The sequence below is a fragment of the Actinoplanes sp. NPDC023936 genome, assembly GCF_040639325.1.
GTDB lineage: Bacteria > Actinomycetota > Actinomycetes > Mycobacteriales > Micromonosporaceae > Actinoplanes.
Genome location: NZ_JBEZZR010000002.1, coordinates 229,356 through 343,684, shown reverse-complemented (window position 1 = coordinate 343,684; position 114,329 = coordinate 229,356). Strand labels below are relative to the sequence as shown.

Below are 114,329 nucleotides of genomic sequence, written 5' to 3'. Positions count from 1 at the left end.
CCAGACAGCAAGCGGGGCCTGACCCGTGTTTCCACAGGCCAGGCCCCATCTCGATCGGCTATTTAGGACTCGGTCCCACTCGTGCCGGCCTGGACGAACTCCTTGGCATGCGCCGGCGTGGCCGGCGCCTTGGCCGGCTCCCGGCCCAGGGCGGCGATGGCCTCGGTGACCCGGGCGCAGTTGTCACGGTCCCGGTGGGCGAAGAAGGACGTCGCCCGCTGGGTGTACTCGTCCTCCCGCTTGCAGCCGTTCTCCAGGTACCGCACGATGGCGTCGACGGTCTGCTCGGCGTCGTCGCACACCGGGCCGAATCCGTCGCGAGCGGCGTCGAAGTACCCCTTGCGGTAGTGACCGGTCCACCACTCCTCCGGGTCGAACTGGGCGTAGACCAGGGGGGTGCCCATGTAAGCGACGTCGAAGGCGGTCGACGACCAGTCCGTCACGAACAGGTCGGCCTGGCGCAGCGCGTCCTGCACGCTGCGGGTGGACTGGTCGACCATCGCGAAGCTCTTGTCGTCCGGAAGGACGTCCTTGACCAGGTCGCGCATCTCGTAGTGCGGGAGGAACTCGAGCGTGTAGCCGTGCTCCTTCAGCGCCATCCGCAGCTTCTCGCTGCCGAACAGCTCGAGCAGGAAGCGCTGGTAGTTGGAATCCTCGAACTTCACCTTCGCCGGGGCCCCGCCGTACGACGGGGCGACGAGATAGACGCGCCAGGTCGGCATCAGCAGAATCTTGCGCTTGCCGTTGTCCGGCGTCAGGGCGTCGAAGCGGGGCAGGCCCAGCGGCTTGGCCGCGTCGCCGTAGCCGAACTGGTCGCCGACATAATCCGCCTCGGCCTGCGCCGACGTCACGAACAGGTCGACGTTCGTGCGCGCCCGGTGCAGGGCCCGGCTGACGTCATTGCCGATGACGCCGTGCTGCAGGAAGACCCGGGAGGCGCCGATCCGCCAGCTGAGGTGCTTCAGGAAGTCGGGTTTGGTCCACGTCGGCGGCAGCATGTACGAGTCGATGTCGTACGAGTTGATCAGGCGCTTGGCGTGCAGCAGCAGGAACTTGTGCCGCAACGAACCGTGCTTGACGACATGGCCCAGCTTGCGCACGCCCTGCGGGTCCGGGCTGCCTTTCTCCAGCAGGTAGTAGACGTCCTTGCGGCGCGCCCCCTTACGCAGATGCCGGAACAGGTGCATGGAGTTGTCCTGGGCGGTGTCGCGACGCTCACCGACCAGCCAGATGTCCCGGCGCTGCATGAAACGCTCAGTGGCCGCGCGCAGCAGGCGCCACTTCCAGAGCGGCCGGCGGTGCCGGGCATGACCCAGGTCGCGGCGCAGCAGCTCGCGGCGCCAGCGGCGATCGTCCGCCTTGTTGCTGGCCCGCCGGACGATCAGGGTGGCGATGTCGGGCGCTGTGAAGCGGGCCAGGATTCGCCGGCCGCCGGTGGTGATCACCCGAGCGTCACGCAGGAACGCCGCGGACATGCGGCACCGCCGGGACGCCTGCCCGGTCGGGGTCAGGAACACCAGCCGGAGCTGGTGTTCGCCGCTGCGTAGCTGCTCCACCGGGATCCGGGCGGAGAAACCGCTCCACTGGCGCTCGCCCCGTACCTCTTTCTGGTCGATGCTGGAACCGAGCAGGTCACGGCGGTACACCGGTCGAGCCGGCGCGGTGATCCGGCTGCCCCGCACACGCAGTGCCAGACCGGTGGTGAGGGGCTCGGTCAGCGGCATGCCGTTGAGGACCAGATGACCCGACACCTCCAGCTCGTCACCCTCGGGCGTCAGCTGGGTCTGCTCGAGCACCGCGTCCACCCGGCTGACCCGGGTCAGGGGCAGCAATCGAGCCGGCACCGGGTAGTCGAGGTAGAGCTCACCACTCGATGCGAGTACGCCGCGCAGCTTCTCCTGCGGGTGGGCGAACAACTCGAAGTCGTCGAGGATGTACGCGACGAAGGGCACCCGGTGCCGGGTGTCGGCGGTCCACCGCACGATGAAGGACACGTCGATGTCGCGGTAGATACGCTGGCAGGTCTCGAAGATCTTGCGCAGGTCCGCGACGTCGAAGATCTCCGGAGCACGGACGGCGAAACCCTGGTAACTGCGAACCAGGAAGCGCTCGAGGGCCTCGTGGCGGAACGCGTCCAGGTTCGGGCGCAGATCGGCCAGGTAGCGCACCAGCTCCAGGTGATCCCAGTAGTTCTGCGGCCGGATGAACAGAGCGTCCATGATGGAGTCCTGCGTCGGCCGCTTGCGGTACTGGTAGACCACCTCGTCGACGAGCGCGATGCCCTCGGCGCGCAGCATCATGGGGATGACGAGGAAGGCGTCCTCGAAATGCACGCCCTCACCGAACCGCAACCCGTGTGCCCGGAGCTGGGCAAGGTCGTAAACCTTGTGGCAAGGGCCGGCCGCGAAGATCAGGTCGGGCGCGTCGGCGATCGACTCGAAGAGCCGGTCGCCCTTCCCGAAGTACTTGTGCCACAGGAACTTGGACGAGTTCGGGAAGGTGTCCATGTTGCCGATGGAGACGCTGGCGCCGTGCTGGACGATCGCCTTCAGGAGCCGTTCGATCGCAGTGGGGGGCAGCAGATCGTCGGAGTCGCAGAAGGAGATGTACGGGGTGTCGGCCATGTCCATCGCCAGGTTGCGCGCCACGCCCGGGCCGGCGTTCTCCTGCGAGATCGCTTCCACGTTCGGATGGCGGTCGGCGAATTCCGTGGCGATCTCGAAGGACGTGTCCGAGCTGCCGTCGTCGACCAGGATGACACGGCACTTGTCGAACACCGTCTGGGCGGCGACGGAGTCCAGCGTCTCCGGCAGGTACGCCTCGACGTTGTATACCGGAATCACCAACGTGACCTCGTACGAGGAATGGCTCATGATCGGCGACTTCCTGGTGCGAGCGGCGCCGGGCTGCCGGCCGCCGGAACTGAGGGGGGTGTCGTGCTGGTGGTTCGCTGTTTCGGCACCAACGTCCCGGCCTCGGCCGGAGTCGCCCCGCCTGGTCCGTCCACGGAGCCGGGTGACGGCTGCGCGGAGCGCTCCCACGGCGCCGGCACGGGGAAGTACGTGGAGAGGAATCGGTGCATGGTGGCGTGCTGCCGAGCGAGGAACTCCGGTTCGCCGTCCGTGTCGTTGACGCAGAAGACGTCGAAGTGCCGCTTGGCGAGGGCCAGCCGCAGCACCGAGGGGGTGTCCTGGGCGGCAAGGTCGACGTACATGTACCGGATGTCGGCGACGACGGCGCGCTGGCTCAGGAACGCGTAGTACTGGTAGAGCGACGAGGTGGGCGACACGTCGTCGGGGTGGCGGAACTGGTGGTGCGAGGTCGCGGTCAGCTCGGCCGAGTACTTCTCCGCGATCTCGGCCAGCACGCTCCGGCGCAGCGCGTGCGGCACGTGCTTCATCTTGAACGTCACCTGGCGGCCGAACTCGCGATCGATGATCTGCCGGTTGTTCTTGCCCGCCGCGGTCGAGGGGATGTCGCCGTCCACGTCGACCGGGCCGGGGCCGACCTTCGCCCGGGACAGGAAGATCTTCGACATCCCGTTGGCCTGGAAGAAGTGGTGCGGCGTCACCGGCCGGCCGAAGAAGACGTCGTCGTTGCAGTAGATGAAGTGCTCGGCGAGCCCTTCGATCTGGTGCAGCTGGCTCTCGATCGCATGCGAGTTGAAGGTGGGCAGCGTGCCCCGGTCGGCGAACAGCTCCTTGTGGCTGACCACGGTGATCCGGGGATCCTCCTGGTCCAGCCAGGTGGGCACCTGGTCGTCGGTGACCAGGAAGATGCGGCGGACCCAGGGCGCGAACATCAGGATCGAGCGCAGCGAGTAGCGCAGCTCGTCCCGGCTGATGAACCGCGACTCGTTGGCGGACTGGTCGTTGAGGGCGTCAGTGTGCCCGCCGAGCGCGTGGTCGCGCCGCGCACGCCACACCGGGTCCTCGCCGTCGACCCAGGTGTACACCACGTCGATCGGGAAGGTGATGTCCTCGAGCAGGTCGCCGACCAGCTCCTGGCGCGTCGGGTACTCCCCGGCGCCTTCGGTGTCGGCGGCCACCAGGCGGGTGAACGACCGCTCGGGCAGGGAGACCAGCGGGCCGTCGACGGCAACCTCGTCGGAGGCGCGGTTCGGCCGCGGGGCGTGCAGCTTCCCGTCCTTCTCCGACCAGAACTCGATGTCGCAGCCGCTGCCCAGGCCCAGCACGATCGAACCGGTGGGGTCGGTCAGGAACCTCGCGACACGCAGGACGCGCGCCCGGCCGAACTGCTCCCAGCTGCGCGCGTTGGCAGCCAGGCGCATCTTGCCGGCCCGGTAACCCGCCATCTCCGCGACGTACGTCGGGATGTCGCCGGCTGCGGCGGCGAGCGCGGCGAGCGCCGCCGGCCGGTGCTTCTCCGGTACGGCAACCGTCGAGGTCAGGTCGTCGAAGCCCCGGACGACGAAGTACGGCACGGCGGCGGCGCCGAGAACGCGGGTGACCGCTTCCAGGTTCGCCCGCCGGGCATGCAGCGGCGTGCAGCCTTCGACAACCTGTGCGACGGCCAGTCCCTGGTCGGAGTGGGCAAGCGCGAAACTGTCGCTCTTGAGGAACCGCGCGAACCGCTTTTTCGCGTAAGTCACCTGAATGGCGTCCACACCACTGGCGACCGGCCCACCCTGGGTCAGCCTTCTGGTCAGAAACGCATACAGTTCGGGGGATAGGCGTTCTTTGACGCCGTGGCGCATCCGCTGCGGAACGAGCACGGCATACGTGCGTAGTAGCCGAGACCGGGTCGGCGGGCGGAGGACCTGCCGCTTCCCACTCGCATGATCTCCTGTAGATGTCCGCATTGCGGCTTACCTTCCCTGCGGGCGAATTCAAGCGGTGGAAGCATTCGACTCGACGAGTTCCGCGAAAATCTCGGAGGGCTTCTTCCGTGCGGGGATCTTACGGGGTCGATCCTTGAAATCGGAAGCCGCCATCCACAGGTTCTCGTTGCTACGGCGAGTACTGATGGACGAAGAACAGAAGAACACTGGTGAGCCGGCCGTGGCGATCACCGCCTCGCCGGCAGTGGGCGGGTCATGGCCCGGAAGCGATAACACAATGGAAGCAAGTCGATACAACTCCGCGGGATGATCGGTGCCGCACCCCTGAGCGACCCGGGCTCAACGGGGTTGATCGAAACGGTTGCGCCCTTGTTTCCGCAGGTCACGGCCTTGCCTGAAGAGGCCCCGGGTGATCCGCGGTCTCCCGGATCGATCCGCCGCTCGAACGTACTGATTCAGTCGCAGCCGCATTCGAAACGGTCGCGACGTCCGATTGATCGCTGATCAGTCACGCCGCCATCGCCCTGCGTACAACACGCCCACAGTGGAGCGGCCAGGCATCACTGCCGCGGAGCCTGCGGCGTCGGCATGCCGGACCCGGCGACACGAAGCGGATCATCCCGCCGTTGTGGCGTCTCCGACGGCGGGAGGGGCACTCGAAGCCATCCCATCCGCGGCGTCGAGTGATCCATATCTCCTCCGGCCGGATGTCGCGGTGTGGATGTTTTGGCCTGATTGTTCCGACCTGCGCCAGGTCATACCCTCGGCGCCATCACGACGAGGGCCCCGGCGCTTCCGCGCCGGGGCCCAGGGTTACGGGTCTTACTACACCATCTACCGACAGGTTCGTCGGCTTGTCGTATCCACACCGGCCGCGAACTTCAGCGGCTTGCGGTGTGAGGATCGCATAAGCGTGACCGGAGACCACCTCACGTTCGATGGAGACTGCGGTGTCCACCCCCAGAACCAGAACCGCGTCCTGACGGCGGGCGATCCAACGGTGCTGAACCCTCCCTTTCCTCTGCTTCCATTACCTGAACTGCTGTCGTGCCATCCACCGGTGCGGGAACCCCACGCAAACTTCATGGCCCCGCGCACGTACGGCAGAATTTTCTTGCCTCAGGCACAGCCCCGAACCTGCATCGGCCCTGCCTGCGTGCCCTGACCTGGAATTACGTCAAGGTCTTGTCTTGCCACTGCCTTGCCTGGAGCGCGGTCATGCACTCCATCGCGGTGCCGAGCGAGCCACGAATCTCCGGGCCCTGCTTGACGCTCGGCCTGCTACGTCCGCGTCTTCAACGATCTTCGCTGTCAACGACAGAAACATTAGCTGGTGTCTTCGAGAAAGTCTAGCTTGTGCGGCACAGATTTTCTGGGCCGCGTTGCCCACCTTGGGCGGCACGGCAGATTGCCTGCTCAGGCCGGCGGGCGGGTTACCGCCGGACCGGAGCTCAGTGCGAGGTCACGCGCCGCTGGTCGGAAGCGGCAACCTCCTCAGCGCTGCTGACGGCCCAGCGTTCGGTGCGGCTGTCGTAAAGGATGATGCTGTCGTCGTACAGGACGATCCGGTCGAGATAGCTGTCCGGGTCCGCAGCGGTAGTGGCCTCCTGATCGAACTCCGCGAGCGCAGGGATGACGTCAGCCAGCAAGATCGCCATCGTCATGGACGGTTCGTCGAAGGCGCGATTGAGTTTCTCGGCGACCTCGTGCGCGGTGGCGGTCATCATGAGTCCTTCGTCGTGCGCTGGTAGGTGCGATGGGGGTGCCGGTGGCGGTCCTGTGCCCGCGACGGGTGCCGCTCATGCACGGTGCGTACACGGGCGGTTCCGGATCCATCGGCCGCCGCCGTTCACAACCTCGCCATGAGGGCGCCACGTGCGGACCGTGCGGCCGGTCGACCGGCACAAGCGGACTCCCGGATCAGCAGCTCAGGGCGTACTTTCCGCCCAGCGAGGCCGGGACGCCGGTGCCCCCGTACGCCGGAATCCGGAGTGATGCGGTCGGCTGCCGCGTCGTGGCTCTTGTCCCTCTTTCGAGTCACCGGGGAGGTTGTCACCTCGCTAGACGGCTGCGGGCTTCACGTCCGGGTAGCGTGGGAGACGAATCCGCTGAAAGGCGGAGGATCCCCTGTCTCGGTGGGATGCCGGCGTCTGCGGTGCCGGGTCTGAACTCGTCACGGCGGTGCCGAGACAGACGCGAGGTCCAGTGATGACCGGTCCACCTGATCACGCCGGAAAGGCAGCGACCAGCAAGGATGGGCGCGGTAATGGGCGCGGCAATGGGCACCGGGACCGGGTGTGGGACCTGGTCAGCGCCTACGGGCCGGACATCACCGGGCTGTGCCGGTCGAGCGCCGCGCTGATGTCAGGCGTCGCCGGTATGGGCCTGTCGGCCGGTCCGCCCGGGACGGTTCCCAGCGTCCGGTTCTTCAGTGACACGGCCAGCTCGCAACTGGAGTCCGCGCAGGTCACCCTGGACGAGGGCCCGTGCCGGGACGCGACAGCGACGCGACGACCGGTACTGGTGGCCGATCTCGCGGTCGGATCGTGGCGGCAGCGCTGGCCGTGGTTCACCCCGGCCGCGTTGAAAGCCGGGGTGCGGGCCGTGTTCGCGCTACCCCTGCACGCCGGCGGAGTACGCCATGACGGGGCCGTCGACCTGTATCGGCACACCCCGGGCCCGCTGAACAGCGCAGATCGGCTGGCGGCGACGACGTTCACCGCCGCGGTCACGGAGCTACTCACTCTCGAACGCCACGACCTGGACCTGACCGGCGTTTTCACCCGCGGCTGGCGCGACAGCCGGCCCGAGAACCGGGCTGACGCGACCGACTCTGGCGCATCCGCCGCCGCGCCGCCGGTCGCGGGCAGTGTGCTGCTCGCCTGCTGGTTCGGCCCGGCGATGCTGGGTCCGATCCGTGCGCGGATCCATGCCCTTGCCACCGGGCAGGGGCTGCACAGTGGTCATGCGCACCGGTTCGTGCTGGCGGTGCACGAGGCCGCGGCCAACGTCGTGCGCCATGGCGGCGGCCACGGTCAGCTGCTGCTGTGGCGCCGCGACGGCCGTCTGTGGTGCGAGATCAGCGACCACGGCCCCGGCAAGCCCGCACCCGATCCGTCCGGAGGTCATCCCGCCGACCCCACCGCTCCCAGCTGGTCCGGCATGCAGATCATCCAGCGGGCCTGCACCAGCGTGGACATCACCACCGATTCCAGTGGCACCCGGCTGCTGCTGAGTCACCGGCTCGACCCGCGCTCTCGACCATGAGCAACGAGAATGCCGGCTGGCCTGATGCCGACGAGGTGGAGAGGCGCCTGACCGTTACCGAGGTGGGCGTGCGCCAGGACGTCGTCCGCGTCGCGGTCACCGGCGAACTCGACATGGGTACGGCGGCCGTGCTGCACCGGCGGCTGTGCGAAATCCGCGGCGCCCGGCCCGCCGGACGCCTGGAGCTGGATCTGTCCGCTCTCGGGTTCTGCGATCTCACCGGTCTGCGCGCGCTGGACGCCCTCGGCCGGGCGAGTTCCCCGGCCTGGTGCCAGGTGCATATCGTCGCGGCGGGACCATCACTCGACCTCCTGCTGGACCTGTGCCGGATGCCAAGGCTCCTGGGCTACATCCCGCCCTCGGCGCACCGCGACGGCGCAGGCCTCTGACGGGACTCCGGCCGGCGGACCTCGGACCCGTCATCCCCTTGGATGGTTCGGCTGCTACTACCTGCCGTCATGTCGTACTGTCGTGGGATAGTCACGTGTCTCGTGACCGTCTGTCGCTCCGGACCTCGGCGACTCGTCTTGCCGATCGCTCTTGGAGCTTCCATGCGTTTCAGCTCGCGCGCGCTTGCCACACAAAAGGTGTCTCCGGTGGACGCCGGCTGCGCCGCATGCCGCACCGGGTCGTTGAACGGTCACCTCAGCGCATTGATGGATCAGATCTCACGCGGTGACCGGGACGCCTTCGCCATACTCTTCGACCACACTCGTGACATCGTCCGCAGCCGAATCGACTCACGCCTGCCGGACCCACGTAGCGTGGGGGCAGTCTTCGCGGCCACCTATGTCGAGGTGTGGTGGCTTGCGGGCTGTCGCACCGGACGGGACGAGGACGTCGTCGCGTGGATCAACCAGATCGTCGGGCGGCGTATCGCGGACGCCCGGCCGCCATCCGCTCCGCCGGAGCGAACATCCGACGAAGCCGTCGATTTCCAATACTCGCGGTCCGTGCTGGAACTGTCCTCACTGCTGGGACGACCGGCGGACCCATTGACGCCCAGTGATCCGGGACGGTGCTGACAACCGGGTCGTCGCGAAGCGGGACGTGGAACCGCAGCGGTGTAGCCTTGCCGTATCGACTCGTTCGGGTGACCTGGTCTTACGCGACCTGCGCTCCGTCTATCGCCCCCGGATCCGGGACGGGTGTCACGCACCGCCTGCGATCGGAGGCGCCCCGTGGGCGCACCGCAATCCCACATCGTCTCGCAAGACAGCGTCAGCCGCGCCGGGGTGTGCCATGACTGAGCTGTCCCAGGACGCGAGTGCCCTGGTCACGGAGCTCTGCGCCGCAGGCGGCACCGCAGCCTTGTGCCAACACTGCCATACCGCGCTCGACACCGTTTCCGGCGTCGGGCTGACGGTGTTCACCGGCTCCGCGGGCCGGTTCGTGGTCGGTACTGACGGAATACTCATCGACCAGATCGAGGACCTGCAGATCAGTCTCAACCAAGGACCGTGCCTGGAGGCGGTACGTACCTGCCGGCCGGTACTGGTCGACGACCTGGCCGCCGCTTCGGCGACCGTGCGATGGCCGGCGTTCACGGTGCAGGCCCGGCGTCACGGCGTCGCCGCGGTCTTCGCCTTCCCGGTACTCGTCGGCGGAACCGCACTGGCCGTTCTGGACCTGTACCGGACCACCGCCGGCCCGCTGCCCAAAGATGATCATCAGCAGGCGGCCGCCTACGCCACCGCAGCGGCCGTACTGCTCACCGATGACGCCCGGGCCCGCGCGACGGCGCAGGACGGCGCGTCGGTACCAGCCGGGGCCGCACGTACTCAGCAGGCGCTCGGGATGGTCATGGCGCAGGACGGCTCGGACGCTGCCGCGGCACTGCACCGGCTACGCCGGCACGCCGCCGATCACAACCAATCCCTCGCTCACATCGTCGACGAGATCTTGACCGGCCGGCTGCGTCTCGATCCCGCCACCGGCCTGTGAGAGCCGCACAGGACTCCGGTATCCCTTACGCCTCCCCGGAACGTGTCGGTGCCGCCCTGCTCGAACTTGCCGACACCGTCGGCGACGAGTTTCAGCTCTCCCGGTTCCTGCACCGGCTCACCGCTCACTGCCGGCAACTCCTCGACACCGACGGCGTCGGTGTCATGCTCGCCGATCCCGGTGGGGCCTTACGCCTGCTCGCGGCATCCAGTGAGGACACCCGGCGACTCGGGATGGCCGAATTGGAGGACGACGACGGCCCCTGTCTGGAGGTCTACCGCAGCGGCAACGCCATCACTCATACCGGCTTCGACCCGGCCGGTTCCCGGTGGAGCAACCTCGCCGCGCCCGCACGCGTCGCCGGGTTCCGTGGCTGCCACGCCGTCCCGATGCGACACCGGAACCACAACATCGGGGTGCTGAGCCTCATCCGCCGCATCGGTGAACCGCTCCCTCTCGACCAGCAGCGACTCGCACAGACACTGGCTGACATCGCCACCATCGGGCTGCTGCAGCGGCGTGCCCTCTCCGCCCACCGCACCACGGCCGACCAGCTCCAGCAGGCGTTCACCAGCCGCCTGGCCGTCGAGCAGGCCAAGGGAGTGCTCGCCGAACGGCACAAGATCACCCCGGAGCAGGCCTTCCAGCGACTACGCCGACATGCCCGCAACACCAACCAGAAGCTCCACAACCTTGCCCAGGCGATCCTCGACGGCGCCATCACGCTGCCGGAACAGTCGCCACCGAAGGCCGATCACACCCGGCGGTTCCGCCGGTGAGGTGACTACGCCCGGCGAACCGCAGCGAGGCGTTACGGTTCGACGACCTGCCGCAGACTCACCGGGTCCGTGACGATGGCGTGGGCGACCTCGGTCAACCGGCGGTTGTGACGCCGGCCGTAATCCCGGATGACGGTGAACGCGTCATCGACGCTGACACCGTGAGCCTGGGCGACAGCACCCTTGGCCTGTTCGATGATCACTCGACTGTTCAGGGCCCCTTGCAACTGCTCGGAGAGCGCCTCGCCACGGGCAACGGCACGTTCCTGCAGCAGTCCGATGGTGGCCGCGTCGGCCAGGGCCTGCAGAATGGCGACGTCCCCGCTGGCGAATTCGCTGCTCGGAGTCTCACCGAAGACGTTCAGCGTGCCGACCACTTGCCGGCGTAACCGCATCGGGAAGGCGTGCACCGCCTGGAACCCGGAAGCCACGGCGAGTGGTGCGAAGCGGGGCCATCGGGCAGCCGCGCTGCCGAGGTCCACATTGACGACGGGCCGCCCCGTGCGGAACGCCTCCAGACAGGGCCCTTCCTCGTTCTGCAGAACGAACAGCTCCACCAGCGTGACGTTCTCGTCCGAGCCGGCGATGAACTCCAGCCGGCCGTGCTGGTCGGCGAGCAGCATGCCGACGGCAGCCGCCTCGGTCAGGCCGGCGACCCGCTCGGTGAGCATGTGCATGTAGTCAATCACGTTGAACTCGTCGACCAGCGTGTCGGCGATCTCCACAAAGATCGTCGCCAACTGCTGCACGGACACGGTGATCATGCCTGCCTCCCGGCCTGGCCGGCGGTCAAGTGGGCGGTCATGGACGATCGGACCCGAAATCCAGCCGGCGGGCGACCACGTCGCGGGCCACCTCGTCGAGGCGGCGACCATGCGCGAACGCGTACGCCCTCATCCGGACCATTGCCTCACCGATGGACACTCCCAACTGCACCATCACCATCCCCTGGGCCTGGAACAACTCGGCGCGATGCTCCCCCGCATCGTCGAGACTGTCACCGAGGCCCTGCATCACGGCTTCCTCATGCCGATCGAGCAACGCCGTCATGGTGACCTCCGCGAAGGCGAGCGCGTCGGCGAATTCGTCCCCGCGAAGCGAGCCGGTTCGTTTCCGGAACACGTCGAGCACCCCGAGACGCACGGCCCCCATCTGCAGGGGGAACGAGAAGACCGCCCGGATACCGCCCTCCCAGGCGGCCGGACGGTACATCGGCCAGCGCCCCGGCGACTCCTCCTCGATGTCCGGGACCAGCACCGGCCGGCGCAGGGCGAACGCATCCCAGCATGGTCCTTCGCCGAGGACGAACTGCAGCTCCTCCATGCGTTCGGTCAACGGGTCCGATGCGGCGTACACCCCCCGCGCCCCCACCTCGGTCATCACGCTGACCCCGGTCCCCGACGCCGCCAGCGTGTGCGTGGCGGCAGCACACACGCGATGCAGCAGGCCACCGTCGTGGCCCGGCGCGGACGGCGCACCCTCGATCAGGCCACGAATCCTGGCGACACGATCATTCATGACGGCCACCCGGCGCCGGGGCGCACCGGCACCATGGCCCACTGCCGAAGCAGCGAGAAAACCGCAGCTCACGATGCGACACGGGCTGCACCTCCACGCCAGGACTCTTGAGAAAGCTGGGCAGTAAGGACTATTGCACCGAGACTACTGACTTCCACCTCCTCGACACACCGGCTACAGCGGGGCCGGACGGGCGGGGCCGCGAGTCACGTACATGGCAGCACCGGCGACCGCGAAGATCAGGGCGGTCGTCAGGGCCACCGGGCTGTCCGGCGGCTGGCCCGCCCAGGTGAGCAGGTACAGCGCGAACGGCTCCGGCACGGCCGGGATGCCGGCGGACACGCAGCCCGTCACGACCGGCAGGGTCCAGGCCAGCCGCCGGCCGAACAGCGCCGCGGCCAGCGCGGCGAGCCCGGTGAAGCCGGCCGCGTCGCGCAGCACGACGGCGACCGGGGCCGTCGTCACGATCGCCACCACGGCGGCCGCGACCACCAGGATCGCAGCCAGGTGCAGCGCCCGGCGGGGCGCCCAGCGGATCGCCGCTGTCGCGTCCAGGGTGCTGTCCGGCCCGCCCAGGCCATGCCCGAGGACGGCGACGCCCAGCGCCACGGCGAGGGCCGCGGCCGTGACGGCGTGCCGCGACTCGGCCGGTCCGCTTCCGAGCCAGGCGACGGCGACCATGGCCGGTACCGCGCACAGCACTCCGGCCGGCACCTCGCGGGAGCGCAGGTACAGCGCGACGGTCGTCACCGGCCGGCTCCGATGCCGAGGGCCGCTGCCTGGTCTCCGCAGGTCAGGCCGGCTGCGCGCACCGCGGCGACACGGCGTTCCTGCTCGCCGGCAGGCAGGGCGACGAGTGTCTTCCACATCGTGTCGCGCTGGGCCTGCTCGGCCGCGGCGTAGGCCGGGCCGGGTACCGGGTGGCTGCCGTAGAGCCAGGCGGCCGCCACGGCCCGGGCGCGCAGCACGTCGAGGTAGGCGCTCTCCTCGTTTCGGGCGCAGAGCGGCGTACCGGCGCCGGCCAGGATGCGGGCGGTCAGCTCCGCGGGATCCGCGGCCTGGCTGAGGTTGTCGCTGTCCAGCCACGCTTCGGAGGCCGGCTGCGGATGGGCCCGGCCGGGTGCCGCCTCGTGGACCGAGGCCGGCGCGTCCGGCAGTTTTGCGAGCAGGCGCAATCCTTCCCGGGCCGGTGCGACGAGTACGGCCAGCTTCCGGCTGTGTGCCGCTGTGACGCAGACCCGTGGTCCGCCGTCGGTGGTGCAGACCTCAGCGACCGCGGCCGTGTCGACCGGGAAGGCGGTGACGGTCAGCATCGGCGCGGCCAGCGCCAGTCCGAGCGCCGGCGGGACGACGGCCAGCAGCCGTACCAGCCGGTTCGTCGCCAGGTACAGCACCAGTCCGCCGAGCGCCAGACCGCCGAGCCACCAGGCCTGACCCGTGCTGACCGAACCGGCGACCTCCTGGAACTCGGAGATCGTGCTGGTGAAGAAGGGCAGCAGCAGGGCCGGGCCGGGCACCGTGGCGTCGTCGAGTTTCGTCACCTCGATCGCTGCGAGGAGCCCGGCGAGGCTGCCCGCGCCGAGCACGGCCGGGGTGTAGGCGTACGGCAGCAGCCGGCCGAGTCCGAGACCGAGGAATCCCGCCGCGACCAAGGCCAGCACGCCGACGGCGACCACCGCCCACCAGCCGCTGCCGGGATGGCCGGCGGCGGTAGCGACCTTCGGCGCCCCGGCGGCGAGAACGAGCAGGTAGCCGGCGGCCAGCGCGAGGGCCGTGGCGAGGGAGGACGGCCGCAGCCGCCGCCATCCGGGAGCCGGTGTGGTGCCGAGCAGTTCCTCGATCCGGCTGCGCCGGTCCCGGCCGGCCTGCCAGGCGCCTGCTGCCAGGGCCAGCGGCCAGAGGACGACCAGCATGATGCGCTGGAAGACGGCGAGCAGGTGCCATTGCTGGTCCCACAGGCCGGTCTGCCCGGTGAGCGCGAGCAGGTAGAGCCCGGCCACACCGAGCACGGCTGTCGCGGTACCGGCGAGGAGCGCGCCGGAGCGCCGCAGTTCGATCCCGAGGATGCCGCTCACCGTGCCACCGCCGGCGCCGCCCGGTGCCGTTCGATGAGGGCCGAATAGCCGCGCTCGATCGGGCTGTCCCCCGCGTCGGCAGGACTACCGGCTGCCGCGATGTCGTCCGGCGTCCCGTGCAGGACGATGCGGCCGGCGTCGGCCAGCACGACGCTCGTGCAGGCGGCGGCCACGTCCTCGACGAGGTGGGTCGAGACGATGACGCAGGAGCGTTCGCCGAGGTCGCGCAGCAGTGCCCGGAAGTCGAGTCGCTGCTGTGGGTCGAGGCCCACGGTCGGCTCGTCGAGCAGCAGCAGTTCCGGCTCGTTGACGATGGCCTGAGCGATGCCGGCACGGCGCAGCATGCCACCGGAGAGCGCCTTCATCCGTGAACCGGCCCGGTCGGCCAGGCCCACCCGCTCGAGCGCGTTCCGCACGGCACGTCGGCGCTCGGTGACCGGCACCTCTTTGAGCCACGCCATGTACTCGACGAACTCGGTCACCGTGAACCGCGGGTAGTAGCCGAACTCCTGCGGGAGGTAGCCCAGCGCCCGCCGTACCGCACGCAGGTCGGGCCGCCCGTCCATCGGCTGCCCGAGCAGCCGAAGCCGCCCGTCGTGCGGGCGCAGCACGGTGGCCAGCGCCCGGATCAGGGTGGTCTTGCCGGCGCCGTTCGGGCCGAGCAGTCCATGGACGCCGGTACTCAGGCTCAGGTCGACGCCGTCGACGGCCACGTGCCGGCCCGTTCTCACCCGCAGGCCCACGGCTTCCACTGTCGTCGCCACGATCACTCTCCGCTCATCGTCCGGTGCGGCTTCGATCCTGCGCCGGCGGGACGGGGATGCACCTCAGCCGTGTTACCGAGCGGCCTCGCGGTGGCTCGGCCAAAAGAACGAGGCCACCGGGGTACGGGTGTCGTACCGTGACCTTCTGTGTTGATCATCTTTCCGGGGCGCCGGGGACCGCAGCGAGTGCTGGCCGGATTGTCAGCCGTCCTGGTAGCGGCTCTCGTCGTCGTCGAAGGGCTGGACGGCCCCACGCTGCCTGCCAAGATCGGCATCATTGCCAGCGGGCTGCTCGCGGTTGCCGTCGTGCTGCTCGCCGAGGCCCGCCCGTCCGCGGTCGCCGTGGCCGCGGCGGTGTCGGTCGCGGTCTCGGTCGCCTGCGGGCTCGTGCCGGCGATGCGACCCGAGCACACGTTCGGCATCGTGGAGTTCGCCGCGCTGTCGGTGACGGTGATCCGCCTGGTCATGCAGCATCCGATCGTCAGCGCCGCGGGGCCCGCCGCGCTGACGATCCTCGCGATCGGCCTTCTTCCGGTACGGGTCTTCCTTCATCCCGTCAACGTGCGGATCCTGTCGCAGGACGGCGGCCTGGTGGCCGTCGTGCTGGCCGCCTGGGTGCTGTTCGTCGCGCTGCTCGGCCTCTACCTACGCCTGCTGGAACGCCGCCGGGTCGACGCCGACCGGCTCGCCCGCCAGTCAGAACGCCTCGATCATGCCCGCGACCTGCACGACTACGTCGCCCACCACGTGACAGCGATCGTCGCGCAGACGCAGGCCATCAGGTTCGTCACGAGTTCCGGCGCCGCGCCCTCACCCGCGGACCTGGACGCCTTGCTGGCCGACATCGAGAAGGTCGGCGGTCAGGCCCTCACGTCGATGCGTACGCTCGTCGGCATCCTGCGCGACGAGACGCCGACGGCCGTGCCCGCCCCGGCCACCCTGGACGAGATGCTGACCGCCGTCACCAGCACCGTGCCGCCCGGATCCCCCGCACCGGAGATCGCCGTCGACGAGTCGCTGGCGCACCGGCCGTTGCCCGCCCGCACCCTTGACGCGGCACACCACACCGTTCTGGAAGCGCTGACCAACGTGCTGCGCCACACCACCGGGACGACCCGGATCGACATCCGGATCCGGGCCCACCCCGACCGGCCCGGCCTGGCCGAGGTCTCGGTCCGCAACGACGGCAGGGCGGCGCCGTCGCCCGTGCCGGCCGGCGGCTTCGGCCTGACCGGGCTCAGTGAACGGGTCCGCGCCGCGGGCGGCGAGTTCTCGGCCGGGCCGGTCGCGTCAGGCTGGCAGGTCACCGCGATCCTGCCGGTCACCGACCAGCCCTCGGGGGTACGCCGGTTCGGGTTGCGGGCAGTCGTGAAGGGACTCCGATGACCATCCGGCTTCTCCTGGCCGACGACCAGGACATGATCCGTACGGCGTTCCGCATGATCCTCGGCACGCAGCCGGACATCGAGGTGGTGGCCGAGGCGGCCGACGGCGAGACCGCCGTGGAGCAGGCCCGCCGGCTACGTCCCGACGTGTGCCTGCTCGACATCCGGATGCCGAGACTCGACGGACTCGAGGCGACCCGGCTGCTGGCCGGCCCGGCCGTCCGGGACCCGCTCAACGTCCTCATCGTCACGACGTTCGACCTCGACGAGTACGTGTACCGGGCGCTGCGCAACGGCGCCTGCGGCTTCCTGCTCAAGGACACGTCGCCGAACCTGCTGGTGGAGGCGGTCCGCGCAGCCGCCGCCGGGACCACGCTGATCTCGCCGGCGGTGACAGTTCGCCTGCTGGCGCACCTCGCTCCGCGCCGCGACGCCACGGCCGAGGAGGCCGAGGCGCCACCCACCGAGCCGCTCACCGAACGGGAGCTCGCGGTGGTACGCCTCGTGGCACACGGGCACACCAACGATGAGATCGCCGGGCGGCTCTACGTGACGCTCTCGACGGTCAAGACCCATCTCGCCAACGTCCAGCGCAAACTCGCCGCCCGCAACCGGGTCGAGATCGCTGCCTGGGCATGGCGCAACGACGTGTGTTCCCGGGGCTGACCGCCGCCCGCGGAGTTCCTCGGCTCGAGTGGTACCGCGGTACCACCGGGGAATGGGCACCGCGGTCGGATGTCCGGGCGATCCGGCGTCCGTAACGTCGATCTCGCGATCCGGCCGGCAGACCCGGCCGGGGCGCTCAACTCCTCGCGTGCTGAACCCCGTACCCCGGCGGGGCGGTGCGCCCCATGCCCCGGTTCACCGTCGCTTGCCCCTGTTCACCGTCGCGTAGACGAGAGGATTCGAAGTGTTGCTCAGGCTGCCGGTGATCGATGGGGGCCCGGGCCGGCCCGGCGAAGAACGGCTGCCTGATCGATGAGTGACACATTCGGTCGCCGGCTGCGGAACCAGCGGCACGCGGCCCGGCTGACGATGGAGCAGCTCGCGGAACGGTCGGGCGTCAGCGCCCGCGCGATCAGCGACATGGAACGCGAGCGCAGCCGGGCACCGCAGCGGCGGACCGTCCAGGCGCTGGCCGAGGCGCTGGCATTGCCCGAAGCCGAGCAGCCGGCTTTCCTCGCCGCGGCCCGGGCCGGCCGTCCGAGGGCCAGGGCGACGGTGCCGACCGGCCGCTGCGCGCTGCCGCGTCCGGTACCGGATTTCACCGGCCGGAACCGGGAGCTGGCTCAGCTGACCCGGGTCGCGGCGGCTGCCCAGCCGGCCTCAACCGCCGCGCCGGTGGTGACGGTGTCCGGAACGGCCGGAGCCGGCAAGACGACGCTGGCCGTGCAGGCGGCTCACGCGCTCGGCACGGCGTTCACCGGCGGGACCCTCTTCGTCGACCTCCGCGGAATGGACGCCCGCCCGCCGGACGCTACCGAAACACTCGCCCGGCTGCTGAACGCGCTGGGCGTCCAGGACGGCGCGATCCCGGCGGACGGGACCGGCCGGGCCGGCATGTACCGGGAGCTACTGCACCGCCGGCGTGTACTGGTGGTGCTCGACAACGTCGCTGACGAGGCACAGGTCCGGCCTCTGCTGCCCGGTCCCGGGCCGTCGCTGACCGTCATCACCAGTCGCCGGTTGCTCGCCGGGCTGGAGGGCGTCCACCGGGTCAATCTCACGCAGCTACCCGCCGAGGACGCGGCGACGCTGCTGCGGCGCATCATCGGCGACCGGGAACCCGACGCGGTCGGCGAGGTGGCCGAGCTGTGTGGACGGCTGCCTCTCGCGCTGCGCATCGCCGGCAACCGGCTGATGAGCCGGCCGCGATGGACAGTGCGGCATCTGGCCGATCGGCTGTCCGACGAGCGCCGCCGGCTGGACCAGCTCATCGCCGGGGACCTGCGGATCGCTGCCGCTTTCAGCCTCTCGTACACACAGCTGTCCCCACCGGCCCGCCGGCTGTTCCGCCGCTTGTCGCTGGCACCCGTCACGGACTTCGACGCGCGACAGGCGGGATCACTCGATCCGGCGGACCCGGGAAGCATCGAGGACGCCCTCGACGAACTCGTCGAGCTGAGCCTCCTGCAAGCCCATGTCGACGGCCGGTACCGCTTCCACAATCTGATTCGCCTGTTCGCCAGGGAGCGGCTCACCGAGGAAGAACCGGCGATGGAGCGCGACACCGCGGCCGCGTCACTCGCCGGCTGAGAACCCCGCGCATGCGGAAGTACTTCTGCATGCGGTCTCGCGTGTTCCGCCCCGCTCAGGCCGGGTGAGATCAACAAAGGGCGCAGCAGAGCGGCCCGGCCGCGCGACACGAGAGGCGCACACCATGGGGATCTGGAACGACCGGCTCATCGAGCTGGGCATCACGCTGCCGCATGTCGCTGCACCGGTCGGCGGCTACGCGCCGGCCGTCCGCTCCGGCAGGTACGTCTACACCTCGGGCCAGTTGCCCTTCGTCGGCGGGACACTGCCGGTCACCGGCAAGGTCGGTGACGGTGTCGACGTGGCCCAGGCAGCCGACCTGGCCCGTACCGCCGCGCTGAACGCCCTCGCGGCGGTGGACGCACTGGTCGGCATCGACACGGTGGTCCGGGTCGTCAAGGTGACCGGCTTCGTCGCCTCCCTCCCGTCCTTCACCGGCCAGGCGCAGGTCCTCAACGGCGCCTCCACCTTCCTGCACGACGTCTTCGGCGCGGCCGGGATCCACGCCCGCTCCGCCGTCGGCCTGGCGGTGCTGCCGCTGGACAGCCCGGTCGAGGTGGAGATCCAGGTGGAGATCGCGTCCTGACGGATGCCGCCCACACCGAACCTCGCTGCCGCAGAGCCGGCCGCGGCATCGCGTCGAACCCATCCTCGTACCTGATTGGAAAGAGAACCATGGGAGTCCGAATCTCCAAAGTGGCGGCTCTTGCCGCCGCAGTCGTCCTCACGGCCACCGCGTCGGTCTCCGGTGCCGGCGCTGCCGTCGCCGGCTCGAACACCAAGACCAAGCCGACCATCGTGCTCGTGCACGGCGCCTTCGCCGACGCCGCGAGCTGGACCGGAGTCATCGAGCGGCTCCAGCGGCGCGGCTACCCGGTGGTGGCTGCCGCCAACCCGCTGCGGGAGCTCAGCTCCGACGCCGCCTACGTGCGGACCGTCATCAATTCCGTACGAGGCCCGATCGTGCTGGCCGGCCACTCCTACGGAGGCGCCGTGATGACCAACGCCGCTGCCGGCGACGCGGATGTCAAGGCGCTCGTCTACATCGCGGCCTTCGCACCCGACACGGGCGAGAGCGCACTCGAGTTGTCCAACAAGTTCCCCGGCAGCACCCTCGGTGACACCCTCGCGCCGGTGCCGCTCGGTGATGGCACCAACGACCTCTCCATCCGGCAGGACCTGTTCCGGCAGCAGTTCGCCGCCGACGTGCCCAAGCAGCAGGCCTCGCTGATGGCCGTCACGCAACGGCCGATCCGGGATGCGGCGCTCAGCGCGGGTTCCGGGAAGCCGGCCTGGAAAGAGATCCCCTCCTGGTTCCTCCTCGCCGGCGCCGACCGCAACATCCCGGTCGCGGCCCAGCGCTGGATGGCCGACCGCGCCGGTTCGCGGTCCACTATCGAGATCCGCAAGGCATCGCATGCCGTCGGTGTGTCGAACCCGGGTCCCGTCGCGGACCTGATCGTCCGCGCTGCCACGGCACGGTGACGTGAAACCACGCACCCGTAGCGGCCGAAAGGTGCCGGACGTGGCGATCATGCCCGACGTTCGCAGGTGACCGGACTGCTCGGTGCGGTGCTCGGTACGGCGCTCGGTGCGGTGGTGGCCATGGCGGCCGGCACGGTCGCGGTCATCATCGGACAGGCCCGCAGCGTGCAACGCATCGTTCCCATCGCGATGCAACCGCCGCCGCGGGCCGAGGGGCTGATCGGCTCGCGGCTTCCCGGCCCACCGCTGACCATGACCGTTCTCGGTGACTCCTTCGCCGCCGGCTACGGCGCCACCAGACCCCGGGAGACCCTGGGCGTACTGCTGGCTACCGCTCTGGCCCGCCGCGCCGGCCGGCCGGTACGACTGCACCGGCCGGCCTTCGTCGGCGCGATGTCATCGGACCTGCCACACCAGGTACACATCGCACTGAACCAGGCGCCGGATGTCGCGATCATCTTCGTCGGCGGAAACGACGTCACGCGATTCGCGCCGCTCAGAGTGGCGGCACGGCATCTCGGCGACGCGGTCGGACAACTCCGGGCCGCCGGCTGCCACGTCATCGTCGGCACCTGCCCCGATCTCAAGGTCCTGCCACCGCTGCGGCCACCGCTACGCTGGCTGGCCGCCCTGCGCAGCCGGCGGCTGGCAGCCGCACAGACGGCCGCGGTCGAGGCCGCCGGCGGCTATCCGATCCCCCTGGCCCAACTACTCAACCCCTTCTTCGAAGCCGATCCGGTACGCATGTTCGGCGCCGACCGCTTCCACCCCTCCCCGGAGGGGTACGCCCGAGCGGCCGCCGTGAGCCTGCCACCGCTACTGGCCGCACTACGCGCCGAAGGCGTCATCCCGGAACCCGGCGGCGAGCGGTAGCCGGCTCGCCGGTGTTCGACGAAGGGCAGGTGACGAGCGCTTCGGCGTGGCTCACCGCCCACCTGTTGGACAAAGCGTCGGTACGGTCCCGTCCTGCGGGAAATTCGTTGGTTGATTGATCTCCATGCGTTCGAATGGACGGCACGGAGAAGGCACGTGCGGCAGATGCCCTTCGTTCTTCCTCGATCACTCGATCAGCTGCCCTATCACGGGGGTTCACATGTTCCTGTACCAACGCCGGATGCTGGCGGCCATCGGCGCCACGGCCGTCGCCGTCGCCTCGACCGCTCTCCTGGCGTCGCCCGCCCAGGCGGCTTCGACCGGCACGGCCAAGGTCGTCGGGTCGACCGTCCAGTTCGTGGCGGCGAAAAACAAGGCGAACTCGCTGGTGGTAACGATCTCCGGCCGGACCGTGACGCTGGACGACAAGGTCGCCCTCAAGCCGGGCAAGGGCTGCAAGAAGGTCGACAAGACCAAGGTCAAGTGCACCACCAAGAAGAAGACCAGCGAGATCGTTGCGGTACTCGGCAACAAGAACGACTCGTTCAAGAACAAGACCAAGGTTGCCTCACTGGTCTTCGGCGACTCCGGCAACGACCGGCTGACCGGCGGCTCCGGCGCCGACGAGCTGCAGGGTTACACGGGCAACGACAAGCTGTGGGGCGCCGGCGGCAACGACAAGCTGTTCGGTGAGTCGGGTAACGACGGGCTCTCCGGCGGCGCCGGCAACGACATCCTCGACGGTGAGTCGGGCAACGACGCGGCGTACGGCGAGTCCGGCAACGACGAGCTTTACGGCGGCACCGGCAACGACAAGCTCCTCGGCGGCACCGGCAACGACGAGCTCTCCGCCTGGTCGGGCAACGACACGGTCTACGGCGAGTCCGGCAACGACAAGCTTTGGGGCGGTGTCGGCAACGACAAGGTCGTCGGTAGCACCGGCAACGACATCCTGTGGGGTTACACCGGCAACGACACCCTCTACGGCGACGCCGGCAACGACGAGGTGTACGGCTGGGACGGCAACGACGTCATGCACGGTGGCGACGGCGCCGACTGGCTCCAGGCCGAGAGCGGTGACGACAAGATCTGGGGCAACAACGGCGACGACGACATCCTCGCCGGAGGCGGCGTGGACCGCGGCTGGGGCGGCGCCGGCGCCGACTACCTCGGGGGCGGTGACGGCAACGACCTGGTGTGGGGCGAGACCGGCCGCGACTACATGGGCGGCGGGAACGGTGACGACAGCCTCAGTGGCGGCAACGACACCGACGTCATCTACGGCCTCGCCGGCAACGACCGGATCACGGGCGACGCGGGCGACGACGCCCTGATCGGCGAGGACCTCGACGACAACGGCAACCCGGTCGGCAGCGCGACCGCCACGGACAAGACGGACGGTGGCGCCCACGTCACCGGTGACATCTGCCTCGTCCTGGCCGCCGGGACGTCGATCAACTGCGAGGCGAACGCCTTCCCCGCGGCGAAGGTCAGCGGCCTCTCGGCGAAGTCCGCGGGTGGCCTCTCGGCCACGTCCGCGAGCGGCTCTGGCTTCGAGGCCCCGAAGGCCCGGGCGGGCGCCTCGGCCGTGGGCGCCCGCAAGTAACGACCAGCAACACCCGAACAGCCTGGTTGCCCCGGTGGCAACCAGGCTGTTCGGCGTTCCGGAGACCTCGTGGTCCTGCTGCGCCGAGTATGCGGCGGCACGACAACCTGACGTCAGTTACGACGTTTGCCCCTTTCCTTTCTTCGACCAGGCCGTCCGGCGTGCCGATGTCCACCCGAGGCCCGCCAGGCTGGCCAGCAGGAGCAGGAACAGCACGGCCACGGCGGGGTTGACCCAGGGGGCGACCAGGTCGTAGCCGGCGTTGCACTTCTGGCTCAGGGGGAAGAGCCGGAAGTAGTCGTCTCGATGAGCCTGGTAGTACGTGTCGTCGTACGGCTCGTGATGCTGCAGCCGGCAGGTTTCCTCGATGTCGAGGCCGCCCGACAGGGCTCCCCACAGCCACGCCAAGGCCAGCAGCACGAAGGACGCCCATGCGGCGTGGCCGAACCATCCTGGCCGGCGCCAGTCGCCGAGGCGCACGCCACGGACCATTCGCCACACGCTCCAGGCCGGGATGGCCAGCAGTGGCATGCAGGGCAGAAGGGAAGCGACACGCTCCAAGCTCGGCAACGCTGCATCGGCCTCTCTGTCGACGTGATCAGGTAATTCTCGGCGGGCTTCGCGGGGCCCCGCGCCGCTGCTCGCGATCAACGGACCCTAGCCGGGTCGGCATTTGACTGCCCTTGACGGCACCTCCGGCTACGCTTAGCCTAACAACGTTAGAAAATCTAACAACGTTAGACGCCATGCCGCGTCAACTCAGCAAAGGGGAATCACATGCGTACGCGAATCTTCGTCTCCGGTCTCGCTGCCGCAGTGGCCGCAACGGCTTTCCTTGCCGGCACAACACCCTCCTCGGCCGCGTCACCGAGCGAGCAGACCGCGCAGGCCGGGCAGGCCGGGACCCGGCAGGTCGTCGAGCACGCGCAGCAGAGCCGGAAGAGCGACCAGGTGCCGACGATCGGTCGGCGCTGGGCCGCCGCGTGGGTGACCACCGACACCGGCGATCTCGCCCGCCTGTACACCAAGGACGCCATCTATACCGACCAAGCTCTCAACCTGGTGTTCCACGGTCGCGAAGGGGTCACGCAGTGGGAGACCGGGTCCCATCAGCTCATCAACGATCTCCGCTTCGACGTGACGGGCGGATTTGGCGGGCGTGACGAGGTGGTGGTCGAGGGGGTGTTCAGCGGCCACATCGTCGGTGCGCCTCGTCCATTCGCGGTGCCGGCCGTGACCGTGCTACGGCTGCGCGGCAACCTGATCCGGTCGAGCAACGACTACTACAACCGGGGCGAGATCTTGAGCGATTCCGGCCTGCCCGCGGACTGGACCCCCACCGGCAACTGACGACGTCGTCACCGAGGCTGCATCAGGTAGGTCAGCAAACGGCTCCGGCTCGGCTACGCGGAAACGCGGACGGGCCGGGGCCGTTCCGGTGCTTACCCGTTCTCCGGCAGGTCGGTCCGCCAGCCGCGGAGCAACGTGCGCAGTGCCTGCTCGGCGAGCCGCCGGGCGCGCTCATTGCCGACAGTGTCGAGGTGGCCGAGCGAGGCTATGCCGTACAGCGTGCCCCAGATGATGTCGCAGGCGTCATCGACATCGGCCAGAACCACGTCGTGGGCGGCCGACCAGGCGGTCACCAGTTCTTCCAGGACACCGATGGCGGCGGCCGCCGCCCGCCGGCGATCGTGCGCGTCGACGGCACCGCCGTTCATGACCTGATACAGGTGCGGGTGCTCGCCGGCGAACCGGACATACTCGGACGCGAGCTGCATCATGCGCCGGTCGATGTCGGGCTCTTCGGCGATCTGCTCGAGCTCAGCCAACATCAGGCGATACCCGTGGGCCGCCAACTCCAGCACGAGTGCGTCCTTGTTGGCGAAATGCTGATAGACGATGGGCGCGGCGTATTCGACGTCGGTGGCGATGCGCCGGATCGTCAGCGCCGAGACGCCCTCGCTCTCCAGGACGCGCAACCCGGCCTCGATGATCCGTTCACGCGTGCTCGCACGTTCCCGGGCCCGTCGGGTGCCGGTCGACACAGCTGCCACCTCGCTCCAAGCATGTTCCAGACGCCGAGCCGCGGCGCCGTCACGGCACCGCCACCCTAACAACGTTAGATGGCGAATCGGCAGCGCAGCTCAGCTTGTGACTCAACCTCCGAGTCAGCGAAGGAACGCTCGAACAGCGCCCGAAGGTCACATGCCGGACCTCCAGGCCCGAGGCGCGAAATCCCTTCCCGGCTTTCTATGCGTCTCGCCGCGGCGCGGATCCCGTTCGGCCAGTGCACGAGGAGGCCGTTACGGGTGCCACCCCAGTGCGAGGCAAGTGCCGCCGGAACGGGTGAACCGTCGACTCCGTAGCGGTAACCACAGCGGCCCGCACGCTGCGTCGAGGTCAGGCGTCCTGGGCGCATCGGAAGCCGATGTTGCCGGCGGAACTGTCCGGCGTGTTGGCCATCCGGGCCGAGACCCGGTACCGGTAGCAGTACGAGGAATGGCACAGGTAGGAGCCGCCGCGCAGGGCTCGGCGTTCGCCCACGGGCGGCCCGGCCGGGTTCTCACGCGGCCCGTTCAGGTGCCAGGTGGCGCTGAACCAGTCCGCCGTCCATTCCCATACGTTTCCGGTCATGTTGTACAGGCCGAAGGCGTTGGGCGGGAAAGCGTTCACCGGAGCGGTGCCGAGGTAGCCGTCGGCGAGCGTGTTCCGGCTGGGAAATACGCCCTGCCACACGTTCATCCGATGCTCACCGCCGGGCCGCAGAGTGTTGCCCCAGGGAAATCGCATGTCCTGGAGCCCGCCGCGGGCGGCGTACTCCCATTCCGCCTCCGTGGCCAGGCGCAGGCCCGCCCATCGGCAGTAGGCGACGGCGTCGTTCCAGGAGACGTGGACGACCGGATGGTCGGCCCGGCCGTCGAGCGTGGACCCTTCGCCCTCGGGGCGTCGCCATGACGCGCCGGGCACCCGGCGCCACCATGGTGCCGCCGCTACGCCGTGGGTCGGCGGGAAGTCGTCCGGCAGGAGCCCGGCGAAGACGAACGACGTCCCGTGGTGCTCGGCCGCTGTGACATGACCCGTCGCGTCGACGAAATCGGTGAACTGGCGGTTGGAGACGGCGCCCGCGGCGACTCGGAACGGGTCGACCCGGACGGAGCGAACCGGTCCTTCGCCGTCATCCGGGTACGCGTAGGCGTCCTCGTTGCCCATCCGGAACCACTCGCCCTCGAGGGCCACCAGATCGGCGGCGCCGACGCGCACCGGTGCCCCGGCCGGCGCAGACCCTGGCGGTGGATCCGACCGCGGTGGCGCCGTGGCAACCTGGACGGGGGCGCAACACGCTCCACGTTCGTGCGCGATCATCGCCGCGTCCTTTCCTCCGGCTCGATGGTCACGATGACGGATCGACTCGGGTGGCGGCTCATCCGGTACGGATGGTCGTTGAGCTTCATCCGGCTGGGATGAGGAGAAGCTCGCCGCCGGAAGTTCCACTTGACCGGAGGCCGGTCGCGGCCGTGGAGGAGGACGGTCCGATGGGACTTGCCGAGTACCAGCCAGGCAGCGCGTTCCCAGGAGTGATCGGGAGGACGACCGACGAGTCGACTCCGGCGTGGCCCAGGCCCATGCGGGCGGCGCCTGGGGCACCCAACGTGGTGATGATCGTGCTGGACGACACCGGCTTCGGCCATCTCGGCTGCTACGGCAGCCCGATCGCGACGCCGAACCTCGATGCTCTGGCCGCCGATGGCCTGCTCTACAACAACATGCACACGACGGCGCTGTGCTCGCCGTCCCGGTCGTGCATCGTCACCGGACGCAACCATCACTCGAACGGGATGGCTGCCATCACCGAACTCGCGACCGGGTATCCCGGCTACGACGGGCTGATCCCGTTCGAGAACGGGATGCTGTCCGAGATGCTGGGCCAGCACGGATACAACACCTACATGGTCGGCAAGTGGCACCTGATGCCGTCCGAACAGGAGTCTCCCGCCGGGCCGTACGACCGCTGGCCACTGGGTCGCGGCTTCGACCGGTTCTACGGCTTCCTCGGCGGCGACACCAGCCAGTGGTACCCGGACCTGATCAGCGACAACCACCAGGTCGAGCCGCCGGCGAGCCCCGAGCAGGGCTACCACCTGACTGCCGACCTGGTCGACAAGGCGATCACCTACATCGCCGACGCCAAGCAGGTCGCCCCGGACAAGCCTTTCTACCTGCACTTCTGCCCCGGTGCGACGCACGCCCCGCACCACGTGGCGAAGGAGTGGGCCGACCGGTACCACGGCCAGTTCGACGACGGTTGGGACGCCTACCGCGAGCGGGTCTTCGCCCGACAGGTGCAGCTGGGCGTGATCCCGGCCGGATCGGAGCTCTCCAGGCACGACCCGGACGTACCGGATTGGCAATCCCTGTCGCCGGACGCCCGCCGCCTCGCGAGCCGGAGCATGGAGATCTTCGCCGGCTTCCTGTCGCACACCGACCACCACATCGGCCGGCTGCTGGACTTCCTCCGGGAAACCGGTGAACTGGACAACTCGCTGATCATGGTCGTCTCCGACAACGGGGCCAGCTCGGAAGGCGGGCCGGGCGGCACGACGAACGAGACGCAGTTCTTCAACAACGCCCCCGAATCGCTCGCGGACAGCGTGGCTCGGATCGACGAGCTGGGCGGGCCGACCACCTTCAATCACTACCCGTGGGGCTGGGCGTGGGCGGGCAATACGCCTTTCCGCCGCTGGAAGCGCGAGACGTACCGCGGCGGCTCGTGCGATCCGTTCCTCGTCCACTGGCCCAGCGGCATAGCGGCACGCGGTGAGGTGCGCACCCAGTACGCGCACATCATCGACATGGTTCCCACCGTTCTCGACGCGCTCGACATTCAGCCGCCGGACACCATCCGAGGCGTCACCCAGGCGCCGATCCACGGGGTCAGCTTCGCGCACACGTTCGACGACAGCGCCGCGAGTTCCCGGCACCACACGCAGTACTTCGAGATGTTCGGTCACCGGGCCATCGACCACGACGGATGGCGAGCCGTCTGCCCGTGGCCCGGACCGTCGTTCGCCGAGGCGGGCCAGCCCTTCGGCTCGCCGATCCCGAGCGAGGTCCTCAGCCAACTGGACACCGACTCGTGGGAGCTGTACCACGTCGCCGAGGACTTCGCCGAGAACCACAACGTCGCCGCGGAGCACCGGAGCAGGCTGGTCGGGTTGATCGGGCAGTGGTACGTCGAGGCCGGCAAGTACGGAGTGCTGCCGATCGACGGCAGTGCCGTCGAACGGCTGATGACCGAACGTCCCCAGATCACCGAGGAACGGACCAGCTACACGTTCTGGCCGGGCACCCAGGCGCTGCCGTTCGCGGTCGCTCCGCGAGTGCTCAACCGGCCGCACAGCATCACCGCGGAGGTCGAGATCCCGGAGGGCGGCGCGGACGGAGTGCTGCTCTGTCAGGGCGCCAACACCAGCGGCTTCTCGTTCTACATGAAAGACGGCAGGCTGCACTACGCCCACAACTACGTCGGTCGCGCCGTCTACACGACGTCCGCCCCGGAACCCGTGCCGGCCGGCCGGCACACGTTGCGGTTCGAGTTCGAGCCCACCGACAAGCCCGACATCACCCACGGCAGAGGAGCACCGGGACGGGCCCAGCTCTACGTCGACGGCGGCCTGGTGGCCGCGACCGACATACCCGTCACGGTTCCCATCATGTTCAACCCTGGCGCCATGAGCTGCGGCGCCAACCCGGGCTCGCCGGTGACTCCGAGCTACCAGTCGCCGTTCCGCTTCACCGGCACGCTGCACAGCGTCACGGTCGACGTCAGCGGCGACCTCATCGTCGACACCGAGAGCGAGATGCGCGTGGCGCTGTCCCGCCAGTAAAGGACCGGTACTTCCGCTTGCCGGGACGGGACTCAATCCCGTCCCGGCCCGCTCACTGCAGCTACGCACCACCCGATTCCGGAAACTGACCGAACGCGCCGGCCTACCCCCGGTCCGGCTGCACGACCTCCGGCACGGCACCGCCTCCCTGGCCCACGAGGCCGGCGCGGACCTGAAAACCCTGCAAGATCTGCTCGGGCACTCCAGCATCGTGGTCACGGCTGACACCTACACCAGCGTCCTGCCCGACAGCCAGCGCCGCTGCGCGGACGCGACCGCCGCGTTGGCGCTGGCCACGGCCCGGCACACCCGCAAACGCATCAAGGAAAAGGCCGCGAAGAACCGGCCCACCGGGCGCAGCGAGAAAGAAACACCTTCGGAGAAACGGCCTATCGGCAAGCAGCGGATCCGCTGGTCCCGCAGCCGCCGCAACCCCTTCCGCCACGGAAAGTGACGACACCCATGTGCCACCCGCACGCCAGCCGACCTCCACAAAGGCCGGACAACGAGAAAGGCCCGAACCGCGTTTCCGCAGCCCAGGCCTCCATCGAAGAAGTGCGCCCGAAGGGACTCGAACCCCTAACCTTCTGATCCGTAGTCAGACGACTAGTGGTCGCGAGTACACTCTGTAGCCTCCAGGCTCAAAGCCGTTTCCGAAGACATATTAGCAGCTCAGAGCGGCTCTACATTTCCGCAGGTCCGGGCCGAGTGCATGATTCAAGCGCCTCGCTGATCGATAGCCGCCACTCGAAGGTGCTGAAACGGTCGCGCCCGTGCTGAAACGGTCGCCGACATCCGATCACCACCGGATCACCACGCGATCAACATCACGCTGCGTAACCACTGCTGGCGGCCGTCGAGCAAGAGCAGGTGTCCCGGCCGGTTTCGGTAATCTCCTGGTCGCTGTCGGCGCTGCGGATGTCCCACTGGTCCACGCCCTGGGCCTGTACACCGTTGCGCTTGATGAGGCCATGGAACTTCTCGGGGAGCGGGCGGCGGCGCTGTCGTCGGATGAGCACGACCGGCCGCCGGACGTGCGGCTACCGGCGGCGTCGCGGCGAGCATCAGCGACGGCACCCGCGCACAACGAGCCATCACCGAGCACCTCCTGACCCGGGCCCAGGCGACGGCCGGCGTCGGCGATCCCGACCAATTCCCCCACGAGATTGCCATCCCGGCCGCCGTGGATCTCCTGCAACACCAGGTCAGCCGGTTCGGTGCGGCCCTCTTAGCGCGGACCGCCGCGGTCGCGGCCGATCGGCTCTTAGGCGGCGTTACATGCCAGCTTCCAGCAGGTCGCGGAGGAAGGCCGCACCGGCCACTACCCGATCGGCCAGGTCGACTGGACCGTCGCCATGATCATGCTGCTCGATCTTGAGCAGCAACTCGCCGTCGGCCGTCGTCACGACGTTGTGCTGCTGGCAGACAGCCAAAAAACTTTGGTGCAGCGCCTCGTCCTCAGGTCTATACAGCTCGAAGCCATCGCTGACGCTGCGCATGCTGGCATTGCTGTGCGTTAGTTCCAGCCACCGCGGATGCCACTCATATCCGAAGAACCACGGGTCGGTGACCCGATCGTTGGCCTCGCTCAGCAACCACACGCCCAACAGGATCGGATCACGGTAGTAACCGCTGAGCCGGACAGTGCGAAGCATGCACATCGAGTACCCGAGTTCGCCGTCGACGCCGTAATAAATGCCTGTAGAACCGGACCGCATCTCCGGGTATTTGACCAGGTAGTAACGCCAGTCGAAGTACTGCCGGCATTCCCGCTCGGCCAACCAGGCGACGGTCACCCGCTCGCAATACGCGACGACATAGCCACCCGCGCTGGCTAGGCCGTCCAACAACTCGCTGAGCACCGCCCGGGTGGTTGACAGATTCTTGTATGTGGTGCCGGTCAGCAGATAACGCCAGACCGTGTCGTCCTCGGGATCACTGGTGCCGAACTGCCAGCCCCAGGAACCCGGCCGCTGCCGCTGATAGTCGCCGAAGGTCAGCAGCGCTCCGGTCAATCCGAGCCAGTGCTGCGGCTCGGTGAAAGCGGTCTCGAATGCCTCCGCACGTCGCCGGAGAGAATCGCCGTGCAACTCGAAAGCACTGGTGGCGCCACGGAGGATCGGATGATCCTCCAGCCGGAACAACACGCTCGCGAGCTCGGGATAGGCCGCCAGGAATTGCTTCTTGCGACGTTCGTCCGCCAGCTGGTTGCTGTTGAACCTGGTCACCGCGTCGAGGTCGTCGTGCACGATCACCTGCGCCACGTCCTGGATCAATGCAGGCATGTAGTCGTTGCGCACCTCGGAGGCGGAGACGAGATTGCGCAGCGTGCGCAGCCGTCGCGGGAAGTCCACCGTGTCCTCGATGAGGTGCAGCAGGAACGCGTACAGCAGCAGGCTCTGCTGCAGGTTGAAACGGGTGTCGTGCAGGCACTGGTCGAACACATCGGTGTCGGCGATCCCGAACCAGACGACCTTTTGCCAGTCGTAGCCGTCCTGGCCGGGCAGTGACGTCGACAGAGCGTCGCCCATCGTCGTGGCAATGTGCTCGGCGTCGCGCCACTTGTCGAAGGCACCGAACAGGAAGTCGAGGTGATCACCGGCTCGCGGATTCTCCGCGCCGAAGACGGCACGCGCCCGCGGACCAAGCGGCCCGGACTCGACCCGGTCGTCTCGCAGTTCGCAGATCTCGGTGATGAAGGTGAGGTAGCTGACGAACTCGTCGTCGACCAGATTGTCGCCCCCGTGGAAGGGCCACAGCAGGTCCGACCAAGGGCCGTCAATCTTGTGGGCGAACTCGTCGGCCCGGCCGGAGTGTGCGATGTCCTGCTCGAAGCGTGCCTTGAAGTTCTCGCACGTGGTGAGCGGCTTCCCCCGCGAGTTCATCTTGATGTAAAGCTGCTCGTCGGACTCCATGTCGTCCAGCGGCAGTAGATAGAAGGAGACCGCCGGTTTCTCGGCGTCGGTGAGCCGCTGCCAGGCCTCCACCGCGTCCAGCTCCGGGTGCCGACGGTGGATCTGCCGATGGATGGCATCGATCATCACGAGCATCGCCTGAATGGTCGGGTCGTTGCGCCAGACGTGCAGGTACCAGGGCTGGTCGATGATCCACGCCGAGGGAACGTCCTGGTTCTGCGGTAGCGGGCGGGCCACCAGCCGCTCACCGAACAGGCGTGCGCTCGCCCGTGTCTCGTAGGACAGCCGGGTCCATGCTGCTCCCGGCTCTAGCCGGTCGGCCGCCGAAGCGACGTACCAGTGAAGCAGGAACAACGTGGTCAGCCGCTGCTGGCCGTCGAGGGGGAGCAGGGTCGTTCCGTCGATCTTGCCGTACACGAAGTCGAGCCCGACCGGCTCGCCGCCGGCGATCGCGTCCAGGAGAACCTCGAGGAAACCGAGCCGGACCTCTTCCACCAGCGTCTCCGGCCGCCCTTGGGCGTAATCGCGCTGAATGAGGGGGATTTGGATGCTGCTGATGCTCGGCTCACCGGCCAGCCGTGTCCCGAACAAGCCGGCGTACGACGTCAGATAACCCTTCACGCCGCGGTCTCCTGATCGGTGGAAAGATAACCGCCGAGGACCCGGATGATCTCCTGCATATAATGCTCCCGATCATTGGCGCTCCAGAAGTGCATCTGATGCTCGTCGGCCGGCGAGTAGTACTTCAAGAACGCATTCCTGGTGCACACCGGGATGTAGGAGCCGTCCCGGTCGCGCGCCAGGATCGCGGCGCGTTTCACGGCGAATACCGAATTGCTGAGCGCGCTGTTGTCACCGCCGTCGAGCAGTGCCAGGTTGGCGATCGAGTCCACCGCGCCGTCACCCGTCTCGTTGCCGGCATCGAGCAACTCGGTGACCTGCCGTTCGCACGTCCGGAACTCGGACTCCGTGATGACCTCGCCGGTCAGCGCCTGATCCAGCCGGTCCAGCACGCCTTGTCGCTTGGCTTGGTCGACGCCGTCGAGAGTCTCCAACGCTTTGCGGTGCAGTCGAAGCCACTGCGCCCACTGCTCCACGCTGTTGAGTCGCTCGGCGTTCTGCGCGTGAATGTGTTCCAGGGACCACCGGCCGGCGGCGTGTTCCCGGAAGGAGTACCGCTCGAAGGAGTGAGTGCGGCACCGAACGGTCTCGACGTTCATCAGCAGCAGAGCGCGGTTCGTCCGGGTCTTCTGTTCGTAGGTGAGCTCACGCAACTTCGCCTCGGACAAGTTCAGCCGGTTCCGGATGAGGCTGTCGAGTTCGGCGTCGAACGCCGACTTGGCCTTCCCCTTGGCGAGTTCGATCAGGGTGCGCAACGATCCGCCCTCAGCCACTAGGAAGCCGACCTTGTGGAACAGGTTGCGGTCCTCGTACCAGCCCAGGACCAATGAGTGCAGGTCGACCACCTCGTTCCAGAACTCTTGCGGCTTGGCCGCGATCCGTTCCCGGAGAGTCTCGAAGGTGTGGAACAACGGCCGATCCCGGCCGGTCGGGCCGCCCGCGATGGTGTCGAGCAGCAGGCTGATGTGCGTCGGATCCTCGGGGGCCTTGCCGGTGATGAAAGCCCACAGTTCCGGATCACGCAGGTCACGCTCGATAACGTCCCACTGAGCCGCGGTCTCCAGCGCACGATCGGTGGTGCTCGAGTCGCCGCGCCGGCGGGACAACAGCAGCGCCTTGACAAGCTCAGCATCGGTCAGCGGGATGCGACCCACATTGAGCCGGGTGAACAGCGTAGCCGCATCCAGATCCTCGGCCGCCTCATACCAGATCACCCGTACCTGCTCGTAGAGAGCGGCGTGGAATTTGTTGGCGGCGTACTGGCGTCGGTTTCCGTGTGCCGCGAACCATGCACGAATGCACTCATAGGCGTGGTGGATGTGGAAGAAGTCAATGTTCTTCTGACTCAGCGCCGGATCGGGTTCTTCGAGGTAGGCGGCGCTTCCGGGCCGGGTCTCGTACCGCAGTGTGTAATCGGCGCCGGAGTTCTGCAGGCCCTCGCTCTTCATGAATTGGAAGATCAGGTACAGCGTGGTCAGCCGTTGCTGGCCGTCAACCAATTCCCACTCGTCGCCGTGCCGCTTCACCACCACAGGCTGCAGGTAATACGGCTGGTCGAGACTCTCCCAGATGTCCGAGAGAAGCCTGCCGACCTCCATCTCACCCCACCGGTAGCCGCGCTGGTAGGCAGGAACATAGAACCTGCCGGATATGTCGCCCACCAGTTTGGGCTCCAGGAGAGCGTCGCCTGAGGATGCGGTCACGACCGCTCATCCTAGTGAAACCTGGCCGCGACGGTGTCAAACGGCGTATCGGATACTTGCTGCCATGCATGATCGGCACAGGCATCGGGCTGGAAAGCCGCCCTGATTGATCGCGTGCGCCCTCGCCCTGAGCCACCTGTCCTCGTGTGCCGGACGGGTCTACGCCTGCGGCAAACGCGTCCTCTATCACCCGCGACGCCAGGGAACCGGGACGCGCGATCCTCGCGATTGACGAGCCGTGCCGTCTCGTACTGGACAGCAACGCCCTAGGTCCGGGAGCGGCTCCGGTGAAACCGGACACCATCCTGGTGCTGAACAGCAAGGACGGTCTGCACTGGGACACCGGCGTCAGCACCGGAATGGGTGTGGGGCGGCTGCAGGACATCACTGTCGGCCCCGATGGCACGCTCGTCGCCCGTCGGCGCGATCGACGACGCCAGCCGACGTGACCCGGATCAGCGTCCCGAGTACTGCGGTGTCGTCTGGATCGGCGACGACAACCCACCGTTCAAGCGAGTCGAACTCGGCTGCGGCGACTCGCCGCCGCAGGCGGTCACCACGCTGCGGGACGGGCGGGTACTGATCGCCGGGAACCGAAACCTGTGGCTGCGGGCCGCCGGCCCGACCGGATAGCCGTCCTGCCAACTGGCCGTGGAAATGCCCGGCCTCGGCTGGGGCCGGGGCTCGCTGCCGTGCGCGGCCTGCGCCGCGGCGAACTGTGCGGGCTGCGTTCCACCACGGAAAGTGACGACACCCATGAGCCACCCACACGCCGCCCAACCTCCGCAAAGGCCGGACATCGAGGAAGGCCCGATCTGCGTCTCCGCAGCTCAGGCCTCAATCGAAGAAGTGCGCCCGAAGTGGATCGAACCCTAACCGTCTGATCCGTAGTTCCCCTGTCGAGGAAGTCGAGGAGCAGGAGTGACGGGATCCTTCTTCCTCGCAAGCCGCCACCGACTTCCCTCGATCTCGGTGTAGGGCCTCGCATCGCCGTCATTCCAGGGCACTAAACGAGCGCTGACGAAGGAACCGAGTGTGGGTCGCGGCAGGCCTAGCTGCTGAGCCATTGTTGGGTGCGGTTCGTAGTGGCCGAAGATGACGATTCCATGCCTCTTGAGCTGCTTACGTGCGTCCCTCACCCGCTTTCCAGGATCGATCTGGGCTCCTGCAGTTATCACTGTGGCCCGATTGACAAGCCTCTCGGTGAGGCTGCGGAAAAGGGTCGTGACAGCCGTCTGCCCGTTCGTCGAATATCTAATTTCGTCGATGGCAGGGGTTTTCGCGTGCAAAAGCGTGTTCTCGATGAGCCGAGCGTTTTTGAACACCCAAAGTATCCGGTCGCGGCCCGCTTCATTGAGGGTTCGCTTCTTGTCCCTCTGACGGCCTTCGGCCTTGAGATACTTCTCTTCGATCCTTATGAGGCCTAGAGACCACCGCTTCGTGTATTCGTTACCCCACACGACCATGGCAATCTTGGGTTCGTCCTGGTACATCTCCTTCGGGATGTACCACTCGTACAGATTGAGTGCCCATTTGCAGTCAACGGGAACGCCCTTGATGAGGAAGTCGAGCTTGCCTCGGGCGCCGCCAGGACCCCTCTCATCTTCTTCGAAGCCGAACTCCTTCCTAATTCCAATTTCCACGAGAGTCCCGATGTGGGTCTTTTCTGTCTTGCTCAACTGCATGTAGTCCCACCGGCCGGTGCGCTGACCGTCGTAGGCCTGATCGAAGCAGTCCCTGATCACGAGGCCCATCCTCATGCCTTTTAAGTCAAGGACCTTCAGTTCGTCACGGACCTTCCAAAGATCAGCGTCCTCCTTGCGACGCGGCGGCTGCTCCGTGGTGCCGTGACTCCATGGCCCGAATAGGTCCTTCGGACGCTGGCCCTTTTTGGGCTTGTTTGGCACGGGCCGTTTCTGCTGTCCGGTATAGCTTCGGACGATCGGTCCGATTTGGGCCGAGCCGCTACTCGTGGGTTGACTCACTGATCCACGGTCGCATCCATGATCTCTTTGATCTAGATCCAACCGTCGGAGGACAAGTCACCGTACGGGCGATCTCGAGTGGAGGTCGGCGTACGGCGGGCAGCCAATCTCATTCGACCGCCAGCCCGCCCTGGGTCTCGGGGGCGACGCCGCAGACGTACGTCTCCCGATCCGCCTCGAGCCCAGGTCACGCGCGCACTTGACCGATTACGCACCCCGAGGGTCACTGTTTGCCGAATAGTCCTGGCTCGTACTCGAGCCAGGACCCATCGCTACCAGGCAGAGTCGGTTGACCGATCGCAATGATCGTCAGCGTTAGCTAAGGAAGAGAACATGTCATTCGGCTGCAGGGTACGGGTGTCGCAAGGTCGTAACCGTCTCCGCGATCCTGGCGGCGGCCTGGTCGACGGGTTCGTGCTCCCAGACCCGCAATACTGTCCAGCCGGCGTCGGTGAGCCGAGTGTTGGTGTCGCGGTCCCGGCGACGGTTCGTCGCGACCTTCTCGGCCCAGAAGGTCGCGTTCGTCTTGGCGACCGTGTGATGTTGAGGGCATCCGTGCCAGAAGCAGCCGTCGAGGAAAATGGCCAGTTTGAGCCGGGGAAAGACGAGGTCGGCGGTGCGGCGCACCGCCTTGATCGGTCGCCGATTCACGTAGTAGCGCAGCCCTCGAGCGTGAACCGCTCGTCGCAGCGCCAGCTCGGGTTTGGTGTCGCGTCCGGTATTAGCCTGCATCGACTTACGCACGCCGATCGAGGACGCCCAAGATCTTTCGGACATGCGTTCTACCTCACCGGCGCGGCTGGCTTGTCGCGGACGGGAGGCGAACTATCATGTCGCAGGTGAGTGATCGCTTGAGCATGATCGACCTCTTCGCAGGGTGTGGCGGTATGACCGTCGGCTTCAGTAATGAGGGGTTCCGTCCGATTCTCTCGGTCGAGTGGGATCGTGCCGCGGCCTCCACCTACGCCGCGAACTTCGGCAAGGAGCACACGCGGTGGGAGGACATCGAGAAGATCAAGGATGACGAGATCCCCGATGCGGATGTCATCATCGGTGGGCCGCCGTGCCAGGGCTTCTCCAACCTCGGCACGAAGTCGGTCGAGGACCCGCGCAACAAGCTGTGGAAGCAGTATCTGCGCTTCGTCGTCAAGGCGAATCCGCAGGTCTTCGTGATCGAGAACGTCGAACGGTTCTCGCGCACCAACGAGTTCCAGCTGTTGATGGAGGAGGCCGACCACGGCATCCTCAAAGGCTACAAACTGACCCCCGGTGTGCTGCTGGCGGCCGACTACGGGGTCCCGCAGCGCAGGCCGCGCACCATCGTCATCGGGTCGCGGATCGGGGAGATCCCGCTCCCGAAAGCGACTCACGCGAAGGTCCCCACCGAGGATCGGAAGCCGTGGCGGACGGTCCGTGACGCGATCGGGTGGGTCGACGAGCACCCGACGACCACCGAACTCCCGGACAAGGAGGCGGTGTTCTTCGAGCAGAGTATCCGGGGCGAGTTCTCCGGCTACGAGATCCACTTCGGGCGGCAGCCCACGCCGATGTCGCTGGAACGCTATGACCATGTTCCGCCCGGCGGCGGCCGGTTCAACCTGCCGGATCATCTGTTGTCGCGATGCTGGCGGGAGAAGAAGACCGGCACGACCGACGTCATGGGCCGTATGCGCTGGGACGCGCCGTCGTTGACGATCCGTACCGAGTTCTTCAAGCCGGAGAAGGGCCAGTACTTGCACCCGCAGTGGGAGCAGGACCGCCCGGATCGGCGAGTCAACCGGGTGATCACCCACTACGAGGCGTCGCTGCTGCAGGACTTCCCGAAGGACTACAAGTGGTGTGGGTCCAAGACCGAAATCGCCAAGCAGATCGGCAACGCTGTCCCCTCGGGTCTCGCAGAGGCCATCGCAGCGCACCTCAAGAATTTCCTGAACTGACCCGCCGGTCGGACAGCGGCATTCGGGACCTCGCTGTTTGACCGGCGGATCGCCGCTCTGACACCCTGCCCTCGTGTCGATCGTCCAGGGTGAGCTGTTCGAAGACGATGCGGTCTCCTCCGCGCTACCGCGCACGCTGCGCGTCCAGAGCCGCCGGATCCTGCCGGTCCGGCCGTCGACCGTCGGTAGGCCGCGGATGACGACGGGGCCGTCACCGTTCCGTACCGATGCCCGGCCGCCGACGCCGGACGAGGACCCCGAGATCTGGGCCGTCCACACGGCGATCCGGTCGCTCGATCCCGACGGCGTCCGGACGGGCTACGCCATCCGTGAGGCGCTCGATCAGATCTATGACGGCCAACGCACCGGGCGGTGGGACTACACCCAGTTGCTGAAGACGGAGAAGACGCACGTCGGCACGCTCGTCGAGATCTGGTTGCAGCGTGAGTTCGGGTTCGACGACGGCGAGGACCTCGACTACCGGATCGCCGGCGTCGACGTCGACTGCAAGTGGTCGTTGAATCTGTACGACTGGGAGATCCCCCAGGAGATGTACAGCCGTGGTGACAAGATCGCACTGGTGGTCTGGGCGAACGAGTACACCGCTCGCTGGGCGTCGGGTCTCATCCGCATCAGCGAGGACGTGCTTCGCCCGCTGGGGAGGCAGCGTGACGGCAAGCGTCGACTCAACGATCGGGGCCGGGACCGCATCCTCTGGGTCTCGCCCGGCGCGGACCTGGTCAAGAACACCCTGCTGCACATCAGTGACCCGAAGAAGATCGAGCTCATCGCGTACGCGGCTCGCGGGCAGACGGCGGTCACGAACCTGTTCAGGGAGCTCACCGGCGAGCTGATCAACCGAGCCACCGTGCTCACCGCCGCTCAGCAGGTCGACAGCGCCAAGCGGGTGCGGGATGCCCGCAAGAAACTCCAGCGTGAGGGCATCGTGATCTTCGGCCATTACGCGCCGCATCCGCGGATGGCCGCTGAGCTCGAACTCCCGGCGCCCACGCTGGGCAGGTTCGTGAGCATCCGGCTGCACCCGTGGGAGCCTGGTGACGGCGAGCCGTACACCGAGATCGAGGGGTCGCTGTGGCGGCGTGCACGACCAGGTGATCCAGTCGTGCCTGCGCCGACGTTGCCCAGTCAGGGCAGCGACGGATGACCGCCGTCTGCGGCGTGTCGGCCGCGTTCATCGACCGGCGACGGCCCCGGTCGGGTTTCGTGGGCGTATGAACGGTTCTGCCGACGTCGCGGATGAGGTCCTGAGTCTCTGCCGGGCGTTGAGGGACGCGCAAGGCCTGCTCGGATTGACGGAGTCGGAGGAGTCGGATCTCCTCGGACACGTGGCACGCGCCGAGCGGGCCGCCTCGGCGACCCCGCCGGATCTACCGGGCGTGGATACGCACGTACGAGCGATCCGCTACCTGCTCGTCGAGGTGGCGGACGGCGGCGTGTCGGCCTTCATGGCGGATGCGGCGGCGCGCATCCTGGGTGACGGCATCGGTCGTCTGTTCCTCTGACGCGGGGAGCCTCGGAGTTCGTGTGAGGCGACGCGGGCGCATGGCTTCGGCCGTCGCTCGCCTCCGGCGCCGGGGCGACCGACGGCGGTTCGACCGCGGTGGTCGCCGGCGGCGAGCCGACAGCCTCATCGCAGGCGGGCGTCGGCGTCGGGCTCTGGTCGTCGGTGTCGCGATCGCAGCACGCGTCACACCGACGTGTGCGGCGGTGGTGAACGCGAGCGCATTCACCACCGCCGGTTTCAATCGCCCTGGTTGACGACGGGTGTCCCCCAGGCCGCCTTGCGTTTCGGTTTCCAGCTGATCACCGATCGGCCGTGGGCAGTGGCCGTGGCGGGGGCGACCATGGACGGCAGGATCACCAGGTCGACGATGCGAGGTTCGTCCGGCAGATCAGCGGCGGCGCATTTCGCTTCGTCGGGCAGGTCTGCGATGTCCGCGGCGACGTAGAGCAGCACCGACCCACGTCGGCCCCCCACGTCGCGGAGAGCGTCCGCCTCGCCGTCCTGGAGGGCCGTCTCGGATCCCGCGATGCGCTCCAGGGCGTTGCGGTGCTTGGAGTCGCTACCGACGAAGTCGATGCGTGGGGCCGTCCGTCGGTTGCGCGTGACGGCCTGGGCGGAGCCGAGGCCGGGTAACAGGACCGGTTTCGCGACTCTACTCAGTTTGGGCCAGACGATCACGATGTCTTCGAGGCGTCCGTCCGTGATCAGCTTCTCGTAGAAGGTCAGGGTGGGGCCGAACAGTTTCTCGTCGGGATGCCACTGGAGCTTGCGCAGGATGGCGACGAAGGACGCGGCGTCGATCGTGCCGATGCGGGCTTCGAACGTCCCCGCCGGCAGCTCCGGCCGGCTCGGCGCCGACCGGAAGGTCCTCGTGTCGGTGGCGGCCGCAAGAAGCGGCATCAGCAGCTTGTAGTTCGCCTCCTTGGCCGGTGCGGCGCTCCTGCGCGGCAGGCCGTAATAGTCCCGGAGGCGGCCTGCGTCGCCGCGACTGTCGATCTCGGCGTTGAACATCTTGCTGCGGCCGGTGGGACGCAGGTACGGCAGGTGCTGACTGACGAGGGCCGGTACCTGCCACGGCTCCAGGACGGGTCTGCCGTCCTCGGTCCATCCCTCGTACTGCCGGAGCCAGTCGCGGACGGTCTCCTCGTCGTGCAGCAGGCCCTCGAACGCCTCGTAGAGGTCCACGTCCCGAGGGCTTCCGGTCTGGTCGCGCCGGATGAAGAGGCGCACCAGGTCCTTGTATCCCTGACGGAAGCCGAACCATCGACCGGCCTGCATGAGAGTGTCGGCCTGCAGCGCCTTGCGGGTGTAGAACGAGACGGTCAGTCCCTCGACGGTGAAGCCTCGGCTGAGCTTCGTGCCACCGACCAGGATCCGCCACACGTCGTTGCGGTCGAAGTCGAGTGCCTGCTGATTGTCCTGCACCTCCTGGTCGCTGTTGACCACCAGGACCGGGTCACCGACCTCCTTGATCCGACGGCAGGCTTCACCGATCGGTTCTCGGAGGTCCTCGAAGCCCGCCGGTACGGGCCGGCCGTCGGCCCTCGCAGCGCAGACGGGTGCGAAGTCGGAGTTCCACAGGTCGCGCAGCCGGGCCAGTGCCTGTGGTGTGCCGTACCGTCCGGCGGTCCAGCACCTGCGGACGAGATCGGCCTGCTCGCGGTGGGTCCGGGTGTCCGTGGCCTCGTGGACCAGCATGGTGTGGTGGCGGTACGGCGGCTCGCCCGCGTTCTCGCGGTAGACCTTGACGGCTCCGGCCAGGACGAAGGAGTCGAGGGCGGAGAGCATCTCGAGTTCGCGCTGTTGCATCTGTGCCGGGTCGTCCGGGTCCGGTGGTGGCCCCACGGGCCGGATGAAGGCTCGTTCGTTGGACAGTGCCGGATCGTTCTTGTCGTCCTCGCTGTTCCAGCCGACGTCGTGAAAGTCACGCACGCCCATGTAGTGCGGCGGTCGGTCGAGCGGGACGATGAAGTTCTTGGGATAGATGTCGTTCGCGTCGTCCGGATCGACGAAGAAGTTGGCGAACGGCGTCGCCGTGTACATCACCAGCTGACCACGGGGAAGCAGCCCCAGAAGGTCGGTGATCGCCCGGTTGATGGCGGTGCGTTCCTTGGTCTTGGCCGGGTTCTTCGTGTTGACCGAGGCGAGGTCGGATTCGTCGTCGATGATGAGCGCGGGGATCTCGGCGAGCTTGCCCTTGAGCGGCGCGAGGTCCTGGGCCAGTTTCTGCAGGCTGCTCTTGATCTTCTTGACGACGACGAGCCGCACGTTGGCGGGCATGAGGTTGTCGGGATCGTAGAACGGCTTGGACGGATAGCGCTGCTCGAACTTCATGCTGGTCAGGCCCTGCTTGAGCCGTTTGTAGTCGTCGTGGAGCAGGGTCAGGCGCTCGATACCGGGGTGGCCGAGTGCTTGGAAGTCCTTGCCGTGGCTGATGAACTTGCCGGCCAGCCAGTCGTCGTCGTACTCGTAGTCGAACTCGTCGGCTGCTCCGTCGACTCGGGTCCGGGTGAGGTTCTCGACGCCGACGAGTTCCCGGTCGAGTCGTCGCTGGGTCTGCGAGCGCAGCAGCTCGATCGTTCCGGTCATGACGATGACGAGTCGGTAGCCTGCGTCGATGGCCTTGGCGATGACGCCGGTGAAGTTGGCGGTCTTGCCGCTCTGGACGTAGCCGACGACCAGGCCCTTGGTCTGGTAGGTGTCTGCGGCGGTGGGGTCGGACAGCCGGCGGACCACGTCGGTGGTGGCCTTGTCGAGGGCGGCGATCGATTCGGCGTGCCACTTGCGCTGCTCGATCAGGTACCGCTCGTAGTGTGCCCAGTAGAAGTTGCGCTGCGTGCGGCGAGCCTCGTCGTACCAGGGGTCCCAGTCCGTGCTGATCACGGTCGTGCGCATGGTGGCGACCGGTGCGATGGTGTCCAGTCGTGCCGCCACCTCGGGCGACAGCCCCAGCAGGTCGTAGATGCGCCGGCGGCGTTCGGCGGTGCGGGGTTCCGTTCCGGCCGCGTCCCACTTGCGTGTCTCGTCGTCGTCGAAGTCCCACTGGGCCAGCGCGTACGCCAGGTGCAGAACGGCGCTGTTGTCCTGCTGGTTGTGTGCCTCGAGGAACTCCTGCAGGTCCCTCATGGTCACGGCGTCGTCGTCCTCGCGATCGACGTTGATCCGCCTGAGTAGTTTGGCGGGTCCTCGTGTCTTCAGGCCGGCGACCGCTTCGATGAGGTCCGGCTCCCAGCTGCTCGCTGCCTCGGTCACCTCAGGTGTTCCCTTCTACGAAGCGGTCCGCCGGAGCCGGCGGCGTACCGGGCTGCAGCGAGGTGAGATCGACGGTGTAGTCGGCATCGACGATCAATTCGGGTCTGGTGCATCCGGCGTCGACGACGCTGCGGTCGAGGACGGGGAACCCGTCGTCGACCGCGTATGCGGCCGCAGGCGCCCGGAGTGCCAGAGCCTCGCGGTAGAGGGGCCGGTCACGGTCCCTCCAGCCGACCTGCGCGAGCATGGTGTCGAACCGGTCGGCCACCGGTCCCAGGGCATCGCGGATGTCGTCGACCAGTTCCGTCAGGGTGCGGCCGGCGGCCGGGGTCGACGAGGTCAGTTGCACCGACAGGACCCACAAGGTCGCGTCAGGGATCGGTTCCAGTTGCTCCAGGCCGGAGATCCGGTGGCGGCGCCGTTCGGTCCGGGTGGTCTTGACCTCGAAGCAGACGCCGGGGAACACGAAGTCGTGTTCGTGCCGGGTGAAGCCCCGCCAGGCGTCGAGGGCCGCCGCTGGCGGCATCGTGGCCAGGCAGGATTCGACGAATAGTAGTTCGCCGTACAGTCCGGTCTGCTTCTCCGGGGTGAGGCCGCGCGCGTTGCTGAGCAGGTCCTGGAACGTCGCCATGGCCGCCTGGACGGCTCTGCCGAAGCTCAGGCCCCGTAGCTGCATGAGGTCCGCCACGTCGCTGACGAGCAGATAGGCCTCCACGCCCTGGCCGCCGTGGTCGACGACCAGTTCCGACCAGGTCGCGCCTTCCGCTGCCACGGTCCGGGTGGTGACGTACTCGAGCCCGGCCACGTCCACGGTGGGCTCGGGTAGCCGGGGTGTGCGCAGGATGATCCGGCGCAGTCCGGGCTCGATGATGACACGGCAGTACGGTGTTCCCGGCAGGGTCAGCGCGGCGGGCACCGTCCCGGCGAGGTACTTCTCCAGGTCGTCGCGGGAGAGGTGGCGGCCGCCGGAGTCGGCCGTCACGGCCGGCCGCCGTTGCGATAGGTCTCCTCGACCTGCACCGCGGCGCTCAACACGGCGTCCCACATGTCGATGAAGTCCTTGTCCCGCGGTCCCCAGTGCTGCCCCTTGAACAATCCCTCCACCAGCAGGAAGACCAGCGTCTTGAGCAACGGCGCATCGCTCAGGCCTGTTTTCCCGCCGGTGAGCATCTGCCGGTAGTGCTGATTCAAGTACACGACGCGTTCCTCGCGCTCCAGTTCGAAGAACTTCTCCCGGGGCATCCGCCGCCACCGCATCTCGAGGGGCCCCTCGTCCTCGCGGATCGGGATCTCGGCGCGCATGGTCCGGCGGATCGCGTCGTGCAGGCCCTTCGACGGTTCGGCGATCGGTTGGCGGACCCGCTGCCGGCGGCGGGACTCGACGAGGACTGCTTCAGCCCGCTGAAGGTAGTCCTTGAACGACGTGGAAGCCGTCGCATCCGGCGAGGTGGCCGCCACGATCGCGTGCTGCAAATCGTGAGAGAAGATGATCCCGCTCTTCTCCGGGTTCATCCGCACCAGGCCCGCGATCGACGGGAAGTCGTCGATGACCACGCGAGCCAGCGCCCTGTTGCGATGGTCCGTGGTCACCTGATTCCAGCCGCCGGCCTGCAGGAGCCGGTCGTTGCGGTAGATGTAGAAGCCCTGGAACTCGGCCCCGTCACGGCCGTAGAGCCGGTACGAGGATCCACTCGAACGGGGCGGGACGACGTGGCACCGCACGCGGACGGTGTTCTCCCCGACGACGGCGACGAGATCCTGGGGGTAATCGGCGACCGCGGAGGCGGCGAACCCGAGAGGGTCGATCGGAGCGACCGCTTCCGGGGCACCACGTTCGTCGAGGTCCCGGTCGAATACCTCGAGTTCCACCCGGATCCGCTGGTCGGCCAGCAGGCGGTGATAGACGAGGCCGAGGTGCATGCGGAGCCGGGTCTTCGACTCGTCCAGCCAGTCGGTGCCGCCGGACACCGTGGTGCGCGGGAAGTGCGTGTCGGACCAGCGCACCACGGTGCCCGTCTCGGTGCCGAGCCGAGTCAGATATCCCGCCAACTCGGAACGGATGCTGTCGGGCGCGAGTACGTCGCAGCCGTAGTCCTGCTGGAAATCGCCTCGGTGCAGGCGCCGGCCGTGCAGATGGGCGCCGTCAGGGGTGGTCCAGACGGTCAACGTGTCGGCGTGGCTGAACGAGGCCGCCTTCAGGCCGACACCGAAGTGGCCCTGGGCGTCGGTCTCGTAGGCCCGTTGGCGGCCCAGACGCATGGCCTCGTCGACCTGATCGCCGTCCATGCCTCGACCGTTGTCGGAGACGGTCAACGCGGTCGGTGACCCGCCGCTCATCTCGAAGGCGATGACCACTCGCGTCGCTCTCGCGTCGATGCTGTTGTCGACGAGGTCCGCGACGGCGGACTCGAGTGTGTGGTGCATGCCGAGGCTCTTGACGAGTCCGGGATCCGGCACGAGGGTCTTACGTTCGAGCACGTCCGACTGGAGATCTGGAGTCACCAGAAGCAGCCTAGACAAGCCACACCGACACGACCGGTCGGCGCGGGTGGCGACATGTCCGCAATTCGGCGGCTGACCGGCGTCCGTGGGCGGCGGAAGGTACGAGGGGAAGCTCGTTCATTCGCCCGAGGACGCCTCGAGCGGATCGGCGCAGGCAGGACCACGGCACCTTCGGGGACCCCTGGATTCTCGTCAGGAGGCCACGGCCTCGGGGAAGTAGCGGTGGATCCAGTCGTCGACCTCATGCCGGCGGGGGATGTAGACCACGCCGAAGCTGTCTGCCGGGGGCAGCTCCATGTCGATGAAGGTGAACGGCGGGCGGCCTCCACGAAGGTGGTGCCGGGGTGTGCGTTTTCGGCCACCGTTCGTCGTCCGGTAATCCTGGTTGCCGATGTAGAGGCTGATGACCTTGTCGCCGGCCCATCCGTCGACGGCGAACAGCGCGTCGGCCAAGGGATGCTGCCGGGTCATGACACCGTGCGAGCGCAGATAGGCGTGGACCCACTGTTCGCGCAGGAAGGAGTAGTAGAAGTTGCCGATCCGCCATTTCATCGCGTGCCGGGCGATCCTCTCGGGGGTGCCGTCCTCGATGCAGGCAGCGATCGCTTGGAGAGCGGGCGTCCACAGCATGTGTCGGAACCGCGGCGATTCGCACTGCTTCTGGAACTCCTGATAGGTCGGGATGGTTCCGATGGCCTCCGTGATGAAGTGGAAGACATGGCTGACAGCGAACGGGCAGGTCCAGTCATTGATCGACCGAACGTCTTTCACGTCTTTCCTCTTCACTTCGCCGAGGGCGTGGTCGGTGGCGGCACACACCTCCTTGACCTCCTCGAGCGTCGCGGTGTTGACGACGCGGCTCCGATGATCGCGCACCGCATCGACGACGCCGTCGTCCCCGTGGCGTTCGACCCAGCGATTCACCAGCGCACGAGTATGAGCCGACCGCGCGAAGTGCCGCTCCACCTGCTCAGCCGTGACGACGTCGTTCACCCTTGAGCCCCCGCTCTCCGGAAAGTCGGATCACGGTCATCATCACTGACGGGTATGACAAAAATATCGACGCTCGACTAAGCCAGGTCATCGCCACCACAGCGACCTCGGCTAGGCGGCCCATATTCAAGAAGCCCTCTCCAGCCCTGCGGCCCGTTCAGGGCCGGGCGCCACCGAGCACGAATACGGCCGCGCCCACGCGTAGCTGTCCGCTTCACGGGTGAGTGCCTTCGACACTGCAGCGACGAGTAGCGTGTCCTGATGCCGGCCACGTTCTTGGATGCACTCTGCGGGTTCAGGTCCGATCCGAAGGACTCGGAGACGACCTCGTCGAACCCGAACACGTCGGACAGAAGCGACGCGATCTCGGTCGCCCTCGGGCGGATGCTGTTCGAGATCCTCGGCGTGCCCGCCGACCGCAAAGGCCCTACCAAGATCGGCGAGGCCATGGGTCACGAGATCATCGGTGATCTGGCGTCGCGGGTGGGTTCCGGGCTCGCGGTGGGTAGCGGTTCGGCGACCGGATTCCGCCAGTATTCGCATTTGAAGGCCTTCTCGGACTTCAAGCGCGACGTCGAGAAGTTCTCCGACTTCCAGATCCAGGAGATCGTCGACGCAGTCCGCGGACTCCCGTCGAGTCCCACCCGGGGGGACGTCCTCCGCAAGCTCAACCAGCTCAAGAACCGGCTCGACAAACGGAACACGCTGATCGCGCGCCTCCTCACCAACGCCCCGGAGGAGTCGCTGCTCGGCCTCGACGTGACGATCTCCGATATAACGGCGGAGGAGCCGCGGGAGCTCCGCACGGCGCTGTCGCTCAAGTGGAGTCTGCGTACGGACAGAGCGCAGGACTGCCTTTCCCAGGGCGCGAAACTGGCGAGTCTCCGGCGCGGAAGGATGCCGCACTACGGCGTCGTCACCATGGAACCGCGGCCGTACATGCTGGCGATCCTCTGCGACGGGTCCGGAGCTGTCGACTTCGTCTACCACCTGCACCTGGAAGCCGTCCAGGAAGCGGTGAAACGGCTGGCCCTCGAACGCGGAGACTCCGACCGCTGGCAGGGCGTAAGAACCCTGGAGCGACTGGTCGGTCAGGGAAGGCTTCGGGACTACGACGACCTCATCAAGGAAACGGCCTCCTGAGACCGCTGGGCTCTGTCTAGTCATCGTAGGCGGCGGCTATGAACTTCCAGCGCGCGTCGGAAGACACCAATACCTGCCAACGGGCGCTAAAGACAGGGGGTCGAGCCCCGGTTTTGCGGTCCGAGCCCGCCCGGCAACCCACACCCGTGCTACACCGGCGCAGCTGCACCGGGCATAGGCCGAGGACCTGTCCCGCCAGAGCCTGGCCGGTCAGCCGTGCGGAAAGCGCTCACGTGCGGCGCAGCGTTTCGATCAGCGTCGAGTAGGGCCGCATCCGGCCGCCGTCCACCATCTCGCGCCATTTGATCGCCTGCTTTGTGAGCCCGGTAAGCGTCGGCGACGGCAGGTCAGTCCGTGACACGAGGTTGTTGATCGCTTGGTCCATCACTTCGAATAGGAGGTGATAATTGGCGTCGATCTCACCTGTGCCGCGTGTCAGAGACTCAAGCCGACTGGGTAGCGGCTCGGCGGTCACCACTACGAGGTGCGGCAGTCGTCCACGCCTGTTCCTGATCAGAACGCCGAACTCGGTGCGCACGTTCTGCGCCCTGTCGGAGCGAAGCGTTAGTTTCGACGAGACGACCGCGTGGAGAAGCCGTTTCGAGTCGTCGGTCGGATCCGGTAGGCCGACCATCACGTCGGACTTGCCGTTGTAGTCCCTGGGTAACGATGCGAGAAATTCGGGGAACTCCTTCCGCAACTCCTTCATGGCGTCGCTCGCGGCAAGCTGTTCGAACCGTTGCATGTGAGCGAACTGCGCGAAGTCGTGGGCGACGTCCTTGCGGGTCACATACCAGCGACGGAGCGGTTCAGCGGAGTCGAGGGTTTCTCTGATTTCGGATTCCAAGCCCTTTTCCAGCGTGATGCCTTCCGAGGTGGGCACCGCGGCGTCGCCGGATTCCGGCTCGGTGTCCTCCAGTTCGAGTTCACCGAGGTCGAAGTCCCGTGTGACGGCGGGAGAGATGCCCAGTAGCCGGTAGATCTCCCCCGCGATGAAGGTGCTGGAGGCGCCGTTGAGGTCGGCGAGGTTCGGCCCGCACTCTCGACCGGCTTCATGGCCGAATGCCCGCCTGCAGACATCCTTGGCCTTCGTACTCTCAGGATCCGGGGTCTTCCAGCCAAGGCGTGCGAGAAACCAGTCGGGCACCATGCCATGCACCCTAGGAGATCCCATCTGGTCCGCAGTCAGCGAGTCGCTTCCAGCTCCGGCCATCTTCACCGGCATCCGCTACCGCGTACCTGTCCCCACCCCCTCATCGTCCTCGGACCCCGCGAGAGGCGACTTGACGTCGTCGGCGCAGCGAAGCGTGGATCACCACGACGGGATCAGAACGACCGCCGTCGACGACCACGTTGAACAGGGAGAACGATGAGTAGCGAAGGATCCATCATCAAACGGTGCGGCTGCAAAGACTCGGCCACCGGGAGACGACTCAACAGCGGCTGCCCGAAACTGCGCCGCCCCGGCGGCTCCTGGAGCACCACCCACGGCACCTGGGGCTACCAACTGGAACTCCCCGCCGCACTCGGACGCGGACGCCGGATACTACGCCGCAGTGGCTTCGACGACCGCGATGCCACCCGCGCCGAACTCGACCACGCCCGCGCGCTGCTCGCCTTGGCCGGCGATGACACCGGCCTCGCCGTGCAGATCAGTGACCTGCTGCAGGCCTGCAAGAACGGCATCCTGCTACCGGACCGGGACACCGTCGCCGACCGCGTCCGCGCCGGAGTCCCCGCCGCCGTTCCGACCACCACCGGCGAATACCTTCTCCATTGGCTTGCTGGACGGCGCGGGCTCTCACCAAAGACCATCCGCGGGTACGGGGACCATATCCGCTCCTACCTGATCCCGTACCTCGGTGACATCCCGTTGCAGAGTCTGCGGACCAGCCACATCGAGGTCATGTTCACCGCACTCGACGCCCGCAATGCACAGATCCGCACCAGCCGAGTCAGCACCGACCCCGCTATCCGCGACCAGTACCGCGGTGTCCGACCGATGGGTGCGTCCAGCATGATCCGGCTGTACGCCACCCTGCGGGTAGCACTCAACGACGCCGTACGCCGCGCCCGGCTCATCCCCATCAACCCGGCCCTGAGCATCGAACTCGAATCCGGCGCCCGCCCGAAGGCACGCGTCTGGACACCGAAGGCGATCGAGCTGTGGAAGGCCACCGGCGAGCGGCCCAGCCCGGTAATGGTGTGGCGACCCGAGCAGGCCGGACAGTTCCTCGACTACGCCCAACGCCACGACGCCGTGCTCTACCCGCTGTTCGAACTGATCCTGCACCGCGGCCTCCGCCGTGGTGAGGCCATCGGGCTCCGTGACTACGACGTCGACCTCAACGAGGCCTACCTCGGCATCGTCCAGCAGATCACCACCGTCGGCTACACCCCGGTCACCCGCAAGGTGAAGAGCGACGCCGGCGACCGGATCGTCCCGCTCGGCCCCACCACCGTCGCCGGGTTGACCGCATACCTTGAGATGCGCGGTCGCTGGCAGCAGGTCAGCGGTGACAGCTGGCCGGACACCGGGTTGTTCTTCGTGCGCCCCGACGGCCAGCCGTGGCATCCCCAGGCCATCAGCGACCGCTTCGACCATCTCGTCACCAGAAGCGGCCTACCTCCGGTACGGCTACACGACCTCCGGCACTGCGCCGCCACGTATCTACGCCACGGCGGAGCTGACCTGAAGGAGATCCAGGAAGTCCTCGGCCACTCCACCATCGGACTCACCTCCGACACCTACACCTCGGTCATCCTCGAGCTGAGGCGTCCGAACGCCGACGCGGCCGCCAACCTCATCCCCCGCGAAGTGGCGTAGCGGCTGTAGGAGGGAGGGGAGGGGCGGCGCATGACCGAAGGGTCTCGTCGCCCCAGCACGTCAGCTCACCAAGCGAAGATTCACGGCTGGAGGGCCCCTTCGTGTGCCCGAATAACGGCACGCCTGACCGCCTGGAGCACCGCAAAAGGCCAGGTGGAGAAGGGACATGGTGAGCATCACACTGTGGATAGACGCTGCATCCTGTGGATAGATCGGCCTGCCCGCCCGAGGGTCCGGCAGACCCCAACGAAGAGTCCGATAGAGCGCTCCCAGGCCCCTGACCAGGGACTACATTCTGTAACCGAATTCGGGCCTCCGCGAGGGCGGCGGAGTCTACAAGACGGGTACGACAGAAACGCTTTATCCACAATATCTACGGTGAGGACACAGGTTTTTCCACAACATCGTCCACAGGTTGGGGACGCGTAAACCGCAGCCATGCAACTTGGTTGATTGACTACGCTGCGCTCATGTCATACGGTCGGTGACGGTCCAAACGCGAAAGACCCCGACCGGTGTCGAGGTCGACGTCCCGGCCGGGGTCCCAAGCTGCTGTGGTAGGCGCTTCCGACCCTAACGAATCATTCACGCCCGTGATAGGGATCGTGAATTTTTTCATGGGCGGGACACTCGCGGCGGTCCGCCGCGCCCTGGTGAGAGTCACCGGGCGTAGAAGGGATCACCATGGGAAAGCCCGCCGTGGAGAGGTTCAGCGAGGTGTTCGGCGTCCAGAGGACGACCGCGGACGACTGGTTCGACCCGCTGCTGTCGGCCGACACGCCGCTGTGTGTCGACCCGTTCCTGATCTACCCGGATGCCGCCGTGCCATGGTTCGGCGCTCACGACCACATTCTCGACTTCTTCCAGATGGTGTTCGATCTGGTGGACGAGTCGAAGGGTGACGTCCGGTCGCTGGCCTGGAAGAAGGCGCAGCGGCTGCTGATGTTCCCGGAACCGGCCGAGTTCTGCCTGGGTCTGGCGAGGAACTCGCCGAACGGCTCCGGCGCCGGCCGCGGCTTGCAGGTCGGCATGTTGGAGGGTGTCAAGACCGCCCTCGGTCTCGGCTTCGACAACGTGCCGCACATCGAGATGCTCGCCCTGTTCCAGGGCGGCATGGGCCTGGACCGGATCAGCGACGCGGTCTGCAACGTCGCCAAGAGTTACTTCATCCGGTACACCCAGCAGGTCGCCCGTCGGCACGGAATCCCGATGCGGAGCGTCCGGGTCCGCAACGCTAGTTGGGACACGGCCGACGCCATGTGGCGTGACGAGGAGGTGGAGTTGCCGCTGAACCCGTTCGCGGATCGGCCCACCCCTGTGCTTCTGGTCCCGGAGCGGTTCCTGCGCGACATCCCGGTCGTGACGCCGGACGGCTTCTGGAAGTTCGCGTGGGGCGAGCACGCAGAGGCGCTGCGGCTGCACTTCAACTACGCCATCGCTCGGAAGGTGACCGCCGAGCAGAAGGCCCGGATGGCCCGCCAGAACCCGGAGATCGTGGCCGAGTTCCTGACGGCGCTCGAACGCGACGACCACCAGCCCTACAACGTCGCGCAGGATCGGCGGCTGCGGGTCCAGCCCTACGAGATGGGCCGGGAGATCGCCGCGAAGTCCGACGCGGTGTTCGTCCCGGAGGACCCGGCGCAGTTTCCCGAGTTCGTCGGCACCCTCGTGGAGATCTTCAAACACGGCATCGAACGGCAGGGCGACTGGCGACTGCTGTGGCACTGCGCGGTATCGATGCCGGAGAAGAAGGTGCAGGAGGTCTTCCGGCACTGCGTCCGGCACTACTGCAAGGCCAATGAGGTGGCGTTCGCCGGCGAGGCGGATCACGGGCGGGGCCCGGTGGACTTCGAGTTCGCCCGCGGATGGACTGCTCGGTCGCAGGTGGAGATGAAGCTGGTCTCCAGTTCGAAGTTCTGGGACGGCATCCTCGCCCAAGCGCCGGAGTACGCGATCGCCGCAGGGGTCCAGGTGGTGTACTTCGTCGGGATCGCTTATACCGACGCCGAGATGGCCGAGAGCGTCACCACCAAGGTGACGCGTGCCGCCGAGATCGCCTCCCAGCGGCACGGGGTGGACGTGCGCGCCGTCATCATCGACGCGCGGCAGAAGGACTCCGCCTCGACCATCAAGCCGCCGCAGGAGATGCGCGACGAGCTGCATCGCCAGGACCTCCCGACCGATGCCCCGGACATCGGTCCGGCGGGGCCGCGGCCGCCCCACGACTCCGGTGGCAGCGCCGCGGCATAGTCCTCACAGCCCACCGATGCCGCCACACGAGCACCTCAATCGTGGGCACGCGGGTCCCAGGTCCGGCAGGTCTTCATCCGCTCATGAACGCTGTGAGAAGAGGCGGCCTGCCGGATTTCACCGCTACCGCGTCCCTCGGATCCGCGATTGTCCGCCGACGCCGGCCCACGAAGCTGGATGGTTGACCCGAGCAAGCCACTCTGACGGCGCCTACGAGCTACCGCCCGTCATCCTACTTCGCCTCTTTGCCTGGAAAGTGAAGAATGTACGTCGAGAAGCTGGTGCTGCGAAACTTCAAGTGCTTCGGGCCGGAGCCCACCACGATCGAGCTCGGACCGGAACTGACCGCTTTGATCGGCACGAACGGCACCGGCAAGACCGCCGCCTGCCAGGCGTTGCTGCGGCTGTTCGGGATCACCGGGTCCGAGCGGGCGATACGAGTGGAGGACTTCCACGTTCCCGCCGGGGAGACCCAGCCTCCAAACAGCCGCGAACTGACGATCGAGGCCGTCCTGGCCTTCCCGGAACTCGATGAGGACGACCAGCACGCTGACGATGACCAACCCACGGGCATTCAGTCCGGTCTCGGCACCGACGTTGACGAGGAGGACGAGGACGAAGACGACGAGCAGCAGCACGAGGACGGCAGCGAGCGTCGGCAGCAGCGGCGGACCGTCAGCCGCCGGGTCGTGCCCGAGTTCTTCTCGCGGATGGCCGCCGACGACGACGGCGCCCTGAAGATGCGGATCGTGTTGAAGGGGACCTGGGACGACGACGGCACCGTGGACGGCACCATCACGGAGGACCGCATCGTCGTCTCCACGCTGGCCGAGGAATACGGTGACGATGACTACGCGCCGCTTCCGCCCGCGGAGCGCAGCCGTATTCAGGTGGTCTACATCCCGGCGTCGCGTGACGGTGCCCGGCAGGTGACCAACTTCCTGGGTAGCCGTGTGTGGCGGGCCGCGCAATGGTCGCCGGGCCTGCGTGACTTGGTGAGCGATCACGCTGCCGCCATGGAGGCTCAGTTCTCCGGTGAGCCGGTCGTCAAGGCCGTCGAGGACATGCTGGGAGCGCGGTGGCGCCAGCTGCACGACGCGGGCGCCCACGCCACCCCGAAGCTGCGGCTGCTCGACGACGACTTCGACCAGCTGGTACGACACGCCGAGCTGGTATTCGCGCCCGATCCCACCGGCCGCGACCGCCCCGCCCGGCAGCTCAGCGATGGCCAGAGGTCGCTGCTGCATCTCGCGTTGGTGTCCACCGCTTTGGATGTCGAAGCCGCCGTCTACGACCAGCGGCACGCCACGGACTTCACGCTGGACGCCGCTCAGCTGCCGAGCCTGACCATCGTTCTGGTCGAGGAGCCGGAGAACAGCGTCTCGCCGTTCTTCTTGTCTCGTATCGTCAACCAGCTGCTGGAGCTGGCTACGGATGCCGCCGCACAAGCAGTGTTGTCCAGCCACTGCGCCGGCGTGCTGACCCGCGTCGATCCGGAAAGCCTGCGGTACTTCCGCATCGACCCCACCACGGTGACCTCGTCGGTTCGTCCGATCCTGTTGCCCGCCGCCGGCACCAACGCCGGCAAGTTCATCCGGGAGGCGGTCCGGGCGCACCCTGAGCTGTACTTCGCGAAGTTCGTCGTCCTGGGCGAAGGCGACACCGAAGAGCTCGTCATTCCGCGCGTCGCCCGGGCCTCCGGCGTGGACCTTGATCCGTCGTTCGTCGTGGTGGTCCCGCTCGGTGGGCGGCACACCAACCACATGTGGAAGCTGCTCACCGATCTGGGCATCCCGCACGCGACGTTGCTGGACCTCGACTACGGCCGTGCCGGAGCCGGCCCGGCCCGGCTACGCGACGCCTGCAAAAGGCTCATCGCCAACGGCGCCGACCCGCTGAATGGCCTGTCGGACTACGCCGAGGCCGAGGACATCACCGACGCGCTGACCTTGAAGGACCTGTGGCCGATCATGCGACACCTGCGCCGGTTCGGCGTCTTCTTCGCTGCCCCACTCGACCTCGACTACATCATGCTGTCGCGGTTCTATCCTCAGTACACCCAGCGTGAGACCGGCGAGGCCGGCCCCAACGGATCCGACGCGTTGGCCCGCGTCATCGGCGAGAAGAGCCCTCGCGCGGAATTCTGGTCGGTGCCCAGGCGCGCTCGCCTCCTGCGGTGGTATCGCTACCTGTTCTTGAGTCACTCGAAGCCGAGCAGTCACCTGCGAGGGCTCAGCCGGCTCACCGACGACCAGATACGCGATCGCGCGCCGAAGGTCATCACGGCCCTGATCAGGCACATCCGCAAGGAGGTCGGCCTGTGAACCGACCCGACGCCCCGGTCCGGGCGACGCCCCGGCCCGCGACACTGATTCCCGCCGCGGACTGGCGGCCCATCGACATCGACGACCTCGAACCGGCCGCCTGGCAGGCCCTGCGCCACCCCGCGAACACCGCAGTCGTGGCGGGCCCCGGCGCCGGCAAGACCGAGTTCCTCGCCCAACGGGCCGCCTACCTGCTGCAGACCGGCATCTGCCCCTGGCCGCAACGCATCCTCGCGATCTCGTTCAAGCGCGACGCGGCGGCCAACCTCGGCCGACGGGTCACCACCCGGATTCCCGAACACGCCGACCGGTTCGTGTCCATGACCTTCGACGCGTTCACCAAGAGCTTGGTCGACCGGTTCGCGTCCGCTCTGCCTCCCGACTGGCGGATGACGGACGGCTACGAGATCGACTACGTCTCGGAACGCTTCCTCGAGGGCTTCCTCGCAGACATCATCCCCGCCGCCCCCGCATCCCTCTATCCGCAGGTAGCGGCGCTGCGGGCCAGCCGTTTCCTACCCGACACCATCGGCAACTGGAGCTTGCCGGCCACGATTCCCGCCGATGACCCGGACGACGCCACCGCCTACGCCGCGCTGCAGTGGTGGCATGACCGGTACCTCCGGCCGGGTCCGGCGAAGGTCGACTTCATCATGCTCAACAGGCTGGCCGAGCTTCTCGTGCGTTGCGTTCCCCAGCTACGGCGGGCCCTGCGCCAGACCTACCCCTTCGTATTCGTCGACGAGTTCCAGGACACCACCAGCGCCCAGTTCTCCTTCCTCGCATCGGTGTTCGCCGACGGGCCCACCCTCACCGCCGTGGGTGACAGCAAGCAACGCATCATGGGCTGGGCAGGTGCCCTTCCACGAGCACTCGAACGCTTCGCAGAGGCGTTCGACGCGGCCAGCTACCCGCTGCTATGGAACTTCCGCTCCAGCGACGAACTGGTGCGGGTACAACACATCGTCGCCACCAGCCTCGACCCCGCCGCGATGCCCGCGGTGTCGAAGGCCGACGGAAGCATCACCGACAGCCCGGCCGAGGTGTGGCGGTTCTCCAGCCCCAACCGGGAAGCCACCGTCATCGCCGATTGGATCGCTCGCGACATCGCGGTATCCGGCCGGGTTCCCGCTGACTTCGCCCTGATCGCACGGCAAAAGATCAGCGACTTCGAAAATCGGTTCCGTCAGTCGCTCGGCCGCTACGACATCAAGGTACGCAACGACGACATGCCGGTCGGCGCGATGCGACTGCAGGACCTGCTCAAACACGAAGTCACCCGCCTGCTGCTCGGGCTGTTGCGGCTCGCCGACCAGCCCCGCGGCCTGGCACGCGTATGGAAGGAGGTCCAGGCGACACTGGCCCGCGTCCACGGCGATGTCGGCGACGACGCGGGACAACGGCGTACCGCTGACCACCTCTCGACACTCACGATCTCACTACGAGATTGGCTCAAGAACACCCCGCCGGGAGCCAGCTCGGCCGTCGACTGCGTCAACTACCTGCTGGAGCTGCTCGGCGTCGACCTACTGCATCGCTACATTCGGTCAGCGGCGCCCGCCGACCGGCTGAACGTCCTCACCGAAGCCTTCCAAGCCCGGCTCGCCGCCGTCGCGCCCACAAGCACGGACTGGGCCGACGCGCTAGGGCAGTTCGAATGCGCCGATGCCGTGGTTCTGCTCACCGCCCACCGCAGCAAGGGTTTGGAATACCACACGGTGTTCTTCCTCGGCCTCGAGGATCGACAGTGGTGGGCCCACGCGCGCGATCCAATCGAATCCACCTCGACCTTCTTCGTCGGCCTGTCCCGCGCCGCTCAGCGGATCATCTTCACGACCACGCATCCCTACGCCCGCCAAGGCCAAATCGCTGACTTCTTCACCATGCTCGACGAGGCCGGCGTGCCCGAAATCGATCACGGCTGATCGCCAGCTTCGTTCCAGCAATCATGTAGACCCCTGGGTTAACGACAACTACCCAGGGCGACGACCAGCCTCTAACCCTCTCAGGCACGTCGGCAAGGCGTCTCCAAACCCTCAACTCCCCGAAGTCCGCAACCGACCACATCTGTCAACGCCCGACCGATAGTGCGAACCTGTGTACGCCCCGATTACACGGAGGTCATCGGACTAGTGAAGATCCTCGATGGATTTGCCGCTACGAGGACGTCGTATGCGTAGTCATCGGCAACGCGAGGGATCGCTGCCGGCCCTCCGGCGGCATGCGGATCTGCCGCGTTCAGCGCACTCGATCATGTGCGCTAGCAGCGACGATGCCATCAAAGATCGTTGCCACAAGCGGTAACGGCGAGACTCTTAAAACTAATTCCTCACTGAGACTCATCGAGATGTACCATCGCTTGACCAAAAGCTACGACAGCGTCACCGGAGGCTGCACGGTGTCTATCGCGAACAGCGAAGTAGGCGCGGTATTGGGCCGGTTCTTCTTCGGCGGAGCAGGCCCAAGCCACTCTGCGTTGACGTCAGCCTTCGCTCGCGCCGGCTACGCATCAGATGATCCATATGATCCACGTACCGCAACGCCGAACAAGCAACAGCGGGTGCAGGTGGTATTTCAGGCCGCCGAGCGTCACCCTGCCCGCGGGAAAGACCTTGTCGAGGCCATACTAAGCGCCCTCCGAGTTCATGGGTGCTTCGATACTCAGCGATCAGGCCACGCGGCCGATGACGTCCGGCAGGCACAAAAGACTTTGGCGCGCGCCGGCTGGCTTCTCGATGAAGACGGACATCTATCACCATTGGTAGTCGATGTATCTACCGGAGGGCGCGAGGCCCTAGACGAGCAGCTCAATCGGCTGCGCCGTTCGACAGATGACCCCGCGCTGCTGATCGGCACGGCAAAGGAACTACTGGAAGCCGTCGCCAAATTCGTACTGGAGGAATTTTCGTATCCCTTCAGCGAGAAGGATGATTTCGGGAGTTTGTGGTTCCATGCCCGTGACCGTTTGGGCTTGCATCCAAGGCAGGTCCCCGACGACACACCAGGCGCCAAGAATATCAAGGCAATCTTGCAGAGTACTTGGACGATCGCGGAGTCGGTCAACCAGCTTCGCAACCTTCAAGGAACCGGGCACGGTCGCACTCTGCCAACCGGCGTAACTGCCGACATGGCCCTACTAGTAGTGCGCGAAGCATGCTCCGTCGCGGAGTTCATGCTTGGAAGCTTGGACCGAACCTTCGGACGTAGAAACTAGGCAAACCCACGCGCTCCAGGGGTTCGCCGATCACTTTTCGTATCTCGTGCGGCAGCCGCCGTTCGTGAGGTGACCTCGGGTCCCCGCGGATGATGCGGCCCGCAGTGAAGGGTCCACGCTCCACTGTCACACTGGCGGGACCGCGCGGGCCGACTGCACTGGGTTTCCTCGGCTTCCACTGTCTTACAGGATTCCGGTTAGCTATCCGCCCTGGGGTCTTTCTCATTGACGCTCACCTCCGCCAATCAGGATTTCCAGTGCATGGCTGACGTCGGGGGCGGTCGAGGGCTTCTGCATGTAGAACTTCTTGGTGATGCTCTCGTCGACGTGCCCGAGCTGGGCGGCGGCTTCGGTGACCAGGCCCTGTCCGCTTAATACGGTGGCGACGGTCTTGCGGAATACGTGGGGGCTCACCCATTTGAGATCAGCCTGCCGTTGCAGGGCGCAGCGTAGCGAGCGGCGCATGTTGTCCGGCTGTACGAAGGTGCCGGTGCGGCTGGCGAAGAGGGGATCGTCCTGGCGATGGGGTTCCTCGGTCTGGCGGCGGCTGAGCATGGTCAGGGCGAAGGTGGGCAGGTGGATTGTGCGTTGCCCGGCGAGGGTCTTGGGGAATTCCTGACGTTCCCAGCCGGTGTTCTTAAGGAACACCATGGTGCCGGCGACGGTGAGAGTTCGGGCATGCAGGTCGATGTCCTGCCAGCGCAGGGCGCAGGCTTCGCCGATACGGCAGCCGGTGGCCAGGAGCAGGTCAAACAGGTCGGTGCAGGCGCGGCTTTTCCTAGGTCCGACGGCTTTGGTGGTGCGCCACAGGTGTAGGGCGTGGCGGACCCGTTGGATCTCGTCGAAGCTCATGGCTTGAACGATTTTGCGTGGTTTTGGTAGGCGGCCGACGTCGCGGACCGGGTTGGCGGGGATTGCACCGTGGCGGACGGCCAGACTGAACATCTGCAATAGGGTGCCCTTGCAGCGCTGTGCCCCGGATGGATGAGATCTGGCGAGGGTCTTGAGGTAACGGTCGAGCGCACCGACCGTGGCTTCCCGGATGGTCATGTCCCCGATGGCGGGCAGGATCCAGTAGTGCAAGTTGTTGGCGTAGTGGTCGACTGTCTGTCGTTTGATTCGGTCTTCGATGAGGATCTCGTCGATCCAGGCGTCGGCGAGTTGTTCAACAGTCGTGTCTGGAGTGACTTCGCCGCTGACGTCGCGGGGCGCGGCTCGTAGGCGGTCGAAATGTTCATGCTCGCCGCGCAGCGCATTGCACAGCACTTTATGGGCGCCTCCGAGAAGACGTCGTTGCTCATCGGTGAAACCGTGAGCGCGTCTGGCGAGGGTAACGCTGGCTTTGAGTAGGTGCATGTGAGCAGGGCTCAGGTTTATGAGTGCCACTCAGGCAAATTAGCCGCTCGTGAGCAGTGCAAATAGCCGCTTGGAAAGATGATCACGGTCAGGAGCTACCTGGCCGCCTTCACCGCGGTAGGCAAGCGAGGGCTTGCCTTCTCAGAGGTCGTGGTCCGCGTTGAGGTGCTCGTCGGCCCTCTTGAGATCGGCCGCGCAGTCGTCGGCTTCACGTTGGCGTTCGTCGTCGCTGAGGCTGTCGTACCACTGCGTGAAGTCGGCAAGATTTTGGGTTAGAGCCTCGGAGTATGCGGGGAAGGACATGCCGTCGGCCAAAGTGATGTTGCCTCGGAAGACCTGGTCGGACATCTCGCGGAGCAGCTCGTTGTCGCTGTGGTCGGCGAGATGCTGCAGGAACCGGTGGGTGACCTCGTTCTCGGTGCTCTCGTTCACGGAGCCTGCCTCACGCAGCCGATGACGGATGCTGGTAGGCGGCGTTAGGAAGCGGATACCGGGAGAGGGCACCGGTGTCGGCGGACCAAGACTGGATCATGCCGGCGAGCATCATGATGTCGTTGTACCCGGTGCTGATGATCAGCTTAAGGCGGGCGCCGAGCATGTAGATCTTGCGTGCCTGGTAGGCCGCGAACGCATAGCCCGCCACGGCGCCGACCCCGGTCTCGATGGCGGCAGTCCCCGCCGAAGCACCGATCACCCCCATGATGGCGGCGTCGCCCATGTCTTTCAGGATGCCGGAGAACGACTCGGCGATCCGGAATGTGCCCTCGGCCGCCTTCTGGTAGGACTCGGCCAGGTCGGTCAGGCTCTGTCTCTGCTCGCTGAGAGTGGCACCGAGTTGCGTGAAGTAGACGTACGCGGCTTCCGACGCGTTGCCGTCCCACTGGTTGTCGAGGTCGAGATTCCCGCTGGCGGTGTTGATCCCGATGTCTTGCAGGGCGTCGCCGAGGTTGGAGATGGCGCCGGCGGCCTTCCAGATGGTCTCCCAGTCACCGCCGAAGACCTTCGATGCCTCGCCGACCACGTCGTAGCCGGCGGCTTCTTTGATGAAGGCGTTGATGACGTGTGTGGGGCTGAACCAGTCGAACAGGGAGCCGGGGTGCGAGAACGGCTGGTCGAGAACTTGTTCGGTGCGGGCGCCGGGTTCGGTCAGGTGAACGGTGGGGTCCCGTGGCTCGGTGAATCCCATGCTCAGCTGACTCCGGCGATGGGGCGCTGCACGGCGGTATAGCTCTGGTCCAGCCGCTTAGCGGAGTCCGCGTCGGTGCCTTCGTAGTGTGTGGCGGCCGCGAACAGGGCTTGGTGCGAGACATCCAGGATGTTGACCAGGTGGTCGAGCAGTTTGCCGAGTTCTTGGCGGACTCCGTTGTGCGCGTACCCGATGGGGTTGAAGAACCCGCCCTCGAGGCCGGGCTCTACCTCGGGGAGGTGTGTAGAGAAGTAGTTCTTGCACTCGCGCGCGTCGTCCCGTGCCCGGCTCAGCATGAAGCCGTAGTGGCGGATGGCTTCTGGTTCGACCTTCAAGGTCACGTTGTCACCTCTCTGGCTACTTCAGCGAGGGCTAGACGATTGCGGCGCGGATACCGAAGATCAGAATGACACCTAGAATGATCAATCCCGCTCCGACGCCAACGCGTTTAGCAGAACGCTTCGGTTCCTTCGTGAAGATGCCGAGCGCGGTTACCACGACGCCGATGATGATGAACGGACCGGCGACGACACTCGGCAAGATGGGGTAGGCGGGGCCGCCCGGCTTGCTCGCCAGCAGCGAAAACATCAGCAGTGGAGCGATGCCGCACATGATCAGGAAGGCGCCTGTGTAGCGGCGCAGCTCCCCGCCCGCGTCGACATAGCTCATCTCATGGGGTTTCTTCGCAGGCGGCATGCCATCGACATTAGCGAACGTCTTGTCGGGAGTCACAGCCTTACCAACGCCCGTGGAAGTCGGATGGTTGTCAATTAAGTCCGGATTCTCACGGGACAGGTTTTCTTGCTATTCGCCCTCTGTCGTTTCGGCGATGTCGGGCCGATGTTCGGCGATCCACGCCTCGACGTCCTCGGCCAGCCAGACGTTGCCCATCTCCAGCTCAGCGACCGGTTCCGGGAAGTTGCGGCGCTGCGTCAACTGGTAGATGCGGGTGCGTGAAAGGCCACCGAGACGGCGGCCGATCTCGGCTGATCCCATGAGTTTGATGTCGCGTTTGTTCGCTGGCACAGCATGGACGTTAAGTGCGCAGAAACTGTTCCTCCGTGCATTCACGCTAGAACTGCACGCACGCACTGCACGCACAAATCGGTGGGTGTCCACGCCGGGCAAGCGAGCTAGCTACCGGCGTACTGCCACGCCACTGACCACCGCCGCGACCAATCCGAGCGAGCGTCCAGGTCACCGCGTACGCGATCGAGCCCGCCCAGCAGCACGACCGACTCGTAGGCTGATCGGCCTCAACCGCCTCGACGCCAGGATCCGGTGTCGCGATACCGCCACCAGTACAAAACCATGCCGTCGTCAGGCCCTGGAACGTCCTGTCGACTCCGAGGTTCGAAGCGGTCCCGCTCCACGTCGATACGGCGCCAGTTCGGATCCAGCGGCTCGTCATCATGAGGCGGCCGAACCTTGGCCACGTACCGCTGCTCGCACGCTCCGAACACGGTGAAGTTCGCCTGGGCCTCAATCAGTGACGGCCAGTTCGCGCCGCCGGCCCAGTCGGGCCAGCGCAGCTGAACCTGATCGTCTTCCCAGAAGCACACCGGGCAGATGTCATACGAGCCGGGCGGCTCGCCCATGCTCAGATGGCCGCAGCACACGCACGGGAAGGCCAGCATCACGGCCATCCTGCACCACGCCGACGTGGCCGCCCAGCGAGCCCTGGAGCTCGACAACCTGACCGCGATCAAGAAGCATGCGGACCTACCACTCGGCGCCGAGCTGACCGAAGTGGGCGACCAGAGATTTCTTTCGGTCTCCTTGCACAGGGTGGGCGAGCCGTTGATGAGCACCCGGAAATACGATGGTCCCGACATGTTTGATGCGTCGTCGGCCGCGCCTGGCTTACTGCCGCCCTGCTGGCTCAGAAGAGAGAACCTTCCGGCTCCTCCTTGAAGGCTTCCCCCCGGTTGTCGCGCTGAAGTTCTTCATCGAGGCCCTGTGTCAGCGCGCCGAGGCGTCGCCGGGTGATCTCCTCGAGTCTCACCGCCTGGAGGGCGAGCGTCCGGCGCAGTCCGAGTGAGACCCGGCGCTCACAGGCGATCTTGGCGAGCTGTGACATGGTCTGCACGCGTCGCGCGATGCGGACATCCGGATGATTCCGATCGGGGAACACCTCATCCGGAACGATCACGCCGACGAGAGGCTCGGGAATGTCGACGATCGCCGACGGCGCGACGAGTCCCTCGTTCAGAAGCGCGTGGAACGAGCTTTCACTCACCAGCCGCTCGTAGACGGTGTACTCGTATGGATCCAGCGCCGGCTTTCGCTCCCGTGCCGGCATGTCGCCGATGTGCGGCAGAGACCAGAGCGCCACTTCCCGGACCTCGAACGGATCCAGGACGGACTTCGCCACCGCGTCCGAGCGGCCCGCCGTGAGGTGCCGTCCCAGGCGAACCGCGAACCCCTCGGTCGTCTGGCCCACATAAATGGGCTCCCCGTCGTAATCGTAAAATGCGTAGATCCCGGCCTTCGACTGCCCTATGGATTGCGCGGGCCGCTGCGGATCCGGCCTCCGCATCAGCGCCGTGATGGCCTCGCGAATCAGTTGTGCGTCCCGGGGCAGTAATGCGCTCGCCATGGCCGCATCGACCGGAAGCGACACGGACAGTTCCCTCTCGGGGTGCCGGCGGTGGCGAGCCTCGCCCGGAAGAAGTTCCGGCGTGAAGCCATTCTGATCAGACATGACGCGCCTTCCTAATTTCCGAGGAAACGGATTTCATGTATTCCTCATAGGAGGATGACTTCCATATTTTCTCGAACGTGGCCCGGCCCTCCGCCGCGCCCATCTCCGAAATTTTGAAGAGCATCAGGTACAAGAGTGGAGTCGTGACGGTCAGGGCCGGGGTCTCGCCTCGGTCGCGGGCTCGCAGATAACGCTTTTCCATCAGGCTGTAGAGAGCCTCGAAGTGACTCGCGAGAAGCTCTTCAAGGTCGCCCAGCATGCGAATGCCCAGTTCATTGAGGTTCACCACGAGCCGGTTCAGTGCGGCCGGCTCGGAGGGGCTGATCGTGACTGCATGGGCGTGTGCAAATCGCTCGTTGAAGCGCAGCATCGTCGCCCGCTCGATGTAGGCGGCCAGGGACGCCGGAGAGATCGGCTCGTCCATGAGAGGCACCTCGTCCGCCGGCGCACTGCCTGCTCGAGGTGCCCCCAGTTCGCTCCTGAGCGCGCAGAACTGCTGGTCAACCAGCTCCAAGGTGCCTGCCAGCATGGAAAATTTGCGCCGATACATGTCGGGCACGTCCCCGGCGGACTTGTAGCCGAGGTCGTGCTCCACCTCTGCCCAGGCATGCTGCAACATCGACCTGATCTGCACCTCGAACGAGATGCCCGCATGCTGGCGGTACTCGGGCATGGCCAAGCGTTCCGGGGTCAGGCTGAGAACATAGTGCAGTGACATGTATCCAAAACGGTCTGCCTCATGCGACTTCCGCTTGTCGATCGAGTTCGCCTCGTCTACGACGAATTCGTCGTTCAAAGCTTGCGCGATGCGGTCGACCTCGTCACTGAAATACGTGATGACGCGGACTCCGAGGACATCAGTCAGGCTTTCCAGACCGTACGTGGGATTCGTTGCGCGCTTCTTCGTGATTTTTCTGGCCGCGCTGTTCCGGTCCTTGACTCTATGCTTTATTGAATGAGGAGTGACATCGACCTCACTGGCCAGAGTCGAGATGATGCCGGAAACGCGTACACCAAGATCATCTAACCCGCGGGCCCGTTCCATCCATTCCTCGTCGCTGAACACAGTCAACTCAGACTCCGCGCATCCGATGCAGATAGTCAAGACTGTTCGGATTATCCAACACACACTCTCCCGGCGGCTCGGCAGGGCTCGATATCGCGGCGCTATGTCGGGCGGCGGCGACAAGGTATCCAGGACGACGACGCCCATGACGGGTGACGTCGGCAGTCGTCACGTGGCCAGAGTCAGCGGTGACCGAGCAACTTTAGTGCCAACGTCGCCGGATCTCCGAGTACAGGCACGGGAAACGCCTCGCCCGTATCGGCTCGGGGTGGCGGTGATGCGGCGCGGCGACGTTGCGGAACCTCGATCATCGGGCTGCCATCAGCACGGACACCCGAGGGTGCCGAACGGGTCCCGCATCACCGTCTGCGCGTGACCGAGCGGGCTGTCGGCGATCAGGCGCGGCGCGCCGTGCGCGTCGACCTGCTCGTACGCCGCCCGCAACGCCGTGGTGAGCTGCCGGGTGAGGTTCGCATCGTGCGCGTCACGCAGCCACCTGCGGTCGAATCGCACCGACGTGACGTCACCGCCGCCGGTCAGTTCCACGGTCACCTCGCGGTGCGGGCTGTGCCCAGTGTGGGTCGTGTTTAAGGTCTGGTCCAAACTTCGCCCGAGGCGTGGGATCTACGCGCCTTCTGGCAACAACCCGCTGCCCACACCAGAACTGTGGGGTTTTGTAGTTGCCTTTTATGTGGTGCGGGCAACGCGCTCACGCCCTCCAAGATCACTGACGCGACAAGGCCGCCCAGAACCGGCACCCTTGCTGTCGAACCCGTGCCGCACCGGCCTCGCAAACGAGTCATCCGCTCACCGCCAGGCGTAGCAAGTGCGACGTGCGGGCACCGCCGAACATTGGAGATCGCACATGCCCAGCCACAACGACCCGTCCGTACCCGCCCCCACTACGTTGACCGACATGCTCCCTGTACTCGTACCCGCGGGGATCCTCCTGGTGGCGATCGTGACGCTGACCGCCCGCCAGCCCGAGACTCGTCGGCATTGCCTCGATGTGCTCGCTCACCTCACCCGCTACGCCAGCCCCGTCTAGCAGTGACGACCCAGACAAACGTTTCGGCGCCGGGACGCCCACGGGCGTCGCGGCCGGCCCGCAGCAGGATCAACGACAGATTGCTCAGCGCTAGCGACGACGCCTCGGGCAGCACCCTCCTGCACATCGAGGTCCAGCAGCGCCTCGAGCGGCTGTGGCAAACCGGCGGCCGACGCGGCGGCACTGGACGCCGACCTGAGTGGATCAGCATCCGGCCGGCTTTCCTCAAGGAACAACCCGACAGCGAACACGGGCCGGTGCTCCCTCGGCTCGTCCGCGCCAAAGGACTCGCACTGCGCCTCGAGTTACTCATGCTTTTCGACGCGCAGTGCCGTTTCGAACCAGGACAGCAGGTTCACCTCGGTCGTACCGTCGAAGCTGCGGCCGATCAGTCCTCCGAGAGTTGGCAAGGTCTTGTTCTGGCCGATTCGACCGGCGACTACCGCGACGCACCTACGCTGCGTGCACGGCAGATTCGAGATGCCCTACGTGTCCTAGATGACCAACACCACCTGGTACGCGTCGGCAAGGACAACCGCCGGCAGCGACGTGACTATGACAAAGTCACACTGCTATCCGAGGCGAGCACCCCGACCCAAAGGCCGCCCTACGCGGTACCGGCACCTGGCGGACTGGTGCGTATCTCACGACACTTCTTCACCAGTCTGTGGGTCTTCGCGTTGACCAACACCGAGATCGCCGCGTTCCTCGCACTGTCAGCTAAGCGAGCCGACTTCCCTCTGACCCACACCGACGCCGGTGTCTACGCGCCACAAAGTACCCGGCAGCGGCAGTTCGCGCTCAAGGAGAACACCTGGCGCAGCGCTCGCAGCCTGTACCAGTTCCGCCTACTCGACCGGAAGCTCGATCCCAACCGAGACCCCAGGAGCGGCATAATCGCCGACTTCGGTGCCCGCTGGAAGAAGCATGAGGTGATGCCCACCACCTTCACCATCGCCGATGGGGCCTTGGAGAAGCACGCAGTCCCCACAATCGACCAGATCCTGAACCACGAGACCGTCGACGACATGATGCGGCTAGAGCGGACCGGCCACGAGATCGCGATCTCCGGAACAGCCGGCCGGGTTACACGGTGATGCGGTTTCGCGCCTCAATAGGAAGATCGATACCGCGCTCTCGTTCCACAGGCGGTGCGACCAGAACAACACTGGCGAGAACCGGCCGACGGCGGTGAACTGACGCCGTTCAGTCAACCGCACCAGGCAGGTCCACAAGGCTGCACCGGTCACCCGTCCCCGGATACGCCCAAACCTGTCCGGTAGGCAACGGGCTCCCGAGTGAGACGTCGCGGGTTCCGGTAGCGGCGGGCACCAGGTTGGGCAGGTCGGCGAAGCGCTGCCGAAGGTTGCGTTCGCGGGCTGCGGAGTGCAGCCAGAAGAGCACCGGCCAGGAGCGGCCGAGGGTGGCGAAGAGCCTCGCGTAGCCGACGAGCTTGCCGGTCAGGACGCTGAGTGGCTCGGTGCCGGTGTCGTACTCCAGGAAGAACGCGACCTCACGGCCAGCCTCGCACCACTGCCCGTACCCATCCGGCCGCACGCTCGGTTCGTAGGCACGGACCAGAACCGGGTCGTCGGCGGTGGCGAAGGTGCCTGCTCGTTGGCAGACGGCCTCGGGCAGCCACTGCCGGAGTTCAGCGCCGGCATGGGTACGGGCATGGCCGGCGAGGTCGGTGAAGAACTGGTTGACACCGAGCCGGTGGGTGAGGGTGCGGGTGGAGGTCCACCGGCGCCGTTCGAGGCGGGCATGGTCGCGGCGGGGTGGCCGTTCGTCGCGGGCTGCGGCAACGACTTCGACGCCGAGCTGGTCGATGAGCCAGTGGTAGGGGTAGGAGCCGCCGTCGGCGCGCTGGGGTCGGAAGCGGGCGATCAGCCGTAGCTGGTGCAGGGTGCGCAGGCGGCGCTGGCAGAAGTCCAGCGACGGGAACAGAGCGTTGGCCACCTGTGGTGTGGTGAGGACGCCGTGGTCGTAGAGCCAGCCCAGCAGGACCCGGTCGCGGGCGGTGAGCTGGGACTGCACCCTCAGAACGGGATCATCCATGACGTACCCCTGGGGAGACCCGACGGATTGCAGGGTCTGTCGGAGCACACGTCCCCGGCCGCACCTCGTCGACACCCAACAGGCCGGCCGGTGAGCCCGGACACCGGCCTGTACTGCGGCTCGAAGCACTAGCTAGAAGCGGCATCATGGGCGCTCAAGACCATGTCGCGTGCAGGAGCTCGAGTGCTCTGGACGCCCCGGCGGCCACCCTCAGCCCGTGAACCCAAAGTCGTCAGGGTCGACGTAATCCGTGGTCGCTTCGACTATCCCTTCGGCCTCTTCGACGACGTCTGCTGCGGCTTCTTGCTCGGCAGCCCGTGCGTGTAGCGCCGCGAGGCGACGGGCGGCTTGGTTCAGTCGCTCCGCTTCAACGGAGAGCGCGGCGTTGAGGTTCGCGTCCCCGATGCGTTCTGAAGCGATCTCCTCATCGACGTCTAGGAGGTCGTCCTCTGATGGCGTGGTCAGGGTGCTGGCGATCCAGGTCAGCAGTTTCACCTCCGCCGCCAGCGCATCCACCAGCTCGCCGTCAGCCAGCGCTTCCTCGGCTCGTTGTTGTGCGGGTTGGGGCACGGTCACAGGCGGCACGCCGTCGGCGTTCCGGCTAATGACCACTGCCCCGAGCTGCACAGCGGGTGTGAACGCTGGGTATTCGTCCCCTGCGTCGTCGACGATGGTGGCGTCCGGCACGGCAATCGGGACGACTTGGGCAAGCGTGACGGTGCGCTGATCAACATCCTGGTGCCTGCTGGGGTCGATGCGAATGGTTCCCGCGATGATCACAGGTGTGTCTGCGGGCAGCCGAGCAAGGGTCGCTGCGAGATGGCCGGCGTTGTGAACCATGATTTGGCGCCCGCCGAGACCGTCCGTTACGGCGGCGAACGCTTCCCCGGCCTGGCGTTGGAAGTCTTCCCATTGGATTTCCACGATGCTCCTTCAGAGCTGGTTTCTTACCTTCGTTTGCGCTGCTGAGGGCAGGCGTCGACCGCGCTGAGAATCGACTCGCCGCGCCCCTACTGGGAGTCGCCGGGGGTCGCCTTCGCGGTCGGCGGATCACTGCGCGGCAGATCCTGTCCAGCGGCCTGGTGACCATGTCGGTAGGTGCCGATGCGATCCGCAGCCGTCGCTAGGGATCGGAAATCAGTGACTGGGAGAGGCTGAGCGTCAGCACGTTCAGCTCGGCCAGGGACGTGCGAAGGCTTCCATCGCCAGGCATCGCCCACACCGCTTCTGCTGGTGACTGCCTACGGAGCGCCGCACTATCGCGTGCGCCGGTCGCCATCGGTATCACCGGAGGCAGTTCGGCGAGCCTGGTTCGGAAGTTGCGCTCGCGGGCGGCGGAGTGCAGCCAGAACAGCACCGGCCACGCTCGCCCGAGCTCGGCGAACAGCTTGCGGTAGCCGACGAGCTTGCCAATCAAGACGCCGAGTTGTTCAGTCCCGGTGTCGTACTCGAGGAAGAACGGCACGACCTTGTCGTCTTCCGCCCAGACGCCGTAGCCGTCCGGGCGTATGGAGGGCTCGTAGGCGCGGATCAAGACGGGATCATCCGGTTCGGCGAAGGTACCGGCGCGTTGGCAGGCCGCCTCAGGCAACCACTGCCGCAGCCACACGTTCGGGTGGACGCGGGCGTAGCCGGCGAGGTCGGTGAAGAACTGGTTGACGCCGAGCCGGTGGCTGAGCGTGCGGGTGGAGGTCCAGCGGCGACGTTCGAGGCGGGCGTGGTCGCGGCGCGGGGGCCGTTCGTCGCGGGCTGCGGCGACGACCTCGGCGCCGAGTTGGTCGATGAGCCAGTGGTACGGGTACGAGCCGCCGTCGGCGCGCTGGGGGCGGAAGCGGGCGATCAGCCGCAGTTGGTAGAGGGCACGGAGGCGGCGCTGGCAGAAGTCCAGCGACGGGAACAGGGCCTTGGCGACCTGGAACGTGGTGAGGACACCGTGGTCGTAAAGCCAGCCCAGCAGAATCCGGTCGCGGGCGGTGAGCTGAGACTGCACCCGCAGGACGGGATCATCCATGGCGTACCCCCGGGGAGACCCGGACGATTGCAGGGTCTGTCGGAGTACATGTCCCCGGCGGCCACATGCGCCCTGACCTGCGCTGTGAGGCGGGTGTGGGGGTCCGTTCGGGGGTCCGATTGAAGACTGACGTCAACACTGACGACAAGGCTGACGGCCGCGCTGACGCCCAAACGGTCGTCGGTGGCGAGTACGCGAACTGCAACAGAGATCTCCTCGATCTTCGAGAGGTGATGGAAGTGGTGGCGGCCGTCCGGAACTCCTGTGCCGTCGGTGCCGCCTGGTGTCGGTGGAAGCCAGCGGGCATGGCATGGAAAGCGGTGAGGCTGCGGAGTACGCCATCGCCGTCGGTGGTGGCCGCAGGTGCGGCGGTTCGCTCCGGTCGGCCGCAGTGGGCGGATGAGCGCGGCTTTCGGATGCCGCGCGATCGGCTCCGACGGCCGCGTCCGTGCCATAGGTGCCGGCGACGCCAACCTCAAAACGGGGTTTGTCAGCTCAGACGAACACTCACCGGTCTAACAGATTTCTGACAGGCGCCAAGGATCTCTGACAGTGCAGGTCAGCGCGCACTACGACCGGGCTCGGCACGACACCTCAGCACGATCGCCCGCGCTGTCAGTCGGTTGTACACAACCGACTGACAGCGCATTCCGCAAGTCAACGTAACGGTCTGTCAGAGCCTCGGGTTCGCCTCCGATCAAGGCGCTGAGCTGCGCTGTCAGACTTTCGTCAGGCGCCGTCAGAAACTGTTAGATCGATAAGTGTTCGCCGGAGCTGACAAAAGCCGGTTTGAGAGTGCCAACGCATCCCGTCCGCGCCAGCGGCCGACAAGAGGATGCGCCGGCGTCAGCCCGTCTCTTGCGGCAGGAGCACTCTCACCATGAACGCCACCCCCAAATCGAACCCCTCCACCGGCCCCCGTGACGGTGTGTGGAACGAGGACCGCATCCGCGCCCTGGGCGCCGTCACCGACCTACCCACCGCCGCACGGATCTTCGGCCTCGGCCGGTCCCTGGCCTACGACCTCGCCCGCACCGACGAGTTCCCGGCCCCGGTCATCCGCGCCGGCACCCGCTACCGCGTACCCGTCGCCGGCATCCTCACCGCTCTCGGCATCCCCACCGACCGCGACTTGACGCCATCGGCGATACGAAGCGTGGATCACCACGGCGCTATCAGAGCGACCGCCGACGACGACCACGTTGAGCAGGGAGAACCGTGACCAGCGAAGGATCCATCACCAAACGCTGCGGCTGCAAAGACCCGGCCACCGGCAAACGACTCAACAGCGTCTGCCCGAAACTCCGCCGCTCCGGCGGCTCCTGGAACCCCAGCCACGGCAGCTGGGGCTACCAACTCGAACTTCCCGTCCCACCCGGCCGCAGCCGCCGGGTCCTACGTCGCAGCGGGTTTGACGACCGCGACGCCACCCGCGCCGAACTCGACCACGCACGCTCGCTGCTCGCACTGGCCGGCGACGACACCGGCCTCGCCGTACAGATCGGCGAGGTTCTCCAGGCCTGCAAGAACGGGATCCCCCTGCCCGACCGCGACACCGTCGCCGCCCGCGTCCGCGCCGGAGTCCCCGCCAGCGCGCCGACCACCACCGGCCAGTACCTCACCGAATGGCTGGCCGCACGGCGCGGCCTTTCACCCAAGACCATCCGCGGGTACGGCGACCACATCCGCTCCTACCTCATCCCGCACCTCGGCGACATCCCGCTCCAGAGCCTGCGGACCAGCCACATCCAAGCCATGTTCACCGCGCTCGACGCCCGCAACGAACAGATCCGCGCCGCACGAGCCAGCAACGAACCCGTCACACGTCAAAGATTCCGTGGCGTACGGCCGATGGGCGCGTCCAGCATGATCCGGCTGTACGCAACCCTGCGAGTGGCACTCAACGACGCCGTACGCCGCTCGCGCCTCATCCCGCACAACCCGGCACTGGGCATCGAACTCGAATCCGGCGCCAGGCCGAAGGCACGCGTCTGGACGCCCAAGGCGATCGAACAGTGGAAGGCCAGCGGACAGCGACCCAGCCCGGTGATGGTGTGGCGTCCCGAACAGGCCGGACAGTTCCTCGACTACGCCCAGAAGCACGACGCCGTGCTGTACCCGATGTTCGAGCTCATCCTGCACCGCGGCCTACGCCGCGGGGAGGCCATCGGTCTGCGCGACTTCGACGTCGACCTCAACGAGGCCTACCTCAGCATCGTCCAGCAGATCACCGCCGTCGGCTACACCCCCATCACCCGCAAAGTAAAAAGCGACGCCGGCGACCGGATCATCCCCCTCGGGCCCGCCACCGTCGCCGGGCTCACCGCCTACCTCGACATGCGCAACCGCTGGCAACAGGTCAGCGGCGACACCTGGCCGAACACCGGCCTGTTCTTCGTCCGCCCCAACGGACAACCCTGGCATCCCCAGGCCATCAGCGGCCGGTTCGACTACCTCGTCACCAAGAGCGGCCTCCCACCGGTACGGCTGCACGACCTGCGGCACTGCGCCGCCACCTACCTCCGCCACGGCGGCGCCGACCTGAAAGAGATCCAGGAAGTCCTCGGCCACTCCACCATCGGACTCACCTCCGACACCTACACCTCCGTCATCCTCGAACTACGACGCCCGAACGCCGACGCAGCCGCCAACCTCATCCCCCGCGAAGCCGCATAGCGGTCAGTCCGACAGGCCGGTCCACAGCAACATGGTGGGCCGGCCTTCGTTCCATCGAAGGCCGACACGACACCGGCCGAACGCCACGTGCCGGACCTCCCTCATCGGGAGGCCCGGCGGCGCTGCCATAGCGATGGCCACCGGGCCGACCGCCGTGGTACCGGTCTGGTTGCGTAGACCACCTGACCAGGTGCACGAACGATCGCGTGACTCTTCGAAATGGTCAAGTGCTGTCTGACCAGGAACGGAGCTCCTTGGGGAGCACCTTTTGAACGCTGCTAATGGTCTCGCGATACATCGCCTCGCTAAATGGCTTCCTGCTCTCGGTATCGACGCCATACCTCGGATGCGTGCATGATCGCCCGCGTCCACGGGTCGGTACTGCCGTCACCGGACTCGGCCCACATCCGTGCGTTCGCTACGGCGAAGGCCGTCACACCCTCTACGGTCGCCGTCCGCCAGGCAGGCACCTGCTCCGCCCACCATTCGGCCTGCTTCGGCGTGTGTCCCGCCGCGATCAGCCAGCTGACCCAGTAGGCGGCATCCAGCCATGCTGCTCCACGAGTCGCCCAGCCCCAGTCGACGATGCGGGCCTCGTCGTCGCTCACGATGACATTGGCCGGGTTGAGGTCGGTGTGCAGGAGACTGCCGCCCTGGAAGTGGTGAAGCATGCCGGTGCTGGTGTACGAGGCGAGCCGCTGTTCTGCTCGCCGGAGAGACAGGTTCGGGCAGGGCAGTTCACCGATGCGCGCGATGAGCCGGGCGACGTGCCCGAGATCCTTGGAGTCCGGCGAGTAGTCGGCATGGTGTCCGTCGAGCGCGTCGAAGATGAGCACGTCCCAGGCGTCATCGGCGATCCGGGCGATCAGGCCGGAGCCCACCGTTTCGACGTGCGGGGCGATCTCGGCCTCGCGCTCTTGGGTCCATACCCAGCGGTGCTCGACAGGCAGGGCCTTGACGAAGCAGCGGCCGACGGCAGTCTGGAGTATCGCGGCGACAGAGCTGTTCAATCCGTCGTTGACCGAGTGAGCGGCAATGACCGGGCCGACGGCTTCGCCGATCCGGAAGCGAACCGATGGTGGAAGTTGCCAGTACGGGATTCGTGTGGGCGACAAGATCCGATCCTCAGCAGCGGGTCGTGCCCCGGACGCCACGTCCATGGCTCGCTGGCGAGCCGGGGCACAACTACGGATGCGACGTCAGTTATACGGGTTGTCGTCGCCGCAGCCGCGCTGGTTGCTGGCGGCGACCTGGTCGACGGTGGTGATGACGATGCAGGCCGGTTCGGGTCGGCTGGGCCGCGGCAGGCTCGAGGCCGTAGCTGCGGTCACCTCGGGACGGCGTGTGATCTGAACCGGGGTAGGGCTCATGATTCCTCCTTGTTCCCGTGCTGGCAGTAGTAACTGAGTGGTGCCTTCGCCGCCTGGTAGACCTTGGCCATGGGTCGGCATACCCGGCAGGTGGATGACAGGTTGCAGCCGGAACATCCACCCGTGCGAAGCATCTGGGCGTCTGCGATCGCGGGCAGACGCAGCAGGCCGTCAGGGCCTTCGGCGATGATGTTGATCGGGGTTTCCCGGCCGACTTTGCACATGGTGGCGTTGCCGTGCGGGTCGACGTGGAAGCTCGTGTGCCCGGCCGGGCATCCCTGGAAGATCGAGGACTTGTCGAGATAGCCGGGGGTCTGCGACTCGAGAGTCGAGCCGCTGCCGGTGTAGGTGGGCGAGATCGACCCGAATTCCTTGGAGGGGAATCCGAGGTCGCGCACCAGGGCACGCATCTCGTCCAGCTCTTCGATGTTGTGCTTGGTGATGATGATCGTTACCTCAACGGGCAGTCCGGCGTCAGCGGCTGCCACCAAGCCCGCGTAGGTGTTCTTGAACGCGCTCTTGGTCTGGGTCAGTGCGTAAGCCGTCTCTGGACTCGCCCCGTACATCGATACGGTGATCTTGTGCGGCCGGAAGGATCGGAAGACGTCGAGGATCTCCGGCCGGGCGAGCCTGGAACCGTTCGTCAAGACCTCGATCATCATTCCGGCGTCGTGGGCGGCCCGGAAGGACGGCGTGAAGTGCGGATCGATGAGTGGCTCACCGCCGGTGATCTGGAACCACAGGACACCCATCCTCGCGAGCATGTCAACGAGTCGCAGCTTGTCGTCTAGATCGAGGCCGGCGAACGGTCGGGTCTCCAGGTAGCAGTGTTCGCAGGAGAAGTTGCAGCCCAGGTTGATCTCCCAGGAGGCACGGCAGTACGTCACGGGCAGCGTCGAGGGCGATCGGATCATCAGCACGTCTCGGACGGGCCGATGCCAGAGATCCGTGGCCCAGGCTTGGGCCGCGGCATCAGCGAACCAGTCCGGCACGACGCCGCCCGTGTCCACGAGTTCAGCGAGCGCGGCGTAGTAGCCCGACGGCAGTTGCATTGCCGCTGGGTGACCGGGGCGAACGGCGACGAACTGGTCCTCCTGCGGGCTGACGATGGCTTCGAACACGCGATGCCTCCTGTCCTCGCGATGGCTCTACTGATCGGTCACTCCGGGTGGCGCGGTCCCGTCTCGGCTGCTGCCAGTTGTCTCCGGCTCGTCGGCCCACCCGAGGAAGCGCTCGTACAGATCGGGCGGCTGCCTGTTTGTCACAGCGGCCCAGTCGTCGATCGCCTCGATCAGGTGCGAGCCCAGGAGGACCGATAGGCCATGCGGAAAGTTCTGGTACTGCTCGGCAAGCTCGACCTTCGCTACGTCGCATGGCCATGGCTCGCCGCATACCTTGCAGTCCCATACAGGCCGCTCAGCTTGGTGATCCGTACGCGGAATTAGCACGGCGGCCCCGTTCCCGCTTGGCCCGCACGCCGCTGCCAAGCAGGGACTCGCAGGTATCCGGTGGAATTCGCCATGTGCTGATCGTGGCTGCTAATGCGCACCGAACCCATCACGCGCAGTAGTGCATCAACGGGTAGTTTCAATCCGGTAGCCGGATAGCTCGCCCACTCCGATCCATCCGGTGCCGGGATAGGTCCAAGCGACCGGAGGAGCACCGTGGGCCCACGCGCAGCGCCGACGTTCTCCGTTCCAGCGCACCTCTGGCGAGCCGAAGGCATGCTCACCGCCCTGGCGGCACGCGACATCGCCCAGGTCTTCCGGCTGATCCAACGAGAAACGAGCGTCAGCCAAACCCATCTTGGCGTCGCGACAGGCCTCAGCCAGGCACAAGTCAGCGAGATCATCGGCGGGGCCCGCAGAGTCAGCAGCATTGACGTCCTGACCCGTATCTCCACCGGACTCCTCATGCCCGATGCCGCCCGCATGACCCTGTTCCTCGGCGAACGCCCGCGGCACCCTGATCCCGCCACGACGCCTTCGACGCACGCCCAGGCTGCCGCTGATCTCCACTTGACCGAGCGGTTCTCCGACGTTGAAGCGGTCTACCCGAGCCGGTCAGAATTCCTCTCGAAAATGCCGCCCCATGCGCTCTTCGACGGCGCGGCCGACATCCGGGCGGTCGGCCTGTCGCTCAACCTGATCTGTCAGCAATACGCCGACAGCCGGCTGGCTCAGATGGTCCGCGACGGCACCCACTTGCGACTGCTCTTCCTCGATCCCGCCGGCAGCGCGATACGCCAACGCGAGGTGGAAGAAGGCATGACCGCCGGGCACCTCGGTTCTCTCACCACGCTCAACCTTCAAGGCATCCTTCGAATCCGGGATCGGCTACCGGCCGAGATCCGCGATCGCATCGACGTGGCTACCTACGACCAGACCATTCGCGTCAACGTCATGCTCATCAACGACGCCGTGTGCGTCGCACAGACCTATCTGCCCCACTCCCGAGGCGTCGAGGCCCCCACCATAGTGATCAAGAAGCGGTGGCCGGCCGCCGGGCTCTACCCCGTCTTCGAGCGCACCTTCAACGAGCTCTGGAGCGGCGGTCAGCTTCGATGACCGACTACACCGACCTGCTACCAGTCGCTCATCAAGCCGTCGACCTCGCCCGAGACATCATGCGCACCATGCAGCCCGGCCTCCTGACCACCAAGGGTGAGCGCGACATGGCGAGTGAGGTCGACTACGCCATCGAGGACCGCGTCCGCGCCTTCCTCGCCGAACGCACCCCCGAGGTCGGCTTCCTCGGCGAGGAGAACGGCCACAGCGGAACACCCGACGGACCGATGTGGGCACTCGATCCCGTCGACGGCACCGTCAACTTCATCCACGGCTCACCGCTCTGCGCCATCTCACTCGGCCTCATCACCGAGAACCGCTCCGTCCTCGGCGTCATCGACCTGCCCTTCCTCGGCAACCGCTACTCAGCAGCCGAAGGCAATGGCGCCCACGCGGATGGCCAGCCCATCACCGTCAGCACCACGCGAAGTATCAGCGACGCCGTGGTAGCGCTCGGCGACTACGCGGTCGGCGACAAAGCCACCGAAAAGAACCAAGCCAGATTCGCACTGACCCAGCGCCTCGCCATGAACGTGCAACGCGTCCGCATGCACGGCTCAGCCGCCATCGATCTGGCCTGGCTGGCCGCCGGCAAAATCGACGCCGTCATCATGCTGGCCAACAAACCATGGGACACTGCGGCCGGCGTCGTCATCGCCCGCGAAGCAGGCGCACAGGTGGTCGACCGCGACGGATCAGCCCACACCTTCACGTCATCCGCCACCATCGCGGCCAACCCAAACCTTCTCCCCGAAATCACCGATCTCACCAGCGAAGCGGCATAGCCCGGAGGCAGGAAAAGCAGGGCCGAACACGACGCGGCCGATGGGATCGGCGCCGGCCAAGTCGACGAATGGCCGGTGCCCGAGGAGACGCGAAGCGTCCTGCAAACCGCCTTCAGTCGACGTTCCTAGATCTCGGCACCGGGACGGATCCCGGGCATCCGGGCTCCGCCCGGCGCCGAATGGTCCGCCCACGGCCCCGACCCGGGCAGCCAGGAGCGCATGCGTGCCCCGCTCGGGAGCACCAGGCACTGCCTACTGCTGGAGCCGAGGCTCGTCGAGCGCCAGTAGGTGAGCTGCGAACGACTCGACGAGGCTGCTGAGAACAGCTTCGCCCTTCTCGGCGGTTCCGGCAGAGGGGCGGCCGATGACACCGTGCGCGGTGTATGCGGCCATCCCGTCGACGAGCAGGAAAGGCCGGTCGTCGGCGCCGTGGTCCAGTGATGACGCGCCATCGCGCACCGATACCGGCATGACGGCCGACAGGATGGAAACTTCTAGTTCACCGGCGTGCATGTCCTGGTGGTCGTCAGTAACGAGGTCGGCCGCCCGGCGCGCTCGTCTCCAGTCATCGCGTGAGGGGAAGAGGGTCATGGACCGCGCGTTGGCCGCGTTCGCGGTCTGAACCACGTTGCTGAGGAAGTAGTTCCCACCGTGACCGTTGATGATCGCCAGCTTTGGAATGCCCTGCGCGGCAAGCGAACTCGCGATGTCGCCGATGATCGCTGTCACCGTTGTGTGGGTGAGACTCACCGTTCCGGGCCAGGCGGCATGCTCATGCGAACAGGACATCGGCACGGCCGGCAGGACTAGAACGTTGTATGCGGCTGCCAGCCGGTTCGCGATCGCTACCGACACGATGGTGTCCGTTGCGAGCGGCAGGGAGGGCCCGTGCTGCTCAAAGCTACCGATGGGCAGGACGGCAGCGCCCTGCTGTCGCTGGTGGACGTCCGCCGTCGTGATGAGGGGAATCAGGTCCATGGCCTCGATATTGGCATTCCGCACGCGACGCGCTCGGAACAGCGGATCACCACAGGATCACCAGGTCCCAGATCGCGGGACACTTCAGGCTCGAAACTGGGATACAAAAATGGCCGCAACCAACGTTTCCACCGGTGAAGGCCATTTTCGAGAAGTACGCCCGAAGGGACTCGAACACGCGGCCCCGGCCTGACAGCTCATTTCTGGCGCACTCAACGACGGCGGCCTCTGAAGTCGCCAGGGGCGGAGTCACGCGAGTACGACCCGGGCCGGATCGGACGATCGAGGATCCGGCTGTCGCTAAGACCCCAGGCTCAAGGCGCGAAGGGCCCTGATCGGCACCCTTCTATTCGCCGGCGAGGAGTTGCTCGCGCCACTTCGCGAAACGTCCGCGCATTCCCGCGATCAAGTCCGGGGCAGCGCCATATACAGCGAAGCGGCGGTCCGGGTATCGCGGCAGCATCTCCAACAGGTCGGCCAAAACTCGACGGTCGAAGCCGGCGTCGGCCTGCTCGGCGAGTTCGAGCAGATGCTGATAGGTGTACCGGCCCGAGATCACAGCGGCGTCGACGTCAAGGAAGTCCCGCGGCTCCGCCCGGGTAAACAAGGCGGACATTTTGCCTGCCACGACGTCGTCTACGTGCAGGACCGGACCGACATCCATCATCACCGGCGGCAGCGAACGCCAGTTCGCAGCCAACTCCACCTTGTACGGACCAACCGGCCCATCGGGATCTGTCACCGCGAGCCGGGCGAAGGTCTCGAACTGCTGCGTGACCTCCACGGTGTACCCGTCCGCGCGATACGCGCCGACCACAGCTTCCACCGCCGCCGCAAATTCACCACGGCGCTCCCAAGCCGTGAAGAGGTCAATATCTTCGCTCGGCCGTTCCAGAAGGCCGTGTGCCTGAACCGCGTACCCACCGGCCAGAGCGAAGCCATACCGACCAGCCACCCGAAGACCGATCTCTGCCAGCTTGAGAAGACCCGGATCCACGCTCAGCCGGCCAGCGCCCGCGGCGGTGCGGCAAGCTCGGGAAAACGCGACTGCCAAAGCGCCCGCAACCGGGAGGGGAGCCAGAGATCCGGCCACAGTCGGCGCAGAACTGCGCCGTCAAGCCAACGGCACAACTCGTCGGGAGTCGCCGCCTGGTTGAGTACGGTCTGGTACATCAACTGCTGGTCCCCGGGGTCGTCCAGGTCGTACGTGCTGTCACCGGACCAGTCCAGCGACCGGTCGAGTGTCACCGTGCCACCGATCGGGCCCCGCAGGTCGGCCAGGCTTGCCGGAACGATGTAATGCCGCTGATCGGCATACCGCGATCCCGGCGGCGCGCTGTTCACCCCTGCCATCTGTCTCACCTCCCGGCTTCGATCGTACGTACCCGACACGCCACGGGTCGTACCTGACGAACGAACGCCACGCGCCGGACTCCCCGCAAGGAGGAGCCCGACGGCGCTGCCACAGCGAAGGTCTGACATGCGATCCCCTCGCCACGGTGCCAGCCGGTCAACTGATCCCCGGCTGGTGCACGAACCATCGCGTGACTCATGGCATAGATCAAGTGCTATTGGCGCCGTCCCACGGAGCATCGGCATCCGAGGCGATGACAAGGCCAAAACAGCGGATCACCACCGGATCACCGGCACCGAAAGACGGCCGATCTCGACCAATCCGGCTACTCACAATCAGAAGTGTTCCGACCGCTTCCGACGCCGACCGAAGGCGCGGCTGCCTTAAGACCACCTCACCAGGCGACGCCGCAGGTCAAGCGCCATTGACCGGCCCAACTGCCGAATCGCCGGCCACGTGGCACCACGCCCGGCGCGACCAGCCCTGACGACAGACCGTCGACACAGCCCTGGACGTATCGAAACAGAAAATCCCTGGTCAGCCCCAGGACGGACGGGCCAATCCGGAACATTCGATCACCACAGGATCACCACGTCCCACATAACAGGATTTCGGAGCCCAATAGTGGGAAACGAAAAAGGCCGCAACCCACGTTTCCGCAGGTCACGGCCTAATTCTTGAAGTGCGCCCGAAGGGACTCGAACCCCTAACCTTCTGATCCGTAGTCAGATGCTCTATCCATTGAGCTACGGGCGCTCTCTCACTTGCTCAGTCAGCCTACAACACCGACTTTCGCGCGGAGACTCCGGGATTCGAACCCGGGAGGGGCTTTAAAACCCCAACCGCATTAGCAGTGCGGCGCCATAGACCAGACTAGGCGAAGTCTCCCCGGCGACCCTGGGGTCACCGAGGCTTGACAATACCGGACCCCCGGGACGACGCACAAAGAGGGGCGCGCAGGCCCACCAAAGATCTTCCCAAGCGGTCCGCTAACAGGCGAAACGCCGCATCAGCGGCTAGGCTGCGTGCGATGGAGGAGAACACCCGCCGGGAGGCCCCGCGCGCCCGTGATCCGCGGGCGCCGTTCGCCACGCCCGAGCAGACGCCGCCGCAGTCGTCCGCCGATTCGTCCGAGAAGGCGGCCTCCGCCAAGCGGCCCGCCCGCCGCGGCGCCCCGCCGGCGGTTACTTTCCAGCCCCCGCGTCCCGGCCCGGGTGCTGAAGGTCACTCCGCAGACCCCCCTTCGGGTACGCGTGAAGCGCCCCCGCCGCCCCCGGCCGCCCCGAAGCCGGTGCCGAGCGTGCGCAAGGCCACACGAAAAGCGGTCCCGGCCCAACCGGCGGGCCCCGAGGACTCGGTCGAGCCGAAGAGGCCCCGAGCCCCCCGAAAGGCCGCCCCTGTCAAAGCAGCTCCCGTCGAAGCAGCTCCCGTCGAAGCAGCTCCCCTCAAAGCGGCTCCGGTGAAGGCAGCCCAAGCCAAGGCCGCCCCGGCAAAGGCAGCGCCAATCAAGGCCACCCCGGTGAAAGCCACCGCGATCAAAACCACCCCGGCCAAGGCCGCCCCGGCCAAGGTCACCCCACCGAAGCCGGCCACCCCCAGAAAAGCAGCGAAGAAAGCCGCCCCGGCCAAGGCGACAGCAGCAGAAACACCGCCGGCTTTTCCCGCCGACCTGCTGTCCCAGCTCCTCGCCGACCCCACCCGCTCACCGCGAACCCTCGCCGAGGCAGCCGTCCGCACCCTCGGCCCCCGAGCCCGCGACCACGTCGCCGCGCTCCGGGCCACCTATCCCACCGCCACCACCGAGGGCCTGACCCGCCTCACGGTGCAGCGTTTCACCCGCTCCGCGGGACGGCGTGGGCTCCTGGGCGCGTTCGCCGGCCCGTACTCTCCGGTGGCAATCGCCGGCAGCGCCGCGCTGACGCACGCCGAGCTGGTGTTGCACCTGGCCGCGATCCACGGCCTGGACCCGGCGGATCCGCGCCGGGCCGAGGACATCCTGGCCTGCGCCCGGATCACGGTTTCCGAAGCGGCTGCCTGGCTCGCGCTGAAGCTCGTCGACCGGCGACTTCCCGGGGCGCTTCTGGTGGTGGCCGTCCTGACCGGCCGCAACGGTGTCGAGACGACAGCTGTCCGGGCCCGGCGGCACTACACGGTCAGCCAGTCCAGCCAGGAGTCCGGCAGCAACTGATATCCGACGAACGCGGTGATGTCGAGCACGGAGTGCGCCACGATCAGCGGCATCACCCGTTTCGTCCTCAGGAAGAAGAGCGCGAAGATCACGCCCATCACCGCGTTGCCGATGAAGGCGCCGAAGCCCTGGTAGAGGTGGTAGGAGCCGCGCACCACCGCGGAGATCGCGATCATCCAGGCCGGTGAGACGGCCATCGTGCGCAGCCGGGTGATCAGATAGCCGACGACTATCACTTCTTCGAGGATGGAGTTCTGCAGGGCGGACAGGATCAGCACCGGAACCGTCCACCAATACGGCGCCAGGGCCGACGGCACGATTTGCGCGTTGATGCCGAGCTGCAGTGACACGTACACCAGAAGCAGCCCGGGAATCCCGATGGCCGCGGCCAACCCGAAGCCCCAGCCCAGGTCGAAGCGGGGTCGCCGGTAGTCGATGCCGAGCTCCCGGCTCGGCGCGATGTGGTCGCGCCACAGCAGGAAGAGCACCAGCGCTACCGGGATCAGCTCGAAGAAGATGCCGAGCAGCTGGCGGGTGAGATCGAGGTAGGGACGCGCCGACTGAGGCGCGTTGAGCACCGCGGTCTGCTGAGCGAGCGGCTGAGCCGCAGTCAGCTTGGCGGCCAGCGACACGATGGCGTAGGCGGCGGACTGGCCGAGCGAGAGCAGCAGCACGATGACGATCTCAACGGTGTACGTCCGGCGGCCGGACCGCTGTCGCTCTGTTGCGCCTTCAGTCCCCGTTGTGGGTGGCGGTTGGGGCGGTTGGACGGGGGTCACTGGACAACCCTACGGCAGGCACAAACACACCCAATTCGCCAAGTGCCGCGCCGTGAGCCGTGATGAGTCGCACTGAGCGTGCGTCGTGTTCCTGACTGTGCTGCCCACTCTGAAATCCATGGGAGACCTCGCACGCTTGCTCAAGGAGAGCTGGAGCCTCGTCGAGGAACATCAGGACAAGGTGGCCGGCTACTTCTACGCCCGCATGTTCCTGTCGCATCCGGATCTGCGAGACCTCTTCCCGGTGCACATGGACGTTCAGCGGACCCGCCTGCTGCACGCGATCGTGACCGCCGTGCAGACGCTGGAGGATCCGGAGAAATTCGACGACTACCTGCGTGGCCTGGGGCGGGATCACCGCAAGTTCCACGTGGAACCAGAGCACTACGAGATCGTGGGGGGCGCGCTGATCGAGGCGATGCGATCCTTCGCCGGCGAGCAGTGGAGTGTCGAGTACGACCAGGCGTGGGCTGACGCGTACGCGGTGATCGCCTCGAAGATGCTGGCCGGCGCGGACGCTGATCCGAATCCGCCGTACTGGTACGCCGAGGTGGTCGCGCACGAGCGCCGGGCCCAGGACATCGCCGTTCTCACGGTGCTGCCGATGCAGCCGCTGGAGTTCCGCGCCGGGCAGTACCTGAGCATCGAGTGCACCAAGTACCAGCCCCGGCTCTGGCGCACCTATTCACCGGCGAACGCGCCGAGGCGCGACAACAGCCTCGACTTCCATGTCCGTGCGGTCGGCGCCGGCTGGGTGTCCAGTGCTCTGGTACGGCGTCTTCAGGTCGGCGACATGATCAAAGTGGCCGCGCCGATGGGCATGATGACGCTGGACCGCCGCTCGACACGGGACGCGGTCTTCGTGGCCGGCGGCACCGGCCTGGCCCCGATCAAGTCCCTGCTCGAGGAGCTGACCAGGTACAACCGGACCCGCTGGGTGCACGTCTTCGTCGGCGCGCGGACCCGGGACGAGCTGTACGACCTGGCCGACCTGAACCGGCTGGCCGCGCGGTACCCCTGGCTCTCGGTGGTGACCGCGTGCAGCGACGACCCGACGTTCCCGGGCGAGCAGGGCAACATCTCGGACGTGGTGGCCCGGTACGGCCCGTGGCAGGAGCACGACTTCTTCGTCTCCGGCTCCGGCCGGATGGTGAAGGCCACCCTGAAGACGCTCGCCGAGCTCCAGGTCCCCTCGATCCGGATCAAGTACGACAGCTTCACCGAGGCCTGAGCCACGACGCTAGTAGTCCCAGGGACGCCCGGTCTGCTGGTACTGCGCGACCGGCACGAGTTTCGCGTCGGGTGTCATCCGGTCGACGTAGAGGCGGCCTTCCAGGTGGTCGATCTCGTGGCTGATCAGCCGGGCCAGCGCCCGGTCGAACGAGGTGACCACCCGGGTCCCGTCGAACCGCGCGTGCTCCACGTCGATCCGCAGCGGCCGGGTGACGAGGCCTCGGTAGTCGAAGAAGGAGAGGCAGCCCTCGTACTGGTCGTCGCAGTCGGTGGACTCGCCGACGACACGCGGGTTGAGCAGGACGACCGGCTGGGCGTCGTACTCCGGCGGCTGGACCACGGCGGCCGCCACCGGCACGCCGATCTGGGTCGCGGCCAGGCCCACCCCTTTGCTGAACTCGTGCAGGTCCTGCAGCCGGCCGAGGGACGTGAGCAACCGGGTCACGGTCTCCTGGGCGGCGTTGCTCTCCCGGGGCAGCTGGAAGTGGCGGGCCCGCTGCCGCAGCAGATCGGACCCGCGCTGGATGATGCCGATGCCCCGCATCCGGTGCGAGGCGCGGGGCAGGACCGGCTCCGGCGGCCCGATTTCGTCGTAGATCGGAGCGTCGGCGCCGCGGTACCGCCATTCCAGCCGGTACCGGGCGTTGAGCAGGGGCGCGTCGGTTGACCACTCGAAAATGGCGCGACCTCCCTCGGTGCGGCGTTCCAGCGGGGTACGGACGGGCACCTCGGCGGCGAGGGACGCCTCCACACCCCATACCTGTGGCTCGAAGTTCTCCGGCAGGTTCAGGCGGACGGTCAGCGAGCGGGTCGGCAACCGGACCGCGCGCTGGAACCACTGGCCCCATTTCTCCTCGCCGACCGTGTACGCGTACTCGATCGTGGTCCGCTCCCCGGGATAGAGCGGGAACTGACCGCGGTCGTTCGCGAACAGCAGCCAGATCTCCTTGGCCGCGTCCCGGTCGAGCTTGACCCGCCACTGCATCGGCTCGGCGGCGCTGCCCTCACCTGCCCGGGCCTCCACGTCCATCTCGTCGAAGGAGAGCGGGTTCTCCCGGTGGTGACGGTTCGAGCCGGCCGGGTCGTGCGGGTACCGATCCACGGCGATCTTCACCAGATAGCGGGTAACCGGCTCGACTCCGGCGTTGTAGAGGGCCCGGCGGACGCGGCAGCGGTAGGCTCCGTCGGTGTACGCCAGCTCGGCGACCTCCTGCTCGACCACGAGCCCGGTTCCCGGTGGCAGCCACTGGACCGGCACCGGCGGGTCACGGTGGAGCATGGAGCCGCGGGCGTGCCGGAGCTCGTCGTACTCCTGGAAGCGTTGCCAGATCATGCCGCCGGCGCCGAGCACCGCTTCGGCCCGGCGGGCGAAGTCCTCGGTGGGCTTGTGGCGGCGGCCCTCGACGTGGCTGACATACGAGGGATCGAAGCCCATGCGCGCGGCAAGCTGCTTTTTGGTCATTCCGCGCTCGACCCGCCATTGCGCAAGCGCCGTAACGAACTGGTCTGCGGCCCGTTCAACGGGCGAGGTGGTCATCACGGATGTCCCCTTCGCGACGGCACGTTCAGTGTCGCTGGCGCTCCGTGTCCACAAGGTGCTAGTAGCGCGTTGCCGACAGATACCTTGACGAATCCGGCAAGAGCGCAACGCTACGTAAAGTAATTCTTGCCGAGGGTATTAGTCCGAAACATCCCGCTCAAGAGTGTGGTTAGGCTACCCTTAACCGGGTACGGTGGGTCGCCTCAGACCTTTGAAGTGAATCCCGGCGAGGAGATAGCGGTGCCCGTGAGCAGCACCCTGGAACTCTCTCGGTCCCGGCTCACCGATCAGCCGCTCGCTCCGGTGACGACCACGCTGCGTGCCATGTTCGGGACGAGCACCGAGATCCCCGGCCTCGCTCCCGATCTGGTGGTGCGCGACCTGGTCGGCTGGACGCCGGCGGCTCGGCTCGCCGACGTGCATCTGGAGACCATCCTCGGCAACGCCTCTCAGCGCTGGAACGCGCAGCCGCACGCGGCCGCCGCGCTCGCCTGGAAGGCCTACACCTACTGGCTCACCCTGCCGGCCGTTCTCGGCTGGGCCTCCGCGCGCCGCGTCCCGCTGCTCACCGCCACCGACACGGTCATCCACTTCGACGACCCGCGCCCGCTGGTCACGCTCGGCATGCGGCCGGACATCACTGTCGCGGTCCTGCCCGGCGACCCGCTCGCGCTGGTCGGTCACCCGCGGGTGCGCGTGGTCCCCGACGAGGACGCGCTGCTCGCCGAGTTCCGCCGGGCCGTCTTCGACGAGCACCTCAGCCCGCTGCTCGACGCGATCCACGACCGGGTCCGCCTCGGCAAGCGGACGCTGCTCGGCTCACTCGCGTCCGGCATCGCCTACGGCGTGCTGCGCTCGGCGGACGCCCTGCCCGGCTCGTCCGCGGACAGCATCGACCGGCTGCTCGGCACGCTGGGCGTCCGCGACCTGATCGAGCTCCACCCGGGCCAGCACGGCAAGCTCGATGTCCGCCGCAAGACCTGCTGCCTGGCCTTCACGCTGCCCAAGCCGAAAGTCTGCCCGGGCTGCTGCATCAAGTGATTACTTCATCCCGATCGCGGTGACTGTTGCGTCGGGGTTGTCGACGAGGGCGCGCACGTCCCACATCCACACGCCCTCGGTCCAGGTCGGGCGGAAGCCGATCAGCTCGGAGAACGTCCGCAGCATCTCGATGTCCCGGGCCTGCGGGGTCAGCACCACCACGCCGGCTTTCCAGAAGCGGAGGTCGGCCAGGGTCATCTCGCGCCGGGTGTCGGTGACCTCCGGGATCGGGTTGCCCTGCCGGACCGAGGTGATCAGGCCGCTGGTCGGTCGCCACGGGGGCGAGAAGATCGCGGTACGGTCGTCCGGGTTGCGCGGGTCCTGGTTCGGCAGCAGCGCGTACGCGCCGGCGATGCGCATGTCCTGCCCGGTGTACGCCGACCAGCGCAGCGGGTCCGGGTAGCTGGAGTCCGGCAGCGGCAGGGTGACCATCGTGTGGTCGTCGTCGACGAACTGCTTCCAGGCGCCGGACGTGACGAACTCGGGAACCGGGTCCATCAGCGTGGTCTGCAGCGGGGTCGGCGCGAGCGGGACGAGCGCCATCGCCACCGCGGTGATCATCGCCACCCGGACCGGCCCACGGGACTGCGGCTGGGTGCGGATCATGTCGGCGGCGCGCTGGCAGCCGAGCGCCAGGATGATGCCGATCATCGGGGCGATCGCCATGGCCCACCGGGTCGGGACGGCCGAGTTGAGCACCGGGACGCTGTGCAGGAGCGACCAGATGCCGGGAACGCCGGTGTTCACGCCGTTCAGGTAGATGCGCGGGCCGAGCGACATCGCCGCGAAGAAGATCGCGATACCGCCGAGCGTCACCACCGCCACGGTCCGGCGCATCCACAGGACCAGACCGGCGAAGAGGATGACCAGGCCCCAGCCGAAGAACGCGTTCTCCTCGGCCGGGTTCTGCGTGAGGCCGGCCGCCACCGCCTCGTTGCCGGCCACCGACCGGCTCGCGTACGCGGTGAACGATCCCAGGTCGGCGCCGAAGTGCCGGACGAACTCGGCGAGGCCGTGGTAGCTCTGCGGGCCGAAGAACTGCACGCTCAGCGGGTAGGCCAGCACGGCCAGGGTGGTCGCCGCGGCGACACCGAGAGCGCGCAGGAAGGTGAGCACCTCGCCGCGGTGCGCCTTGCGCCGGACGATCGCCATCACCGCGCAGAAGATGCCCAGCCCGACCGCGGTCATGAAGAGGATCTCGAGGTTGATGAAGGCCTGCCAGACCAGCAGCCCGGCGAGGAGCAGGCCGTTGCGCACGACCCGGCGCGGCCTGCGCAGTTCCAGGGTGCGCCAGATGATCAGCGGGACGAGGAACTGCGAGACGATGTTCGGGTGGCCGCCGGCGTGCGAGATCATGCTCGGCGCGAAGGTGCAGAAGAGAGCCCCCACCCAGGCCGCCAGCCGGGACGTGACGAAGCGGCGCGAGAGCACCAGATACCACGAAGTACCGGTTAATGCCAATGCACCGGTGAGAAATACGTTGAACGCCACATGCGGGCCGAACAGAAGAGTGACCGGCGTCAGTGGCAAGGAAACGGCCAACACTGAGGTGTTGGCCATCATGTTCACCCCGTCGGGGTAATTCAAGCGGTCCGAGAAGAACGGATAGACGCCATCCGTGAGCACTCGGGCACCGTGCGCCAGCATCCACTCGAAGAATGCCTGATCCTGAGGATCATCGCGCAGTTCATGATCAAGATTGAGCCACAACGGCGCGGTGACGAAGAGGGCGACGGCCAGGAAAGACCCGATGGCGCAGACGTCACGCCAGGTGAGCGCACGCCACGGGAGGCGGCGTCGGGCAGGGTGTATGTCCTGCTCATCGACGGTTTCCACCGCTGGCGCGACGGCCGGGCGCGTGTCCGTCACGACATCGCCCTCGAGGGCGATCAGCTCCGCGTCCAGGTCGTCGGCGGCGGTCACTTGGCGGGGCGGAAGAACGTTCTCCCCGGTCGACTGGCCTGTCGAGTCAAAACCCGTAATCGTCATAGCATCGGCGAGCCTAACCGAGGTTCCGAAGAGTTCAGCGGTGAGCGGCCGATGCGTGATAGAGCCGATATGTACGCGCGATTTCCACGTGCCCGCCCCTGTGCGGCCCCTGGGAGCTTTCGACGCGTAACCCATACGTGCACCCGACCCACCTATGTCTCAATCAAGCCAAGAAATCAGCGGTGACCCGTGCTCAACTTTCGGATAGGCGCGTCAAGTGGTTAACTTCTCCGGTCCCGCTGTCAGCTCAGATCGGCAAGATGAGGGAACCTCACCTATGGCAGACATCACTGGAGACCAGCGGATCCAGTCCGAAGTGCTCGAAGGCCTCGCCACGGCTGTGAACCACCGCCGGTGGTTCGTCGAGCTCGCTCTCCCGTACCTCGGGGACAATCCGATCGAGATCGGGAGTGGCCTCGGTGACTACGCCATCGAGTGGGCGGAGCACCTTCCGCGGTTCACCGCGACCGAGGCCGACCCGGACCGCCTCGTCCTGCTCAAGGAGCGGATGGCGGACTACCCGAACATCGACGTGAAGCAGATGCTCCTGCCCGCGCCGGAGGCGAACGGGGAGTACAGCGCTGCGGTGTCCTACAACGTTCTCGAGCACATCGAGGACCACGTCGGCGCGCTCAGCAGCATGAAGGACCTGGTCCGTCCCGGCGGCCGCGTGATCATCATCGTGCCCGCGTTCATGTTCGCGATGAGTGACGTGGACTACGCGACCGGTCACATCCGGCGGTACACGAAGAAGACGCTCTCCGCGGCCTTCATCGACGCCGGCCTGGAGATCGAGAAGATCCACTACGCGAACGCGCTGGGCCTCCTCGGGTACTACACGGCGACCAGCATCTTCAAGCTGGCGCCGAAGGAGGGCCCGATGGTCAAGATCTACGACTCGCTGGTGCTGCCGGTGACCAAGGCCGCCGAGCGGATCGCCAAGCCGCCGTTCGGCCAGTCGGTCTTCTGCGTCGCCCGAGTGCCGCGCTGACCGTGTCACCGGTCGCGGACTGCGGGGCTCGCTTCGCTCGCTCCTCGCACGCGATGCCGTACCTCTGAGACGGGCGCAAGCAAGCGAAAGGCCGCCGGCAAGCCGGCGGTCTTTCCGCGTCTGTCAGGGGATCAGGCCCGCACCTGGAAGGTCGGGCGCAGGGTGGCCCGGGCCAGGGTGTGGAAGGCAAGGTTGAAGCCGACGTACGCCGGAGAGGCGTCCGGCGTCACCTCGAGGCGATCCACGTCGATCGCGTGCACGGCGAAGACGTAGCGATGCGGGCGGTCACCGGGCGGCGGTGCCGACCCACCGTAGTTGCGCTCGCCGTAATCGTTGCGGACGCAGAACGCGCCCTCCGGCAGCGGCTCGACACCCCGGTCCAGCGAGGTGACCGAGACCGGCAGGTTCACCAGCACCCAGTGCCAGAACCCGCTGCCCGTCGGGGCGTCCGGATCGAAGCAGGTCACCACGAACCCACGCGTCTCGTCCGGGAAACCGGACCAGGACAACTGCGGCGACAGGTTCTTCCCGCCGACGCTGGTGTGTGCGTACAGCTCGTCGAGCGGCTGCCCGTCCGTCACGTCCGTGCTGGTCACCGTGAAGGACGGGACCTGCGGCAAAAGATCGTACGGGTCGGGAGCCAGGGCACGGTCAAGACTCATGAAGGCCTCCGGCGGCGTGGTCAGTAACTGGTCAGGTTTTCCCACGATGCACCGAGATTAACCGTCTGATGTCACAGGCGTCTTTCGTCCCCGGTTGCGGCGAGCAGTCACTCCAACGGGTAAACGCACAGGTGGTGCGTAGGCCCGGGAGCAAGCTGGGTGATGCTTCTGTCAGACATCCGACCGGGTGTGTGCGGCAGAGATCCCCGCGCCCGGTTGCGATCGCGCGAGTGGGCACCCGTCATATGGCGGGTGCCTACTGCGGTCCGGGCTACCTGCCCAGCCGCGCCACTCGCAGACCGCGGTAGACCTTGCGGTAGACCACTCCGGTCCGGCTGTTCCCCGCGTCGATCATCATGCCGCGGCCCATGTAGATCCCGACGTGCCCGGGACCGACGACCAGATCGCCGGGTCGCGCCTGGGAGCGGGCCACGTTGCGGGCCCGCCGCGCCTGCCCGCCCGAGGAGTGCGGCAGGCTGAGGCCGGCCTTGGCGTAGGCGCGCTTCGTGAAGCCCGAGCAGTCGAACCCGTGCGGTCCCTCACCGCCCGGCACGTAACGCTTGCCGACCTGGGACCGGGCGAACGCGATGACCGCGCTCATGTCACGGCCGCCACCGGCGGCCCGCAGCCGCCGGGTGGTGGTGCTGCGGGTGGTCTTGCGCACCGAGACGGCGCCGCGCTTCGCGACGGTCACGCGCTTCTGCCGCACCGCGACCCGGCTCGCGACCCGCCCGTCGACACGGCCACCGATGCGGCCTCCGATGCGGCCTCCGGCACGCTCCACGACGCGGTTCCGGGAATCCCGCAGCACGGAGTTCTTGGAAACCCGTGGCGCGGGGTTCTTGGACGCCCGCAGCACGGGTGAGGCGACCGGCCGCACCTTCAGCACGGCGGGCCGGCGGGGGATCGAGCGGGACACCCGCTGCTGGGCCACCAGCCGATCCTGAAGCAGTCCGGGGGTGAGATCCGGGAGGTGATGGAGACCGGCGGCCTCCGGTGTGGCCGGCAGGGGCGCGGGAACAGCTTCCGCGGCGTGCTCGGCGGGCTCTAGGGCCGGTGCGATGACGGCGAGCGCGAGCGCGCCCGCGGTCAGCGCCCGGCGGGTGGACGAACCGTGCAGTGTTGCCTCCGAAATAGGCCCGGGGCACTCACGCGAATCCCATCCACAGCGCGGCCGATGACGCTTACCGCGCTTTTGCCTCCGCCGAACGCTCCGTCGAAGGTGGGCAATGGGAACCCGGACAACCATGCGTATTCCGTGGACCATGCCAACACAACATCGAATGAGCCGGGGCAGGATTCAGCTAATTGATCCCCCCGATCTCGCCAAAGATAAACGTGCTGCGGTCACCCGGCCGGTGGGAGGGTGATGCGTACGCCCGGTGTGGACAGCGCACCGTGCACGGAGAGTTCGACGAGCTCGACGTCGGACGGCACGTCGAAGGCGAGCACCCCGGCCACCGTTTCCGCCGGCGGAATCTCGTTCAGCAGGGTCGGATAGCGATCGTTGAGAAACACGGCGGCCTGTTCCGCCGGGGCGTAAGCTAAGCCGTCCGCGTCGTACACCCGCTGTGCGCCGCTGTCGAAGAGCTCCGGTTCGGTTCCGCCGTTCTTCACCGTTACGTCGAGCAGGCAGAAATGCCCTTCCGCCCGCTGTTCCAGTCCGTCCGGGCCGACCGATTCCAGACCGCAGCGGACGGCGTTCACCGCGAATTCGAAGTGGCCGGCCACCGCGGCGCCGGGAGCGGCGGTGGCGACCACGACGGGACGGCCCTCGGCCGTGACCACCGCCCAGACGCCGAAGGTGACGAGCCCGATCACAGCGACGATCCCGCCGGCGATCCACAGCTTCGCCCGCAGCGCCGCCGCACCGGGATCCAGCCCGTCGTAGTCCTCGACGGAGCGGGCAGGCGCGGAGCGGTGCGGTGCGTACGTCACGGATGTCCCCCAGCGATCGGCTCCACAGCCGCGCCGACGGACGCGCTGTCCGTCCATGCTGGGTTCGACACGGCGAAACGAGGCTGCGACTCGCCGCATATCCGACTTTATCGGGCGTATACCTACGCGATTATTCCCTCTAACGGGTGAGCACGATCTTCCCGAGGTGGTCGCTGGACTCCATCAGCCGATGCGCCTCGGCCGCCTCCGCCATCGGGAACGTGCTGTGGATGATCGGCTTGATCAGGCCGGCGGCCACCAGCGGCCACACCTGGTCCCGCACGCCCGCCACGATCCGTGCCTTGTCCGCCCTCGGCCGGGCCCGCAGCGAGGTCGACGAGACGCGGCCCCGTTTCGCCATCAGGGCGCCCAGGTCGAGCTCGGCCTTGCTGCCGCCCTGCATCCCGATCACCGTGATCCGGCCGTCCGGCGCCAGCGCCTCGATGTTGCGAGCCAGATATTTCGCGCCGACGATGTCGAGGATCACATCGGCGCCCCGGCCACCGGTGAAGGCGAGCACCTCCCGTACGAAATCCTGGGTCTTGTAGTCGACAGCGAGCGACGCGCCCAGCGCGAGCAACCGCTCGTGCTTCTCCGCCCGCGCCGTGACCAGCACCGTCGCGCCGAGCGCCACCCCCAGCTGGATCGCGAACGTCCCGATCCCGCTGCCACCGCCGTGCACCAGCAGCGTCTCGTCGGTGCGCAGCCGGTCCCGGTCCACCACGTTGGACCACACGGTGCACGCCACCTCGGGCAGCGTCGCCGCCTCCACCAGCGACAACCCGGCCGGAACCGGCAGCAACTGGCCCGCGGGAACCGCCACTTTCTCCGCATAACCCCCGCCGGCCAGCAGCGCGCACACCCGCTCGCCGACGTGATGCCCGTCCACACCCGGCCCCACCGCGCTGATCACCCCGGAGCACTCCAGCCCCGGATAGTCCGGCGCGCCGGGCGGCGGCGGATAGAACCCCTGCCGCTGCAACACGTCCGCCCGGTTGACCGCACTGGCCGTGACATCCACGACGACCTCGCCGTCGCCCGGCTCGGGATCCGGCACCCCGGCCCACACCAGCTGCTTGTCCTCGATCACAATCGCCTGCATACGGCCGACTCTGCCCCACCGGTACGACAAGAAACCCGAGCGGGTGGCAAACTGGAGCAGCATCACGGGAGGGCTCGCCTAGTGGCCGATGGCGCCGGTCTTGAAAACCGGTAAGGGGAAACTCTTCGTGGGTTCGAATCCCACGCCCTCCGCATTTTTTCGGGTACGCGTTACGGCCGCCCCCAACCGCACCAGCCCCGTCCCGGGAGTCCGCGCGGCCGCCTGCCCACTCCCGGCCGCTGCGCGGCCGCCGGCTACCGCTGCCGGGTCGAGCGGAGACCGTCCCGAGCCGTAACCGGCGGCGCCGTGGTCGTCAGCCGTTCGGCCGCGAGCACACCGTGACCGCGAGCAGCTTGGACCTCGCCGCGGGCACACGGTGACCCGAGCAGCACCGCATGCCGACCGTGACCCCCAGCAGCGCCGCGGGCACACGATGACCCGAGCAGCGCCGCATGCCGACCGTGACCCCAGCAGCGCCGCGGGCACACCGTGACCCCGAACAGCGCCGCGAGCACACGAAAGCTCGGATCAGCGTGGATAGGAGCGCACCGTAGCTCTACGTGTGACCTGATCTCGGCTATGGCGTGGGCCAGGGCTCACGATGCCGTTGCGTGTGACTTCATCCGCCCTCAGCGCCCGCCCTCGCCGCCCGCGAACCAGTCGGACCAGCGGAACCCGCTGGACCAGCCGGACCAGCCGGACCAGCCGGGACCGGCGGGACCGGCGGAGACCCGTACCCGGGAAGGGTTTTCACTCGCCCGGTGGGTTGAGCACCATCTGTGGCCCGGCGCCCCGGCCCGCGAGCCGGTCGCTCGGGTTGACCAGCTTGCAGCGCTGCAGCGACAGGCAACCGCACCCGATGCAGCCGGTCAGCTGGTCGCGCAGGCGCTCCAGGACGCTGATCCGCTCCTCCAGCCGGTGCCGCCAGCGGGCCGACAGGCGGGACCAGTCACCCTTCGTCGGGGTGCGGTTCTCGGGGAGGGACGCCAGCGCCTCGCGAATCTCCTCGAGTGAGACCCCGACCTGCTGCGCGATCTTGATGAAGGCCACCCGGCGCAGTTCGGCTCGGTCGTATCGCCGCTGGTTGCCGCCGGTCCGGCTGGCGTGGATCAAGCCCTCGCGCTCGTAGAAGCGCAGCGCGGACTGTGCGACACCGCTGCGGGCGGCCAACTCGCCGATGGTGAGCGATTCCATCCGGGCTCCCTGAAACCTTGAGCTGAAGTGAACTTCAACTTGCAGCCTAGACACATGAACGTTCTCAGCGCACCCATCAGTCCGCTGCACTCGCTTCTCGGCCGGATCACCGGTGACGCGAAGCATGCCCCGAGCGCGCACTCCACACTGGACGTGCTCTGGGTGCTCTACGACCGAGTGCTGCGAATCACACCGGAGACCGTCGATGAGCCGGACCGCGACCGATTCCTTCTGTCGAAGGGGCACGGGCCGGCCGCCTACTACGCGGTGCTGGCCGCCAAGGGGTTCATCCCCGAGAAGTGGCTGGACGATCTCGGCGGCTGGGACAGCCCACTCGGACACCACCCGGACCGGATGCTGATCCCCGGCGTGGAGGCCGGCACCGGATCACTCGGGCACGGTCTGGGCCTGGCCGTCGGGACCGCGCTCGGCCTGCGGGCGCAGGGCTACGACCGGACCCGGACGTTCGTGCTGGTCGGCGACGCGGAACTGGACGAGGGGTCGAACCACGAGGCGATCGCGTACGCGGCCGCGATCCGGCTGCCGCTCACCACGATCGTCATCGACAACCAGTCGTCCACGCACGGATGGCCCGGCGGGATCCCGCAGAGGTTCCCCGGCTGGAGCGCCGACGTCGTCGACGGGCGCGACCACGACCAGATCGAGCGAGCACTGCGAAACCGGACCGGACGGCCGCACCTGGTCGTCGCCACCGTCGAGTCGAAGCGGGGTTGAGATCATGCGTGACACATTCGTCGCCACCACCACGGACATCCTCGAAGAGGACCCGCGCACCGCTCTGGTGATCGCGGACATCTCCGGTGACGCGTTCGCGCCGGCGATGCGGCGGCACCCCGATCGGGTGTTCAACGTCGGCATCCGGGAACAGCTGATGGCCGGCGTCGGCGGCGGGCTGGCGCTCACCGGGATGCGGCCGTTCCTGCACTCGTACGCGCCGTTCCTGGTGGACCGGGCCTACGAGCAGATCAAGCTGGACTTCGGGCATCAGGACACCGGCGCGGTGCTGGTCAGCATCGCGGCGTCCTACGACGCAGCCGCCGAGGGGTACACCCATCAGTCGCCCGGTGACGTGGCGCTGCTCGACACGCTGGACGGGTGGACCGTGCACGTGCCGGGGCATCGCGACGAGGTGCCGGAACTGCTGCGGGCGGCGGCGCGGCACGACGACCGGGTCTATGTGCGGCTGTCGGTGCAGGAGAACCGGCTGGCGCACGCCGGCGGCAGCGTGCTGAAGCGGGATGGCGGCCCACTCGTCGTGGCGGTCGGGCCGATGCTGGATCCGGTGCTGGAAGCCGTTGACGGGCTGAGCGTGACGGTTTTGTACGTGAACACGCCCCGGCCGCTCGATACTGGTAGCCTCAATGCACTGATAAATGATGAGATAGTGGTTGTTGAGCCGTATTTGGCGGGGACCTCGGCCAAAGTCGTCAGCGATGCTCTGCGTGGCCGGCCGCATCGGGCGTTGCACCTCGGGCCGGGCAGCGCCGAGGTCCGGCGGTACGGCAGCTGGCGTGATCACGCCCGGGCACACGGCTTGGATCCGGCCGGCTTGCGCCGCTCCATCGTCGAGTTCCTCGGAACCTGACCGGGATCCTCGATGCCGGCGTCACGCGAGCGCGGGAGCACCCATCGGCGCGCGCCGAGCCGGAACGGCCACCACAGCCGGCACCACGGCAGGCACCACAGCCGGCACTGCGGCCGCCGCCGCCTGGCGACCGTGGAGAGCCGGGCGACCATGGAACACCTGGCGGAGCAGATCCTCCACCCGCCACACGGTCTCCGTGTCGGCCAGCCGCAGCCGGAACCGCTCCCGCACCCCGTCCACAGCCGTGGCGGCCAGTTCGATACCCGGCTTGGACAGATCGAGCCGCCACGTCACGTTGTTCAGGTGGCGCAGGTAGGCGTTGAGGTGCAACCGCTGCCGGTGCAGCGCCCGCGTCTCCTGGATCACCACGAGACGGCGCTGGGTCAGCAGCAGGTAGTAATCGCCGGAGAGCGGCGCGCCGGGCCGTGCGCACCGGACCACCAGGACGGCGGCGTCATCCTGGTCGACGCAACGGCGGAAGATTGTCATGTGCCGGTTCGCGGCCGGGCTGGCCGATCCGGCGTCTGCGGCTTGGTGGAACGTACTGGCGAACACGTCCATGTGTTCTTTAACGCCGGATGAACGGATGAGTAGTCGGCGGGCCCCGCTGAATATCGAATTACAGCCGCTCAGCGAATGTGGTGCCGATCATTCGCGGCGAAGCGCTGACATAGTTGTCGCGTGGAATGGCGCGTCAAACCGGTCCTCCCGGTCACGAAACTGATGGGTGCGGTCGCCGCACTGGTGCTCGCCGCCGCGTTCGCCGAGGGGGACCCGGCGCGCTGGGTCCTGGCCGGCGTGGTCGCGGTCGGAGTCACCGGCTGGGCACTGCGTGATCTTCTGATTCCGGTCCGCCTCGCGGCGGACACGGACGGCGTCACGGTGGTCACCGGCATCGCCCGCCGCCGGCGTCTGCCCTGGTCGGCAATTGAGAGGGTACGGGTGGACAGCCGCTCCCGCCGAGGCCTGCGCACCGAGATGCTCGAGATCGACGCGGGTGACGCGCTCTATCTCTACAGCGCGAACGACCTGGGCACCCTCCCGGAGGACGTGGTGACCCAGCTCGCCGACCTGCGCGCCTAGGGCCCGTTACGAAACGGGCCCTAACCCAGGATGCTCTGGGTCCGCACGACGGCGGCCACCACCAGCACGGCCACCAGGACCGCGCAGCCGATCACCTGTTTCATCGTGCGGTTGGGCCGGTTGGCGTAAACCAGCGCGGCACACGCGAGCGCGCCCGCCACCAGGCCACCGAGGTGCCCGGCGATCGAGATGCCCGGGATGGTGAACGTGAAGATCAGGTTGATCACCAGCAGCGGCACCAGCTGACTGGAGTCGCGGCCGGTCCGTCTGTTCAGCACAATGGCGGCGATGACGAGTCCGAACGTCGCCGTGGACGCGCCCGCCGACGGCTGGTTGGGCGCCTGGAAGAGGTAGGCCGCCACGTTGCCGCCGACCCCGGCGATCAGGTAGAGGGCGATGAACCGCGCCGGTCCGAGCTGCGCCTCCAGATAACGGCCGAGCTGGGCCACCAGCATCATGTTGAGCAGCAGGTGGAGCACGCCGTAGTGCAGGAACATGCCGGTGACGAGCCGGTACCACTCGCCGTTGGCGATGCCGTGCAGCTCACCGCTCGGGTAGAGCGCGAGGCCGAGCACCTCACCCCAGTCGGTCAGCGAGGTGCCGGAGCCGAGCAGGCCCCAGCTGCCCGAGCCGAAGATCGCCCGGGGGCCGCCGAGGACCGCTGACGCGACCATGACCAGCGAGTTGATCACGATGATCGCGGTTGTCGCATAACCGAGCTGGCCGGCACGGCTCCCGCCGAAGGCGGTGCGTGCCGGCCGCTGGTTGCGACGGCCCTCTTTGACGCAGTCCGGGCACTGATGGCCGATGGACGCGTCGTTCATGCAGCTGGTGCAGATCGGACGCTCGCACCTGCTGCACGTGATGAGCGTCTCCCGCGACGGATGGCGGTAGCACATCGGAACCGTCGAAGGCGCCTCACTCATGGCACCAAAGGTACCTTGAGCTGTCAGGAACGCTCGATCTCCACACGCTCGACCACGACGTCCTCACGCGGCCGGTCGCCCGGGCCGGTGGGGGTGCTCGCGATCGAGTCCACGACCTTCGCGGACTGCTCGTCGGCGACCTGACCGAAGATCGTGTGCCGGCGGTTCAGGTGCGGGGTCGGGGCGACCGTGATGAAGAACTGCGAGCCGTTCGTGCCCGGGCCGGCGTTCGCCATGGCGAGCAGGTACGGGCGGTCGAAGCTGAGCTCCGGGTGGAACTCGTCGCCGAACTGGAAGCCCGGGCCGCCGCGCCCGGTGCCGGTCGGGTCGCCCAGCTGGATCATGAAGCCGGCGATGACCCGGTGCGAGATGGTGCCGTCGTAGTACGGGCCGCTGCCCGGCTGACCGGTCCGCGGGTCCTTGTACTCCTTGGTGCCCTCGGCCAGCTCCACGAAGTTGCGGACGGTCGCGGGGGCGTGATCCGGGAAGAGCTGGAGGCGGATCGCACCGTGATTCGTGTGCAGGGTGGCGTAAATGTTCTCGGCCACGGGTACTCCCGTCTGCGGTGATGGGACTGTTCTCGTGCAATTCGGATCCTCCCCCATGTCGTGGATCCGGCGGCGAGGGGGTACCGGAAGAGGCAACATTGCCTGGGACAAGCACTACCCCGGGACCGACACAGGAGGTGGGCACTGGTGTTCGCAACATTGCGTCGTAGAAGCCGGAAGGCACGGATGCGCAACGAGCTCGGCCAGAGCGTGGATCACTTGAAGCGCGCCGCGACGATCGCGGCGCACGAGACGAGCGCGACTGTCGCACCGAAGTTCAACGCTGCCAAGGACCGGGTTCAGCCGGCTGCCAGCAAGGCCAAGGGCGCCGCGACGGACAGTTGGGACAGCGCCCTGGCCGCGCTGACCCCGCTGGTGGCGGCGGCCACGGACAACGTCCGGCAGGCCGGCAAGACGACCAAGAAGCAGTCCAAGAAGCAGATCAAGGCCCAGCAGAAGCAGGCCGCGAAGCTGCAGAAGAAGGCCGAGAAGGCCAGCGGTCGCCAGAAGGGCCGCAAGGGCAAGCTGGCCGGTTACGCGCTGCTCGGCACCGCTGTCGGCCTCGGCGCCGCGTACGTGGCCCGCCGTCGCCGTGAGTCCCAGTGGGACGAGTACGAGCCGGCTCCGGCCACGACCTCGCGGCCGGCCGGCGCGGACGATGCCGCGTTCGAGCCGGTGGAGCCGGTCGTCTACACCACGGCGAGCGGCACGACCACGGCAGGCGGCACGACTTCGGCGAACGGCACGATCAGCGACCCGACGAAGCAGGACCCCCGGTAACAGCCGTCAGGCTCGGCCGGCCCGGATCGGATCAAGGGCCGGCCCAGCCGGAAGGTAACTGACAAGCCGCTCCGGCACCCGCAGGGGCGGCACTTTCGGGTACCCGAGGCGGCCCAGCAGCTCCCGGCCGGCCAATTCGAACCGCAGCCCGGCGTCGGTGACCAGATGCACCGTGTCACCTGCCGGGGAGACGAGCGCGCCCCGGCCACGGCCCACGTGCACGCGGTCGACGGGGGACGGGCCGGTCGGCCGCACCCCTCTCGGGAACGTCGGGTTCACCCGTACCCCGGCCGGTGAATTGTCGCCCGCCAGGGTGACGCACGCACTTGATGGACCATCGCTGAGCTGGGGAATTCGCGGCGGGAGGCGGTCCGGAGGCAGGCGCCGGGCGGAAGCCGGCAGCGTGCGGAACTCCGCGCCGATCGTGACAGCGGAGCCCAGCAGACGTGCCTGCACCGGGGTCAGCGGCGCGATGCCGTCCCGCAGCACCACCGCGAATTGATTACCGTCAGTAAGCACCTGTCCGACCGGACGCCCGGCAATCACCGAGGGTGTTCCGGTGTCGGAGATCACCGGCGGAACCATCTCGGGACCGGGCGGCACGGCGTCGGCCCAGGCCGCCGGGACCGGCCACGGCCGTTCGCCGAACCAGCCCAGCGCTCGCTGCGCACGTTCCGGCAGGGCGAAACGGCGGCCTCCGGCAATCAGATGGGTACCGCCGGAGCCGTCCCGGACCAGCAGACCCTCCGGCTCGCTGCCACCCGTCGGCGGCGAGCCCACCAGCAGCGTCGTCTCGCCCGCGGCCACGCAGACCGACCACTGCCCGGTGAGCAGGTCCGCGGCGGCCGGCAGCGAGTCCGGCGCGCCCGGGATGCCGAGCGGCTCGCCCAGCGGCACCTCGGCCAGTTTCTCGGCACGCACGGACCGCAGCCGAGGCCGGTCACCGCGGGTCAGCAGCAGACCGGACGTGTAGTTCAGCACCGGATGCAGGCGGCCGTCGGCGGGCAGGAAGACGTATCGCGCGCCGGTGTCCCGCTCCTGCAGGATCGCGTCCGGATCCCTCGCATCGGTCCAGGCGTTGCCGGTGAAAATCCCGTACGCCGCGGTCGCGCCCAGCGCGAGGGCCGCGACGAGCACGCCGGCCAGCGCGGTCAGGCCACCCCGGCGCAGCGGCGGGCGCGGCGGGTCCGGGTCGTGCGTGACCACCGCGGCGACCACCCGTTGCACGGCGAACCGGTACGAGTGCAGCTCATGCACCCATCGATTATCGCCGGGCCTTCTCCAAAAGGGGCCCTAGGTGACTGGTGTTAAACGCGGGTTGATCAGAGTCCCTGATCGATCCGCGTTGGTCTTGGTGGGCTGCTGTAGGTGAGGGATAGCGTCCGTCGAGGATGTGGATAGTGCCTGGTGGGCGTTTCGGTCGGGTCAGGTGAGGGCCCATCCTTGGGGTTGGTGGGTGACGTCGAGGGTGGCGAGTCGGGCGAGGTTCGTGGCGGCTGCCAGGAGTTTGAAGTCGGCGGCGACGCGTTGCAGGCCGCGCATGCGGGCGCGGCGTCCGCCGTGGCGGCGTCGCATCAGGTGGGCGATCTTGCGTTCGACTTTGGGGCGGGTGGCCCGGTAGTCGGATTTCCAGCCGGGGTCGGTCTGTCGAGTGCGGGCGGTGACCAGGTGGGTCTCCCAGCGGCTGATGGTGATGTGCCGGCCGGTCTTGGAGGTGGTGCACTGCGCCCGGAGTGGGCAGTCGGTGCAGCTGGCGCCGAAGTCGGCCTGGCCGGCGTGCCGGGCGTGGCCGGTGATCGGGCGGATCGTGATGGTGACCCGGTTCGGGCAGGTCACCGTTGCGGCGGTGAGGTCGACGGTGAACTTTTCCTTGGTGAACCTGCCGCCGGGCGCGACCGGGGCCTGGACCTTGGTCTTGATGTCGATCCCGGCGTCGTGCAGCATTTCGAGGACTTCGCCGGCGCCGTAGGCGGAGTCGCCGTAGACCGCCGGGTCGCCGGCCGGTGTGGTGCCGGGGCTGTGGGCGGGCGGGTCGGTGAGGTCGCTGATCAGGTTGGGGGCGGGTTCGGCGTCGCCGGTGTTGCCTGGGGTGACCTGGGTGTCGGTGATGATCTCGCTGTCCGGGTCGACGGCGAGGTGGCCTTTGTAGCCGTCGAAGCCGCGGTGGCTGGTTTTGTGGCCGTGCCGGGCTTGCGGGTCGACGGTGGAGATGACCCGGTCGGTGGCGACTTTCCGGGCGATCCGTAGTACTGCGTCGTCGCCGGTTTCGAGGTCCTGGCCGAGCACGGTGGCCAGTAGGGTCATCGCCTGCGTGACGCGTTCGGGCAGGTCCTCACCCCCGTCGAGGGCGGCCAGCAGGGCGTATCCGTCGCGGGCCCGGGAGTCGATCAACGCTTCGCGGGCGGTCTTGTCGTCCCAGTCCAGGACCGGTTTCGCGGTGCTGGTGTAGTCGTCGCCGCTGGTCAGCACCATTCGTAGCGCGGAAGCCTGGTCAACGCCGGCGGCGGTGAGCAGGCCACGGACCGCGGAACGGATCAGGGTGACCGTGTCCATCGTGGCGACCGCGTCATACAAGGGGGTGGAGTCCAGAACCCGGCGCCGGCCCAGCAGCCCGGCCTGGCGGGCCGCCGTGAGAGCGACCTCGAAGATCCGGTCCGGGCGGTCCGAACGGCGTAGTCGCTCACGCATGTCCACCAGAACCGTGTGCACGAACCCCGTCCGGCCGGCACCGTCCCAGCCGCCGACCCCGGCCGCGAACCGCCAACGGACATCGAAGGCGAAACGGTCGACGGCCTCCCGATCCGACAGCCCTTCCAGGCGTTGCAGGACCATCACCGTCGCGACCACGGACGGCGGCACTGACCGACGTCCCACCAGCGCAAACAAGTCCGCGAACAAGCTGTCCGGAAACAACCGGTCCCGATGCTGGCGCAGGAACACGAAGATCGAGTTAGGGGCGAGAACGTCCCCGCAGAACCGGCTGACCGGATCCCCGGGGTCCGACGACTGCGACGCCCTGCCCAACGTCATCCCAGCAAACTAACTCAAATAGAAACAAAGCTATATTCACCGCACGAGTGACAGACCGTCGTTTAACACCAGTCACCTAGAGCCAGCCGTTGCGCCGGAACGCGCGATAGAGCAGCACGGTGATCACCGAAAGGATCGCGACCAGGCCGGGGTAACCGTACTTCCAGCCCAGCTCCGGCATGTACTCGAAGTTCATGCCGTAGATGCCGGCGAACGCGGTCCACACCGTCGCGATACCGGCCCACGCCGCGATCTTGCGCATGTCGTTGTTCTGGTCGACCGTCACCTGGGCGAGCCGGGCCTGCAGGATCGAGTTGAGCAGGTCGTCGTAGGAGGACACCTGCTCCACCGTGCGGGTCAGGTGGTCCTGGACGTCCCGGAAGTACCGGCGGATCTCCTTGGGCACGACGCCGTGGCTTCCGGTGATCGCGGAGAGCGGCCGCTGCAGCGGCACCACCGCGCGGCGGAACTCCACGAGCTCCCGTTTCAGCTGGTAGATCTGCTGGATCGGGGCGGTCCGGTCGCGGGAGAAGACGCCCTCCTCGATGATGTCCAGGTCCGCTTCGACCTGGTCGGCGACCTCGAGGTAGTTGTCCACCACGCGGTCGGTCACCGCGTACGCCACCGCCCAGGGACCCTGCTCCAGCAGTGCGGCGCGCTGGGCTTCCAGGTCGGCCCGGACCGGCGCCATCTCGGACGCGTCGCCGTGCCGCACGGTGATCACGAACCGATCGCCGATGAAGACCATCATCTGGCCGGTCTCGACCACCTGCGAGCTCTCGGTGAGCTCCTGGTGCGGCACGTAACGGGCGGTGCGGAGCACCAGGAAGTGGACCGCGCCGAACTGCTCCAGCTTGGGCCGCTGCTCCGCCTTGACCGCGTCCTCCACGGCCAGCTCGTGCAGCCCGTACGTCCGGGCGATCGCCGCCATCTCGTGCTCGGACGGCTGGTGCAGGCCCAGCCAGACGAAACCGTCCCGCCGGGACGCCTCGATCAGCGCCTGGTCCGGGGTGAACTCACCCGGCAGCCGCTGGCCGCTCACGTAGACGCCACAGTCGACCACCGCGGTGTGCGAGCCACGCCGGGCGGCGTGATCGGCGTGATCGCCGTTGTTGACGAACGGGTTCATCGCCCGCATCCGGTCGGCCCACAGCTTGCCGAGAGGCCGGCCACGAGTCCAAGCACCGTTTTCCCGCTCGGTCATCCCAACCTCCCCCGGAGCGCCAAACCCATGGAGGTTACCCGTTGGGTTCCACGCCGGTCCGTCAACGGGACGGACCGGCGCGGTGACCTCAGCTTCGTACCTCTTCGATCGCCTCGGCGAGCCGCCGGACACCCTCGTCGATCTGGTCGACGGTGACCGCGGAGTACGCCAGGCGCAGCGAGTGCTTGCCGCCCTCGAGCAGGAAGTCGCTGCCCTTGACGACCGCGACGCCCTTCTTCATGGCCGCCGGGAACAGCTTGTCAACGTCCACGTCCTCGGGCAGGTCGACCCAGAGGAAGTAACCGCCGTCCGGCTCGGTGAACGTCGCGCCCGGGATGTGCTTGCGGATCGACTCGGCCAGCACCCGGGCCCGCTCGGCGAGCGCGGTGCTCACCGTGCGCACCGACTTCTCGATGTCACCGGACACGCAGAACTGGTGCACGATCGCCTCGGAGACCATGCCGGGGGAGATGTAGAGGTTGGTCGCCTTCTTCGCGATCGCGTCGATCAGCGCGGCCGGGCCGACCAGGTAACCCACCCGGACGCCCGGGCAGACCGTCTTGGTGAAGCTGGAGGCGTGCACGACCGTGTTGTCGGTGTCGAGCGACAGCATCGACGGCAGCGGCTCGCCACGGAACCGGATGTCGACGTACGGGTCGTCCTCGAAGATGATGAACTCGTACTGAGCGGCGAGGGCGAGCAGCGCCTGCCGCTTCTCCAGCGACAGCGTGAGGCCGGCCGGGTTCTGGTAGTTCGGAATGATGTGTGCCAGCTTCGGGCGGACACCGGACTCGAGCAGACCGCGCAGCTCGTCGATGTCGATGCCGTCCTCCCGCAGCGTCACCTGGTGCACCTTGGCGCCGAGGTTCTGCAGGTTGAGCAGGGTCCGGTCGTAGGTCGGCTTCTCCACGACCACGTCGTCGCCGGGCTGCACCAGGTGGCCGAAGAGGAACGCGTCCGCCTGCAGCGAGCCGTTCGTCACGATGACCTGGTCCGGGGAGACGTTGTGCTTGTCGGCGATCCACTTCCGCAGCGGGAGGTAACCGACGGACGTGCCGTAGGCGGTCACCCCGGCCGGGTCGGCGTCGAAAGCGCGGGTGGCGGCGGCCTTCAGGCCCTCCACGTCGACGATGTCCAGCGACGGAGCGCCACGGGCAAAGGAGATCAGCTGCTCAGCGGTCATGGGTCCCAGCTTAGAAGCTGGGTCTATACCATTTTCTGGGTGGTCCTTGCGAGTGCGGTTATCCTCGCTGGGCACCTTCATACCTTTATTTGGAAGGAACCACCCCATGATCGGATTGGTACTCGCCGCCGGCGCTGGGCGCAGGCTGCGCCCGTACACGGACACGCTGCCGAAGGCGCTGGTCCCGGTTGACGGGGAAACCACGATCATGGACATCTCGCTGCGCAACCTCGCGGCGGCGGGGCTGACCGACGTGACGATCGTGGTCGGCTACCGCGCCGAGGCGGTCGAGGCGCGTGTCGAGGGTTTCCAGCAGAAGTACGGCGTAAAGCTCTCCCTGGTCCACAACGACAAGGCCGAGGAGTGGAACAACGCCTACTCCCTCTGGCTGGCCCGGGACCACTTCGCCCAGGGCGCGCTCATGGTCAACGGTGACACCGTCCACCCGGTGAGCGTGGAGGAGACGCTGCTCGCCAAGCGCGGCCCGAGCATCCTTCTCGCTGTTGACACAGTGAAGAAGCTGGCCGACGAGGAGATGAAGACCGTCTTCAATGAAGATGGCCAGCTCACCAAGATTACGAAGCTGATGGAGCCGGCCGAGGCCTACGGCGAGTACATCGGCGCCAACATCATCGAGGCGTCCGCGGCCGGCAAGCTGGCCGACGCGCTGAAGACGACGTTCGAGCGCGACCCGAACCTCTACTACGAGGACGGCTTCCAGGAGTACGCGAACCGCGGCGGCGAGGTCCGTGCCGCCGAGATCGGCGACCTGCCCTGGGTCGAGGTCGACAACCACGAGGACCTGGCGAAGGCGCGGGACATCGCATGCCGCTACTAGCCCGTAGCGTCCAGACCCCGTTGCACATCGACGTGCGGCGGGGCGCGGTCGCGAACCTCGGCAAGATCCTTGCCGACGGCCGCATCTCCTCCGGCGGCGACGTCGCCGTGGTGGTCGGCCCGGGCCTCGGCGAGCAGATCGTCGATCTGCTCCGCCCCTCGCTCTCCTCGGCCGGCATCTACGTGACCGCCGGCGGCACCCTGGACGCGGCGCTGGAGCTCGCCGACAAGCTGCGGTCCGGCAACTACGACGCGGTGGTCGGCATCGGCGGCGGCAAGACCGTCGACACCGCGAAGTACGCGGCCAGCCGATGGGGGCTGCCGATGGTCTCGGTGGCGACCAGCCTCGCCAACGACGGCATCGCCTCACCGGTGGCCAGCCTGGTCAACGACGGCATCAAGGGGTCCTACGGGGTGCACATCCCGTTCGGCGTGATCGTCGACCTGGACTTCGTGGAGAACGGGCCGGACCTGGTCAACCGGGCCGGCATCGGCGACGTGATCAGCAACATCAGCGCGCTGGCCGACTGGGAGCTGGGCCGTCAGGTCCGCGGCGAGCCGGTCGACGGCATCGCCGCCACGCTCTCCCGGATGGGCGCCGAGGCGATCCTCAACATGCCCGGTGACATGGCCGACGACGCGTTCGTCACGGTGCTGGCCGAGGCGCTGATCTCCAGCGGCCTGGCGATGGCGGTCAGCGGCAGCAGCCGCCCGTGCAGCGGGGGCTGTCACGAGATCATCCACGCCACCGACTCGCTCTTCCCGGACACCGCCTCGCACGGCGAGCTGGCCGGCCTGGGCGCGCTGTTCTGCACGTTCCTGCGCGGTGACGAGCGGCGGTTCGCCCAGATGGCGGACTGCCTGGAACGCCACCAGCTGCCGCGCACCCCGTCCGACGTCGGGCTGAACGCCGACCAATTCGTCAAGGTCATCGAGTTCGCGCCGCGAACCCGTCCGGACCGCTACACGATCCTGGAGCACCTCGCGATGACTCCCGAGGAGATCCACCGGAAGCTGGCTGAATATGACGACGCCGTCGCGGCCCGCTGAGGCCCCGCCGACCGCCGCCGACTACTACGCCGCGAACCGGGGCGGCGGTCTCTTCAGCGAGGCGGTCAGCCAGCGGATCGGCGCGCAGATCGCGGTGCGGGCGCACCGGCACCACCTGTCGCCGACCGTCCTGACCGTGTTCAACCTCGGCCTGGGCTGCCTCATCTCCTTCGCGGTGATCGTGGCGGCCGGCCCGGTGGCGGACGGCTTCCCGGCCGCGCCGGTCGGCCTGCTCGCGCTGATCGGCTGGCAACTCGCGTACGCGTTCGACTGCTCCGACGGCCAGCTGGCCCGGGTGACCGGCCAGTCCAGCCCGGCCGGCGCCCGCCTCGACGTGCTGTGCGACGTCGCGGTGCAGTCGTCGCTGGTGGCGGCGCTGGCCGCGACGGCGAAGGCGCAGGAGCCGGAAACGCCGGCGTGGCTGCTCGCCGCGTTCGCCGCCACCTGGATGGTCAACCTGGTCACCTCGGTGATGCAGACCAGCGACAAGGCGACGAGCATGGTGACCAGCCAGTCCCTGCCCGTCCGGGCGGTCAAGCTGATCCGCGATTACGGTGCGGTGGTGACGCTGGCCGGCGTGGTGCTGACCGTGGCGCCACAGTGGACGGTGTGGTTCGTGGCCGTGTTCACCCTGATCAACGGCGGTTTCCTGGCTGCCAGCATCGCGTTCACCGGCCGGGAGGCGCTGCGCGGCTGACGCTCTTCCCCCGCCCTCGGATCTTGGCAAGTGCGGCTCTCGACCCGCACTTGCCAAGACCTGTGGTCAGACCCGTACCGGGATGGCGCTGGATGAACCGAGCACCCGACCGGACTCGTCCAGCGCCTCCGCCACCACGTACTCCGGAATCCCGGCCACCGGGAACGACGTCTCGAAACCGGCCCGCTCGGCCTCCGCCGACGCCGCCAGCTTCCCCGGCTGCCCGCCGGCCCGCGCCCGCCAGCGCCGCACCCCGGTGTGCCCGTTCCAGCTCGCGCTGACGATCGTGTTGCCGCCCTCGACCCGCAGGCCCAGCGCCGGCTGATCCTGTGCGGCCGCGGCCCACCCCGCCTTGTACGCCCGGTACGACTGGTTGTCCCCCGGAAGGTGCCCGGCCAGCCGCACAGTGCCGTCCGCGTCGTGCTCGGTGAAGTGCGGCTGCTGTCCCCACCCCACGAACGACCCGCCGTCGGCGAGCTCCCGGAAGTTGCCCTGCGTCGGCGCGGAGATCCGTTCCGGGTGCACGTACTCGGCCACGAACGTGACGGTCCGGGACTTCTCGTCGACCCGGAACACCAGGCCGCGGGAGTACTCCTTCTCGACAGTGATCCCGGCGCCGTTGTCGAAGACGCTGTAGCTGCCGTCCCGCCGCCGCTGGAAGTCGTGCTGCCAGGAGAACGCCGACTTCTCGTCGACCCGGAAGTCCGACTTCTTGCCGCCGATCCGCCAGATCACCTCGCCGGTGCGCCGGTGCACCTTGTAGACCGCCCAGGTGTGCCGCGCCGAGAGGAGCAGGTGCCCGTCGGTGTCCAGGCTGACCGAGTTCGGGTGCAGGTAGTCGTAGGGGAGGTGGGACGAGTCGCCCTGGGGCAGCGGGGCGTACGACTCCGCGACGCCGATGTGGTCCCGGGCACGCCACTCGAAGACCTTCCGGCCGGTCGCCACGTCGATCTCCTGAAGCACGCCGTCGTGCAGCACCCCGTCGGCCGGCCCGCCGAGCGCCGTCAGGTCGTACGCCACCGGGTCGTACACCCAGAACAGCGCCGTCCCCCGGCCGGTGAGCACCAGGTCGTGCTGGTCGGCCTGCTCGGTGCCGGCCGCCCGGATCCGGGTGATCTCCCGGTACGCCTGATCGGCGACGACGAACTCGCCCTGGCCGACGCCCTGCCCGCCGGTGCCACCGATGGTCCCCTCCCACCAGGTCAGCACGGGTTTGCCCCGATAGGTCTGCGGCTTGAAGTCGATCGCCACGGTGGCCGGGTCGGACACCTTCCGGAACCAGACCGGCGAGCCCCGCTCATCGACGATCAGGGGCCCGCGCAGCGCGGATCCGGCGAACGGGGTCAGAAAGATGAACTCACCGGACGGCTTCGACGCCGGCATGGTGATCGTGACGCCGGGGAGGGCGTCCAGGTCGGGACGGGAGCGGTACTTCGCCGCCGGAGCCGCGGGCGCCGCCGCTGTGCCCGGCTCCGCCGTCGTGGCGGGCGCGGACGACCGTCCGGCGAGGTAGCCACCCCCGCCGGCCACCACCGCGGCGGCGGCCGAGCCCAGGATCAGAGTGCGCCGAGAAATGGTCACGCCGGAGGCGTTTCCCGGCGCGCCGGGAGATCTACCTCAATGAACCCTGTGAATTCATGTCCGCGTAGATCTCGATGAGCCGCTTGGTGAGCACGTCCGGGTGGAAGTGCCGCAGGTACCGCTCGCGAGCGGCGAAGGCAGCCGCCTGCGCGCCGGCCCGGGCGGCCGGGAGCACGGCGGCCAGCGCGGCCGGATCCGGCTCGGCGAGCCAACCGGCGGCTCCGGCGCCCTCGCCCACCATGTACGGGATACCGCCCACCGCGGTCCCGAGCACCGCCCGGCCCGACGACATCGCCTCCAGGATCACCGTCGGCAGCACGTCCTCCCAGGTGGGCGTCGCGATCACCACGGCCGAGGCGTTGCGGGCCGCGATCATCCCGGCCCGATCGAGCGGACCCAGATAGAGCACGTCCGACCGCTCGGCGGCGGCCTGCTCGGCGAGCGGCCGCAGCTCACCGTCCCCCGCGATCCGCAGCACCCCGAGCGACCCGTCCGGGTGCCGTCGCCAGGCGTCCAGCAGCAGGCCGAGACCCTTCTCGGGGGACAGCCGGGCGCCGTACAGGAAGCCGTCACCGAGGGGCGCGGGCATCCCCGGATCCGGCAGCCCGTTCGGCTTGATCACGATGCGCTCGGGCGCCACCCCGTAGTCCACCAGGTGCGCGGCGATCTTGTCGGTGAGCGCGATGTACCGATCGACCGAGTGCCACGTCGGCCGATGCACGGCCAGCGTGGTCGCCATGATCGCGCTCTGTGCCGCGGATCCCCGGTAGCAGCGGTGCTTGATCGCCGGCCAGCCGAGCAGCTTGCCACGGCAGTCCTGGCAGTTGTGGCCGTCCCGGAAGTACAGCCCGGACGAGCACACCTGCCGGTAGTTGTGCACGGTCTGCACGACCGGCACGTTGTGGGCGTGCGCCGTCCGGATCACCCAGGGCGAGAGCAGCGGGTAGGGGTTGTGCAGGTGGAGAACATCCGGTTTTTCGGATTTCAGCAGAGACGCGAGATCTTTCTGCGCGGAGATTCCATATATCGGATAAATCGGTAGTAGCGCCTTCTGAGCGCTCGGCATCTCCCCGATCGAGTCCGAGCTCCGCTGGAACGGCACCACGTCGACGCCGGCCTCCCGCAGCTGACCGATCTCCGTGTCCACGATGACGTTCTCACCGGACGGAATCGCCTCGCGGTACCGGTTGTGCGCTACCACCACCTTCATAAGGCCGGAGCCTAATGGTCGCGGACTGCGGGGCTCGCTTCGCTCACTCCTCGCTCGCGACGGGGCCTGATGGTCGCGGACTGCGGGGCTCGCTTCGCTCACTCCTCGCTCGCGACGGAAAACGCTACCGTGGGGCTGTGCCCGAACTCCCCGAGGTCGAGGCGCTCGCGGCGTACCTTCGTGAGCGCGCGCTCGGCCACACCGTGGACCGTTTCGAAGTCGCCTCGTTCAGCGCGCTGAAGACGTACGATCCAGCGCCCTCCGCCCTGAAAGACCTGAAGATCACGAGCGCCGGTCGGCACGGCAAGTTCCTCGACGTCGGCATCGGCCCGGAGATCCATCTCGTCGTGCACCTGGCCCGCGCCGGCTGGCTGCACTACCGGGACTCATTCAAGTCCCCGGCGCCGCTGAAGCCGGGCAGCGGCCCGATCGCGATCCGGGTCCGGCTCGACGACGGCTCGGGTTTCGACCTGACCGAGGCCGGCACCCAGAAGTCCCTCGCGGCGTACCTGGTCCGTGACCCGTCCGAGGTTCCCGGCGTGGCGCGGCTGGGCCCGGACGCGCTGGCCGTCTCGCGCGACGAGTTCGCCACCCGGATCCGCGCTCAGAACGGGCAGATCAAAGGCGTACTGACCAGCCAGGAAGTGCTGGCGGGGATCGGTAACGCCTACTCGGACGAGATCCTGCACGTCGCTAAAATGTCACCTTTTGCCCTCACCGGGAAGCTCACCGAAGACCAGATCACCTCGTTGTACGAAGCGATGCGTGAGGTGGAGACCGACGCGGTCGAGCGCTCGGTCGGGCAGAAGGCAGCCGAGCTCAAGGGCGAGAAGCGCGCAGGGATGCGGGTGCACGCCCGCACCGGGCTGCCCTGCCCGGTCTGCGGCGACACGGTGCGTGAGGTTTCGTTCGCGGACAAGAGCCTGCAGTACTGCCCGACCTGCCAGACCGGCGGCAAGCCCCTCGCCGACCGCCGCATGTCCAAGCTGATGCGGTGAAACTGCCACCACCTGGTCACGGAGGGTGCACACAGCGATTGCTGCCACAACGTCACCTTCTCTCCGGCCAATCCATCGGTATAGTGGCCCGGTCCCTGGCAACCGTTATGACGCGAACGGGTATCGGCGGACCCGCCGACGATCCAAAGGTCGTGGCGGTGCGTAATCTTTTTCCGGATGCGGGAGGACGTAGGCGAAGTGACGACTAGCCTGCATCGCCCAACAACCGACAGCAGCCGGAGCCAGCCCGTGGGGTACGACAGCTTCGAGTGGCAGCAACAGCCGCCGCCGAGCAACGGCGTACCCCGATCCGCCTGGACGCGGCAGAAACGCCGCCTGTCCCGCTGGCACCGGCCCTACACCGCCGTCCTGATCGTCCTGGACCTGATCTCCACGCTGGTGGCGAGTTACATCGCCGACGCCTTCCTGGAGAAGTCGAAGAGCGGTTTCATCAACCGCTCCTGGGGCCTCTTCGACGGCATCGAGCTGTTCAACTTCTTCGCGTACGTGGTGCTGCCCCTCGGCTGGCTCCTGCTGCTGTGGACGAACGGCACCTACGACAGGCGCTATCTCGGTCTGGGCAGCGAGGAGTTCAAGCGGGTCGTCCGCACCTCGGTCACGGTCGTGGCAAGCGTGTCCCTGCTGGCGTTCGCCACCAAGACCGACCTGTCCCGTGGCACGGTCGCGACGGTGTCGCTGAGCGCGCTCGTCTTCATCCTGCTCTCCCGCGTCTGTGCCCGGCAGTTCCTGCACTTCGCCCGCCGCAGCACCGGCCACGGCGCACACCGGATGGTCCTGGTCGGCACGCTGCCGGAGGCGCTCGAGGTCTACACGGCCGTCACCCGCAGCCCGGCCGCCGGCCTCATCCCGGTCGCCATCCACCTGACCGACGGCTACGCGGCGGCCCGCGGCATCGAGACCCCGGTCCCGGTCTACGCCGGCCGTGACGTGCTCTCGCTGGTCCGCGAGGCCGGCGCCGACACGATCGCGGTCTGCGGCTCGGCCAGCGCCGAGCCCGGCGAGCTGCGCCGCCTGGCCTGGCAGCTGGAGGGCACCGGCGTCGACCTGGTCGTCGCCCCGCAGCTCACCGACATCGCCGGCCCCCGCGTGCACATCCGCCCGATCGAGGGCCTGCCGCTGCTGCACGTCGAGGAGCCCACGCTCTCCGGCCCCGGCTGGCTGATCAAGAACCTGATGGACCGTGCCGCCGCCGCTCTCGGCCTCCTGCTGATCAGCCCGATCCTGGCGATCATCGCGATCGGCATCCGCCTCTCCGACCCCGGCCCGGTCTTCTTCCGGCAGACCCGCGTCGGCCACGACGGCCGCACGTTCCGGGTGTGGAAATTCCGGACGATGTACGTGGACGCCGAGGAGCGCAAGGCCACCCTCGAAGAGCTCAACGAGTCCGACGGCATGCTCTTCAAGATGAAGCACGACCCGCGGATCTTCGCGTTCGGTCAGAAGCTGCGCGCCACCTCACTCGACGAGCTCCCCCAGCTGATCAACGTGCTGAAGGGCGAGATGTCCCTGGTCGGCCCCCGCCCGCTCCCGGCGGACGACGGCGACTACCTGGGCGACGTCCGCCGCCGCCTGCTGGTCCGCCCCGGCATCACGGGCCTCTGGCAGGTCTCCGGCCGCTCCGACCTGAGCTGGGACGAGGCGGTCCGCCTGGACCTGTACTACGTGGACAACTGGTCACTCACCTACGACCTGAGCATCCTCTGGCGCACCATCTTCGTGGTCCTGAAGCGCAAGGGCGCCTACTAAACTCCCCAAGCCTTCCAATCCGACGTCGCAGCGGAGCAGGGGGCACAGACTGCCGCTCACGCCGTCGCCCATTGCGCGATCTTGAAGATCCTGTGGACGAGCAACTCGCCAAGATCGTGGTGATGCGGGCGCGGGCGAGCGCCAGCGCCGGGCAGCGTCGGGGTGGCTTTTTGGGGTGGGAACGGCGACTATCTGCTGCGTGGCGGGACAGGTCGGTAGCGTGGTCGCGGTTCTTGCCGTACTCATCGCGCTGGCTGCCGCTGTGGCCGGCGCGCTCCGGCTGCGGGCCCGCCGGAGTATCGCCACCGCCATGCAGCGGGCCACCTACGACGTCCTGCACACCGCCGCGCTCGCCGCCGAGCCGCTGCGGGCCGGGCTCACCCCGGCGACTGCCGGCAAAGCGGTCCGGCATCTGCGGACGCTGGTCGGCGCGGTGGGGATGGCGATCACCGACGGGCAGCGCTGCCTGGGCTACGACGGCCGGGGCTCGCATCACGCGGACCAGTTGACGGCCGCCGCACGCCGGGCCACGGGGACGCAGCGATCCGTCGTACTCAATGGGTCTGATCTGCCGTGTGACCGGGTGGACTGTGTCGTGCGAGGTGCGGTGATCGCGCCGCTGGCCGGACCGGACGGGACGGCGGAGGCCGCGCTGGTGGCGGTGGCCGACGATCAGCCGGCGCCGGGGCTGGTGCAGGCGACGCTGGAGGCCGCGCGGTGGGCCGGTTCACAGCTGGCGCTCGCCGAGCTGGAGTCGTCCCGGGAGCGGCTGGCGCGGGCCGAGGTGCGGGCGCTGCGGGCGCAGATCAGCCCGCATTTCATCTACAACGCGCTGACCGCGATCGCCTCGTTCGTGCGCACCGACCCGGAGCGGGCGCGCGAGCTGATCCTGGAGTTCGCCGAGTTCACCCGATACTCGTTCCGCGCGCACGGCGAGTTCACGACGCTGGCCGAGGAACTGCGTTCGATCGACAGGTACCTGACGATCGAGCGGGCCCGGTTCGGTGACCGGCTGCAGGTGCGGCTGCAGATCGCGCCGGAGGTGTTGCCGGTCGGCCTGCCGTTCCTCTGCCTGCAACCGCTGGTGGAGAACGCGGTCCGGCACGGACTGTCCCGCAAGCCGGGCGTCGGTATGGTGAGCATCGAAGCTCGTGACGCCGGCGCGGAGTGCCACATCACGGTGGAGGACGACGGCGTCGGGATGGATCCAGCGGTTTTCACGGACCGGAACTTCCCGCACAAGAACGATGACCGGCGCAAGAACGATGAAGAGGACGGGCAGCACGTCGGTCTGGTGAATGTGGACGAGCGGCTGCGCTCGGTGTTCGGCGATCACAACGGCCTGGTGGTGGAGACCGCCCCGGGCGCGGGTACGAGGGTGAGCATGCGGGTGCCGAAATTCCATCCCGAGGTACGGGCATGAGCCTCGTGGTCCTGGCCGTCGACGACGAGCCCCCGGCGCTGGACGAACTGGCGTACCTGTTGAACGCGGACGGCCGGGTGGCACACGTGCACCGCGCCGGTGACGCGACCGAGGCGTTGCGGGTGCTGCGGGACACCGAGGTGGACGCGGTGTTCCTGGACATCCGGATGCCCGGCCTGGACGGCATGGAGCTGGCCCGGATCCTGCGCCGGTTCGCGCAGCCACCGGCGATCGTCTTCGTGACCGCCTACGACGACGGCGCGGTCGACGCCTTCGACCTGGGTGTCACCGATTATGTGCGCAAGCCGGTGCGTGCCGAGCGTCTCGGCGAGTCGCTGCGCCGGGTGGCGGGCTTGCGGGTGACACCGGCGCCGCCGCCGCTGCCTCCGGACGAGCCGGCGATCCCGGTGGAACTGGCCGGCACCACGCGGATGCTGCCGCGATCGTCGGTGCGGTGGGTGGAGGCGCAGGGCGACTATGCCCGGCTGCACACCGGGGACACCTCCCATCTGGTACGGGTCTCCCTCGCCACCCTGGCGGAGAGATGGGCAAATGCCGGTTTTGTTCGCATCCACCGCTCCTACCTGGTCCAACTCCGGCTGGTCACCGAGCTGAGACTCACCAATTCCGGCTATGTCGTGTCCGTCTACGGCGTCGAACTCCCGGTCAGCCGCCGACACACCCGCGAGCTGAAGGACCGCTTGATCCGGGCGGCGAAACACGACTGGACCCGCTAATCCACACGGTTGTCCACAGCCTTA

The 114,329-nt window shown here is 67.5% G+C and carries 104 protein-coding genes, 3 tRNA genes and 1 pseudogene (1 of these 108 only partly in view); 50 read left to right on the top strand and 58 right to left on the bottom strand.

The genetic code is table 11. The annotated features are described in order from the left end of the window. Positions 1 to 22 carry the 3' end of a helix-turn-helix transcriptional regulator gene (locus AB0F72_RS03910; RefSeq protein ID WP_360424664.1) on the top strand. It extends 836 nt beyond the left edge of the window, so only the last 22 of its 858 coding nucleotides appear in the window; its start codon lies off the left edge, out of view; its stop codon occupies positions 20 to 22. Positions 23 to 62: 40 nt separating this feature from the next. Here AB0F72_RS03910 and AB0F72_RS03905 read toward each other — a convergent pair whose 3' ends face one another. The 3 genes from AB0F72_RS03905 to AB0F72_RS03895 form a co-directional block, all read right to left on the bottom strand. Next, the gene (locus AB0F72_RS03905; RefSeq protein WP_360424661.1) at positions 63 to 2,873 is read right to left on the bottom strand and encodes a glycosyltransferase; all 2,811 of its coding nucleotides are present in this window, start codon (positions 2,871 to 2,873) and stop codon (positions 63 to 65) included. Continuing rightward, complete coding sequence (locus AB0F72_RS03900) at positions 2,870 to 4,612, bottom strand: stealth family protein (RefSeq protein WP_360424658.1); 1,743 nt, start codon at positions 4,610 to 4,612, stop codon at positions 2,870 to 2,872. The genes AB0F72_RS03905 and AB0F72_RS03900 overlap by 4 nt, the downstream gene beginning before the upstream one ends. Positions 4,613 to 6,252: 1,640 nt before the next feature. Then, the gene (locus AB0F72_RS03895) at positions 6,253 to 6,528 is read right to left on the bottom strand and encodes a hypothetical protein (protein WP_360424655.1); all 276 of its coding nucleotides are present in this window, start codon (positions 6,526 to 6,528) and stop codon (positions 6,253 to 6,255) included. A 481-nt stretch (positions 6,529 to 7,009) separates the two neighbouring features. Here AB0F72_RS03895 and AB0F72_RS03890 point away from each other — a divergent pair, with 481 nt between their 5' ends. From AB0F72_RS03890 to AB0F72_RS03870, 5 genes are all read left to right on the top strand, one after another. Next, positions 7,010 to 8,068, top strand: a complete 1,059-nt coding sequence (locus AB0F72_RS03890; RefSeq protein WP_360424653.1) for an ATP-binding protein — start codon at positions 7,010 to 7,012, stop codon at positions 8,066 to 8,068. After that, positions 8,065 to 8,457 (top strand): STAS domain-containing protein, encoded by a 393-nt coding sequence (locus AB0F72_RS03885; RefSeq protein WP_360424650.1) that lies wholly within the window; start codon positions 8,065 to 8,067, stop codon positions 8,455 to 8,457. The genes AB0F72_RS03890 and AB0F72_RS03885 overlap by 4 nt, the downstream gene beginning before the upstream one ends. Positions 8,458 to 8,619: 162 nt before the next feature. Next, positions 8,620 to 9,093: a hypothetical protein gene (locus AB0F72_RS03880; RefSeq protein ID WP_360424647.1), complete on the top strand. Its 474-nt coding sequence runs from the start codon at positions 8,620 to 8,622 to the stop codon at positions 9,091 to 9,093. Positions 9,094 to 9,310: 217 nt separating this feature from the next. Then, complete coding sequence (locus AB0F72_RS03875; RefSeq protein WP_360424644.1) at positions 9,311 to 10,012, top strand: GAF and ANTAR domain-containing protein; 702 nt, start codon at positions 9,311 to 9,313, stop codon at positions 10,010 to 10,012. Continuing rightward, positions 10,009 to 10,791, top strand: coding sequence for a GAF and ANTAR domain-containing protein (locus AB0F72_RS03870; RefSeq protein WP_360424641.1), 783 nt, complete (start codon positions 10,009 to 10,011; stop codon positions 10,789 to 10,791). Before AB0F72_RS03875 ends, AB0F72_RS03870 begins: the two co-directional genes overlap by 4 nt. A gap of 32 nt (positions 10,792 to 10,823) precedes the next feature. On the opposite strand, the gene AB0F72_RS03865 is transcribed toward AB0F72_RS03870, so the two are convergent. The 5 genes from AB0F72_RS03865 to AB0F72_RS03845 all read right to left on the bottom strand — a co-directional run bounded on the left by AB0F72_RS03865 (position 10,824) and on the right by AB0F72_RS03845 (position 15,148). Next, positions 10,824 to 11,666: a GAF and ANTAR domain-containing protein gene (locus AB0F72_RS03865; RefSeq protein WP_360424638.1), complete on the bottom strand. Its 843-nt coding sequence runs from the start codon at positions 11,664 to 11,666 to the stop codon at positions 10,824 to 10,826. Then, positions 11,593 to 12,309: a GAF and ANTAR domain-containing protein gene (locus AB0F72_RS03860; RefSeq protein ID WP_360424635.1), complete on the bottom strand. Its 717-nt coding sequence runs from the start codon at positions 12,307 to 12,309 to the stop codon at positions 11,593 to 11,595. The genes AB0F72_RS03865 and AB0F72_RS03860 overlap by 74 nt, the downstream gene beginning before the upstream one ends. Positions 12,310 to 12,483: 174 nt before the next feature. Further along, a complete protein-coding gene (locus tag AB0F72_RS03855; protein ID WP_360424632.1) occupies positions 12,484 to 13,059 on the bottom strand; it encodes a hypothetical protein in 576 nt (191 codons plus the stop codon). Next, positions 13,056 to 14,384 carry a hypothetical protein gene (locus AB0F72_RS03850; RefSeq protein WP_360424629.1) on the bottom strand — a complete coding sequence of 443 codons (1,329 nt, stop codon included), beginning with the start codon at positions 14,382 to 14,384 and terminating at the stop codon, positions 13,056 to 13,058. Before AB0F72_RS03850 ends, AB0F72_RS03855 begins: the two co-directional genes overlap by 4 nt. Next, entirely contained in the window at positions 14,381 to 15,148 is a 768-nt protein-coding gene (locus AB0F72_RS03845; protein ID WP_360424625.1) for an ATP-binding cassette domain-containing protein, read from the bottom strand. The genes AB0F72_RS03850 and AB0F72_RS03845 overlap by 4 nt, the downstream gene beginning before the upstream one ends. Positions 15,149 to 15,295: 147 nt before the next feature. On the opposite strand from AB0F72_RS03845, the gene AB0F72_RS03840 reads away from it, so the two are divergent. The 7 genes from AB0F72_RS03840 to AB0F72_RS03810 all read left to right on the top strand — a co-directional run bounded on the left by AB0F72_RS03840 (position 15,296) and on the right by AB0F72_RS03810 (position 22,753). Continuing rightward, positions 15,296 to 16,534, top strand: coding sequence for a histidine kinase (locus tag AB0F72_RS03840; protein ID WP_360424622.1), 1,239 nt, complete (start codon positions 15,296 to 15,298; stop codon positions 16,532 to 16,534). Then, complete coding sequence (locus AB0F72_RS03835; RefSeq protein WP_360424619.1) at positions 16,531 to 17,199, top strand: response regulator transcription factor; 669 nt, start codon at positions 16,531 to 16,533, stop codon at positions 17,197 to 17,199. The genes AB0F72_RS03840 and AB0F72_RS03835 overlap by 4 nt, the downstream gene beginning before the upstream one ends. 312 nt (positions 17,200 to 17,511) lie before the next feature. Next, positions 17,512 to 18,789 (top strand): helix-turn-helix domain-containing protein, encoded by a 1,278-nt coding sequence (locus tag AB0F72_RS03830; RefSeq protein WP_360424616.1) that lies wholly within the window; start codon positions 17,512 to 17,514, stop codon positions 18,787 to 18,789. A gap of 124 nt (positions 18,790 to 18,913) precedes the next feature. Next, complete coding sequence (locus AB0F72_RS03825; RefSeq protein ID WP_360424613.1) at positions 18,914 to 19,375, top strand: RidA family protein; 462 nt, start codon at positions 18,914 to 18,916, stop codon at positions 19,373 to 19,375. A gap of 89 nt (positions 19,376 to 19,464) precedes the next feature. Then, positions 19,465 to 20,274 (top strand): alpha/beta hydrolase, encoded by an 810-nt coding sequence (locus tag AB0F72_RS03820; RefSeq protein WP_360424610.1) that lies wholly within the window; start codon positions 19,465 to 19,467, stop codon positions 20,272 to 20,274. 66 nt (positions 20,275 to 20,340) lie between these two features. Next, positions 20,341 to 21,147 carry an SGNH/GDSL hydrolase family protein gene (locus AB0F72_RS03815; RefSeq protein ID WP_360424607.1) on the top strand — a complete coding sequence of 269 codons (807 nt, stop codon included), beginning with the start codon at positions 20,341 to 20,343 and terminating at the stop codon, positions 21,145 to 21,147. 220 nt (positions 21,148 to 21,367) lie between these two features. Beyond that, positions 21,368 to 22,753: a calcium-binding protein gene (locus AB0F72_RS03810; protein ID WP_360424604.1), complete on the top strand. Its 1,386-nt coding sequence runs from the start codon at positions 21,368 to 21,370 to the stop codon at positions 22,751 to 22,753. A gap of 117 nt (positions 22,754 to 22,870) precedes the next feature. On the opposite strand, the gene AB0F72_RS03805 is transcribed toward AB0F72_RS03810, so the two are convergent. Then, a complete protein-coding gene (locus tag AB0F72_RS03805; RefSeq protein ID WP_360424601.1) occupies positions 22,871 to 23,284 on the bottom strand; it encodes a hypothetical protein in 414 nt (137 codons plus the stop codon). Positions 23,285 to 23,530: 246 nt separating this feature from the next. Here AB0F72_RS03805 and AB0F72_RS03800 point away from each other — a divergent pair, with 246 nt between their 5' ends. Continuing rightward, entirely contained in the window at positions 23,531 to 24,103 is a 573-nt protein-coding gene (locus tag AB0F72_RS03800) for a nuclear transport factor 2 family protein (RefSeq protein ID WP_360424599.1), read from the top strand. 92 nt (positions 24,104 to 24,195) lie between these two features. Here the strand turns inward: AB0F72_RS03800 and AB0F72_RS03795 are convergent, their stop codons facing one another. Further along, positions 24,196 to 24,798: a TetR/AcrR family transcriptional regulator gene (locus tag AB0F72_RS03795; RefSeq protein WP_360424596.1), complete on the bottom strand. Its 603-nt coding sequence runs from the start codon at positions 24,796 to 24,798 to the stop codon at positions 24,196 to 24,198. A gap of 355 nt (positions 24,799 to 25,153) precedes the next feature. Then, positions 25,154 to 26,014 (bottom strand): formylglycine-generating enzyme family protein, encoded by an 861-nt coding sequence (locus tag AB0F72_RS03790; protein ID WP_360424594.1) that lies wholly within the window; start codon positions 26,012 to 26,014, stop codon positions 25,154 to 25,156. A gap of 395 nt (positions 26,015 to 26,409) precedes the next feature. Here AB0F72_RS03790 and AB0F72_RS03785 point away from each other — a divergent pair, with 395 nt between their 5' ends. The 3 genes and pseudogenes from AB0F72_RS03785 to AB0F72_RS03775 all read left to right on the top strand — a co-directional run bounded on the left by AB0F72_RS03785 (position 26,410) and on the right by AB0F72_RS03775 (position 29,092). Further along, positions 26,410 to 28,638, top strand: a complete 2,229-nt coding sequence (locus AB0F72_RS03785; protein WP_360425068.1) for an arylsulfatase — start codon at positions 26,410 to 26,412, stop codon at positions 28,636 to 28,638. A gap of 97 nt (positions 28,639 to 28,735) precedes the next feature. Continuing rightward, a pseudogene (locus AB0F72_RS03780) lies at positions 28,736 to 28,849 on the top strand (tyrosine-type recombinase/integrase); the annotation flags it as partial. Continuing rightward, complete coding sequence (locus AB0F72_RS03775) at positions 28,850 to 29,092, top strand: hypothetical protein (protein ID WP_360424591.1); 243 nt, start codon at positions 28,850 to 28,852, stop codon at positions 29,090 to 29,092. It begins immediately after the preceding pseudogene. Between the two features lie 820 nt (positions 29,093 to 29,912). On the opposite strand, the gene AB0F72_RS03770 is transcribed toward AB0F72_RS03775, so the two are convergent. Beyond that, a complete protein-coding gene (locus AB0F72_RS03770; RefSeq protein WP_360424588.1) occupies positions 29,913 to 32,174 on the bottom strand; it encodes a DUF262 domain-containing protein in 2,262 nt (753 codons plus the stop codon). Continuing rightward, complete coding sequence (locus AB0F72_RS03765; RefSeq protein WP_360424585.1) at positions 32,171 to 33,877, bottom strand: DUF262 domain-containing protein; 1,707 nt, start codon at positions 33,875 to 33,877, stop codon at positions 32,171 to 32,173. Before AB0F72_RS03765 ends, AB0F72_RS03770 begins: the two co-directional genes overlap by 4 nt. 287 nt (positions 33,878 to 34,164) lie before the next feature. Here AB0F72_RS03765 and AB0F72_RS03760 point away from each other — a divergent pair, with 287 nt between their 5' ends. Both AB0F72_RS03760 and AB0F72_RS03755 read left to right on the top strand, forming a co-directional pair. Continuing rightward, on the top strand, positions 34,165 to 34,326 hold the full coding sequence (locus AB0F72_RS03760; RefSeq protein ID WP_360424582.1) for a hypothetical protein: 162 nt from the start codon (positions 34,165 to 34,167) through the stop codon (positions 34,324 to 34,326). Beyond that, positions 34,277 to 34,510, top strand: coding sequence for a hypothetical protein (locus AB0F72_RS03755; protein WP_360424579.1), 234 nt, complete (start codon positions 34,277 to 34,279; stop codon positions 34,508 to 34,510). The genes AB0F72_RS03760 and AB0F72_RS03755 overlap by 50 nt, the downstream gene beginning before the upstream one ends. A 239-nt stretch (positions 34,511 to 34,749) precedes the next feature. Here the strand turns inward: AB0F72_RS03755 and AB0F72_RS03750 are convergent, their stop codons facing one another. Beyond that, complete coding sequence (locus AB0F72_RS03750; protein WP_360424576.1) at positions 34,750 to 35,784, bottom strand: NaeI family type II restriction endonuclease; 1,035 nt, start codon at positions 35,782 to 35,784, stop codon at positions 34,750 to 34,752. 414 nt (positions 35,785 to 36,198) lie between these two features. After that, positions 36,199 to 36,606, bottom strand: a complete 408-nt coding sequence (locus tag AB0F72_RS03745; protein WP_360424573.1) for a very short patch repair endonuclease — start codon at positions 36,604 to 36,606, stop codon at positions 36,199 to 36,201. Positions 36,607 to 36,692: 86 nt separating this feature from the next. On the opposite strand from AB0F72_RS03745, the gene AB0F72_RS03740 reads away from it, so the two are divergent. The 3 genes from AB0F72_RS03740 to AB0F72_RS03730 all read left to right on the top strand — a co-directional run bounded on the left by AB0F72_RS03740 (position 36,693) and on the right by AB0F72_RS03730 (position 39,322). Continuing rightward, entirely contained in the window at positions 36,693 to 37,799 is a 1,107-nt protein-coding gene (locus AB0F72_RS03740; RefSeq protein WP_360424570.1) for a DNA cytosine methyltransferase, read from the top strand. A gap of 73 nt (positions 37,800 to 37,872) precedes the next feature. Beyond that, the gene (locus AB0F72_RS03735) at positions 37,873 to 38,964 is read left to right on the top strand and encodes a NaeI family type II restriction endonuclease (RefSeq protein ID WP_360424567.1); all 1,092 of its coding nucleotides are present in this window, start codon (positions 37,873 to 37,875) and stop codon (positions 38,962 to 38,964) included. A gap of 67 nt (positions 38,965 to 39,031) precedes the next feature. After that, positions 39,032 to 39,322, top strand: coding sequence for a hypothetical protein (locus tag AB0F72_RS03730; RefSeq protein WP_360424564.1), 291 nt, complete (start codon positions 39,032 to 39,034; stop codon positions 39,320 to 39,322). Between the two features lie 239 nt (positions 39,323 to 39,561). On the opposite strand, the gene AB0F72_RS03725 is transcribed toward AB0F72_RS03730, so the two are convergent. The 4 genes from AB0F72_RS03725 to AB0F72_RS03710 all read right to left on the bottom strand — a co-directional run bounded on the left by AB0F72_RS03725 (position 39,562) and on the right by AB0F72_RS03710 (position 46,071). Further along, complete coding sequence (locus tag AB0F72_RS03725; protein WP_360424562.1) at positions 39,562 to 42,576, bottom strand: Z1 domain-containing protein; 3,015 nt, start codon at positions 42,574 to 42,576, stop codon at positions 39,562 to 39,564. Between the two features lies 1 nt (position 42,577). After that, positions 42,578 to 43,558, bottom strand: a complete 981-nt coding sequence (locus tag AB0F72_RS03720; RefSeq protein WP_360424560.1) for a PD-(D/E)XK motif protein — start codon at positions 43,556 to 43,558, stop codon at positions 42,578 to 42,580. After that, a complete protein-coding gene (locus AB0F72_RS03715) occupies positions 43,555 to 45,078 on the bottom strand; it encodes an ATP-binding protein (RefSeq protein ID WP_360424557.1) in 1,524 nt (507 codons plus the stop codon). The genes AB0F72_RS03720 and AB0F72_RS03715 overlap by 4 nt, the downstream gene beginning before the upstream one ends. 192 nt (positions 45,079 to 45,270) lie before the next feature. Continuing rightward, complete coding sequence (locus AB0F72_RS03710; protein WP_360424554.1) at positions 45,271 to 46,071, bottom strand: hypothetical protein; 801 nt, start codon at positions 46,069 to 46,071, stop codon at positions 45,271 to 45,273. A gap of 261 nt (positions 46,072 to 46,332) precedes the next feature. Between AB0F72_RS03710 and AB0F72_RS03705 the strand changes: the two genes are divergently transcribed. Beyond that, positions 46,333 to 47,214 carry an NgoMIV family type II restriction endonuclease gene (locus AB0F72_RS03705; RefSeq protein ID WP_360424551.1) on the top strand — a complete coding sequence of 294 codons (882 nt, stop codon included), beginning with the start codon at positions 46,333 to 46,335 and terminating at the stop codon, positions 47,212 to 47,214. 229 nt (positions 47,215 to 47,443) lie between these two features. On the opposite strand, the gene AB0F72_RS03700 is transcribed toward AB0F72_RS03705, so the two are convergent. After that, positions 47,444 to 48,364 carry an NgoMIV family type II restriction endonuclease gene (locus tag AB0F72_RS03700; protein ID WP_360424548.1) on the bottom strand — a complete coding sequence of 307 codons (921 nt, stop codon included), beginning with the start codon at positions 48,362 to 48,364 and terminating at the stop codon, positions 47,444 to 47,446. 219 nt (positions 48,365 to 48,583) lie between these two features. Here AB0F72_RS03700 and AB0F72_RS03695 point away from each other — a divergent pair, with 219 nt between their 5' ends. The 5 genes from AB0F72_RS03695 to AB0F72_RS03675 all read left to right on the top strand — a co-directional run bounded on the left by AB0F72_RS03695 (position 48,584) and on the right by AB0F72_RS03675 (position 57,829). Then, on the top strand, positions 48,584 to 50,041 hold the full coding sequence (locus AB0F72_RS03695) for a tyrosine-type recombinase/integrase (protein ID WP_360424545.1): 1,458 nt from the start codon (positions 48,584 to 48,586) through the stop codon (positions 50,039 to 50,041). Positions 50,042 to 50,725: 684 nt separating this feature from the next. After that, the gene (locus tag AB0F72_RS03690; RefSeq protein ID WP_360424542.1) at positions 50,726 to 52,291 is read left to right on the top strand and encodes a hypothetical protein; all 1,566 of its coding nucleotides are present in this window, start codon (positions 50,726 to 50,728) and stop codon (positions 52,289 to 52,291) included. 263 nt (positions 52,292 to 52,554) lie between these two features. Continuing rightward, complete coding sequence (locus AB0F72_RS03685) at positions 52,555 to 54,615, top strand: TOPRIM nucleotidyl transferase/hydrolase domain-containing protein (RefSeq protein WP_360424539.1); 2,061 nt, start codon at positions 52,555 to 52,557, stop codon at positions 54,613 to 54,615. Next, a complete protein-coding gene (locus AB0F72_RS03680; RefSeq protein WP_360424537.1) occupies positions 54,612 to 56,540 on the top strand; it encodes an ATP-dependent helicase in 1,929 nt (642 codons plus the stop codon). Before AB0F72_RS03685 ends, AB0F72_RS03680 begins: the two co-directional genes overlap by 4 nt. Before the next feature lie 347 nt (positions 56,541 to 56,887). Continuing rightward, positions 56,888 to 57,829 (top strand): abortive infection family protein, encoded by a 942-nt coding sequence (locus AB0F72_RS03675; RefSeq protein WP_360424534.1) that lies wholly within the window; start codon positions 56,888 to 56,890, stop codon positions 57,827 to 57,829. 222 nt (positions 57,830 to 58,051) lie between these two features. Here AB0F72_RS03675 and AB0F72_RS03670 read toward each other — a convergent pair whose 3' ends face one another. The 10 genes from AB0F72_RS03670 to AB0F72_RS03625 form a co-directional block, all read right to left on the bottom strand. Next, the gene (locus AB0F72_RS03670; RefSeq protein WP_360424532.1) at positions 58,052 to 59,215 is read right to left on the bottom strand and encodes a site-specific integrase; all 1,164 of its coding nucleotides are present in this window, start codon (positions 59,213 to 59,215) and stop codon (positions 58,052 to 58,054) included. Positions 59,216 to 59,326: 111 nt separating this feature from the next. Further along, positions 59,327 to 59,617: a hypothetical protein gene (locus AB0F72_RS03665; protein ID WP_360424529.1), complete on the bottom strand. Its 291-nt coding sequence runs from the start codon at positions 59,615 to 59,617 to the stop codon at positions 59,327 to 59,329. Between the two features lie 10 nt (positions 59,618 to 59,627). Next, entirely contained in the window at positions 59,628 to 60,371 is a 744-nt protein-coding gene (locus AB0F72_RS03660; RefSeq protein WP_360424526.1) for a hypothetical protein, read from the bottom strand. Between the two features lie 2 nt (positions 60,372 to 60,373). After that, complete coding sequence (locus AB0F72_RS03655; RefSeq protein ID WP_360424523.1) at positions 60,374 to 60,712, bottom strand: hypothetical protein; 339 nt, start codon at positions 60,710 to 60,712, stop codon at positions 60,374 to 60,376. A 31-nt stretch (positions 60,713 to 60,743) separates the two neighbouring features. After that, positions 60,744 to 61,103, bottom strand: coding sequence for a hypothetical protein (locus tag AB0F72_RS03650; RefSeq protein ID WP_360424520.1), 360 nt, complete (start codon positions 61,101 to 61,103; stop codon positions 60,744 to 60,746). 72 nt (positions 61,104 to 61,175) lie between these two features. Next, a complete protein-coding gene (locus AB0F72_RS03645) occupies positions 61,176 to 61,367 on the bottom strand; it encodes an AlpA family phage regulatory protein (RefSeq protein ID WP_360425065.1) in 192 nt (63 codons plus the stop codon). A gap of 260 nt (positions 61,368 to 61,627) precedes the next feature. Beyond that, positions 61,628 to 62,017, bottom strand: a complete 390-nt coding sequence (locus AB0F72_RS03640; protein WP_360424517.1) for a CPCC family cysteine-rich protein — start codon at positions 62,015 to 62,017, stop codon at positions 61,628 to 61,630. 236 nt (positions 62,018 to 62,253) lie between these two features. Next, on the bottom strand, positions 62,254 to 63,075 hold the full coding sequence (locus AB0F72_RS03635) for a GIY-YIG nuclease family protein (RefSeq protein WP_360424514.1): 822 nt from the start codon (positions 63,073 to 63,075) through the stop codon (positions 62,254 to 62,256). Further along, positions 63,068 to 64,141 carry a hypothetical protein gene (locus tag AB0F72_RS03630; RefSeq protein ID WP_360425062.1) on the bottom strand — a complete coding sequence of 358 codons (1,074 nt, stop codon included), beginning with the start codon at positions 64,139 to 64,141 and terminating at the stop codon, positions 63,068 to 63,070. The genes AB0F72_RS03635 and AB0F72_RS03630 overlap by 8 nt, the downstream gene beginning before the upstream one ends. A 321-nt stretch (positions 64,142 to 64,462) precedes the next feature. Then, the gene (locus tag AB0F72_RS03625; RefSeq protein ID WP_360424512.1) at positions 64,463 to 64,744 is read right to left on the bottom strand and encodes a YbaB/EbfC family nucleoid-associated protein; all 282 of its coding nucleotides are present in this window, start codon (positions 64,742 to 64,744) and stop codon (positions 64,463 to 64,465) included. Between the two features lie 313 nt (positions 64,745 to 65,057). Here AB0F72_RS03625 and AB0F72_RS03620 point away from each other — a divergent pair, with 313 nt between their 5' ends. Together AB0F72_RS03620 and AB0F72_RS03615 are read left to right on the top strand one after the other, a co-directional pair. Continuing rightward, positions 65,058 to 65,189 (top strand): hypothetical protein, encoded by a 132-nt coding sequence (locus tag AB0F72_RS03620; RefSeq protein WP_360424509.1) that lies wholly within the window; start codon positions 65,058 to 65,060, stop codon positions 65,187 to 65,189. Positions 65,190 to 65,191: 2 nt separating this feature from the next. Then, positions 65,192 to 66,286, top strand: a complete 1,095-nt coding sequence (locus AB0F72_RS03615; RefSeq protein WP_360424506.1) for a hypothetical protein — start codon at positions 65,192 to 65,194, stop codon at positions 66,284 to 66,286. A 109-nt stretch (positions 66,287 to 66,395) separates the two neighbouring features. Here the strand turns inward: AB0F72_RS03615 and AB0F72_RS03610 are convergent, their stop codons facing one another. The 3 genes from AB0F72_RS03610 to AB0F72_RS03600 all read right to left on the bottom strand — a co-directional run bounded on the left by AB0F72_RS03610 (position 66,396) and on the right by AB0F72_RS03600 (position 69,258). Next, on the bottom strand, positions 66,396 to 67,247 hold the full coding sequence (locus AB0F72_RS03610) for a replication-relaxation family protein (protein WP_360424503.1): 852 nt from the start codon (positions 67,245 to 67,247) through the stop codon (positions 66,396 to 66,398). A gap of 210 nt (positions 67,248 to 67,457) precedes the next feature. Further along, a complete protein-coding gene (locus tag AB0F72_RS03605) occupies positions 67,458 to 68,171 on the bottom strand; it encodes a hypothetical protein (protein WP_360424500.1) in 714 nt (237 codons plus the stop codon). A gap of 199 nt (positions 68,172 to 68,370) precedes the next feature. Beyond that, entirely contained in the window at positions 68,371 to 69,258 is an 888-nt protein-coding gene (locus tag AB0F72_RS03600; protein ID WP_360424497.1) for a replication-relaxation family protein, read from the bottom strand. Positions 69,259 to 70,138: 880 nt separating this feature from the next. Between AB0F72_RS03600 and AB0F72_RS03595 the strand changes: the two genes are divergently transcribed. Then, the gene (locus AB0F72_RS03595; protein WP_360424494.1) at positions 70,139 to 70,480 is read left to right on the top strand and encodes a DNA-binding protein; all 342 of its coding nucleotides are present in this window, start codon (positions 70,139 to 70,141) and stop codon (positions 70,478 to 70,480) included. Further along, positions 70,477 to 71,934: a tyrosine-type recombinase/integrase gene (locus AB0F72_RS03590; RefSeq protein WP_360424491.1), complete on the top strand. Its 1,458-nt coding sequence runs from the start codon at positions 70,477 to 70,479 to the stop codon at positions 71,932 to 71,934. Before AB0F72_RS03595 ends, AB0F72_RS03590 begins: the two co-directional genes overlap by 4 nt. A gap of 305 nt (positions 71,935 to 72,239) precedes the next feature. Here AB0F72_RS03590 and AB0F72_RS03585 read toward each other — a convergent pair whose 3' ends face one another. The 3 genes from AB0F72_RS03585 to AB0F72_RS03575 all read right to left on the bottom strand — a co-directional run bounded on the left by AB0F72_RS03585 (position 72,240) and on the right by AB0F72_RS03575 (position 74,425). Continuing rightward, positions 72,240 to 73,049, bottom strand: a complete 810-nt coding sequence (locus AB0F72_RS03585; protein WP_360424488.1) for a hypothetical protein — start codon at positions 73,047 to 73,049, stop codon at positions 72,240 to 72,242. 84 nt (positions 73,050 to 73,133) lie between these two features. Beyond that, the gene (locus tag AB0F72_RS03580; protein WP_360424485.1) at positions 73,134 to 73,304 is read right to left on the bottom strand and encodes a hypothetical protein; all 171 of its coding nucleotides are present in this window, start codon (positions 73,302 to 73,304) and stop codon (positions 73,134 to 73,136) included. Then, complete coding sequence (locus AB0F72_RS03575) at positions 73,301 to 74,425, bottom strand: radical SAM protein (RefSeq protein ID WP_360424482.1); 1,125 nt, start codon at positions 74,423 to 74,425, stop codon at positions 73,301 to 73,303. Before AB0F72_RS03575 ends, AB0F72_RS03580 begins: the two co-directional genes overlap by 4 nt. A gap of 603 nt (positions 74,426 to 75,028) precedes the next feature. On the opposite strand from AB0F72_RS03575, the gene AB0F72_RS03570 reads away from it, so the two are divergent. Next, entirely contained in the window at positions 75,029 to 75,871 is an 843-nt protein-coding gene (locus AB0F72_RS03570; RefSeq protein WP_360424479.1) for a DUF5919 domain-containing protein, read from the top strand. Beyond that, positions 75,868 to 76,656 carry an inositol monophosphatase family protein gene (locus tag AB0F72_RS03565; protein ID WP_360424477.1) on the top strand — a complete coding sequence of 263 codons (789 nt, stop codon included), beginning with the start codon at positions 75,868 to 75,870 and terminating at the stop codon, positions 76,654 to 76,656. The genes AB0F72_RS03570 and AB0F72_RS03565 overlap by 4 nt, the downstream gene beginning before the upstream one ends. Positions 76,657 to 76,908: 252 nt before the next feature. Here AB0F72_RS03565 and AB0F72_RS03560 read toward each other — a convergent pair whose 3' ends face one another. The 5 genes from AB0F72_RS03560 to AB0F72_RS03540 form a co-directional block, all read right to left on the bottom strand. Continuing rightward, positions 76,909 to 77,634 (bottom strand): creatininase family protein, encoded by a 726-nt coding sequence (locus tag AB0F72_RS03560; protein ID WP_360424474.1) that lies wholly within the window; start codon positions 77,632 to 77,634, stop codon positions 76,909 to 76,911. Between the two features lie 346 nt (positions 77,635 to 77,980). Beyond that, complete coding sequence (locus AB0F72_RS03555) at positions 77,981 to 78,631, bottom strand: nucleotidyl transferase AbiEii/AbiGii toxin family protein (protein WP_360424471.1); 651 nt, start codon at positions 78,629 to 78,631, stop codon at positions 77,981 to 77,983. Between the two features lie 2 nt (positions 78,632 to 78,633). Further along, positions 78,634 to 78,978 (bottom strand): hypothetical protein, encoded by a 345-nt coding sequence (locus AB0F72_RS03550; RefSeq protein ID WP_360424468.1) that lies wholly within the window; start codon positions 78,976 to 78,978, stop codon positions 78,634 to 78,636. A 693-nt stretch (positions 78,979 to 79,671) separates the two neighbouring features. After that, positions 79,672 to 79,744, bottom strand: a tRNA-Arg gene (locus tag AB0F72_RS03545). A 41-nt stretch (positions 79,745 to 79,785) separates the two neighbouring features. After that, positions 79,786 to 79,876 (bottom strand) — tRNA-Ser (locus AB0F72_RS03540). 571 nt (positions 79,877 to 80,447) lie between these two features. Between AB0F72_RS03540 and AB0F72_RS03535 the strand changes: the two genes are divergently transcribed. Then, the gene (locus AB0F72_RS03535) at positions 80,448 to 81,176 is read left to right on the top strand and encodes a hypothetical protein (protein WP_360424465.1); all 729 of its coding nucleotides are present in this window, start codon (positions 80,448 to 80,450) and stop codon (positions 81,174 to 81,176) included. Here the strand turns inward: AB0F72_RS03535 and AB0F72_RS03530 are convergent. Then, positions 81,134 to 81,859 carry a CPBP family intramembrane glutamic endopeptidase gene (locus tag AB0F72_RS03530; RefSeq protein WP_360425060.1) on the bottom strand — a complete coding sequence of 242 codons (726 nt, stop codon included), beginning with the start codon at positions 81,857 to 81,859 and terminating at the stop codon, positions 81,134 to 81,136. The genes AB0F72_RS03535 and AB0F72_RS03530 overlap by 43 nt on opposite strands. A gap of 214 nt (positions 81,860 to 82,073) precedes the next feature. On the opposite strand from AB0F72_RS03530, the gene AB0F72_RS03525 reads away from it, so the two are divergent. After that, the gene (locus AB0F72_RS03525) at positions 82,074 to 83,186 is read left to right on the top strand and encodes a globin domain-containing protein (RefSeq protein WP_360424462.1); all 1,113 of its coding nucleotides are present in this window, start codon (positions 82,074 to 82,076) and stop codon (positions 83,184 to 83,186) included. Positions 83,187 to 83,195: 9 nt separating this feature from the next. On the opposite strand, the gene AB0F72_RS03520 is transcribed toward AB0F72_RS03525, so the two are convergent. After that, positions 83,196 to 84,725 carry a peptide deformylase gene (locus tag AB0F72_RS03520; protein WP_360424459.1) on the bottom strand — a complete coding sequence of 510 codons (1,530 nt, stop codon included), beginning with the start codon at positions 84,723 to 84,725 and terminating at the stop codon, positions 83,196 to 83,198. Between the two features lie 327 nt (positions 84,726 to 85,052). On the opposite strand from AB0F72_RS03520, the gene AB0F72_RS03515 reads away from it, so the two are divergent. Continuing rightward, positions 85,053 to 85,769, top strand: coding sequence for an IucA/IucC family C-terminal-domain containing protein (locus AB0F72_RS03515; protein WP_360425057.1), 717 nt, complete (start codon positions 85,053 to 85,055; stop codon positions 85,767 to 85,769). On the opposite strand, the gene AB0F72_RS03510 is transcribed toward AB0F72_RS03515, so the two are convergent. Then, positions 85,770 to 87,893 carry a hypothetical protein gene (locus AB0F72_RS03510; RefSeq protein ID WP_360424456.1) on the bottom strand — a complete coding sequence of 708 codons (2,124 nt, stop codon included), beginning with the start codon at positions 87,891 to 87,893 and terminating at the stop codon, positions 85,770 to 85,772. A 142-nt stretch (positions 87,894 to 88,035) separates the two neighbouring features. Between AB0F72_RS03510 and AB0F72_RS03505 the strand changes: the two genes are divergently transcribed. Next, positions 88,036 to 88,749 carry a class I SAM-dependent methyltransferase gene (locus AB0F72_RS03505; protein WP_360424453.1) on the top strand — a complete coding sequence of 238 codons (714 nt, stop codon included), beginning with the start codon at positions 88,036 to 88,038 and terminating at the stop codon, positions 88,747 to 88,749. 131 nt (positions 88,750 to 88,880) lie between these two features. Here AB0F72_RS03505 and AB0F72_RS03500 read toward each other — a convergent pair whose 3' ends face one another. The 4 genes from AB0F72_RS03500 to AB0F72_RS03485 all read right to left on the bottom strand — a co-directional run bounded on the left by AB0F72_RS03500 (position 88,881) and on the right by AB0F72_RS03485 (position 92,451). After that, the gene (locus AB0F72_RS03500) at positions 88,881 to 89,411 is read right to left on the bottom strand and encodes a YbhB/YbcL family Raf kinase inhibitor-like protein (RefSeq protein WP_360424450.1); all 531 of its coding nucleotides are present in this window, start codon (positions 89,409 to 89,411) and stop codon (positions 88,881 to 88,883) included. A gap of 271 nt (positions 89,412 to 89,682) precedes the next feature. Then, the gene (locus tag AB0F72_RS03495) at positions 89,683 to 90,345 is read right to left on the bottom strand and encodes an NlpC/P60 family protein (protein ID WP_360424447.1); all 663 of its coding nucleotides are present in this window, start codon (positions 90,343 to 90,345) and stop codon (positions 89,683 to 89,685) included. A gap of 413 nt (positions 90,346 to 90,758) precedes the next feature. Continuing rightward, complete coding sequence (locus AB0F72_RS03490; RefSeq protein WP_360424444.1) at positions 90,759 to 91,349, bottom strand: DUF4352 domain-containing protein; 591 nt, start codon at positions 91,347 to 91,349, stop codon at positions 90,759 to 90,761. Between the two features lie 139 nt (positions 91,350 to 91,488). After that, on the bottom strand, positions 91,489 to 92,451 hold the full coding sequence (locus AB0F72_RS03485) for an NAD(P)H-quinone oxidoreductase (protein WP_360424441.1): 963 nt from the start codon (positions 92,449 to 92,451) through the stop codon (positions 91,489 to 91,491). Between the two features lie 67 nt (positions 92,452 to 92,518). Here AB0F72_RS03485 and AB0F72_RS03480 point away from each other — a divergent pair. Beyond that, positions 92,519 to 92,603, top strand: a tRNA-Ser gene (locus AB0F72_RS03480). Between the two features lie 598 nt (positions 92,604 to 93,201). On the opposite strand, the gene soxR is transcribed toward AB0F72_RS03480, so the two are convergent. Next, positions 93,202 to 93,645: a redox-sensitive transcriptional activator SoxR gene (soxR, locus tag AB0F72_RS03475; protein ID WP_360424438.1), complete on the bottom strand. Its 444-nt coding sequence runs from the start codon at positions 93,643 to 93,645 to the stop codon at positions 93,202 to 93,204. Between the two features lie 54 nt (positions 93,646 to 93,699). Between soxR and AB0F72_RS03470 the strand changes: the two genes are divergently transcribed. Beyond that, positions 93,700 to 94,380, top strand: a complete 681-nt coding sequence (locus AB0F72_RS03470; RefSeq protein ID WP_360424435.1) for a thiamine pyrophosphate-dependent enzyme — start codon at positions 93,700 to 93,702, stop codon at positions 94,378 to 94,380. Positions 94,381 to 94,384: 4 nt separating this feature from the next. Further along, on the top strand, positions 94,385 to 95,251 hold the full coding sequence (locus AB0F72_RS03465; RefSeq protein ID WP_360424433.1) for a transketolase: 867 nt from the start codon (positions 94,385 to 94,387) through the stop codon (positions 95,249 to 95,251). A 21-nt stretch (positions 95,252 to 95,272) separates the two neighbouring features. Here the strand turns inward: AB0F72_RS03465 and AB0F72_RS03460 are convergent, their stop codons facing one another. Then, entirely contained in the window at positions 95,273 to 95,740 is a 468-nt protein-coding gene (locus AB0F72_RS03460) for a hypothetical protein (protein ID WP_360424430.1), read from the bottom strand. A 192-nt stretch (positions 95,741 to 95,932) separates the two neighbouring features. Here AB0F72_RS03460 and AB0F72_RS03455 point away from each other — a divergent pair, with 192 nt between their 5' ends. After that, positions 95,933 to 96,334 (top strand): PH domain-containing protein, encoded by a 402-nt coding sequence (locus tag AB0F72_RS03455; protein ID WP_360424427.1) that lies wholly within the window; start codon positions 95,933 to 95,935, stop codon positions 96,332 to 96,334. A 20-nt stretch (positions 96,335 to 96,354) separates the two neighbouring features. Here AB0F72_RS03455 and AB0F72_RS03450 read toward each other — a convergent pair whose 3' ends face one another. Next, positions 96,355 to 97,260: a rhomboid family intramembrane serine protease gene (locus AB0F72_RS03450; protein ID WP_360424424.1), complete on the bottom strand. Its 906-nt coding sequence runs from the start codon at positions 97,258 to 97,260 to the stop codon at positions 96,355 to 96,357. A gap of 23 nt (positions 97,261 to 97,283) precedes the next feature. Further along, positions 97,284 to 97,808 (bottom strand): peptidylprolyl isomerase, encoded by a 525-nt coding sequence (locus AB0F72_RS03445; protein WP_360424421.1) that lies wholly within the window; start codon positions 97,806 to 97,808, stop codon positions 97,284 to 97,286. A gap of 186 nt (positions 97,809 to 97,994) precedes the next feature. Here AB0F72_RS03445 and AB0F72_RS03440 point away from each other — a divergent pair, with 186 nt between their 5' ends. After that, a complete protein-coding gene (locus tag AB0F72_RS03440; RefSeq protein WP_360424418.1) occupies positions 97,995 to 98,588 on the top strand; it encodes a hypothetical protein in 594 nt (197 codons plus the stop codon). Positions 98,589 to 98,594: 6 nt separating this feature from the next. Here the strand turns inward: AB0F72_RS03440 and eccB are convergent, their stop codons facing one another. From eccB to AB0F72_RS03420, 4 genes are all read right to left on the bottom strand, one after another. After that, positions 98,595 to 99,845, bottom strand: a complete 1,251-nt coding sequence (gene eccB / locus AB0F72_RS03435; RefSeq protein ID WP_360424415.1) for a type VII secretion protein EccB — start codon at positions 99,843 to 99,845, stop codon at positions 98,595 to 98,597. Between the two features lie 168 nt (positions 99,846 to 100,013). Next, positions 100,014 to 101,618 (bottom strand): IS1182 family transposase, encoded by a 1,605-nt coding sequence (locus tag AB0F72_RS03430; protein ID WP_360424412.1) that lies wholly within the window; start codon positions 101,616 to 101,618, stop codon positions 100,014 to 100,016. Between the two features lie 76 nt (positions 101,619 to 101,694). Beyond that, positions 101,695 to 102,822: a magnesium and cobalt transport protein CorA gene (locus AB0F72_RS03425; RefSeq protein ID WP_360424409.1), complete on the bottom strand. Its 1,128-nt coding sequence runs from the start codon at positions 102,820 to 102,822 to the stop codon at positions 101,695 to 101,697. Between the two features lie 88 nt (positions 102,823 to 102,910). Further along, positions 102,911 to 104,005: a PLP-dependent aminotransferase family protein gene (locus AB0F72_RS03420; protein ID WP_360424406.1), complete on the bottom strand. Its 1,095-nt coding sequence runs from the start codon at positions 104,003 to 104,005 to the stop codon at positions 102,911 to 102,913. 106 nt (positions 104,006 to 104,111) lie between these two features. Here AB0F72_RS03420 and AB0F72_RS03415 point away from each other — a divergent pair, with 106 nt between their 5' ends. Genes AB0F72_RS03415 through AB0F72_RS03405 form a run of 3 tightly spaced genes read left to right on the top strand, consistent with a single transcriptional unit; the run spans position 104,112 to position 106,589 of the window. Next, positions 104,112 to 104,843 carry a phosphocholine cytidylyltransferase family protein gene (locus AB0F72_RS03415; protein ID WP_360424403.1) on the top strand — a complete coding sequence of 244 codons (732 nt, stop codon included), beginning with the start codon at positions 104,112 to 104,114 and terminating at the stop codon, positions 104,841 to 104,843. Next, positions 104,831 to 105,892, top strand: a complete 1,062-nt coding sequence (locus tag AB0F72_RS03410; protein WP_360424400.1) for an iron-containing alcohol dehydrogenase family protein — start codon at positions 104,831 to 104,833, stop codon at positions 105,890 to 105,892. The genes AB0F72_RS03415 and AB0F72_RS03410 overlap by 13 nt, the downstream gene beginning before the upstream one ends. Next, positions 105,867 to 106,589, top strand: a complete 723-nt coding sequence (locus AB0F72_RS03405; protein ID WP_360424397.1) for a CDP-alcohol phosphatidyltransferase family protein — start codon at positions 105,867 to 105,869, stop codon at positions 106,587 to 106,589. The genes AB0F72_RS03410 and AB0F72_RS03405 overlap by 26 nt, the downstream gene beginning before the upstream one ends. 66 nt (positions 106,590 to 106,655) lie before the next feature. Here the strand turns inward: AB0F72_RS03405 and AB0F72_RS03400 are convergent, their stop codons facing one another. Both AB0F72_RS03400 and AB0F72_RS03395 read right to left on the bottom strand, forming a co-directional pair. Then, entirely contained in the window at positions 106,656 to 108,170 is a 1,515-nt protein-coding gene (locus AB0F72_RS03400) for an arylsulfotransferase family protein (protein ID WP_360424394.1), read from the bottom strand. Between the two features lie 31 nt (positions 108,171 to 108,201). Continuing rightward, the gene (locus AB0F72_RS03395; RefSeq protein WP_360424391.1) at positions 108,202 to 109,380 is read right to left on the bottom strand and encodes a glycosyltransferase family 4 protein; all 1,179 of its coding nucleotides are present in this window, start codon (positions 109,378 to 109,380) and stop codon (positions 108,202 to 108,204) included. A gap of 137 nt (positions 109,381 to 109,517) precedes the next feature. On the opposite strand from AB0F72_RS03395, the gene AB0F72_RS03390 reads away from it, so the two are divergent. From AB0F72_RS03390 to AB0F72_RS03375, 4 genes are all read left to right on the top strand, one after another. Further along, on the top strand, positions 109,518 to 110,378 hold the full coding sequence (locus AB0F72_RS03390; RefSeq protein WP_360424388.1) for a DNA-formamidopyrimidine glycosylase family protein: 861 nt from the start codon (positions 109,518 to 109,520) through the stop codon (positions 110,376 to 110,378). A 177-nt stretch (positions 110,379 to 110,555) separates the two neighbouring features. Further along, a complete protein-coding gene (locus AB0F72_RS03385) occupies positions 110,556 to 112,145 on the top strand; it encodes a sugar transferase (protein WP_360424385.1) in 1,590 nt (529 codons plus the stop codon). A gap of 199 nt (positions 112,146 to 112,344) precedes the next feature. Continuing rightward, positions 112,345 to 113,568: a histidine kinase gene (locus AB0F72_RS03380; protein WP_360424382.1), complete on the top strand. Its 1,224-nt coding sequence runs from the start codon at positions 112,345 to 112,347 to the stop codon at positions 113,566 to 113,568. Then, positions 113,565 to 114,305 (top strand): LytTR family DNA-binding domain-containing protein, encoded by a 741-nt coding sequence (locus AB0F72_RS03375; RefSeq protein ID WP_360424378.1) that lies wholly within the window; start codon positions 113,565 to 113,567, stop codon positions 114,303 to 114,305. The genes AB0F72_RS03380 and AB0F72_RS03375 overlap by 4 nt, the downstream gene beginning before the upstream one ends. Positions 114,306 to 114,329: the final 24 nt, after the last annotated feature.

Excerpts from the sequence above, each read along its gene's own strand:
- AB0F72_RS03385 (WP_360424385.1), top strand. The coding sequence starts at position 110,556 with ATGCGGGAGGACGTAGGCGAAGTGACGACTAGCCTGCATCGCCCAACA.
- AB0F72_RS03825 (WP_360424613.1), top strand. The coding sequence starts at position 18,914 with ATGGGGATCTGGAACGACCGGCTCATCGAGCTGGGCATCACGCTGCCG.
- AB0F72_RS03810 (WP_360424604.1), top strand. The coding sequence starts at position 21,368 with ATGTTCCTGTACCAACGCCGGATGCTGGCGGCCATCGGCGCCACGGCC.
- AB0F72_RS03805 (WP_360424601.1), bottom strand. The coding sequence starts at position 23,284 with ATGCCACTGCTGGCCATCCCGGCCTGGAGCGTGTGGCGAATGGTCCGT.
- AB0F72_RS03430 (WP_360424412.1), bottom strand. The coding sequence starts at position 101,618 with ATGACGTTGGGCAGGGCGTCGCAGTCGTCGGACCCCGGGGATCCGGTC.
- AB0F72_RS03830 (WP_360424616.1), top strand. The coding sequence starts at position 17,512 with ATGAGTGACACATTCGGTCGCCGGCTGCGGAACCAGCGGCACGCGGCC.
- AB0F72_RS03525 (WP_360424462.1), top strand. The coding sequence starts at position 82,074 with ATGGGAGACCTCGCACGCTTGCTCAAGGAGAGCTGGAGCCTCGTCGAG.
- AB0F72_RS03610 (WP_360424503.1), bottom strand. The coding sequence starts at position 67,247 with ATGGATGATCCCGTTCTGAGGGTGCAGTCCCAGCTCACCGCCCGCGAC.
- AB0F72_RS03740 (WP_360424570.1), top strand. The coding sequence starts at position 36,693 with ATGTCGCAGGTGAGTGATCGCTTGAGCATGATCGACCTCTTCGCAGGG.
- AB0F72_RS03595 (WP_360424494.1), top strand. The coding sequence starts at position 70,139 with ATGAACGCCACCCCCAAATCGAACCCCTCCACCGGCCCCCGTGACGGT.
- AB0F72_RS03890 (WP_360424653.1), top strand. The coding sequence starts at position 7,010 with ATGACCGGTCCACCTGATCACGCCGGAAAGGCAGCGACCAGCAAGGAT.
- AB0F72_RS03425 (WP_360424409.1), bottom strand. The coding sequence starts at position 102,822 with ATGACCGAGCGGGAAAACGGTGCTTGGACTCGTGGCCGGCCTCTCGGC.
- AB0F72_RS03820 (WP_360424610.1), top strand. The coding sequence starts at position 19,465 with ATGGGAGTCCGAATCTCCAAAGTGGCGGCTCTTGCCGCCGCAGTCGTC.
- AB0F72_RS03730 (WP_360424564.1), top strand. The coding sequence starts at position 39,032 with ATGAACGGTTCTGCCGACGTCGCGGATGAGGTCCTGAGTCTCTGCCGG.
- AB0F72_RS03520 (WP_360424459.1), bottom strand. The coding sequence starts at position 84,725 with ATGACCACCTCGCCCGTTGAACGGGCCGCAGACCAGTTCGTTACGGCG.
- AB0F72_RS03600 (WP_360424497.1), bottom strand. The coding sequence starts at position 69,258 with ATGGATGATCCCGTCCTGCGGGTGCAGTCTCAGCTCACCGCCCGCGAC.
- AB0F72_RS03905 (WP_360424661.1), bottom strand. The coding sequence starts at position 2,873 with ATGAGCCATTCCTCGTACGAGGTCACGTTGGTGATTCCGGTATACAAC.
- AB0F72_RS03645 (WP_360425065.1), bottom strand. The coding sequence starts at position 61,367 with ATGGGATCAGCCGAGATCGGCCGCCGTCTCGGTGGCCTTTCACGCACC.
- AB0F72_RS03375 (WP_360424378.1), top strand. The coding sequence starts at position 113,565 with ATGAGCCTCGTGGTCCTGGCCGTCGACGACGAGCCCCCGGCGCTGGAC.
- AB0F72_RS03685 (WP_360424539.1), top strand. The coding sequence starts at position 52,555 with ATGTACGTCGAGAAGCTGGTGCTGCGAAACTTCAAGTGCTTCGGGCCG.
- AB0F72_RS03565 (WP_360424477.1), top strand. The coding sequence starts at position 75,868 with ATGACCGACTACACCGACCTGCTACCAGTCGCTCATCAAGCCGTCGAC.
- AB0F72_RS03700 (WP_360424548.1), bottom strand. The coding sequence starts at position 48,364 with ATGGTGCCCGACTGGTTTCTCGCACGCCTTGGCTGGAAGACCCCGGAT.
- AB0F72_RS03755 (WP_360424579.1), top strand. The coding sequence starts at position 34,277 with ATGGCACGCTCGTCGCCCGTCGGCGCGATCGACGACGCCAGCCGACGT.
- AB0F72_RS03895 (WP_360424655.1), bottom strand. The coding sequence starts at position 6,528 with ATGATGACCGCCACCGCGCACGAGGTCGCCGAGAAACTCAATCGCGCC.
- AB0F72_RS03640 (WP_360424517.1), bottom strand. The coding sequence starts at position 62,017 with ATGGCCGTGATGCTGGCCTTCCCGTGCGTGTGCTGCGGCCATCTGAGC.
- AB0F72_RS03705 (WP_360424551.1), top strand. The coding sequence starts at position 46,333 with ATGCCGGCCACGTTCTTGGATGCACTCTGCGGGTTCAGGTCCGATCCG.
- AB0F72_RS03635 (WP_360424514.1), bottom strand. The coding sequence starts at position 63,075 with ATGTCTGATCAGAATGGCTTCACGCCGGAACTTCTTCCGGGCGAGGCT.
- AB0F72_RS03450 (WP_360424424.1), bottom strand. The coding sequence starts at position 97,260 with ATGAGTGAGGCGCCTTCGACGGTTCCGATGTGCTACCGCCATCCGTCG.
- AB0F72_RS03580 (WP_360424485.1), bottom strand. The coding sequence starts at position 73,304 with ATGAGCCCTACCCCGGTTCAGATCACACGCCGTCCCGAGGTGACCGCA.
- AB0F72_RS03785 (WP_360425068.1), top strand. The coding sequence starts at position 26,410 with ATGATCGTGCTGGACGACACCGGCTTCGGCCATCTCGGCTGCTACGGC.
- AB0F72_RS03410 (WP_360424400.1), top strand. The coding sequence starts at position 104,831 with ATGCCGCTACTAGCCCGTAGCGTCCAGACCCCGTTGCACATCGACGTG.
- AB0F72_RS03860 (WP_360424635.1), bottom strand. The coding sequence starts at position 12,309 with ATGAATGATCGTGTCGCCAGGATTCGTGGCCTGATCGAGGGTGCGCCG.
- AB0F72_RS03510 (WP_360424456.1), bottom strand. The coding sequence starts at position 87,893 with ATGGGTTACGCGTCGAAAGCTCCCAGGGGCCGCACAGGGGCGGGCACG.
- AB0F72_RS03485 (WP_360424441.1), bottom strand. The coding sequence starts at position 92,451 with ATGCAGGCGATTGTGATCGAGGACAAGCAGCTGGTGTGGGCCGGGGTG.
- AB0F72_RS03875 (WP_360424644.1), top strand. The coding sequence starts at position 9,311 with ATGACTGAGCTGTCCCAGGACGCGAGTGCCCTGGTCACGGAGCTCTGC.
- AB0F72_RS03460 (WP_360424430.1), bottom strand. The coding sequence starts at position 95,740 with ATGACAATCTTCCGCCGTTGCGTCGACCAGGATGACGCCGCCGTCCTG.
- AB0F72_RS03675 (WP_360424534.1), top strand. The coding sequence starts at position 56,888 with ATGCCATCAAAGATCGTTGCCACAAGCGGTAACGGCGAGACTCTTAAA.
- AB0F72_RS03865 (WP_360424638.1), bottom strand. The coding sequence starts at position 11,666 with ATGGTCGCCGCCTCGACGAGGTGGCCCGCGACGTGGTCGCCCGCCGGC.
- AB0F72_RS03500 (WP_360424450.1), bottom strand. The coding sequence starts at position 89,411 with ATGAGTCTTGACCGTGCCCTGGCTCCCGACCCGTACGATCTTTTGCCG.
- AB0F72_RS03620 (WP_360424509.1), top strand. The coding sequence starts at position 65,058 with ATGCTCCCTGTACTCGTACCCGCGGGGATCCTCCTGGTGGCGATCGTG.
- AB0F72_RS03470 (WP_360424435.1), top strand. The coding sequence starts at position 93,700 with ATGAACGTTCTCAGCGCACCCATCAGTCCGCTGCACTCGCTTCTCGGC.
- AB0F72_RS03465 (WP_360424433.1), top strand. The coding sequence starts at position 94,385 with ATGCGTGACACATTCGTCGCCACCACCACGGACATCCTCGAAGAGGAC.
- AB0F72_RS03800 (WP_360424599.1), top strand. The coding sequence starts at position 23,531 with ATGCGTACGCGAATCTTCGTCTCCGGTCTCGCTGCCGCAGTGGCCGCA.
- AB0F72_RS03880 (WP_360424647.1), top strand. The coding sequence starts at position 8,620 with ATGCGTTTCAGCTCGCGCGCGCTTGCCACACAAAAGGTGTCTCCGGTG.
- AB0F72_RS03405 (WP_360424397.1), top strand. The coding sequence starts at position 105,867 with ATGACGACGCCGTCGCGGCCCGCTGAGGCCCCGCCGACCGCCGCCGAC.
- soxR (WP_360424438.1), bottom strand. The coding sequence starts at position 93,645 with ATGGAATCGCTCACCATCGGCGAGTTGGCCGCCCGCAGCGGTGTCGCA.
- AB0F72_RS03560 (WP_360424474.1), bottom strand. The coding sequence starts at position 77,634 with ATGGACCTGATTCCCCTCATCACGACGGCGGACGTCCACCAGCGACAG.
- AB0F72_RS03695 (WP_360424545.1), top strand. The coding sequence starts at position 48,584 with ATGAGTAGCGAAGGATCCATCATCAAACGGTGCGGCTGCAAAGACTCG.
- AB0F72_RS03660 (WP_360424526.1), bottom strand. The coding sequence starts at position 60,371 with ATGGGATTCACCGAGCCACGGGACCCCACCGTTCACCTGACCGAACCC.
- AB0F72_RS03415 (WP_360424403.1), top strand. The coding sequence starts at position 104,112 with ATGATCGGATTGGTACTCGCCGCCGGCGCTGGGCGCAGGCTGCGCCCG.
- AB0F72_RS03835 (WP_360424619.1), top strand. The coding sequence starts at position 16,531 with ATGACCATCCGGCTTCTCCTGGCCGACGACCAGGACATGATCCGTACG.
- AB0F72_RS03420 (WP_360424406.1), bottom strand. The coding sequence starts at position 104,005 with ATGACCGCTGAGCAGCTGATCTCCTTTGCCCGTGGCGCTCCGTCGCTG.
- AB0F72_RS03690 (WP_360424542.1), top strand. The coding sequence starts at position 50,726 with ATGGGAAAGCCCGCCGTGGAGAGGTTCAGCGAGGTGTTCGGCGTCCAG.
- AB0F72_RS03515 (WP_360425057.1), top strand. The coding sequence starts at position 85,053 with ATGTTCGGGACGAGCACCGAGATCCCCGGCCTCGCTCCCGATCTGGTG.
- AB0F72_RS03885 (WP_360424650.1), top strand. The coding sequence starts at position 8,065 with ATGAGCAACGAGAATGCCGGCTGGCCTGATGCCGACGAGGTGGAGAGG.
- AB0F72_RS03570 (WP_360424479.1), top strand. The coding sequence starts at position 75,029 with ATGCTCACCGCCCTGGCGGCACGCGACATCGCCCAGGTCTTCCGGCTG.
- AB0F72_RS03505 (WP_360424453.1), top strand. The coding sequence starts at position 88,036 with ATGGCAGACATCACTGGAGACCAGCGGATCCAGTCCGAAGTGCTCGAA.
- AB0F72_RS03395 (WP_360424391.1), bottom strand. The coding sequence starts at position 109,380 with ATGAAGGTGGTGGTAGCGCACAACCGGTACCGCGAGGCGATTCCGTCC.
- AB0F72_RS03440 (WP_360424418.1), top strand. The coding sequence starts at position 97,995 with ATGCGCAACGAGCTCGGCCAGAGCGTGGATCACTTGAAGCGCGCCGCG.